This window comes from Mesorhizobium sp. AR07, from assembly GCF_024746815.1.
Lineage (GTDB): Bacteria > Pseudomonadota > Alphaproteobacteria > Rhizobiales > Rhizobiaceae > Mesorhizobium.
This window is the reverse complement of the sequence record NZ_CP080528.1, coordinates 1-112,607: the sequence shown is the minus strand read 5'-3', so window position 1 is coordinate 112,607 and position 112,607 is coordinate 1. Positions and strand designations below refer to the sequence as shown.

At 60.3% G+C, this 112,607-nt stretch carries 90 protein-coding genes and 39 pseudogenes (1 of these 129 running past the window's edge); 68 read left to right on the top strand and 61 right to left on the bottom strand.

The annotated features are described in order from the left end of the window. The 6 genes and pseudogenes from BPNPMPFG_RS36765 to BPNPMPFG_RS36740 form a co-directional block, all read left to right on the top strand. On the top strand, window positions 1–1,729 hold the 3' portion of the coding sequence (locus tag BPNPMPFG_RS36765) for a Tn3 family transposase (protein WP_258598722.1). It extends 1,247 nt beyond the left edge of the window; 1,729 of the gene's 2,976 nt are visible here — the last part of the coding sequence; its start codon lies beyond the left edge, outside the window; its stop codon occupies window positions 1,727–1,729. A gap of 58 nt (window positions 1,730–1,787) precedes the next feature. Next, a pseudogene (locus tag BPNPMPFG_RS36760) lies at window positions 1,788–2,555 on the top strand (DUF1403 family protein); the annotation flags it as partial. Window positions 2,556–2,560: 5 nt separating this feature from the next. Then, entirely contained in the window at window positions 2,561–3,298 is a 738-nt protein-coding gene (gene scpB / locus BPNPMPFG_RS36755; protein ID WP_258598721.1) for an SMC-Scp complex subunit ScpB, read from the top strand. Window positions 3,299–3,732: 434 nt separating this feature from the next. After that, window positions 3,733–4,593 (top strand): annotated as a pseudogene (locus BPNPMPFG_RS36750) (KAP family P-loop NTPase fold protein); the annotation flags it as partial. Window positions 4,594–4,757: 164 nt separating this feature from the next. Beyond that, on the top strand, window positions 4,758–5,381 hold the full coding sequence (gene qatD, locus BPNPMPFG_RS36745; protein WP_258599066.1) for a Qat anti-phage system TatD family nuclease QatD: 624 nt from the start codon (window positions 4,758–4,760) through the stop codon (window positions 5,379–5,381). A gap of 125 nt (window positions 5,382–5,506) precedes the next feature. Then, window positions 5,507–6,244, top strand: a complete 738-nt coding sequence (locus BPNPMPFG_RS36740) for an XRE family transcriptional regulator (protein WP_258598720.1) — start codon at window positions 5,507–5,509, stop codon at window positions 6,242–6,244. Window positions 6,245–6,405: 161 nt separating this feature from the next. Here the strand turns inward: BPNPMPFG_RS36740 and tnpC (BPNPMPFG_RS36735) are convergent. After that, a pseudogene (gene tnpC / locus BPNPMPFG_RS36735) lies at window positions 6,406–7,729 on the bottom strand (IS66 family transposase); the annotation flags it as partial. A gap of 31 nt (window positions 7,730–7,760) precedes the next feature. After that, entirely contained in the window at window positions 7,761–7,979 is a 219-nt protein-coding gene (tnpB, locus tag BPNPMPFG_RS43370; RefSeq protein WP_413776940.1) for an IS66 family insertion sequence element accessory protein TnpB, read from the bottom strand. A gap of 333 nt (window positions 7,980–8,312) precedes the next feature. On the opposite strand from tnpB (BPNPMPFG_RS43370), the gene BPNPMPFG_RS36730 reads away from it, so the two are divergent. Then, complete coding sequence (locus BPNPMPFG_RS36730; protein ID WP_183465755.1) at window positions 8,313–8,501, top strand: hypothetical protein; 189 nt, start codon at window positions 8,313–8,315, stop codon at window positions 8,499–8,501. Continuing rightward, window positions 8,479–10,569, top strand: coding sequence for a recombinase family protein (locus BPNPMPFG_RS36725; RefSeq protein WP_258598638.1), 2,091 nt, complete (start codon window positions 8,479–8,481; stop codon window positions 10,567–10,569). The genes BPNPMPFG_RS36730 and BPNPMPFG_RS36725 overlap by 23 nt, the downstream gene beginning before the upstream one ends. A 12-nt stretch (window positions 10,570–10,581) precedes the next feature. Here the strand turns inward: BPNPMPFG_RS36725 and tnpB (BPNPMPFG_RS36720) are convergent, their stop codons facing one another. Then, a complete protein-coding gene (gene tnpB, locus BPNPMPFG_RS36720; RefSeq protein WP_258598719.1) occupies window positions 10,582–10,749 on the bottom strand; it encodes an IS66 family insertion sequence element accessory protein TnpB in 168 nt (55 codons plus the stop codon). Continuing rightward, window positions 10,730–11,194: an IS66-like element accessory protein TnpA gene (tnpA, locus tag BPNPMPFG_RS36715; protein ID WP_258599064.1), complete on the bottom strand. Its 465-nt coding sequence runs from the start codon at window positions 11,192–11,194 to the stop codon at window positions 10,730–10,732. The genes tnpB (BPNPMPFG_RS36720) and tnpA (BPNPMPFG_RS36715) overlap by 20 nt, the downstream gene beginning before the upstream one ends. A 373-nt stretch (window positions 11,195–11,567) precedes the next feature. Between tnpA (BPNPMPFG_RS36715) and BPNPMPFG_RS36710 the strand changes: the two genes are divergently transcribed. The 3 genes and pseudogenes from BPNPMPFG_RS36710 to BPNPMPFG_RS36700 all read left to right on the top strand — a co-directional run. After that, entirely contained in the window at window positions 11,568–13,196 is a 1,629-nt protein-coding gene (locus BPNPMPFG_RS36710) for a formyltransferase family protein (RefSeq protein ID WP_258598717.1), read from the top strand. Between the two features lie 75 nt (window positions 13,197–13,271). Beyond that, window positions 13,272–13,430, top strand: a pseudogene (locus tag BPNPMPFG_RS36705) (AMP-binding protein); the annotation flags it as partial. 15 nt (window positions 13,431–13,445) lie between these two features. Then, window positions 13,446–13,850, top strand: a pseudogene (locus BPNPMPFG_RS36700) (DDE-type integrase/transposase/recombinase); the annotation flags it as partial. A 50-nt stretch (window positions 13,851–13,900) separates the two neighbouring features. Here BPNPMPFG_RS36700 and BPNPMPFG_RS36695 read toward each other — a convergent pair. Continuing rightward, window positions 13,901–14,182, bottom strand: a pseudogene (locus BPNPMPFG_RS36695) (IS21 family transposase); the annotation flags it as partial. Between the two features lie 790 nt (window positions 14,183–14,972). On the opposite strand from BPNPMPFG_RS36695, the gene BPNPMPFG_RS36690 reads away from it, so the two are divergent. From BPNPMPFG_RS36690 to BPNPMPFG_RS36660, 7 genes and pseudogenes are all read left to right on the top strand, one after another. Further along, window positions 14,973–16,115, top strand: a complete 1,143-nt coding sequence (locus BPNPMPFG_RS36690; protein ID WP_258598715.1) for a phosphoribosyltransferase domain-containing protein — start codon at window positions 14,973–14,975, stop codon at window positions 16,113–16,115. A gap of 94 nt (window positions 16,116–16,209) precedes the next feature. After that, a complete protein-coding gene (locus BPNPMPFG_RS36685) occupies window positions 16,210–17,289 on the top strand; it encodes a cysteine protease StiP domain-containing protein (protein WP_258599062.1) in 1,080 nt (359 codons plus the stop codon). Window positions 17,290–17,545: 256 nt separating this feature from the next. Continuing rightward, a complete protein-coding gene (locus BPNPMPFG_RS36680; protein ID WP_258598714.1) occupies window positions 17,546–18,361 on the top strand; it encodes an HAD family hydrolase in 816 nt (271 codons plus the stop codon). Between the two features lie 70 nt (window positions 18,362–18,431). Continuing rightward, window positions 18,432–18,698: pseudogene (locus BPNPMPFG_RS36675) on the top strand (IS66-like element accessory protein TnpA); the annotation flags it as partial. Then, window positions 18,679–19,032: an IS66 family insertion sequence element accessory protein TnpB gene (gene tnpB / locus BPNPMPFG_RS36670; protein WP_258580693.1), complete on the top strand. Its 354-nt coding sequence runs from the start codon at window positions 18,679–18,681 to the stop codon at window positions 19,030–19,032. The pseudogene BPNPMPFG_RS36675 and the gene tnpB (BPNPMPFG_RS36670), both read left to right, overlap by 20 nt. Before the next feature lie 54 nt (window positions 19,033–19,086). Then, window positions 19,087–20,642, top strand: a pseudogene (tnpC, locus tag BPNPMPFG_RS36665) (IS66 family transposase). A gap of 68 nt (window positions 20,643–20,710) precedes the next feature. Next, window positions 20,711–21,181 (top strand): annotated as a pseudogene (locus BPNPMPFG_RS36660) (IS66 family transposase); the annotation flags it as partial. A 29-nt stretch (window positions 21,182–21,210) separates the two neighbouring features. Here the strand turns inward: BPNPMPFG_RS36660 and trxA are convergent. The 7 genes from trxA to BPNPMPFG_RS36630 all read right to left on the bottom strand — a co-directional run bounded on the left by trxA (window position 21,211) and on the right by BPNPMPFG_RS36630 (window position 25,059). Then, window positions 21,211–21,534, bottom strand: coding sequence for a thioredoxin (gene trxA, locus BPNPMPFG_RS36655; protein WP_258598711.1), 324 nt, complete (start codon window positions 21,532–21,534; stop codon window positions 21,211–21,213). Window positions 21,535–21,695: 161 nt separating this feature from the next. Continuing rightward, the gene (locus BPNPMPFG_RS36650; protein WP_258598709.1) at window positions 21,696–22,619 is read right to left on the bottom strand and encodes a DUF3800 domain-containing protein; all 924 of its coding nucleotides are present in this window, start codon (window positions 22,617–22,619) and stop codon (window positions 21,696–21,698) included. Next, window positions 22,546–22,923: a hypothetical protein gene (locus tag BPNPMPFG_RS36645; protein ID WP_258598708.1), complete on the bottom strand. Its 378-nt coding sequence runs from the start codon at window positions 22,921–22,923 to the stop codon at window positions 22,546–22,548. Before BPNPMPFG_RS36645 ends, BPNPMPFG_RS36650 begins: the two co-directional genes overlap by 74 nt. A gap of 14 nt (window positions 22,924–22,937) precedes the next feature. Next, on the bottom strand, window positions 22,938–23,078 hold the full coding sequence (locus BPNPMPFG_RS36640) for a gamma-glutamylcyclotransferase (protein ID WP_413776939.1): 141 nt from the start codon (window positions 23,076–23,078) through the stop codon (window positions 22,938–22,940). After that, a complete protein-coding gene (locus BPNPMPFG_RS43365) occupies window positions 23,018–23,392 on the bottom strand; it encodes a gamma-glutamylcyclotransferase family protein (protein WP_413776938.1) in 375 nt (124 codons plus the stop codon). Before BPNPMPFG_RS43365 ends, BPNPMPFG_RS36640 begins: the two co-directional genes overlap by 61 nt. A gap of 145 nt (window positions 23,393–23,537) precedes the next feature. Then, window positions 23,538–24,152: a hypothetical protein gene (locus BPNPMPFG_RS36635; protein ID WP_258598704.1), complete on the bottom strand. Its 615-nt coding sequence runs from the start codon at window positions 24,150–24,152 to the stop codon at window positions 23,538–23,540. 460 nt (window positions 24,153–24,612) lie between these two features. Then, window positions 24,613–25,059 (bottom strand): hypothetical protein, encoded by a 447-nt coding sequence (locus BPNPMPFG_RS36630; protein ID WP_258598702.1) that lies wholly within the window; start codon window positions 25,057–25,059, stop codon window positions 24,613–24,615. Between BPNPMPFG_RS36630 and BPNPMPFG_RS36625 the strand changes: the two genes are divergently transcribed. After that, on the top strand, window positions 25,049–25,546 hold the full coding sequence (locus BPNPMPFG_RS36625; RefSeq protein ID WP_258598699.1) for a hypothetical protein: 498 nt from the start codon (window positions 25,049–25,051) through the stop codon (window positions 25,544–25,546). The two genes, BPNPMPFG_RS36630 and BPNPMPFG_RS36625, sit on opposite strands and share 11 nt — an antisense overlap. A gap of 381 nt (window positions 25,547–25,927) precedes the next feature. Here BPNPMPFG_RS36625 and BPNPMPFG_RS36620 read toward each other — a convergent pair whose 3' ends face one another. The 3 genes from BPNPMPFG_RS36620 to BPNPMPFG_RS36610 are packed head-to-tail and all read right to left on the bottom strand — an operon-like array spanning window position 25,928 to window position 29,011. Beyond that, the gene (locus BPNPMPFG_RS36620; protein WP_258599060.1) at window positions 25,928–27,940 is read right to left on the bottom strand and encodes a Tn3 family transposase; all 2,013 of its coding nucleotides are present in this window, start codon (window positions 27,938–27,940) and stop codon (window positions 25,928–25,930) included. Further along, window positions 27,904–28,839, bottom strand: coding sequence for a DUF4158 domain-containing protein (locus BPNPMPFG_RS43655; RefSeq protein WP_258598697.1), 936 nt, complete (start codon window positions 28,837–28,839; stop codon window positions 27,904–27,906). The genes BPNPMPFG_RS36620 and BPNPMPFG_RS43655 overlap by 37 nt, the downstream gene beginning before the upstream one ends. Further along, a complete protein-coding gene (locus tag BPNPMPFG_RS36610) occupies window positions 28,814–29,011 on the bottom strand; it encodes a hypothetical protein (RefSeq protein ID WP_258598695.1) in 198 nt (65 codons plus the stop codon). Before BPNPMPFG_RS36610 ends, BPNPMPFG_RS43655 begins: the two co-directional genes overlap by 26 nt. Between BPNPMPFG_RS36610 and BPNPMPFG_RS36605 the strand changes: the two genes are divergently transcribed. Next, a complete protein-coding gene (locus BPNPMPFG_RS36605) occupies window positions 29,010–29,603 on the top strand; it encodes a recombinase family protein (protein WP_202367918.1) in 594 nt (197 codons plus the stop codon). The two genes, BPNPMPFG_RS36610 and BPNPMPFG_RS36605, sit on opposite strands and share 2 nt — an antisense overlap. Next, window positions 29,587–30,930: pseudogene (locus tag BPNPMPFG_RS36600) on the top strand (DUF7986 domain-containing protein); the annotation flags it as partial. The gene BPNPMPFG_RS36605 and the pseudogene BPNPMPFG_RS36600, both read left to right, overlap by 17 nt. Here BPNPMPFG_RS36600 and BPNPMPFG_RS36595 read toward each other — a convergent pair. Further along, a pseudogene (locus BPNPMPFG_RS36595) lies at window positions 30,915–31,130 on the bottom strand (transposase); the annotation flags it as partial. The pseudogenes BPNPMPFG_RS36600 and BPNPMPFG_RS36595 overlap by 16 nt on opposite strands. Before the next feature lie 988 nt (window positions 31,131–32,118). Then, entirely contained in the window at window positions 32,119–32,823 is a 705-nt protein-coding gene (locus BPNPMPFG_RS36585) for an IS6 family transposase (protein ID WP_258598693.1), read from the bottom strand. 13 nt (window positions 32,824–32,836) lie between these two features. Here BPNPMPFG_RS36585 and BPNPMPFG_RS43360 point away from each other — a divergent pair, with 13 nt between their 5' ends. Further along, complete coding sequence (locus tag BPNPMPFG_RS43360) at window positions 32,837–33,094, top strand: phenolic acid decarboxylase (protein WP_413776957.1); 258 nt, start codon at window positions 32,837–32,839, stop codon at window positions 33,092–33,094. Between the two features lie 194 nt (window positions 33,095–33,288). Further along, window positions 33,289–34,242, top strand: a complete 954-nt coding sequence (locus BPNPMPFG_RS36575) for an alpha/beta hydrolase (RefSeq protein ID WP_258598692.1) — start codon at window positions 33,289–33,291, stop codon at window positions 34,240–34,242. 112 nt (window positions 34,243–34,354) lie between these two features. Here the strand turns inward: BPNPMPFG_RS36575 and BPNPMPFG_RS36570 are convergent. Continuing rightward, window positions 34,355–35,065, bottom strand: a pseudogene (locus tag BPNPMPFG_RS36570) (IS6 family transposase). 178 nt (window positions 35,066–35,243) lie between these two features. On the opposite strand from BPNPMPFG_RS36570, the gene BPNPMPFG_RS36565 reads away from it, so the two are divergent. Continuing rightward, window positions 35,244–36,188: a LysR family transcriptional regulator gene (locus BPNPMPFG_RS36565; protein WP_258598690.1), complete on the top strand. Its 945-nt coding sequence runs from the start codon at window positions 35,244–35,246 to the stop codon at window positions 36,186–36,188. Between the two features lie 33 nt (window positions 36,189–36,221). Here BPNPMPFG_RS36565 and BPNPMPFG_RS36560 read toward each other — a convergent pair. After that, a pseudogene (locus tag BPNPMPFG_RS36560) lies at window positions 36,222–36,618 on the bottom strand (transposase); the annotation flags it as partial. A gap of 64 nt (window positions 36,619–36,682) precedes the next feature. Continuing rightward, window positions 36,683–36,919 carry an integrase core domain-containing protein gene (locus BPNPMPFG_RS36555; protein ID WP_413776956.1) on the bottom strand — a complete coding sequence of 79 codons (237 nt, stop codon included), beginning with the start codon at window positions 36,917–36,919 and terminating at the stop codon, window positions 36,683–36,685. A gap of 103 nt (window positions 36,920–37,022) precedes the next feature. On the opposite strand from BPNPMPFG_RS36555, the gene BPNPMPFG_RS36550 reads away from it, so the two are divergent. After that, the gene (locus tag BPNPMPFG_RS36550; protein WP_258598689.1) at window positions 37,023–38,429 is read left to right on the top strand and encodes an IS30 family transposase; all 1,407 of its coding nucleotides are present in this window, start codon (window positions 37,023–37,025) and stop codon (window positions 38,427–38,429) included. Here the strand turns inward: BPNPMPFG_RS36550 and BPNPMPFG_RS36545 are convergent. The 4 genes and pseudogenes from BPNPMPFG_RS36545 to BPNPMPFG_RS36530 form a co-directional block, all read right to left on the bottom strand. Further along, the gene (locus tag BPNPMPFG_RS36545; protein ID WP_258599054.1) at window positions 38,326–38,994 is read right to left on the bottom strand and encodes an IS3 family transposase; all 669 of its coding nucleotides are present in this window, start codon (window positions 38,992–38,994) and stop codon (window positions 38,326–38,328) included. The two genes, BPNPMPFG_RS36550 and BPNPMPFG_RS36545, sit on opposite strands and share 104 nt — an antisense overlap. Next, entirely contained in the window at window positions 38,943–39,293 is a 351-nt protein-coding gene (locus tag BPNPMPFG_RS36540; protein WP_258598688.1) for a transposase, read from the bottom strand. Before BPNPMPFG_RS36540 ends, BPNPMPFG_RS36545 begins: the two co-directional genes overlap by 52 nt. Window positions 39,294–39,419: 126 nt before the next feature. Continuing rightward, window positions 39,420–40,796: pseudogene (locus tag BPNPMPFG_RS36535) on the bottom strand (ISL3 family transposase); the annotation flags it as partial. Between the two features lie 70 nt (window positions 40,797–40,866). Beyond that, window positions 40,867–41,346, bottom strand: coding sequence for a ProQ/FinO family protein (locus BPNPMPFG_RS36530; RefSeq protein ID WP_258598687.1), 480 nt, complete (start codon window positions 41,344–41,346; stop codon window positions 40,867–40,869). 259 nt (window positions 41,347–41,605) lie between these two features. Here BPNPMPFG_RS36530 and BPNPMPFG_RS36525 point away from each other — a divergent pair, with 259 nt between their 5' ends. The 4 genes and pseudogenes from BPNPMPFG_RS36525 to BPNPMPFG_RS36510 all read left to right on the top strand — a co-directional run bounded on the left by BPNPMPFG_RS36525 (window position 41,606) and on the right by BPNPMPFG_RS36510 (window position 44,743). Next, window positions 41,606–42,469, top strand: a complete 864-nt coding sequence (locus BPNPMPFG_RS36525) for a tyrosine-type recombinase/integrase (RefSeq protein ID WP_258598686.1) — start codon at window positions 41,606–41,608, stop codon at window positions 42,467–42,469. Window positions 42,470–42,473: 4 nt separating this feature from the next. Beyond that, window positions 42,474–43,193: pseudogene (locus BPNPMPFG_RS36520) on the top strand (IS91 family transposase); the annotation flags it as partial. Further along, window positions 43,194–44,009: pseudogene (locus tag BPNPMPFG_RS36515) on the top strand (IS91 family transposase); the annotation flags it as partial. A 524-nt stretch (window positions 44,010–44,533) separates the two neighbouring features. Then, window positions 44,534–44,743 carry a hypothetical protein gene (locus tag BPNPMPFG_RS36510; RefSeq protein WP_258598685.1) on the top strand — a complete coding sequence of 70 codons (210 nt, stop codon included), beginning with the start codon at window positions 44,534–44,536 and terminating at the stop codon, window positions 44,741–44,743. A gap of 117 nt (window positions 44,744–44,860) precedes the next feature. On the opposite strand, the pseudogene BPNPMPFG_RS36505 reads toward BPNPMPFG_RS36510, so the two are convergent. Further along, window positions 44,861–45,685: pseudogene (locus BPNPMPFG_RS36505) on the bottom strand (IS1380 family transposase); the annotation flags it as partial. An 83-nt stretch (window positions 45,686–45,768) separates the two neighbouring features. Here BPNPMPFG_RS36505 and BPNPMPFG_RS36500 point away from each other — a divergent pair. Together BPNPMPFG_RS36500 and BPNPMPFG_RS36495 are read left to right on the top strand one after the other, a co-directional pair. Further along, window positions 45,769–45,985, top strand: a pseudogene (locus tag BPNPMPFG_RS36500) (IS110 family transposase); the annotation flags it as partial. Further along, window positions 45,972–46,205 (top strand): annotated as a pseudogene (locus BPNPMPFG_RS36495) (hypothetical protein); the annotation flags it as partial. The pseudogenes BPNPMPFG_RS36500 and BPNPMPFG_RS36495, both read left to right, overlap by 14 nt. A gap of 147 nt (window positions 46,206–46,352) precedes the next feature. Here BPNPMPFG_RS36495 and BPNPMPFG_RS36490 read toward each other — a convergent pair. From BPNPMPFG_RS36490 to BPNPMPFG_RS36460, 8 genes and pseudogenes are all read right to left on the bottom strand, one after another. Further along, window positions 46,353–46,787, bottom strand: coding sequence for a PIN domain-containing protein (locus tag BPNPMPFG_RS36490; RefSeq protein WP_258598684.1), 435 nt, complete (start codon window positions 46,785–46,787; stop codon window positions 46,353–46,355). A gap of 3 nt (window positions 46,788–46,790) precedes the next feature. Beyond that, window positions 46,791–47,039 (bottom strand): type II toxin-antitoxin system Phd/YefM family antitoxin, encoded by a 249-nt coding sequence (locus BPNPMPFG_RS36485; RefSeq protein WP_258598683.1) that lies wholly within the window; start codon window positions 47,037–47,039, stop codon window positions 46,791–46,793. A gap of 298 nt (window positions 47,040–47,337) precedes the next feature. Next, window positions 47,338–47,859 (bottom strand): hypothetical protein, encoded by a 522-nt coding sequence (locus BPNPMPFG_RS36480; protein ID WP_258598681.1) that lies wholly within the window; start codon window positions 47,857–47,859, stop codon window positions 47,338–47,340. Window positions 47,860–47,862: 3 nt separating this feature from the next. Continuing rightward, window positions 47,863–48,066 (bottom strand): DUF6946 family protein, encoded by a 204-nt coding sequence (locus tag BPNPMPFG_RS43350; RefSeq protein WP_413776936.1) that lies wholly within the window; start codon window positions 48,064–48,066, stop codon window positions 47,863–47,865. Window positions 48,067–48,107: 41 nt separating this feature from the next. Then, entirely contained in the window at window positions 48,108–49,097 is a 990-nt protein-coding gene (locus tag BPNPMPFG_RS36475; protein WP_258598680.1) for an IS5 family transposase, read from the bottom strand. Between the two features lie 176 nt (window positions 49,098–49,273). Beyond that, window positions 49,274–49,678: a c-type cytochrome gene (locus BPNPMPFG_RS36470; RefSeq protein WP_183455384.1), complete on the bottom strand. Its 405-nt coding sequence runs from the start codon at window positions 49,676–49,678 to the stop codon at window positions 49,274–49,276. 51 nt (window positions 49,679–49,729) lie between these two features. Continuing rightward, window positions 49,730–51,316, bottom strand: a complete 1,587-nt coding sequence (locus BPNPMPFG_RS36465; protein WP_183455383.1) for an NAD(P)/FAD-dependent oxidoreductase — start codon at window positions 51,314–51,316, stop codon at window positions 49,730–49,732. A gap of 100 nt (window positions 51,317–51,416) precedes the next feature. Continuing rightward, a pseudogene (locus tag BPNPMPFG_RS36460) lies at window positions 51,417–52,122 on the bottom strand (IS6 family transposase). On the opposite strand from BPNPMPFG_RS36460, the gene BPNPMPFG_RS36455 reads away from it, so the two are divergent. Next, a complete protein-coding gene (locus BPNPMPFG_RS36455) occupies window positions 52,121–52,699 on the top strand; it encodes a hypothetical protein (protein ID WP_258598677.1) in 579 nt (192 codons plus the stop codon). The pseudogene BPNPMPFG_RS36460 and the gene BPNPMPFG_RS36455 sit on opposite strands and share 2 nt — an antisense overlap. Here the strand turns inward: BPNPMPFG_RS36455 and BPNPMPFG_RS36450 are convergent. Beyond that, window positions 52,691–53,581 carry a hypothetical protein gene (locus BPNPMPFG_RS36450; protein WP_258598676.1) on the bottom strand — a complete coding sequence of 297 codons (891 nt, stop codon included), beginning with the start codon at window positions 53,579–53,581 and terminating at the stop codon, window positions 52,691–52,693. The genes BPNPMPFG_RS36455 and BPNPMPFG_RS36450 overlap by 9 nt on opposite strands. Window positions 53,582–53,726: 145 nt before the next feature. Between BPNPMPFG_RS36450 and BPNPMPFG_RS36445 the strand changes: the two genes are divergently transcribed. Together BPNPMPFG_RS36445 and BPNPMPFG_RS36440 are read left to right on the top strand one after the other, a co-directional pair. Beyond that, window positions 53,727–54,800, top strand: coding sequence for a type IV toxin-antitoxin system AbiEi family antitoxin (locus BPNPMPFG_RS36445; protein ID WP_258598675.1), 1,074 nt, complete (start codon window positions 53,727–53,729; stop codon window positions 54,798–54,800). Next, window positions 54,800–55,702 (top strand): antitoxin, encoded by a 903-nt coding sequence (locus BPNPMPFG_RS36440; RefSeq protein ID WP_258598674.1) that lies wholly within the window; start codon window positions 54,800–54,802, stop codon window positions 55,700–55,702. The genes BPNPMPFG_RS36445 and BPNPMPFG_RS36440 overlap by 1 nt, the downstream gene beginning before the upstream one ends. A gap of 124 nt (window positions 55,703–55,826) precedes the next feature. Here the strand turns inward: BPNPMPFG_RS36440 and BPNPMPFG_RS36435 are convergent, their stop codons facing one another. Both BPNPMPFG_RS36435 and BPNPMPFG_RS36430 read right to left on the bottom strand, forming a co-directional pair. Beyond that, window positions 55,827–56,453, bottom strand: coding sequence for a hypothetical protein (locus BPNPMPFG_RS36435; protein WP_258598673.1), 627 nt, complete (start codon window positions 56,451–56,453; stop codon window positions 55,827–55,829). Window positions 56,454–56,510: 57 nt separating this feature from the next. Next, complete coding sequence (locus BPNPMPFG_RS36430) at window positions 56,511–57,359, bottom strand: hypothetical protein (RefSeq protein ID WP_258598672.1); 849 nt, start codon at window positions 57,357–57,359, stop codon at window positions 56,511–56,513. Between the two features lie 426 nt (window positions 57,360–57,785). Between BPNPMPFG_RS36430 and BPNPMPFG_RS36425 the strand changes: the two genes are divergently transcribed. From BPNPMPFG_RS36425 to BPNPMPFG_RS36380, 10 genes and pseudogenes are all read left to right on the top strand, one after another. Next, on the top strand, window positions 57,786–59,393 hold the full coding sequence (locus BPNPMPFG_RS36425) for a TnsB C-terminal domain-containing protein (RefSeq protein ID WP_258598670.1): 1,608 nt from the start codon (window positions 57,786–57,788) through the stop codon (window positions 59,391–59,393). 69 nt (window positions 59,394–59,462) lie between these two features. Beyond that, window positions 59,463–60,277, top strand: a pseudogene (locus BPNPMPFG_RS36415) (TniB family NTP-binding protein). Then, entirely contained in the window at window positions 60,274–60,909 is a 636-nt protein-coding gene (locus BPNPMPFG_RS43345; RefSeq protein ID WP_413776935.1) for a TniQ family protein, read from the top strand. The pseudogene BPNPMPFG_RS36415 and the gene BPNPMPFG_RS43345 overlap by 4 nt, the downstream one beginning before the upstream one ends. 132 nt (window positions 60,910–61,041) lie before the next feature. Then, window positions 61,042–61,795, top strand: a pseudogene (locus BPNPMPFG_RS36410) (IS256 family transposase); the annotation flags it as partial. Between the two features lie 403 nt (window positions 61,796–62,198). Continuing rightward, window positions 62,199–63,152, top strand: coding sequence for a site-specific integrase (locus tag BPNPMPFG_RS36405; protein WP_258598668.1), 954 nt, complete (start codon window positions 62,199–62,201; stop codon window positions 63,150–63,152). Further along, entirely contained in the window at window positions 63,149–64,075 is a 927-nt protein-coding gene (locus BPNPMPFG_RS36400) for a tyrosine-type recombinase/integrase (protein ID WP_258598667.1), read from the top strand. Before BPNPMPFG_RS36405 ends, BPNPMPFG_RS36400 begins: the two co-directional genes overlap by 4 nt. After that, on the top strand, window positions 64,072–65,061 hold the full coding sequence (locus BPNPMPFG_RS36395) for a tyrosine-type recombinase/integrase (protein ID WP_192179997.1): 990 nt from the start codon (window positions 64,072–64,074) through the stop codon (window positions 65,059–65,061). Before BPNPMPFG_RS36400 ends, BPNPMPFG_RS36395 begins: the two co-directional genes overlap by 4 nt. A 258-nt stretch (window positions 65,062–65,319) precedes the next feature. Next, the gene (locus BPNPMPFG_RS36390) at window positions 65,320–66,201 is read left to right on the top strand and encodes a tyrosine-type recombinase/integrase (protein WP_258598397.1); all 882 of its coding nucleotides are present in this window, start codon (window positions 65,320–65,322) and stop codon (window positions 66,199–66,201) included. Between the two features lie 9 nt (window positions 66,202–66,210). Beyond that, the gene (locus BPNPMPFG_RS36385) at window positions 66,211–67,410 is read left to right on the top strand and encodes an IS91 family transposase (protein WP_258598398.1); all 1,200 of its coding nucleotides are present in this window, start codon (window positions 66,211–66,213) and stop codon (window positions 67,408–67,410) included. Window positions 67,411–67,781: 371 nt separating this feature from the next. Beyond that, window positions 67,782–68,225 (top strand): annotated as a pseudogene (locus BPNPMPFG_RS36380) (transposase); the annotation flags it as partial. 229 nt (window positions 68,226–68,454) lie between these two features. Here BPNPMPFG_RS36380 and BPNPMPFG_RS36375 read toward each other — a convergent pair. Then, window positions 68,455–69,483: an IS110 family RNA-guided transposase gene (locus BPNPMPFG_RS36375; protein WP_258598306.1), complete on the bottom strand. Its 1,029-nt coding sequence runs from the start codon at window positions 69,481–69,483 to the stop codon at window positions 68,455–68,457. Between the two features lie 565 nt (window positions 69,484–70,048). On the opposite strand from BPNPMPFG_RS36375, the gene BPNPMPFG_RS36370 reads away from it, so the two are divergent. The 5 genes and pseudogenes from BPNPMPFG_RS36370 (at window position 70,049) to BPNPMPFG_RS36350 (ending at window position 73,960) form a co-directional block, all read left to right on the top strand. Further along, window positions 70,049–70,792: a hypothetical protein gene (locus BPNPMPFG_RS36370; RefSeq protein ID WP_258598665.1), complete on the top strand. Its 744-nt coding sequence runs from the start codon at window positions 70,049–70,051 to the stop codon at window positions 70,790–70,792. 76 nt (window positions 70,793–70,868) lie between these two features. Then, window positions 70,869–72,071: pseudogene (locus tag BPNPMPFG_RS36365) on the top strand (IS21 family transposase); the annotation flags it as partial. Next, window positions 72,068–72,517: pseudogene (locus BPNPMPFG_RS36360) on the top strand (ATP-binding protein); the annotation flags it as partial. The pseudogenes BPNPMPFG_RS36365 and BPNPMPFG_RS36360, both read left to right, overlap by 4 nt. Continuing rightward, window positions 72,502–72,741 (top strand): annotated as a pseudogene (locus BPNPMPFG_RS36355) (transposase); the annotation flags it as partial. The pseudogenes BPNPMPFG_RS36360 and BPNPMPFG_RS36355, both read left to right, overlap by 16 nt. A gap of 175 nt (window positions 72,742–72,916) precedes the next feature. Next, window positions 72,917–73,960, top strand: a complete 1,044-nt coding sequence (locus tag BPNPMPFG_RS36350) for an IS110 family RNA-guided transposase (RefSeq protein WP_258598664.1) — start codon at window positions 72,917–72,919, stop codon at window positions 73,958–73,960. Between the two features lie 1,047 nt (window positions 73,961–75,007). Here BPNPMPFG_RS36350 and istB read toward each other — a convergent pair. After that, window positions 75,008–75,663: pseudogene (gene istB / locus BPNPMPFG_RS36345) on the bottom strand (IS21-like element helper ATPase IstB); the annotation flags it as partial. A gap of 1,594 nt (window positions 75,664–77,257) precedes the next feature. Next, window positions 77,258–77,626, bottom strand: coding sequence for a transposase family protein (locus BPNPMPFG_RS43340; RefSeq protein ID WP_413776954.1), 369 nt, complete (start codon window positions 77,624–77,626; stop codon window positions 77,258–77,260). A 220-nt stretch (window positions 77,627–77,846) separates the two neighbouring features. Here BPNPMPFG_RS43340 and BPNPMPFG_RS36335 point away from each other — a divergent pair, with 220 nt between their 5' ends. The 7 genes and pseudogenes from BPNPMPFG_RS36335 to BPNPMPFG_RS36305 form a co-directional block, all read left to right on the top strand. After that, on the top strand, window positions 77,847–78,410 hold the full coding sequence (locus BPNPMPFG_RS36335; protein WP_258599147.1) for a hypothetical protein: 564 nt from the start codon (window positions 77,847–77,849) through the stop codon (window positions 78,408–78,410). Next, window positions 78,367–78,702 (top strand): annotated as a pseudogene (locus tag BPNPMPFG_RS43335) (XopAG/AvrGf1 family type III secretion system effector); the annotation flags it as partial. The gene BPNPMPFG_RS36335 and the pseudogene BPNPMPFG_RS43335, both read left to right, overlap by 44 nt. Window positions 78,703–78,743: 41 nt before the next feature. Next, a complete protein-coding gene (locus BPNPMPFG_RS36325) occupies window positions 78,744–79,331 on the top strand; it encodes a hypothetical protein (RefSeq protein WP_183455356.1) in 588 nt (195 codons plus the stop codon). Continuing rightward, a pseudogene (locus tag BPNPMPFG_RS36320) lies at window positions 79,304–79,809 on the top strand (ATP-binding protein); the annotation flags it as partial. The gene BPNPMPFG_RS36325 and the pseudogene BPNPMPFG_RS36320, both read left to right, overlap by 28 nt. A 498-nt stretch (window positions 79,810–80,307) precedes the next feature. Further along, complete coding sequence (locus tag BPNPMPFG_RS36315; protein WP_258598662.1) at window positions 80,308–80,715, top strand: recombinase family protein; 408 nt, start codon at window positions 80,308–80,310, stop codon at window positions 80,713–80,715. Window positions 80,716–80,794: 79 nt separating this feature from the next. Beyond that, window positions 80,795–81,010, top strand: a complete 216-nt coding sequence (locus BPNPMPFG_RS36310) for a hypothetical protein (protein ID WP_258598661.1) — start codon at window positions 80,795–80,797, stop codon at window positions 81,008–81,010. A gap of 55 nt (window positions 81,011–81,065) precedes the next feature. Further along, window positions 81,066–81,494 (top strand): annotated as a pseudogene (locus BPNPMPFG_RS36305) (recombinase family protein); the annotation flags it as partial. Window positions 81,495–81,514: 20 nt separating this feature from the next. On the opposite strand, the gene BPNPMPFG_RS36300 reads toward BPNPMPFG_RS36305, so the two are convergent. After that, window positions 81,515–81,688 carry a hypothetical protein gene (locus tag BPNPMPFG_RS36300; protein ID WP_258598659.1) on the bottom strand — a complete coding sequence of 58 codons (174 nt, stop codon included), beginning with the start codon at window positions 81,686–81,688 and terminating at the stop codon, window positions 81,515–81,517. Further along, window positions 81,685–83,184 carry a recombinase family protein gene (locus BPNPMPFG_RS36295; protein ID WP_258598658.1) on the bottom strand — a complete coding sequence of 500 codons (1,500 nt, stop codon included), beginning with the start codon at window positions 83,182–83,184 and terminating at the stop codon, window positions 81,685–81,687. Before BPNPMPFG_RS36295 ends, BPNPMPFG_RS36300 begins: the two co-directional genes overlap by 4 nt. Window positions 83,185–83,593: 409 nt before the next feature. Between BPNPMPFG_RS36295 and BPNPMPFG_RS36290 the strand changes: the two genes are divergently transcribed. Beyond that, window positions 83,594–85,657, top strand: a complete 2,064-nt coding sequence (locus BPNPMPFG_RS36290; protein ID WP_258593427.1) for a recombinase family protein — start codon at window positions 83,594–83,596, stop codon at window positions 85,655–85,657. 5 nt (window positions 85,658–85,662) lie between these two features. Here BPNPMPFG_RS36290 and BPNPMPFG_RS36285 read toward each other — a convergent pair whose 3' ends face one another. Together BPNPMPFG_RS36285 and BPNPMPFG_RS43650 are read right to left on the bottom strand one after the other, a co-directional pair. Then, window positions 85,663–86,037, bottom strand: coding sequence for a recombinase family protein (locus BPNPMPFG_RS36285; protein ID WP_319946046.1), 375 nt, complete (start codon window positions 86,035–86,037; stop codon window positions 85,663–85,665). Further along, window positions 86,034–86,432: a hypothetical protein gene (locus tag BPNPMPFG_RS43650; RefSeq protein WP_495885013.1), complete on the bottom strand. Its 399-nt coding sequence runs from the start codon at window positions 86,430–86,432 to the stop codon at window positions 86,034–86,036. Before BPNPMPFG_RS43650 ends, BPNPMPFG_RS36285 begins: the two co-directional genes overlap by 4 nt. Window positions 86,433–86,545: 113 nt before the next feature. Here BPNPMPFG_RS43650 and BPNPMPFG_RS36275 point away from each other — a divergent pair, with 113 nt between their 5' ends. Both BPNPMPFG_RS36275 and BPNPMPFG_RS36270 read left to right on the top strand, forming a co-directional pair. After that, entirely contained in the window at window positions 86,546–87,421 is an 876-nt protein-coding gene (locus BPNPMPFG_RS36275) for a recombinase family protein (protein WP_258598656.1), read from the top strand. Window positions 87,422–87,504: 83 nt separating this feature from the next. Further along, the gene (locus tag BPNPMPFG_RS36270; RefSeq protein ID WP_258598655.1) at window positions 87,505–87,861 is read left to right on the top strand and encodes a hypothetical protein; all 357 of its coding nucleotides are present in this window, start codon (window positions 87,505–87,507) and stop codon (window positions 87,859–87,861) included. Here BPNPMPFG_RS36270 and BPNPMPFG_RS36265 read toward each other — a convergent pair. Then, a pseudogene (locus BPNPMPFG_RS36265) lies at window positions 87,830–89,098 on the bottom strand (IS256 family transposase). The gene BPNPMPFG_RS36270 and the pseudogene BPNPMPFG_RS36265 overlap by 32 nt on opposite strands. Before the next feature lie 552 nt (window positions 89,099–89,650). Between BPNPMPFG_RS36265 and BPNPMPFG_RS36260 the strand changes: the two are divergent. From BPNPMPFG_RS36260 to BPNPMPFG_RS36250, 3 genes and pseudogenes are all read left to right on the top strand, one after another. Next, complete coding sequence (locus BPNPMPFG_RS36260; protein ID WP_258598654.1) at window positions 89,651–91,153, top strand: recombinase family protein; 1,503 nt, start codon at window positions 89,651–89,653, stop codon at window positions 91,151–91,153. Between the two features lie 162 nt (window positions 91,154–91,315). Further along, window positions 91,316–91,489: pseudogene (locus BPNPMPFG_RS36255) on the top strand (ATP-binding protein); the annotation flags it as partial. Beyond that, window positions 91,486–94,491 (top strand): UvrD-helicase domain-containing protein, encoded by a 3,006-nt coding sequence (locus BPNPMPFG_RS36250; protein WP_258598652.1) that lies wholly within the window; start codon window positions 91,486–91,488, stop codon window positions 94,489–94,491. The pseudogene BPNPMPFG_RS36255 and the gene BPNPMPFG_RS36250, both read left to right, overlap by 4 nt. Here BPNPMPFG_RS36250 and BPNPMPFG_RS36245 read toward each other — a convergent pair whose 3' ends face one another. From BPNPMPFG_RS36245 to BPNPMPFG_RS36225, 5 genes and pseudogenes are all read right to left on the bottom strand, one after another. Continuing rightward, a complete protein-coding gene (locus tag BPNPMPFG_RS36245) occupies window positions 94,492–95,910 on the bottom strand; it encodes a UvrD-helicase domain-containing protein (protein ID WP_258598650.1) in 1,419 nt (472 codons plus the stop codon). Then, window positions 95,897–96,643: a hypothetical protein gene (locus BPNPMPFG_RS36240; protein WP_258598648.1), complete on the bottom strand. Its 747-nt coding sequence runs from the start codon at window positions 96,641–96,643 to the stop codon at window positions 95,897–95,899. The genes BPNPMPFG_RS36245 and BPNPMPFG_RS36240 overlap by 14 nt, the downstream gene beginning before the upstream one ends. Then, window positions 96,606–97,259, bottom strand: a complete 654-nt coding sequence (locus BPNPMPFG_RS36235; RefSeq protein WP_258598646.1) for an AAA family ATPase — start codon at window positions 97,257–97,259, stop codon at window positions 96,606–96,608. The genes BPNPMPFG_RS36240 and BPNPMPFG_RS36235 overlap by 38 nt, the downstream gene beginning before the upstream one ends. A gap of 121 nt (window positions 97,260–97,380) precedes the next feature. Continuing rightward, window positions 97,381–98,067 (bottom strand): annotated as a pseudogene (locus tag BPNPMPFG_RS36230) (nucleotidyl transferase AbiEii/AbiGii toxin family protein); the annotation flags it as partial. Beyond that, window positions 98,048–98,788: a DUF6088 family protein gene (locus BPNPMPFG_RS36225; protein ID WP_258598644.1), complete on the bottom strand. Its 741-nt coding sequence runs from the start codon at window positions 98,786–98,788 to the stop codon at window positions 98,048–98,050. The pseudogene BPNPMPFG_RS36230 and the gene BPNPMPFG_RS36225, both read right to left, overlap by 20 nt. Before the next feature lie 481 nt (window positions 98,789–99,269). On the opposite strand from BPNPMPFG_RS36225, the pseudogene BPNPMPFG_RS36220 reads away from it, so the two are divergent. Together BPNPMPFG_RS36220 and BPNPMPFG_RS36215 are read left to right on the top strand one after the other, a co-directional pair. Further along, a pseudogene (locus BPNPMPFG_RS36220) lies at window positions 99,270–99,920 on the top strand (DUF433 domain-containing protein). Between the two features lie 4 nt (window positions 99,921–99,924). Further along, complete coding sequence (locus BPNPMPFG_RS36215) at window positions 99,925–100,302, top strand: DUF5615 family PIN-like protein (RefSeq protein ID WP_258598642.1); 378 nt, start codon at window positions 99,925–99,927, stop codon at window positions 100,300–100,302. Between the two features lie 21 nt (window positions 100,303–100,323). Here BPNPMPFG_RS36215 and BPNPMPFG_RS36210 read toward each other — a convergent pair. Further along, window positions 100,324–100,593: pseudogene (locus BPNPMPFG_RS36210) on the bottom strand (ATP-binding protein); the annotation flags it as partial. A 5-nt stretch (window positions 100,594–100,598) separates the two neighbouring features. Between BPNPMPFG_RS36210 and rlxS the strand changes: the two are divergent. After that, window positions 100,599–102,568: pseudogene (gene rlxS, locus BPNPMPFG_RS36205) on the top strand (relaxase/mobilization nuclease RlxS). A 65-nt stretch (window positions 102,569–102,633) separates the two neighbouring features. Here the strand turns inward: rlxS and BPNPMPFG_RS36200 are convergent. From BPNPMPFG_RS36200 to BPNPMPFG_RS36170, 7 genes and pseudogenes are all read right to left on the bottom strand, one after another. Beyond that, the gene (locus BPNPMPFG_RS36200; protein WP_258598641.1) at window positions 102,634–104,193 is read right to left on the bottom strand and encodes an E2 ligase fold family C protein; all 1,560 of its coding nucleotides are present in this window, start codon (window positions 104,191–104,193) and stop codon (window positions 102,634–102,636) included. A gap of 3 nt (window positions 104,194–104,196) precedes the next feature. After that, window positions 104,197–104,685: a Mov34/MPN/PAD-1 family protein gene (locus BPNPMPFG_RS36195; RefSeq protein WP_183455342.1), complete on the bottom strand. Its 489-nt coding sequence runs from the start codon at window positions 104,683–104,685 to the stop codon at window positions 104,197–104,199. Beyond that, the gene (locus tag BPNPMPFG_RS36190; protein WP_183455341.1) at window positions 104,682–105,299 is read right to left on the bottom strand and encodes a putative metal-binding protein; all 618 of its coding nucleotides are present in this window, start codon (window positions 105,297–105,299) and stop codon (window positions 104,682–104,684) included. Before BPNPMPFG_RS36190 ends, BPNPMPFG_RS36195 begins: the two co-directional genes overlap by 4 nt. Beyond that, window positions 105,292–105,588: a DUF2604 domain-containing protein gene (locus tag BPNPMPFG_RS36185; protein WP_183455340.1), complete on the bottom strand. Its 297-nt coding sequence runs from the start codon at window positions 105,586–105,588 to the stop codon at window positions 105,292–105,294. The genes BPNPMPFG_RS36190 and BPNPMPFG_RS36185 overlap by 8 nt, the downstream gene beginning before the upstream one ends. 464 nt (window positions 105,589–106,052) lie before the next feature. Beyond that, window positions 106,053–106,283, bottom strand: coding sequence for a hypothetical protein (locus BPNPMPFG_RS36180; RefSeq protein ID WP_183455339.1), 231 nt, complete (start codon window positions 106,281–106,283; stop codon window positions 106,053–106,055). Beyond that, a complete protein-coding gene (locus BPNPMPFG_RS36175) occupies window positions 106,283–106,579 on the bottom strand; it encodes a FliH/SctL family protein (protein WP_183455338.1) in 297 nt (98 codons plus the stop codon). Before BPNPMPFG_RS36175 ends, BPNPMPFG_RS36180 begins: the two co-directional genes overlap by 1 nt. 41 nt (window positions 106,580–106,620) lie before the next feature. Next, window positions 106,621–106,872: pseudogene (locus tag BPNPMPFG_RS36170) on the bottom strand (IS110 family RNA-guided transposase); the annotation flags it as partial. A 130-nt stretch (window positions 106,873–107,002) separates the two neighbouring features. Between BPNPMPFG_RS36170 and BPNPMPFG_RS36165 the strand changes: the two are divergent. After that, a pseudogene (locus BPNPMPFG_RS36165) lies at window positions 107,003–107,530 on the top strand (IS5 family transposase); the annotation flags it as partial. A gap of 69 nt (window positions 107,531–107,599) precedes the next feature. Here the strand turns inward: BPNPMPFG_RS36165 and tnpC (BPNPMPFG_RS36160) are convergent. Then, window positions 107,600–109,155 (bottom strand): annotated as a pseudogene (gene tnpC, locus BPNPMPFG_RS36160) (IS66 family transposase). Window positions 109,156–109,209: 54 nt separating this feature from the next. Continuing rightward, complete coding sequence (gene tnpB / locus BPNPMPFG_RS36155) at window positions 109,210–109,404, bottom strand: IS66 family insertion sequence element accessory protein TnpB (RefSeq protein ID WP_258598639.1); 195 nt, start codon at window positions 109,402–109,404, stop codon at window positions 109,210–109,212. A 333-nt stretch (window positions 109,405–109,737) separates the two neighbouring features. On the opposite strand from tnpB (BPNPMPFG_RS36155), the gene BPNPMPFG_RS36150 reads away from it, so the two are divergent. Next, window positions 109,738–109,926, top strand: coding sequence for a hypothetical protein (locus BPNPMPFG_RS36150; protein ID WP_183465755.1), 189 nt, complete (start codon window positions 109,738–109,740; stop codon window positions 109,924–109,926). Beyond that, window positions 109,904–111,994, top strand: coding sequence for a recombinase family protein (locus BPNPMPFG_RS36145; protein ID WP_258598638.1), 2,091 nt, complete (start codon window positions 109,904–109,906; stop codon window positions 111,992–111,994). Before BPNPMPFG_RS36150 ends, BPNPMPFG_RS36145 begins: the two co-directional genes overlap by 23 nt. Window positions 111,995–112,006: 12 nt before the next feature. Here the strand turns inward: BPNPMPFG_RS36145 and tnpB (BPNPMPFG_RS36140) are convergent, their stop codons facing one another. Both tnpB (BPNPMPFG_RS36140) and tnpA (BPNPMPFG_RS36135) read right to left on the bottom strand, forming a co-directional pair. Continuing rightward, complete coding sequence (tnpB, locus tag BPNPMPFG_RS36140; protein ID WP_258598636.1) at window positions 112,007–112,174, bottom strand: IS66 family insertion sequence element accessory protein TnpB; 168 nt, start codon at window positions 112,172–112,174, stop codon at window positions 112,007–112,009. Further along, window positions 112,155–112,604, bottom strand: a complete 450-nt coding sequence (gene tnpA / locus BPNPMPFG_RS36135) for an IS66-like element accessory protein TnpA (RefSeq protein ID WP_183455045.1) — start codon at window positions 112,602–112,604, stop codon at window positions 112,155–112,157. Before tnpA (BPNPMPFG_RS36135) ends, tnpB (BPNPMPFG_RS36140) begins: the two co-directional genes overlap by 20 nt. Between the last annotated feature and the right edge of the window lie 3 nt (window positions 112,605–112,607).

Here is a 112,607-nt window from a genome sequence, read left to right as displayed (position 1 = left end):
TGTATTGAAACGCCTCTATGCCGACAGGCGACGAACGCTCCCGGATCGCGTTCCTGTCACTCATCTCAGTCAAGCCGATCGAAAGCTCATCTTCGGGCAAGATCAGCCTGACCGGCGTCTCTATGAGATCGCCACGCTCGCGGCTTTGCGGGACCGGCTTAGATCGGCGGACATTTGGGTCGACGGCAGCCGATCTTTCCGGCCGATCGACGAGCATCTTATGCCGCGGTCAACATTCACCACCATGAAGGAGGAGGATCGCCTTGGACTGGGCGTCCAAGGTGACGGCGCGCAGTGGCTTGCCGAAGCGCGTCAGATGCTCGACTTCAACCTGAAGCGCCTCGCGCACAGAGCACGGTCCGGAAAGCTCGAAGGTGTTCGTCTTGAAGCCGGAACGTTGATTGTTATGCCAACGGCTGGCGAGGTTCCCGCTGCAGCCGAGGAACTGAACGCCGAGATCAGCGACATGTATCCGCTGGTCGAGGTTCCTGACCTCCTGAGGGAAGTGCACGATTGGACCGGCTTTGCGGATCACTTCACGCATGTCCGCACGGGTGACTCTCCGAGGAATATCTCAGCCATGCTGGCCGGAGTTTTAGCGGATGCGACCAACCTGGGGCCAAAGAGAATGGCGAGCGCATCCAAGGGCATCAGCGCTCACCAGATCGGCTGGATGCGTACGTTCCATGCTCGGTCGGAAACCTACCGCGCGGCGCAAGCGTGCATCACCGATGCGCATACCCGGCATCCGCATTCTCGACTTTGGGGCAACGGAACGACCGCGTCATCCGACGGGCAGTTCTTTCGCGCGAGTGATCGAGCCGCAAAGCGCGGCGACATCAATTTGCACTATGGCAGCGAACCCGGATCGAAATTCTACAGCCATCTGTCAGATCAATATGGTTACTTCAGCATCCTGCCCATCAGCCCGACCGAAAGCGAGGCGGCCTATGTGCTTGATGGGCTGTTCGATCAGGACACGATCCTCGACATTCAGGAACACTTCACCGATACAGGCGGTGCAAGCGACCATGTCTTCGGACTGTTTGCCTTGATCGGCAAGCGCTTTGCGCCACGGCTACGCAACCTCAAAGATCGGAAGTTCCACACCTTCGAGAAAGGCGATACATATCCGGCGCTGTCGAACCATATCGGGGCATCGATCAACGCAACTCTGATTCTCGATCATTGGGATGATCTGCTCCATTTGGCGGCGTCGATCACGACGCGATCAGTGGTGCCGTCTACAATCCTGAAGAAGCTGTCAGCATCATCGAAGGAAAGCCAGCTCGCAAGGGCGCTACGGGAACTTGGCCGGATCGAGCGATCGCTGTTCATGATCGAATGGTACTCAAGTCCAGCGCTACGCCGGCGTTGCCAGGCCGGCCTCAACAAGGGTGAGGCGGCGCATAAGCTGAAGCGCGCCGTCTTCTTCCACGAGCGTGGCGAAATCCGTGACCGATCGTTCGAAAGCCAAGCCTTCCGCGCCTCCGGTCTCAACCTCGTCGTCAGCGCCATCGTCCATTGGAACACGGTCTATATCGAGCGGGCCGTCACCCACTTGCGCAAAATGCGTCGCGAGATTCCGGATCACCTGCTCAAGCACATCTCGCCGCTGAGCTGGGAGCATATCAATCTGACCGGCATCTACACATGGGATAGCGATCAGCATCTGCCGGAAGGGTTCCGGTCGCTAAGACTCCCGGTTGGGCTACGGCGCGCCGCATAAGTTCTCACTCCGTTCGCTCTTAGCGCAAGATTTTGAACTGCTCTTGTCCTGACCCCTAACGGCAAAGCAGGTAGGCCGCGTCGAGGATGAAGGCGCGCTGCGCGATGCCGTGCTGCTCACACGGCCGGGCGATTTTTTGTCCGTCGGTCCCGCCGGATCGATGCTGTTGGCTTGGCGCCGGCTGGCAGCCCGGCCCGGGGACGAATTGCTGACGGAGAAAAACCTCGCTGCGGTGTTGGAAGAGTTCGGCTACGCCCCGGATGACGATGTGGTCAGCGATCTGGCGGATGATATCCGCCAACTCGCCGCCGGCGCTGGTATGGTCGCAGCGCTGACCGGCACATTCATGGCCGCCGAACGCCACGGCTTGGGGCGCGCCCTTGGAGCCTGGCTCGCCGACGCGCTGCTGGCGCAACGGCTGGGTTGGGCCCACGCTATGCCGCTGCTGGGCGCCGAGGCAGCCTTGGGGACAGGCGCCCGCCTGCGTCGATCGGCTGCCAGTTCTCTGGCGACAGGCATTGAGACAGATCCTGAGCGTGCGAAAGGCCTGCTGGCCGCGCAGGCGCGCGCCGCGCTGCGCGCGATTGATCTTTCCGCCGAGTTCGAGCGCCGCGCCGACCGGCTGCTTGCCGTCGCGCCGAAACTCAGAGCCAAGGCAGCGGACGCTGTTGTCGACAAGCTCCTGTCCGACGATGCGATCGTCGCATCGAAGCAGATCGCGGGCATGAGCGATCGCGGCCTACGCCGGTTATTCGACCGCCTGATCGAGCTCGGCGCCGTCCGCGAGCTGTCCGGTCGTCCCACATTCCGCATCTACGGGCTGTAACGATTATGGTGGAGGCAGCACGCAGGCGAGGGGGGAGCCGGTCAGATGACCGTCGATCAGCCGACCAGTTGTTTGACCGGGAGCTGGATCACCTGCCGCCGGAAGCGCGCTGGCGCGAATGGATGCATCGCGTCGAGGCCACGATCTTTGCGGCCAGCGCACCGGTAACACGTGATATCCTCGCGCGTATTGTCGCCAAAAACTGCAGCATCGACCTTTTGATCGATGACATTCGCGAGGATCTCCGCGGCCGGCCCTATGATCTCGTCGCCGTCGCCGGCGGCTGGAAGCATCTGACGCGGCCGGCCTATGCCGACGTCATCCGTGCCGCGGTCGGCGGCAACGAGCGAGCCGTGGATTTGACGCAATCTGAAGTGCTGGTGGTGATGTGTGTGGCGTACTTCCAGCCGATCACACGCGCTGAGCTTTCTTCCTTCTTCGGCAAGGAGATCAGCCGCGATCTCATCGGTCATCTGCGCGGCGCGAAGCTGATTGCGTCCGGTCCGCGCAGCCCAACGCCGGGTGCGCCCTACACCTATGTGACGACCAAAGAATTCTTGCTCGAGTTCGGCCTCGACACGCTGCGCGACCTGCCGGATTTCGAGGCTTTGGAGGACGCCGGCCTGCTGTCGAAGGAAAAGCTGTTGTCCGGCAATATTCCTATCGTCCGAGGCGATCTGACTGAAGATGTCGATGAAATCGATAGTAGCAAGCTTGAACCGCCGTTTGAGGCACCGGACTAGTCTAGGCCCCCTGCCGGGGCTGTAGCAGATTGATAAGCACGACCGAGTCGCGCCGACCTGCTGCGTCGCACGGTAGTACCGGCCACGAGGAAGCCATCCAGTCCTCAAGCATGTACTAGGCGATGCTTCCCGAGATGTTTGGCCGGGCCCGGACGAGGTATGGGCTGAGTCGAAGACGTGCTTGTGGTTGGCGGATCGGGCCTAGCCGCGCCGTAAGCGGTCGTGAGGCTTATGAGGCGAACTCAGTCGAGGCTAAAAAAACTGGTCGAGATACTCGACTCTTCTGGGCTATCGTAATGTTGATGCGAAGATTCGTGTCCGAGTCGTAAATTGATTGAGGCTGCAGCGTTCGAGGCACCATCAATTGTGACGGTCATTTATCTAGCAATGATAACTGTTCATCGAGAATAGCTAACACCGATTTGAGGCTTGGCATGTGGGCCGACGCGGAAACAGACTCGGATTTTTTGAACTATTCTGAAGTTGCGGAGCTTGTTGCCGAACTGATTTCAGATCCGCATCTTCGACCCCTATCCCTGGGGATCTTCGGAGGATGGGGCACCGGCAAGTCCACCACCCTCCGGCTGGTAGAAGCTGAGCTCGCAAAGACCAAGGACAAATACCTTGTCGTCAAATTTGACGCGTGGCTCTACCAGGATTTCGATGACGCTCGCGCGGCGTTGATGGGCGTGATTTCTTCGGCGCTGATCGACGCATCGCCTCCCACATTGAAGAATAAGGCAATCAGCTTGCTGGGGCGGGTTAACAAGCTGCGGCTGCTTGGTCTTGCAATCGAAGGGGGCGCACTCGCATTCGGTGTTCCGACCTTCGGCGCCATCACGAGGGGTGTTGAGGCCGCCGGGAGTGCTTTCGCAGGTAAGGCCGGCGAGACGGATGTCGAAGCCGCCAAAGATGCCATTTCCACGGTTGGCGAAAAGGCACAGGGATTACTCAAACCGGCCGAAAACCGAGGTCCGCCGGAGGAAATCGATGCATTCAGGGTCGAATTTGGCGAAGTGCTCAAGGGCCTGAACCGGACGTTGGTTGTCTTCATTGATAACCTCGACCGTTGTCTACCGGCCAATGCCATACATACCTTGGAGGCAGTGCGTCTCTTCCTCTTCCTACCCAACACAGCATTTGTGGTTGCGGCGGACGAAGACATGATCCGCCATGCGGTGTCGCAGCACTTCAACAATCCAACGCAGCGCCACATCGCGGACTATCTTGATAAGCTCATCCAGATGCCTATTCGCGTACCTCGCGTAGGTGTCCAGGAAGTTCGTGCGTATCTTTTCCTATTACTTGCTGGACGAGGGAGCGTCTCGGCCGAGGACGTAGAACGGTTGCGCTCCTACCTCATTGAGAAACTGCGCCAATCCTGGAAAAAGGACGGGGTGTTCACCGTAGAGGACGTTCTTAAAACGCTACCCCAAAGGCATGGCGTAAGACTAAGGCGTTGGCGAAGGGAAAGCCTCGAATTCGCACTGCGCTCGGGCTGCATCCCGAGTTGGCAGGTGATCGAATTGGCGAGCTCGCGTTGTTTGAAGCCTTGGCGACCGAAACAAGGTACTTCGGTGAAATCGGGCTCGACGGCTCGCCCCAGTACAAACCCACACAGGAACTCCAACTGCGCGCGTTCGAATTCATCCTGCGAACGGCATCGACGATGGGAGGGAAGATTCTCTCAATCCATAGCAGACGTGCTGCAGGAGACGTACTCGACGCACTCGCACGGATTCCGTCGTCTGGCACCCCAGTGCTCCACTGGTTTAGCGGAAGCAGCAAAGAGCTACAGCGAGCCATTCGTCAGGGGTGTTGGTTCAGCGTCGGGCCAGCGATGCTTCGAACCACTAATGGCCGTACCATTGCTCAAGCACTACCGAGGGATCGCGTGCTCACCGAAACAGACGGCCCTTTCGCAATGGATCGTAGCCGCCCTTTGCAACCGGTAGACGCTTGGATGGCCGTCGAGGAATTGGGTCGCGTTTGGAACCTGGACTCGGCAGCCATGCGTTATCAGCTCAGAGAAAACCTGCGAGTTCTTTCAGCATCAATACCCGACCGTTCTGGCGACGAATGAGGGGGAGCCTCTCAAAGGCTCTGGGCCGAACCGGATGTTTCCGCTCGACAGGGCACGAAGTGGACGACTTTTACGAACTTGACGAGCTTGACGAATAGAGCCATATTTGGGCCAAGAGGTGCGAAATGGCCAACATCAAGACCCAACCAAGCAGGCGCGACTCCAAGCGGTCGCACCGAAATTCTTCACAGGCGATGCTCACAACCGCATTCATGACGAAGGCGGAAGGAGTGGCGTTGCCCAAGGGCGTCGCCGGAGTCACTTTCCGCGCGCCGCGCAACATTGTCGAGGTAATTTCGGCAAGGCCAAGCAAAGTGAAAGCACTACTCGCCGGTTATGGCAAGGCGATGGCCGAAAGCCAGGCGGCGGGTCGAGCGGTGAGTTTCCGAGTTAAGGTTGACCCAACGGGCGACACTACCGTCATTCCGATGGAAGAGCCGATGGCAGATACCGCCGACGATTTGGCGGAAGCGCTCGAGGAGGCACGTGGCCGCGGGAAAGTGCAGGCAGCATCTATCCTTGCTCGAGAGGACATGCTGAGCGCGGATAAGTTCGCCGTGCTGCTAGGCACCAGTCGAATGACGGTCAACACTAAACGGCAAAACCACCAGGTGCTGGCTCTCGATGGCGCCAAGCGCGGCTTTCGCTTTCCGGCCTGGCAGGTAGGGGAAGACGGAAAGCCGTTTGCGGCCCTTCCGCGTCTCTTCGAGCGGCTAGGCGGCGGCCCTTGGTCCGTTTATCGATTTCTCGTCCAGTCCCATCCAGAGCTCGACGGCCTGACCGGTCGCGAGGCTTTGCGGCGTGGCAAAGCGGATGAGGCGCTAGCAGTTGCCGACAGCATTGCCGACGGCAGCTTCGCCTGAGTGCCCGGGCTAGATCCTCCGTCGGAGTTCGCGGCTGTCGCGCTGGATACCGCTAAAGTCGATGCAGGCGCGCAATTCGGGCGCATCTTCTTCACGCGCTTCAAGGACCCGCTAGGATTCGGCAAGAGCCCAAGCCGGTTCAGCGATCCTCGCCGCCGTGCGACTGCCATCCTGCCGTCTTCTGTGTATCGCGTCAGGTACTCCCACTGGTTCAGAGTGTAGGACACGGCGTCGCCGATCTTGCTATCGGGCAAGACCTTCGGCGCGATGTCGTCGAGCCATATCTTGAGAGCATTGAGGATGGGAACGCTGTGTTGCTGGCGAAAGCGGCGAATGCAATCGGCTTGTGTTTCGCCCTTGTCCGGCTTTTCGTTCCGCGCTTGGCCTTCAACCCGGTAGAGCTGCTCGAAGAACTTGAGCGCCTGCTCCGGCGGACCGCCCCCCTTCTTTCTTGCCTTGAGGGCATCGACGAAGCGACGTCTGGAATGGGCCATGCATCCCACATGGGTGGCCCCTGCCAGCGTGCGCCATGCGGTATAGCCATCGCTCATCAGTATGCCGCGGTAATCGCCGAGGAAGGCCTGCGGATAAATCTGGCCGCGACCCGGTTGATAATCGAGCAGCACGATCGGCTCGTTACTCTCTTCGCCGCTCCGGTATGCCCACATAAATGATGTGCTGGTGGCCTCCCTGTCCTTTTCCTTCAGGACCTGGACGGTGGTCTCGTCGCCATGGATGAGTGCTTGAGACCTGAGCCGCAGCTTCAGTGCGTCATAGATGCGGGAGAGATGCTTCTCGCTCGATCCGATCACCCAATGCCCCAGAGCGCCGCGGCTGACGGGCACGCCGGCTCGCTCGAATGCCTGGCTCAAGCGGTAGAGCGGCGTGCCGTCGACGTACTTGTGAACAAGAGCAAATGCCAGTGTCGAGGCCGTGGCGATGCTGCCCGGCAAGGGCTGCGCGGGCATCGGCGCGATCACGACCGGCGTATTGATGCCGGTGCGGTCGCAATGGCGGCAGGCATACTTGAAGCGCACATTCTGCAGGACCTTCGCCTTCACCTCGATATGAAGCTGCTCGGTAATGGCCTCGCCCATGTGGTGCATCCGGTGACGACAGCAAGGACAGGCCTTCTGATCTTCGGGAAGGTCATACTCGACGCGCTCGCGCGGCAGGTGTTCCGGGAGGGCCTTGCGGCCACGCTTCTTTGCCTCCGGCTTTTCGGTGGACGGAAAGCCGGTGTCCGGCAGGTCGATGACATTGCCATCTTCGCTGCCCGCGTCGTCTTCATCGGCAACCTGTTCGGCTTCATTGAAGAGGCGATCAACGTGCTTTTCGCTCTTGGGCGCAAAACGATGTGAGCGCGCCAGCGCCAACTCTTCCTCGAGCTTAACCACGCGTTCTGCGAGCTGACGGTTCTCCGCCTGCAGCACAGCAATGCGCCGCCATCAATTCCTCAACAGTCGGTTCGCCAGGTCGATTCATCGTAGTTTTGAATCTGAACCGCACCGACGCGTCAACCGCACAATTCGGGAGCCGTCAGCCCGCAACCTGATATTGCCGCACCGGATGGCGCACCATTGCATCGATGTCGATGCCGTCGAGAATCCAATGGAGCTGCTCGGGTCGTCAGCGTAACCACCGCCGTCTCCCGGCGTGGCCATCGGAACCTGTCTTCGGTCAGCCGCTTCAGAACCAGCACGAAGCCGGACCGGTCGAAGAACAAGAGTTTCATCCGGTCGCGCCAACGACCGACATTCTACATACGGTTTTCGTTTTGCGACGATCGCCTATCCGTGGCATCCACTATTCGGCTGCAAGGTGCAGGTCTCGCGTTATCGGCGCGGCAAGACCCTGATGTGCATCTATACGGACGAGCGTCCCGATCACCTCTCCCGTGAGTTGCCGAACTGGATGTTCGACGAGAGTTATTGCAGCGGAATGAGGCTTGGACCACCCGAGATAAGCATTGATGGCCTGAATGAATTGGGGGCCGCGTTGGCGTCGTTCGGCGCGACTCAGGCAGGAGGCGCAAGCTCTCGTCCTTCGAGGAAGAAGGAGAAGGGTGATGCGAAACAGGCGACATCAAAATCGCGACCAACTCGTTTTGGAGTTGGAGCGTCAAAATCGTCAGGTTCCGGTGGTCAAGAACGTCAAAGGACTGGTGGAGACGCTGGCGGATCTTCTGTTGGAGGCTTTGGAAGCGAGCAAAACGGCGAAGACGGGAGGCGTAGATGAACACGAAGATCACGTCTGACCATCTGGGCCGCGCCGCGGTTGTCTATGTCCGCCAGTCAACCATGGCGCAAGTGATGGGCAATCTCGAAAGCCAGCGCCGGCAATATGATCTGGCTGGTGCCGCCGCAACGACCGGGTTTGCATCGGTAACTGTGATCGATGATGACCTTGGACGCTCAGGCTCAGGCAGCGTGGAGCGACCTGGGTTTGAGCGGCTTGTCGCGCTGGTCTGCTCAGGTAACGTAGGAGCGGTCTATTGCATCGAGGCATCGCGTCTGGCGCGCAATGGGCGGGACTGGCATCATCTGATCGATCTGTGCGCGCTCACTGGTACGCTGGTCATCGATCCAGATGGCGCCTTTGATCCAAGGCTTGTCAATGATCGTCTGCTGCTTGGGCTGAAAGGCACGATGGCGGAGTACGAACTGAGTTTGATCCGTCAGCGCGGCATTGCCGCGCGCGATTCCAAGGCGGGACGCGGGGAGTTCCGGTTCATGTTGCCTCCGGGCTTCTGCTGGAGTGAGGCGGGCAAGATCGAGATCGATCCGGACGAACATGTGGCGGAGACGATCAGGCTCGTCTTTGACAAATTCCGGGAACTGGGAAGTGGGCGACAAGTCTTTTTGTGGCTGCGGTCGGCCGATATCAAGATGCCCGTCGTCTTGCGCAACGTGGAAGTGCGCAAGCTCGTCTGGAAGGCGCCAGCTTATCATAGCGTCATGCAGATCCTCCACAATCCACTCTACGCGGGCGCCTATGCCTTCGGAAGGCGAGCACAACGAACGTTGATCATCGATGGTCGCGCTCGCAAGGCCAACGGGCTGCGCAAGCCCAGGGATGAATGGAGTGTATTGCTGCGCGACAATCATCAAGGTTACATCACCTGGCGGGAGTATGAAGAGAACCAGAAGCTTCTGACCGAGAACGCACACATGAAGAGGAATTGTGATCGCAAATCGGCGCGTGGCGGTCGTGCGCTGTTGACGGGACTGATGCGATGCGGCCGCTGTGGCCGAATGATGCGTGTCTTCTACGGCAGCGCAAAGGGCAACGCGCATCGCTATCAATGCCGCGGCGACGACGCTCGTGTGGGTCTCGGGCTTTGCATCGGAATTGGCGGCGTGAGGGTCGATCGTGCCGTGGCCACTCAGATTCTGGAAGCGGTTTCGGATCGCGCTGTCGAAGCGGCGATCTTCGCCTCGGATCAGGTTGAGCGGTCCGCAAGAGATGTTATAGCGGCAATTGAGCGGGACCTTGAAGGCGCACGCTATGAGGCGTCACTGGCCGGACGCAGATACGAGCTGGTCGATCCGGCCAAACGTCATGTCGCACGCGAACTGGAAGCCCGTTGGAACGATGCACTGGAACGTGTGAGCGTGCTTGAGCGCAAGATCGAAGAATTGTCCGCGCTGTCGGCAGCACGTCCAGCAATTGATCGTGGCCGGCTTCTACAGCTTGCCCATGACTTACCGACAGCCTGGAATGCACCGTCAACCGATACGCGGACAAAGCAGCGGCTCATCCATATTCTGGTCCAGGAGATCATCTGCGATCTCGACGATACGACCCACGAGGCTGTGCTGCTGATCCATTGGACCGGTGGCCGCCATACTGAGGTACGCGTGGCGCGTGTCAAGACTGGCCGATATCCGAGCGATATGGCCCCGCCCGCCGTAGAGGCACTACGAAAGCTGGGCGGACATTGGCCAGATCGGGAGCTCGCAGTGTCCCTCAATCGGATGCTTTGCAAGACCGGTGATGGTGAGGGTTGGACGGCGGTGCGTGTTCGTGACATGCGCGAGCGGTTGGGCATTCCAGAATATGATCCCACAAAAGCGGGCAGTCCCGTGATTAGCCTGATGAAAGCTGCCGAAAGGCTCGGTATCTGCATCGGATCGGCGAAAAGCCTTGTAAAGAAGGGCATCTTGCCCGCAACGCAAATCTTGCCGGGCTCACAGTGGATGGTTCCGATTGAAGCACTAACCTCAGAGGCTGTTCTGATAGGGGTGCAGGGTGTGGTTGGGCGACGGCCACAGATTTATGAAGATTATCAATATGATAAGGTTGTCCGATTGCCCGGACTCTAACAGAGGGAAGCATTATGAAACGCGCTGGCGACGGCGATTGCAAAAGGCAAAGACCGCAGGCGCAAATGGGTCAAGCTCCATCACCTCCTGAACCAGGACCGCAAGGCTGTTGATGCCGGCCCTAAAATCGATCGGCTCGCGGTGCAGGTAGACGTTGAGATCAGCGCCCAGTCTGAACATGGCCCAGAGCTCCAATGATCGCCGTCAACGCGTCTACATCACCGCATTCCAGCACCAGCTTCACGCCGTTCGGCAAAGACGCGCTCACCTTGGCTGGGAGTGGCGATGAGCCCATGCTTTCCGACTTCGACAGCCGCTCTTCACCACGCGCAGCAGGCCTGTCCACCGAATTGCTCTGCATAGGCAGGCTGTGGTCCGCAGCGGTGACTTGAACTGGAATGAACGCAGACGGTGCAGGTGGCGGCAAAGCACCGGCGTCTTTGGTCGTCTTTATCCATTTCCGAAGAAGGTTGGCATTGATCCCATGTTCAAGCGCAAGTCGCGATACCGACACGCCAGGCTCAAGGCAGGCCGCAACGAGCCGCTCTTTCGACGCCGGGTCGTACCGCCGGCGGCCGTTGCGCAAAATCCGCCTCACCAGCAGTTTCTGTTCATCGTCCTCAATCACTTGGTGTCCACCTCCAAAGTGGACACTTCATGCCAAAACACGCTCAATGGAAAAAGGTGCAGAGAAATTCGCGCTTTCTTAAGAAACACGCGTGGAGTGAGGAGAAATCGTCCCATGATTGCTCCTGAGCAAGTCCGACCCAGTGTGACCGGTTTGGGTCGATACGTGGCGCGGCGGCTTGGGCAGGAGGGCCCAGCCTCGCGAGTGACCGTTAGAAAGGGTGAAGATGGTACATGGGTCTCCTCAGGTAGGCATTGGTGCCGCAGAATCGGGCGGTCGGGATAGGCAACCTGCAGCCCAATCAATCTCCTCTAGCGTCTTTGTTGGCAGTGGTACGCTCGCAGTTAGGTGCGCTCAGCTGGTAACGGAGATGGGCCACGTAATTGGTGCGGCCCTGTGTGGCGACGCCATATTCGCGGAGTGGGCGGCTCGCGCCAACATCCCCCGCATGGCGAGTGTTGAAGAGCTCTGCTCTCTTTTGAAATCCGAGCCGATGGATTGGATTTTCTCGGTTGCCAATCCGTTCATATTGCCGGTGGATGTGTTCGGGCGGGTGCGTCAAGGTGCTTTCAACTACCACGACGGTCCACTGCCACGATATGCGGGAACGCACGCGACGTCCTGGGCGCTGCTGGCGCAAGAGACCGAATATGCCATCACGTGGCATCGTATCGATGATGGTGTTGATACGGGTGACATCGTGGTTCAGCGCCAAGTGCTGATTGCGCCCACCGATACGGCGTTGAGCTTGAACCTCAAATGCTATGAAGCTGCAGTCGAGGGTTTCCGCGAGCTTTTGACTGGCCTCAAGAACGGGAAGCTTACTGGCTATCCGCAAGCGCTGGTGAACCGAAGCTATTTTCCCAGACGTCGACGCCCAGATGCGGCAGGCTGTCTGCGATGGGATCGATCCGCGCAAGACCTGTCAGCGATGACGCGTGCCCTAGACTTTGGGCCATATCATCCCAATCCAATGTGTCTGCCCAAGGCTCTCGTAGGCGATGAGGCTGTCACAGTCAGACGCCTGGAGGTGTTGCCCCGACGATCGGGCGTTCCGGCAGGTTGCCTGCTTGAAATCCACTCCAGCCACTGGCGTGTGGCGACAGGTACGCAGGATGTCGATGTTTGCTTTGGCGGCCCCGATGGGCAGGTGCTGGACGCGCGAGCCCTCGCTAGGCACTCCAATCTGGATGAAGGTAGTCGCCTTCCGATCTTGAGCGATGAACAGGTGCGGAGCATAACTGCCACCCATGAATTGCTGGCGCCTCGGGAGGATTTTTGGCGACAGCGGCTAGAGCAGTTTAAAACATTGCAGCTTCCCTTCGTGTCGTCGTCCGTAGCTGAGACGCCGCCCAGATGGCAGTCGAGTTCGGGGGACACTCCAAGTGCTTTGGCTAAGCTGTCGCCAATTGATCGCACGGAATACTTGGTAACGGCTTGGCTGATCTATCTCGCCCGCATCACGGGAGAAACAGGGCTTCAACTGGGATGGACGCCTGCATCGGATGAATCGCAAGCTGGCTCCAAAGCGGTGGAGGTGTTGATCGCCTCTGTCGTGCCGATGGAAATTGCCATTGACCGTGCACATGATTTTGAAGAAATGCGCAAAACGGTGGCGGCCGAATGCGCTCAGCTGAGGGCGCACGCTAGCTTTGCCCGGGATCTTATCGCGCGCTGCCCGACATTGCGAGGTGTGGAGGCGCTACGGTCGCACCAGCCCTGGCCGATTGGCATCACAATCACGACAGACAGCTGTTCCGTCGCTGGCGATCTGAAGACGAGCCACAGAGCTGGGCCAGCCCTATGTGGCGATTTGCTGACCTTTGAGGTTTGCGCTCTGGATGGGAGCTTTCGCTGGCATTTTGATGCCAGTCGGCTAGCGCCGAAGCAGATCGACCGCATGACGCAGCATTTGCAAACTTTGTTACATGGTGTGATGGCCGATGCGGGGCAGCCGGTCGGCCGCATCGACATCGTGCCGGCCGCCGAGCGGACGTAACTGCTGGAGGATCTGAACCGGACGGCGGCGGCCTATCCTTCGGAGCGGTGCATCCACGAGCTGTTCGAGGCGCAGGTGCGCCAGGCGCCGGAGGCGGGGGCGGTGGTCCATGAGGACGAGCGGCTGAGCTATGGCGAGCTCAACGCGCGGACCAACCGGCTGGCGCATCATCTGATCGCACTGGGTGTGAAGCCGGACCAGCCGGTGGCGATCTGCCTGGAGCGCAGCCCGGCGATGGTGGTGGGGCTTGACACAGTCGAGTTTTGGTTCAGCGAGCAGCGCGACCTGCCGGCGGCCAAGCGCTTCTTCAGAAAGGCGCTGGAGCGTCATGGCCGACCGGATCGCGTCATCATCGACGGGAGCCAGACCAACCACGAGGCGATCGTTTCCTGCGACACCACAAATCGCTTGCAGGATCGCTCCCGGCGCCGGCTGAAGCCGATCCGCATCCGCCGGAGCCAGTATTTGAACAATCGGATCGAGCAGGACCATCGGCGCATCAAGCGCCGGGTCCGGCCGATGCTCGGCTTCAAATCGACGGCCACCGCAGCCACCATCCTGACCGGCATCGAAATGATGCGCAAGCGACAGGCGAGGTACGCCTTCAATCCGAATCCGTCCTTGGCCAAGCAGTTCGAAATCCTCGCCGGCTGATGGACCTCGCATCAGGCCTCTCTGCGCCCCTATTCAGCCGTTGCAACAAAACCAGTGAAACCGCACTCGTCACGAAGCCGGTCGAACACCCGCTTGGCCGTATGGCGCTGCTTGCGCGGCACATTCACGTCCTCATCAAGCCAATGATCGATCGTCGAAACAAACACATCCAGCTTCGGACGCCGGATCGGCGACCGGCGCTGATAGCCAGGCGGCGTCGAGTAGGACAGCATCTTGGCCACGCTGTCGCGCGATATGTTGAAATGCTTTGCAGCATGACGCCGGCTCATCCCTTCCGAGCAAGCCAGTCGAACCTTCAGATATAATTCCACGGTGTAGATCCCCAGGCCCTCCTGCATTCGTCGCAGAAGGGAAATAGGTGGCCGGCTTTTACGCCGCCCGAAGCGGGACGATCCCGCCGCTACCGTGGACTATTTTTTGCACCGCCGCTCTCACTTTACGGCGCCGTTTCGATCCTGTGCAAACAACACTGTCGCTATTGACCCAAACTGTCGACTATCGAACAGGGCGCACCATAGCGAAACGTGTTGCATTTCGTGCGCAGCCCTCAACGCGAAAAGAAGGAAAGAAGGAAGAGCGCGACGTGAAGGTGCGCCGGCCCAACTTTAGTATCAGCGCGCAGCTACGTCCTCAGGATGGCACCTCTCTTGCACATCAACCTTGGGAAGCCGCTGTAACAGTTTTGCCCCCAACCAACGGAGATGACATGGCAATTGGCCCAGTAGTACGGGATTGCCTTTCGCAGCGACTCGTAAGAATTCTCGGCTCTGTTGTTGATGCCGTGCGCGCGGGGTGCTCGACATTCGGCATGACCTGCCGTAGCCGCTCCACGGAAAACGCTGCTTGTCGGTGATGATGCTTTGGTGTCAGGCCCTCTTGCACATGGTTAGCAGGCGCCTGTCGGCATTTCGCGGCGGCTCTGGAAGATACGCCGAGAACGTGTCTATCCTGATCAACAGTATAAAGCCCTACCGCATGGGGACAATCTCGGCGGTAGAGCGCTGGCGTTTGTAGCTGGTGTGCATGAACCAGCGTCTACTCACCTCCTCACGAGAAGTTACCCGTGACAACGCCCCAAATCAAAGACCCGGGTGGGACATTTTGGACAACGCACTTAAAAAATATCTTTCTGCCGAACTCGCCCGCGGAACCATATCGGTTGAAATCGATCGCAGCCTAATGCCCCCCGATGCAACGTTCGGGTTCGCGGAGCGCATCAATCCCAAACGGTCTTTCCTGTTCGCTTCCAAGCTGCTTGGCCGTCACAGTCCCGTTCGGCCTTCGCTGATGCGAAAGACGTACAAACTTCTGGCCGACCAAATTTCACCCGATCTCGAAGGGCCAATCCTGTTCATAGGCATGGCCGAAACTGCTGTCGGGCTGGGAGCGGGCGTGCACCAGCAATATTCAGAACAATATGACCGGCACGACACCGTTTACATTTGCACCACCAGACACGCACTAGGTTTGCCCCTAATCTGTGAATTCCAGGAGGAGCACAGTCACGCCCCAGAACATCTCGTACACTGGCCGCTCGTGCCAGTCCTGGTCTCGATGGTCAAGAACGCCCGGACGCTTGTGTTAATTGACGATGAAGCGTCGACCGGAAAAACATTCGGTAATCTGTTCGCAGCTCTGCCTGCCAGCATCAGGTCGAACCTTCGAAATACGGTTCTCGTTACCCTTACGGATTGGTCAGATGGTGCTGTCGAACAGATAATCGCAGCCAACGTGAAGCGCGCGTCAATCCTTTCCGGGAGGTATCGCTGGGATGCAAACGGTTTGAACATCGACGCGCCGGAAGTGCCATCTGTTGAGAAAAACAGGGGTAAAGTCATTTCGCCTGACAGGGATATCAACTTGGCTCGGTTGGGTGTCTCCCGGCACCATCTTCAACTGGATGGTGAGGCGGCATCGTCGGGCGCTACGCTGGTCCTTGGTACAGGAGAAAACATTTGGCAGCCGTTCCTGCTTGCGGAAAAATTGGAGCTGGAAGGAGCTAACGTCCACTACTCATCGGTTACCCGATCACCGATTTCAGTGGGTCACGCGATTGTAACGAAACTCGCATTTGAAGACAATTACGGCGGGCATGTGTTTAATTATCTGTACAATGTCGTCCCGTCAGAATACGTCAAAATCCTCCTGTGCTCCGAGACGAGTGAAGCGAATATAAGTTCTAAACTCATGCACTTCTTGGAAAGGGTATCATTAGTACGGCCTAAGAGAGTACCTCCTCATTAATCATTATCATCATACCAACATTCACATCGTTCCAGCCGCACACCATAGCTTGAAGTTACGGCAAGTGGCTGCAGAAGGAATTACATTGTTGACGATGACGAGTAAAATACTTTCTGGTACGTATCGTAGTACGGACGTCACTTTTCTTTTGAAGCTCGTAACTTTGGAGCCAATCGACGACGCGTCGAAGGAAACGGCGATACAGTCCGGCCTACGCCATTATTCGGAAATGATTTCTTTCGAAAGCGCGCCCGAAGCCGGCTACATGGCGATATTCTACGAAGCGATGTCAGTTGGCGCTGCGAGAATGGGACGCGAGGTAGCAGCTCTCGCGCGGTCTATCTCAAATCAAATTAAAGGCCCGATCACGTTGGCGAGCCTCGTTCGGGCCGGGGTGCCTTTGGGTGTTCTCCTCAAGCGTGCGTTGTCGCGCATGGGAAAGGACGTGCAACACTTTGGCATTTCGGTCATACGGGACCGCGGAATTGACAGTAATGCAATGCGCCACATCATCGAGCGGCGCCCCATTGAAGGTCTACTGTTTGTTGATGGCTGGACCGGCAAAGGCGCCATCTCCACCGAGCTGGAACGGAGCTTCCATTCGTTTTCTGCACAGCCGCCCAAGCTGGTGGTTCTGTCTGACCCCTGTGGCCGGGCATGGCTTGCGGCGTCGGCCGAGGACTGGCTCATTCCATCGGGAATACTCGGGAGCACCGTGTCCGGGCTGATCAGCCGTTCGATACTGAACGAGGACGTCATAGGTCCGGAAGATTTTCACGGTACAGTCCTATGGGATCACTTGGTGTCTCATGATATCTCAGCTGCTTTCGTGGATAATGTATGGGCACATGCCGTCACCGCGTTAGACCAAACTAATGATCTCGCGCAGCGGATGGACAACGACCGCTCAAGCCATCAGAGACGATCGCGGGAGGCAATCAATCGAGTTGCTGCACAGTTCGCCGTCGAGAATATTAATCGGATCAAGCCAGGAATTGCGGAAGCCACGCGAGCAATTCTGCGCCGCAAGCCTCAAGTTGTACTCCTGTCTTCCGTTGAGGACGCGGACCTGGCAGCGCTACGGCATTTGATCCGGGAGAGGAAAGTCCCCTTCCAAGTCGTCCCGAAAAATATCCAGCCATATCGCGCCATTACTTTGATAAAAAAGGTTTAGAACTTTGATTCTATCGCATTTTGGTCAAACTTCCAAACCGCTCAACCAGGATCGAGCGTGGGCCAAGCGTTTCGATTCATCCGGCTTGCTGATAGGCGGTCGTGAGTGCAACTCTTGATTAGCGGACAGAATATCATTTTTGCGATTATAACAGGGCTGGCCGTCGTTTCGAGGGGGGCGGTTGGCATAAATGTGAACGCAAAACCAAAGTCATCTGCCCGGGATCTTTCCGAGTTGACGAAAACGGATTCCAAACATGGATGACGGATCGAGTGCATTGCCTGATCAACCCATCAAATCCGCAGATCACGCCATGCAGCCAATCGTCTTTGCCGATCTGGATGACACATTGTTCCAAACGCGTGCAAAGTGCCCGAAAGGCAGCCAGCATAAACTGGCGCTAGCTGCGATCTCCTCGAACGGACATCATTCCATGATGACGCCGCGCCAGGTTGCGATGATCGATTGGCTGCTGGGTACGTCACAAGTCATTCCCGTCACGGCACGTGGCACGACGGCCTACGGGAACGTCAAGATCGCGTTCAACAGCTATGCAATTGTTGCCAACGGCGCTGTCATCCTTAAGCCGGACGGTGCGCATCTGAAGGAATGGCACGATGTCATTTCTAAGGAACTGATTCCTCACAGGGGGGCACTGAACAAGGTACTTGAAATAGGTCGGCAAGGAGCCGCAGCTGGCAAAATGTCTGTTCGTTCGTGGATCGTTGAAGAAAGCGAGATGGCCACATACGCCGTTTTCAAAGAAAATAATGGTGATGGCAAGAGGCTGGCGGAACTGAAATTTGAGTTCGACGATGCGGGTTGGATACGGCATCACAACGGAAACAACTTCGCGCTCATTCCCCCGCCGGTTTCAAAGCGCCGGGCAGTAGAGTTCCTCTTGAAGAAACTCCGGTCGGAGTCTGAAGATAGGCCAGCGATCGGATTCGGTGATAGTGCAAGCGATCTCGGCTATCTCAATTTGTGCGACTGGTGGGGTGCGCCATCGCGCTCGCAGATTTCGGCGATGCTGAACGAGCCAACGAAGACGTTTTTTGCGGGCATTGCTTGAAGAGAAAACCATGTCCAGGCTCCAGTACATTATAGGGACACAGATATACGGTAGCGATTATCGGCGAAGATTGCCGCCACCTGCACCGTCTGCGTTCATTCCAGTTCAAGTCACCGCTGCGGACCACAGCCTGCCTATGCAGAGCAATTCGGTGGACAGGCCTGCTGCGCGTGGTGAAGAGCGGCTGTCGAAGTCGGAAAGCATGGGCTCATCGCCACTCCCAGCCAAGGTGAGCGCGTCTTTGCCGAACGGCGTGAAGCTGGTGCTGGAATGCGGTGATGTAGACGCGTTGACGGCGATCATTGGAGCTCTGGGCCATGTTCAGACTGGGCGCTGATCTCAACGTCTACCTGCACCGCGAGCCTATCGATTTTAGGGCCGGCATCAACAGCCTTGCGGTCCTGGTTCAGGAGGTGATGGAGCTTGACCCATTTGCGCCTGCGGTCTTTGCATTTTGCAATCGCCGCCGCGACCGGATGAAACTCTTGTTCTTCGACCGGTCCGGCTTCGTGCTGGTTCTGAAGCGGCTGACCGAAGACAGGTTCCGATGGCCACGCCGGGAGACGGCGGTGGTTACGCTGACGACCGAGCAGCTCCATTGGATTCTCGACGGCATCGACATCGATGCAATGGTGCGCCATCCGGTGCGGCAATATCAGGTTGCGGGCTGACGGCTCCCGAATTGTGCGGTTGACGCGTCGGTGCGGTTCAGATTCAAAACTACGATGAATCGACCTGGCGAACCGACTGTTGAGGAGTTGATGGCGCGCATTGCTGTGCTGCAGGCGGAGAACCGTCAGTTCGCAGAACGCGTGGTTAAGCTCGAGGAAGAGTTGGCGCTGGCGCGCTCACATCGTTTTGCGCCCAAGAGCGAAAAGCACGTTGATCGCCTCTTCAATGAAGCCGAACAGGTTGCCGATGAAGACGACGCGGGCAGCGAAGATGGCAATGTCATCGACCTGCCGGACACCGGCTTTCCGTCCACCGAAAAGCCGGAGGCAAAGAAGCGTGGCCGCAAGGCCCTCCCGGAACACCTGCCGCGCGAGCGCGTCGAGTATGACCTTCCCGAAGATCAGAAGGCCTGTCCTTGCTGTCGTCACCGGATGCACCACATGGGCGAGGCCATTACCGAGCAGCTTCATATCGAGGTGAAGGCGAAGGTCCTGCAGAATGTGCGCTTCAAGTATGCCTGCCGCCATTGCGACCGCACCGGCATCAATACGCCGGTCGTGATCGCGCCGATGCCCGCGCAGCCCTTGCCGGGCAGCATCGCCACGGCCTCGACACTGGCATTTGCTCTTGTTCACAAGTACGTCGACGGCACGCCGCTCTACCGCTTGAGCCAGGCATTCGAGCGAGCCGGCGTGCCCGTCAGCCGCGGCGCTCTGGGGCATTGGGTGATCGGATCGAGCGAGAAGCATCTCTCCCGCATCTATGACGCACTGAAGCTGCGGCTCAGGTCTCAAGCACTCATCCATGGCGACGAGACCACCGTCCAGGTCCTGAAGGAAAAGGACAGGGAGGCCACCAGCACATCATTTATGTGGGCATACCGGAGCGGCGAAGAGAGTAACGAGCCGATCGTGCTGCTCGATTATCAACCGGGTCGCGGCCAGATTTATCCGCAGGCCTTCCTCGGCGATTACCGCGGCATACTGATGAGCGATGGCTATACCGCATGGCGCACGCTGGCAGGGGCCACCCATGTGGGATGCATGGCCCATTCCAGACGTCGCTTCGTCGATGCCCTCAAGGCGGTCCGCCGGAGCAGGCGCTCAAGTTCTTCGAGCAGCTCTACCGGGTTGAAGGCCAAGCGCGGAACGAAAAGCCGGACAAGGGCGAAACACAAGCCGATTGCATTCGCCGCTTTCGCCAGCAACACAGCGTTCCCATCCTCAATGCTCTCAAGATATGGCTCGACGACATCGCGCCGAAGGTCTTGCCCGATAGCAAGATCGGCGACGCCGTGTCCTACACTCTGAACCAGTGGGAGTACCTGACGCGATACAAAGAAGACGGCAGGATGCCGATCGACAACAACCTCCTCGAACGCGATATCAGAATCTTTGCCACCGGCAGAAAATCCTGGCTGTTCAGCGATACCGTGGATGGAGCCAGGGCCAGCGCCGTCATATACAGCCTGATGCTGACCTGCCGCGCCTGTGGCGTCGAGCCCTTGGCCTACTTGCGCCACGTCCTCAGCGAATTGCCGCAGCGCGCCACAGACGCCGACATCACCGACCTGCTGCCCTTCAACTTCGCCAAAACCGCCGCTGCGTGATCCGATGCAGCCGTCTGACAGCGACCCCGTCAAACGGGCCGCGTCAACGCGCATGGAAATGAGCGCTTACCCCGGATCAACGTCAGGCCGTCGACATCATGCGCCAGTTGATCTGGTGGTTCTATCGCGACCTCAAGAGCTACCAGCGTGCTCCTTGTCCGCGCCACGCGGCGGCCCTGCGCGCCCGCTTCGAGCGCCTGTTCAAACGACGAACCGGCTACGTCATGCTCGACCGGCTTCTTGCCAGGCTGCATCGCCGCAAGCATGAACTCCTGCGCGTTCTCGATCGTCCCGAGATCCCACTCCACACCAATGGTTCGGAAAACGACATCCGCACCTTCGTCACCAAGCGCAAGATCTCCGGCGGAACCGTCAGCGAGGCAGGCAAGAACGCCCGCGACGTCCTGCTCGGCCTGATGAAGACCTGCATCAAGCTCGACGTCTCATTCTTCCGCTATCTCGGCGACCGCCTCGGCATACCAACACAAGAGTCGATTCCGCCGCTCCCGGATCTCGTTAGGCAAGCCGCTCAAGCCTGACTGCCCGGTAATCTGCCCCGGTTGGACGATCAGGCGACGTTGCCGCCGATCCAGTGCGACAGCGCGGTCTTGGACAGCGCACCGACCTTGATGTCGGCGACTTCGCCGCCCTTGAAGAATATCAGGGTTGGAATGCTCTGCACGCCGAACTGCGCCGCGATTTCGGGATTCTCGTCGGTGTTGAGCTTGGTGATCTTCACCTTGCCGGCCATTTCCGTCGAGATTTCCTCAAGTAACGGCCCGATCGTCTTGCAGGGGCCGCACCACTCGGCCCAGAAATCCACGACAACGGGTTCGGAAGCTTCGAGTACCTCAGCCTGAAAACTGTTCTTGTCGACCTTCACGCTAGCCATGATGAAATCCTTTCGGTGTGGAATGTCGCACCGCCTGACATGTAGCTTTCCTTCTCTTGTTCCATTCGCGGCTGCCCGCGCCATGAAGGCAGCTCTCGCCGCCTTGCACTAAGGGTTTCAAGACTCGTGCCAGCTTGGCCGAGTTGGGCCGAGTTCTCATTTTATAAGGTCTCCTGATTGGTTGTTCCAATAACAACCCTTCTGCCAGCCCTAGCTGACAGCAGCCTGAAAGCTACCGGCGACGGATCGAGGAAGAATGCCGCGGCCTGCTGATCCCTCAGGCTGAGCACGTAGTGTGCAAACGCCTCGTTCTCCCCGATCGACCTATCGAGCAACGCATTCAGTAGGCTGAGGCTCCGCTGTTGCTGCTCCCCAAGGCCGCGCCGCGCATCCACCAGATCGGCGTCGTCCGACGCGCAGATGAACGAGAGGAATTTGCCGAGAAGGCCGGTAACAATATCTGAGACTTGAATTCCGGCTTCGTCGTGGGAAATCGCGAAACGGAAGTGCTTCAACTCATGATCGCCGTCGGTGAAAGGCGTCTGCTGGAGATGCGCCTTCACAACCTCCTCGACATCAAGGATGTGCTGGGAATTCTTGACGAGGCAAATCCTCTGCACGTAGAACGGCGCGAAACCCTCGATGAGCACGTTTGGTGTCTCGTCCTCGAGGTAGGGCAGCGCATCAAGTCGCTCGGCGATCTGGAGCACGCCCTTCAGCATCATGTAGTTGAAATGCGCGAGCAGGTCCCGGCGATGCTCCAGCAGATCCAGGAGCTCCGCCACAAAGGCCGGTCGCCGTTCTTGCCCGACATCGGGGTACCGATAGCGAAGGAAGAGATCGACGGTGCCGTCGTAGTCGTGGCGGAGAACCGCATAGAGGTCGTTCTTGAGCTGCGGGTTCAGCGCCAGCAGCATGGGCTCGCGGTGCGCGGTAAGGATCGAGTCTACGATATCGACAATCGACCAATAGAGTGGATCGATAACTGAATAGTGGACGAACAGCCCCTGTTCAACGAGCCACTGCAGAAAGAACTCCAGCCGCCGAGCGTTTAAGCAGCTCGGGAAACTCTCCCGTCGCCACATGCTTGAGTTTGATCTCCGGGGCATTCGGTTGCACCCGCAGGACGGATCGAAGCCCGTCAAGTGGCAACGGCCGCGCCGTCCCGTGGTGCGCTACGCCGCCGACAACAAAACATTTCGGCTCACGAACATTGAGCCCGTCCGATCGCACATGCAGGCGACGGATGTTGTTCGTCTCGTCGTAGTAAATTGTGTACTCTTCATCGGCGCCCGTCAGGCCATGAAAGGCTATCTCGCGCTCCCGCATCAAATTGACATCGATCACAGTCTCTTCCTCGGTTGTCGATGCGTGATAGGCGCTCTTCACATCCGGTTTCCAGCCTACGCGTGCGCCAGCAGATCGAGCCGGGCAAGGTATTGGGCCGGCAGGCCGTGGTGCCGCGCGCCGTCGTGGATATGCTTCAAATAGGCCGCGTTCGGCATTGGGGCGCCATCCTGCGGCGTTGCGATGTAAGTCTGCACTTTGGTTGGAGCATCAGGGTCACGATGACTTCCATGCGGTTATAGGCGTTCTCATCGGGGCGCCGATCCGCGCGGAAGCCTTCGCTCTTGTCGAGCTGCACAATATCGTCCGAGCTTAGGCGATAGACTACTCCCCATGTGTGGTCACCGGCATGGCGTTCGATGGACGAGACCCCACAGTTCCGATTCCTGGAAAGCCGGGAAAAGCACAAAGCATGCTCCTGTAAGAGGGCGATTCCCATCACCTCGGCATTGGGGCAGCGTTCTCTCATCTGTTCCGGGTCCATGTTGGACCCATACGCGAAATACAGCATCTGCTGCCCCCTAACCTCTGCCACTTATCAATTAATCACCTGAGTTTCGCGCAGCGCGAATTCCCAAGCGAGAGTATAACGGGCACCAGCTTCGTCTTGCCGAGCATGCCGCAGTTCGCCCCGATCCATCGGGTCGATTTGCTGATCAGCCATCAAGCCCCTGTGGCGGGTGCTCTTCCCAGAACGTCGGCAAGTATGCACGGAAAAGCTCGTCGAGCGCCCTGGCACGATAGCGGAACCAGTCGCGGCTGCGATCCCCTCGCAGCCGGTCCCAACCGTGCTTCTCGAAAAGCAGCTTCTCCAATCTGAGCATGCTGATCCAGAGATAGACCAACGAATGCGCAAACGTAGCCTTCGAAATCTCCCCGACATTGCCGAGCATCGCCAACCGTTGCCATCGGCCGTCCGGATGGGACGGATGCGCCGCCACTACGTGAGCGGCATAGTCGACATGAACGAACCTCGACAGCCACGCATAGTTGTCCTTGCGCAGGTCCTCCGATGTCATGTCGATCGGAAGGGCAATGCGATCGTCGGCCTCCAACTTTGAGAGCGACGCCCGGATTACTGCTGGTGACAGATGCTTCTTCCAATGCTGGTAGCTGGCCTTGCCGTCTTCGAAGGATTTGACGTAGGCGCGATAGGTGTCCTCGTCTGCCAGAACCATGATCATCAGGTCGACGATCTCGACCACACCGCGAAACGCGGCGCGCGACTGGCTCTCGAATCCATGCAGGATCAGCAGCCGAAACGCTTGCATGGCGTGCGCGAGATTCGACGTCAAAACGTAAAATACGTCATTCGGCCGCGGTCGCTTTGGAAGCTGCAAGCCGGGCCAGATGATCCTGGCTCGGCCTCCAGCGTGTCGGAAGCCAAAGTGCGACATGTCGCAGACTTGTAGCAGTGCGACGTCGAACAACAACAGGAGGGGTTGCAGCGATCGCCCGGCCAATCGGTACACGCTTTCGCGGTCCTTGAGCACTGCACCCAGGAACCCGGCCATCTCGTCCTCGATCGAGCGCGCACTTTCCTCCGCGGTCTCTCCTTGACGCCGTTGAAATTCGGGATTGCCCCCTGCCATGGCGCGGCAAGCGGCGTGCAGCCGTTTTCGTTCCCTTGATTTCACGTGTCCTCCAGCTAAATCCAATCGCAATTACATCCACGCGCCGGAATGGTCGCCCGTTTGGCGTCAGACCGAAGCCAAGGTCGGCCGGCGAGGCTCACCAATCCATATTCGCCGCATCGTCCATGCGGCTCGCCAGATGGTAGGCGAAGCGCTCCATGTCTTCGGGCGACGCCATCGCGTCCCGGTAAGTGCCATCCTGCGCCATGGTCAGAATCAGCGGCAAACCGAACTCTTGCACATACACCCACGCCGGCTTACGCGGTCCGTCAGAGAGGTACGCGATAAATTCCTCAATCGCCGCAAACGCATGCGCCGCGTCGAATTCGAGCTCTTCGTTGAGCGAGAACTTCGACCCCTTCGCCGTGACGTCAAGCAACACCGGCACCGCTCCGGCACTCGAATGAAAATAGAGCGTTTCCCCGTCCTTTCCGAAGGCGCCATGCGCAACGAAGTTCCTCAGCTGCCGACGGATGTCGAGCAGCCCGTCGAAGTGTTTCTTCGTCGTCGCGTCGCCGATATCCAGCGCACGCTTGAACTTCACGTTCCACTCCGCACTAGAGATGGCAGCGAATTCCTCGCCGGTCGTGATCGCGCCATTCAGGATCGCGATATGGATGAAGACATGCTCCGTCCAGCTAAAACGCGTCGACCGCTGCCATCGCGAGCCACTGCGCTTCCTGGACAAGTCCACGATAGGGCCGTTTGTAACTCGTACCCTTGCCAAACTTCGTCTCGATAACCTCGTCTTTGCGCCGCTCTGCCTCGGCCTGCGCCTTGTCGAACTGACCCCTGAGGTACTGATATCGCCGCAGCAACACGCCACCGTTGTTGACGACGTTGAATTGCGAGGCGGCGACCGCCTGATCTGCCTTCCATTTGAAATAGGGCTGTGTGCGCCGCACACCCTTTTTTACCAGATTAGCGATGCGCTTGGCTGCGTCGAGATCGCCGGCGTCACGGTTGGGGCCTGCGGGATCGATGTCCCGGTTGCCGCAGGGGGATTGCCTCCTTTGATCAGGCGGAGCTAATCTCGCAGCATTTCTGCACCCGATGCGGCTTTGATCTGCGCCAAGCGCTGAAAGCTTTCGTGAAGGTATCGGCGCGGCAGCTTGAATGCGCGATCGACGATATTGTCAGATTGGAGACGGCCAAGGGATTGCTACCGAACCGCGATCTGATTTCGCGGCTTTTGCTCGCGCCGACCGTTGCCGGCATACAGTCGGCGAAGACGCTCACAAGCCTATCAACGTTCGCGCGCATCCGCTGTCTCGAAAGGCTCGCAGCGAGGCTCGGCGACTGGTTGGCCGCCGGTGAAGACACGGCGGCCGCGTATTGGCGTCGCATCATTCTTGCCGTAGGGCCCCAGTGCATTGTTGGGACACAGATATACGGTAGGCATGTCGGCGCCGTCATGAGGCGTCAATCCTAAGCGGCAGGAACCCTTCGCCATCGACCATGAGATGGTCTGACCAGACGTAATCGCCCGTGATGTTGATATGGTCCCAGCCCAACGGCGAGAGCTGCGGGATTATCCGCTCATCGAATGCCGTTCCGCGCCGGCGCATCGCTTCGACGACGCGACCGAGATAGCGGCAGTTGAACAGGATGATGGCTGCGGTGACGAGGTTGAGGGCGGCGGCGCGGCTGGCCTGGTTTTCGTGCCCACGGTCCCGGAAACGCCCAAGGCGGTGGAAAGCCACTGCTCGGGAGAGCGAGTTCTTCGCTTCGCCCTTGTTGAGTTCGGCGGTGACGAGCCGGCGGAGCTCGGGATCCTCGAACCAGCGCAAGGTGAACAGCGTGCGCTCGATGCGGCCGATTTCGCGCAACGCGGCGGCCAGGCTGTTTTGCTGCCGGTAAGCGCTAAGTTTCTTCAGGATGAGCGACGGTGTCACCACCCGGTTCCTGAGCGCCTGGATTATCCTTTGAACATCCTCCCAGTGTGTCCGGATCAACCCGGCGTCGAGGCGATGGCCGAACATCGGCGCCAGTGGACCGTACCGCGCTTTCGGCTCGAACGCGTAGAGTTTGCGATCCGACAGGCGCGGGATACGGGGTTCGAAGGAAAGTCCGAGCAGGTGCATGACGGCGAAGACGATGTCCGACGCGCCACCACCATCGACATGAAGTGCTGCGACGTTCACGCTGCTCTCGTGACCGAGGATGCCGTCCAATGAATGGATGGCTTCTCCGGCGGTGCCAGCTATGACCTTCTGGTGGAGCGGCGCGTAACGGTCGGTGATCGTGGTGTAGATTTTGACGATCGGATCGCGGCCGTAATGCGCGTTGACGGCGCCGCCAGCTTCGCCGGGGCCGCCGAGATAAAAGGCCTGCCCGTCCGCCGATGCCCGCCACCCTTCGCCGAACCAGGCCGACAGCGGCTCGGCGTGGATCGCATCGGTGAGGCCGGCGAGTGCCGCCCGGAATGTGTCCTCACGCATGTGCCATGTCTGCATCCGCAATAGCGCCCGACGGGAGCCTGCTCCGCTTATCTCGGCCATGCGCGACAAGCCAAGGTTCGTCGCCTCGGCGATGAGCGTCGCCATGAAGGCGCGAATGTTGTCGGGTGGCAGACTGGTCGAGACGTGACCGAATTGACTTGTGAATCCTGTCCAGCGGTCGACCTGATCGAGCATGTCGGTAATCCGCACGCGCGGCATCAGCCGGTAGATGGCGGCGGAAACGGCGCCGGCGCCCTCGGCCTCGTTGTCCTTCTGCTCCTTCGGGAAACGGAGCTTGCCGCCGGTGAACATGGCCACATCCTTGCCCGACAGCCCGCGCGCCGTGGCAAGGAGGGCGGCATCGAGTTCGGCCGCGCGAGCCTCTATGTAGGTCTCGGCACCAACCACCGGAACGGTCGGCAGCCGCGAAGGGGGGAGGTTCGTTGCAGGCGAAGCCGGCGTAAGGAGCGTATCGAGCGAGCGATGGATTCGCGATGTCGGCACCCACACGTCACCGCTGGCGAGAGCGTTGGACAGTGCGAAGAAAGTGACGAGTTCGTAGTAGGTCCGGTCAACCGAACCCTCCTTGAAGACGTGTCGATACCAGCGTCTTTCGATATGGCCGAGAGGCAAACTCGCCGGTAATGACTTGCGCCAGTCACCGCCAAGGTCGCGCAGAACGGTAGCCGCTGAAAGCAATGGCTGAGACGCCCGACGCCCCTCGAACGTGAAGCTCGCCAGGAGTCGGGCGCCGATCTGCTTGAACACGCGGTGCTCGTGGGAAAGCTCGCCGAGTACGTCCGGCCTTCCGGGACGAATTGTACGCCGAATGATGGCGGCGTCGGCTTCGACGACGTCGAGCGCCGCGATCGCGGTGACGGCCGCTTTGATGTCGCCGTCTTTCCTCGCGGTCCTCACCAAAGCGTCCAGCACATCGGCGATGCGAGTCAGCCGTGTTCGGCCCTGTTCGGCGGAGGCGGCGATCGTCTCCTCGAGCCGCTTTCGGGCACGCAGGTTCGCGCGGCCGACGAGCGACTGGAACAGGTAAGCGCGCCATCGGTCAGCGCGATCCCGAGTTCGCTCAGCGTCGCCATCATGATGGTGTGCCGGCGGGCAGGTCCCATCTGCTGAAAAGCCTGCGCCGTATAGAGGCTGCCCTCCTTCGCCATCTGCGCCATGCGGGGCCCGAGGCCGGGACGCGAAACAACAACATCGCCGCCAATCGTGCGGACGAGGGTGAGCTTGTCGAGAAGTTCGAGAAGCGGCCTCCCACCGACCCTGGAGGGCGGCTCACGCAGCCAAGACAGCCGGCTTTGGCGGACATGTATCTTATCCGACAGAAGTGCATCAAGCTGCAGACGCTGCGCATCCGATAGAAGAGAATTGATCTCAGCTACCACAGCGGCATCGGCCGCGTGCATCGCCGCGGCGGCCATGCGCTCGACCACGCTGATGCCGGGAATAATGATCTGCTCGGCGCGCATCCGTTCGATCAGCCGATCGAGCAGCACGCGCCCGTCGGTCAAACCGACGGCTTCGCGCTCCGCCCAGGCGGCGAGTTCTGCTCGCGTCGGCCTGGTGAAATCCCGAAAACCATGACGCTGTTTGATCGCCGCCAGTTGTTCATATCGGGTGGCTCCACGTCGGGCGAACAAGGATATCGCTTCGGCATCGGCACCGACCTGTTCTGCGATATGATCGAGCATGATGCCCGGCAGGAATTCGCCGCGCCGAAGATATCGACCGGGGTAGCGCAGGCAACAGAGCTGAAGCGCGTAACCGAGCCGGGTCTCGGGCATCCGGCTTTGGGCGATCGCCGCGAGGTCATCGGAGGTGAGGCTATGATACCGGACGGTTTCATCTTCCCTGTCCGGCAATGCCAAAAGCTTCTCCCGCTGCGTCTTCGTCATCGATATCCGAGCCGGCATCGTTCATCCCTTCACAAACCACTTGCCTTACGACGTCATAATGAAAGAGGATTGTGAAAGGCTCTGCACCTAGATTCTCGTAGATGCCGGCGGCCTTCCATAAACGACCGTTTTCGAAAGGAACCATGGTGCTGATCGGCTATGCCCGCGTGAGCAAGGGGGACGACCAGTCGAACAAGGCGCAAGCCAAGGCTCTCGCCGATGCAGGTTGCAAGCGCATCTTCAAGGAAGAAGCGTCTGGCGGTCGCTGGGAACGGCCTGAATTACACAGGATGCTTGATCACTTGAGGCAGGGCGACACCGTTGTCGTCTGGAAGCTCGACCGCCTGTCACGCTCGCTCAAGGACGTACTGCATATCATGGAGCGGATCGAGACCGCCGGTGCCGGATTCCGCTCTCTGACTGAGGCGATCGATACAACGACGCCGGCAGGGCGCATGATGATGCAGATGGTCGGTTCCTTCGCCGAATTCGAGCGCGCCATGATCCGCGAACGCACCTGCGCCGGGTTGGCCTTGGCGCGATCCGAGGGCAGGATCGGCGGCCGCCGCAAGAAGCTCAATCCAAAGAAACGGCTGGAAATCGCCGAGAGTGTCTTGTCCGGACGCAAGTCAGCCGCTGAAATGGCGCGGCTCTACGAAGTCAGCCAGCCAACGGTATCGAGAATTATAGCCGAGCACAGACGGAAGGTGGGAAAAGGCCATGCCCAACAGCCATGACCTCAAGGGTCTGATGAAGTTCCTCTCCCGCGACGAATGGCGTGATTGTTTCGAAGACACTCTCGACGATCATTTCGGGCCGGTTCTCGACGCCAGCAACATGGAGTTCGATGATCTGGCCGAGATGCTCGGCGATCATTGGGCAATGACGCTTTGGGGCTGCGCCTTCGAGGATTTCCTCACTCAGGATTTCGACGTCGAGGGCGGCAATATCGCTGACGACTATCTGAAGCGGCGCGGTTGGAAGGAAGGCGCCCAGGCAAAAGCTTATATGAAGGCGCTCCGGACGTCGGTCATGAGCCTCTACGAAGTCAGCGACATCGTGTCGGGCAAATCCCTGATGGCCCGCGATCTCATCCGCGGTGGTGATCCTGTCCTGGTCAGCGAGTGCACTGCCACGAAGACATTGCAGCAATGGGACAGGGTTGCGGCCAGAGTCGTTCCCGTTGCGGGCAAGAACATCATTGGCGGAGGATTGCTACCGTTCACACCGGAAGCTTCCGACGCGCTGTTCGATGGTTTGCGGGCGATCTTTGGCAAGGGTCGGTCCAAAAAACTGCCCGTACCAACAAACGAAGAACTTCAACAGGCCGCGCCGGTATTTACCCTCTCATGGCTGTTCGACACCCTGGACCGGACGATGCGGATGGAGCAGACCACCTTCGAGAATGGCGACGGCGACGCAATCATATTCCACGATGTCCGCTTTCCGCTGGCATCCGGGATCACCCCGAAAGAAATCACCGCCCAGTTGAAGACAGTCCCGGCTCTGCGACAGGAGAACGCGAAATTCTGGAACTGGCTTGGCGACATCCCGAAGGGAAGGCTCAAGGCCGGCAAATCTGGAAACCTCGCATGGGACACTTCCATGGAGGACGGCGCGCGGGTGCTGGGCAATGTGGAACTGAAGGGCCGCTTCCTGCACCTGTCGACCAATTCCGCCGCCCGAGCCGAAAAAGGAACGGCGCTGATGCAGGGGGCGCTGAACGATCTGGTTGGAAAGCCGCTCACCGAAATCCGTACCGTCGAGCAAATGATGGCCGAAAGGCCCGTCCACAAGGATACGGCTCGTCCGGAGCTGCCACCCGAGATCGCCACAAAAGTCGTTCATGAGTTTTTGGACAAGCAGTATCGCGAAACCCTCGATCAGCCCGTCGGAATGCTGGGTAATATTTCCCCGCGCGAGGCCATCAAAACCGCCAAGGGTCGCGAGAAGGCCGCCGAATGGCTCAAATATCTTGAAAACCGTTCTTCAAGCCAGCCTGACCCCAACGATCCCATGGCGACCTATGATTTCCAGTGGATCTGGACCGAACTCGGTATCGAAAAAGCACCGGCGTCTTTGGTCGTCTTTATCCATTTCCGAAGAAGGTTGGCATTGATCCCATGTTCAAGCGCAAGTCGCGATACCGACACGCCAGGCTCAAGGCAGGCCGCAACTAGCCGCTCTTTCGACGCCGGGTCGTACCGCCGGCGGCCGTTGCGCAAAACCCGCCTCACCAGCAGTTTCTGTTCATCGTCCTCAATCACTTGGTGTCCACCTCCGTTAAGTGGACACTTCATGCCAAAACACGCTCAATGGAAAAAGGTGCGGAGAAATTCGCGCTTACGATCCGGGGTCACGGGTATCAATTTGTGGACGAGCCGCTCGGCGTGGACCCAGCACAGAGCATGGTCGCCGATGCGGAACTGGCCGGCATCATCGGACACGACCACGGTATCGCCAAGAAAGCCGTGGTGGCGGATCGCTCCCCACATCGCCCCTTCGGTGGCGATCCTGACTGGGTTGGGCTCAACCGCGAGCTGGTCGAGGCCGAGTGCGGCCAGATGCGCCTGCCATGCGGCGCTGTCGGCAAATGCCTTGTGCGGCGCAGCCCCCAGCCGCGCGATCACCGGACCGGCGAGGTTGCGGCCGCGCATATAGGCCAGGGCCTCTTCATTGATGAAGTAATCGCTGTGCCCGGCACGCAGCGTCGCCAGGAACGCCTCCCGTGACTTCGATCGCCCGGTGCGGAACGCGGTGAAGCGGCGATCGCCGATCTGGGTGGTGTAGCCGTCCTGGTGGGCGTGGCGCGCCGACGTATCATCGACGGTGATCCAGGGCGCCGTAGCCAGCCCGGCGCGCAGCACGTCACGGTCCTCCGCCGCGAAGGCCTCCAGGCCCTCCGAAATCAGCCGCACCACCTGGCGCTTCGAAATGTCGACCCCGATCCCGGTCAACAACGCCGTCAACCGCTCCGTCGTCACCTGGCCTTGAATGTGACAGGCCAGAATGAAGCGGCGCAGGTTCGCGCCCCAGCCGCCGATGATCCCCGCCGGCAAGGGCGCCACCATCGTTTCGCCGGTCGGTGTCACCCAGCGCTCGCGGCGATAGCGCACCACGTCACCGGCTGCGATTGATCAAAGTTCGCACTCTGGAGAATAACTCAACCGATTGGTCGGAGTGGAACAGACGCTCGTCACTGGCGCTGTCACATTGTTTGAAGCGTGGACGCGCGGAAGCCCACAGCTGTTTTCAGGCAATCTGCAACGCCGCGGCCTTCCATTCTGCCATGGCATTGAGGCGGTGAGTTCGGATCTGCGTGGCGGACCTGTTTGAGCGGGAGGGGACAAAGAGATTGCGTATGGCGGAGAAGACGGAGACGAAATGCTGAAGGGAGCCAATGCTGCGGAAGCCTTGCCGAATTCGCTCCCGCTTTCGAAACGGCAGGTGAGAGTTCTCCGCCCGGTTGTTGAGGCCCTTGTGCGACCGGTGCTCGATATCGGGCATGACCTGACGTCTTGCCGCTGAATAGGAGCGCAGCTTATCGGTGACGATACGCTTCGGCGACAGGCCTTGCTTCTTCAGCAGACGAATGAGCAGACGCCTGGCCGCCTTGGTATTGCGGCGGGTCTGCACGATCTCATCCAGCACATAGCCGTCCTGGTCGACGGCGCGCCACAGCCAGCACCGCCTGCCGTTGATGCGCACGGCTACCTCATCAAGATGCCTGACATCGTCTTTCGATGGCGCCTTGCGGCGCAGGCGACGTGCATAATCGGGACTGTGCTTCTTTCCCCAGCGGCGGATGGTCTCGTAGGAGACGACGATCCCCCGCTCCAGCAGCATTTCTTCAACATCGCGCAGGCTCAGCCCGAACCGGTAATAAAGCCAGACGGCATGAGCAACGATTTCGATCGGAAAGCGATGGTTCTTGTAGGTGGCGCATGCTTCGACCATGCCAACCTGACTTATCGTCAAACCGTTAAGCCAAAATCAATGTGACAGCACCCGATGGGTAGCTCAAGCCCCGGAAAAAACCATTTGTTTCCAGAATGATCACTTGGACGCCATGCTAACCTATCGAGATACCGGGCCCCACTATCCCAAGCTTGTGATCGACGAGTTTGCTCCTGTTACATTCATCGAGGATCGGGGCGAGCGCGACGAGACCGTAATCGACTGCGCGCCGGCGGATCTTCCCGACGGCTATGCTGCGCGCTGCGGCTGATCTGGCGACTTCGCACCCTGCCGATCACGAGACTGTCGCTGCTTCCGCATGCGCCAGGTTCGATCTCGCCCACGTGCAGTCATATTTCATGGCCACGGACGACCGCATCAACAATGTCGCCGTTGCAATGCTTAAAGCCTGTAATCATACCACTGCTCAAGAAATGGGCGAGAAACAGACGAGGTCTATTTTCGATGCATATCGATCCTGAAGTGAAAAATCTCTTCGCGAAAATAAACGAACAACCCGCCCCGTCGATGGATCAGCTTAGCGTGGCTGACGCGCGGCAGCGATATTGCGATCAGAGCGCAGTATTGGGCGGACCGGTGGTCGCGATAAACCAGGTCGCGAACTTCGCCGCGGAAGGACCTGCGGGAGCAATTCCGCTTCGTCTATACCGTCCTGATGGTGTACCCGAGGATGCCGCACCGGCATTGATCTACATCCACGGCGGTGGATGGGTTATAGGCAGCATCGAGTCGCATGACCGCGTATGCCGTCAGATTGCGCATCGTGCCAGCTGCGCGGTGATATCAGTCGAGTATCGCTTGGCTCCCGAGCATCCAGCTCCCGCCGCTGCGGAAGACGTTATCTCGGCCTTGATCTGGATTGTCGATCATGCCACGGAGATCGGCGTCGATGCCGGTCGTCTGGCTGTGGGCGGTGACAGCGCAGGCGGTAGCCTGACGGCAGTCGCGGCCCTCGCGGCAAGAGATGCCGGTATCCCTCTACGCTGCCAGATTTTGATTTATCCGGCCACCGACAACAGAGACAGCGCATGGTCGTATCCATCGCGGATCGCCTATGCTGAAGTTCCGCCTCTGACACGTCCCATAATGGAATATTTCCGGGAAAGTTTCTTACCCGACAAGACGGCTGCGCAGGATTGGCGAGTGTCGCCGCTGGTGGTCGAGTCTGTAGAAAATGTGGCGACAGCTCTGGTTATAACGGGGAGCTGTGACGTACTGCACGACGAGGGAGTGCTTTACGCAGATCGATTAGAAAAAGCCGGCGTGGCGGTCATACGCCGGAATTTCCCCGGCATGGTCCACGGCTTCATCGAAATGGCAGGCGTGCTGACGGCCACCCACCTCGCTCTCGACACCATCGCATTCGTACTGCGCGAGCAGCTGGTTCAATCAAAGTAACACTGTCAGTGCCTTTGCCTATCCAACTCAGCGACACCTTTTGCCGAAAGCACCGGCTCCGGCATCGTAAACTTAACGCTGCGAAGGCACGATTTGGAGTTCTGCCTTTGGTTCAGGCGGCATGAAGGCGTGCGATCTGGCGCCATGTTTCCATGGCTATTGCTCGCAGCTCGCGATGATGGGTGGATGAGATGTCGTGGCGGGGAATGTGAAAGAGGTTGGCGATCGGGTCGTGGATGGAAACAAAGCGTTGAAGCTGCCTGGCTGACTTGAAGCGCTTATCCTCTCACGCCTTCGGATCGGCTGATGGGGTTTTCCGCCCGATTGTTCAGGCCTTTGTGCGAGCGATGTTCGACGCTGGGCATGATGTCGCGTTTTGCGGCGCCATAGGACCGGAGCTTGTCGGTGATCATCACACGGGGCGAACGGCCTTGTCCTCTCAGGAGTTTTCTCATCAACCGCTTTGCAGCCCTGGCACTCCGGCGGTTCTGGACCAGGACGTCAAGGACGAAACCATCCTGATCGACGGCACGCCATAGCCAGTGTTTCTGCCGGCGATCGTGATCACAACCTCATCGAAGTGCCATTTGTCACCGAGCTTGCCGGCCGTTCGCCTCCGGATATCATTGGCAAAGTGTCTGCCAAACTTCTCCGCCCAGAGCCTCACGGTCTGGTGAGAGACGATGATGCCACGCGCTGCCAGCATATCCTCGACCATGCGCAGACTGAGCGGAAAACGGAAATAGAGCCACACCGCACGGGCAATCACTTCTGCAGGAAATCGATGGCGACGATAGAGAGGATCACGGGCAGGTTTGGTCATGCCGCTAAATCCCACATCTTTCTGGAAAACCAGTTAAGTTTACGATGCCACCCACACCAATAAAAGATCCGTGCACCATCGCCATTAGAAAGTGCTAAACTAATGGTCGGCCACGCGGTCGATGACCGGTAGCTTGAGGCACGCCAGGAATGCCGACCCTCTATGGATAGCCGCAGGCATGCGTTTCAAAGGGCTTGATCTGAACCTTCTCGTCGTGCTCGACGCCCTGCTGGCCGAGCGCAATCTCTCGGCGGCGGCACGCCGCATCAACCTCAGTCAGCCGGCCATGAGTGCGGCCGTCGCCCGGCTGCGCGATTTTTTCGGCGATGAACTGTTCAGCATGAGCGGCCGAGAACGTATTCTGACACCACGTGCGGCAGCACTTGGCCCCGCAGTCCGCGAGACTCTCCAAAACATCCAGTTCTCGTTTATTTCGTCGGATCCGTTTGACCCTGCTCGATCCGATCGCCGCTTCAGGATCATTATTTCCGATTTCGTCACGCTCGTGTTTTTTGAAAAGGTCGTGGAGCGTGTTGCCCGGGAAGCCCCCGCCGTCACATTCGAATTGATGCCTCTCGACGGCAGCCCCGATGAGGTCCTCCGGCGTGGTGAGGTCGATTTTTTGATCACTCCGGATGTGTTCATGTCGAACGCGCATCCAAGAGTGGCGCTTTTCCACGAGAGGCTCGTATGCGTAGGCTGTCCCACGAACAAGCAGTTGCCACGGCACCTTACATTCGAGAGATACATGTCGATGAGGCACGTCTGCGTCAGGTTCGGACGTTTGCTGAAGCCCTCCATCGAGGAAGGGTTCTTGCTTGAGCATGGTCTTAAAAGACGTGTCGAAGTCGTCGTGCAGGGCTTCAGCATGATCCCGCCCATGGTGTCCGGCACAGCTCGTATAGCGACCGTGCCCCTCCGGCTGGTCAGGCATTTCGAAAACACGTTTCCCCTTCAGGTTGTCGAACTTCCGCTGCCGCTTCCCGGTTTCACCGAAGCCGCCCAGTGGCCGGCTCTCCACAATAGCGATCCGGCAAGCATCTGGTTGCGAGAGATAATGATGCAGGAGGCAGAGCTGGATCGGGAAATTTGGACAGGGGTTATAAGTGGAATTTCTGCCTGAACACGGCGTTGGTACACGGATCTTTTATTGGTGTGGCTCAACTTGAGAGACATCGCCAGTGTCCTGATCAGTCAGGGTATGGGCAATGATCTCGCCGCTGTCGGCATCCAGTGCCAGATGCAGCTTGCGCCAACTGCGACGGGATCTGGCGCCGTGCTTCTCCTCCAGCCACTGACCCGCGCCGTAGACCTGAGGCCGGTGCTGTCGACAAGAACATGCACTGGTCCCTCGGCGGAACCTGGCGATCATGCCGTTTGTTGGGCGATTGCCATGTCCGCGCCCGACGGCTCAGGGTGGTATGATCGGGGACAGCGAGCGCCAGCCCCATCAGTTGCAGCACCGATTCCAGCAAGCCTTCTGCCTGGCGCCGCCGCAGGCCAAACACAAGGCCCAGCGTCAAGGTGGTCTCGATCGCCAGATCAGAATAGCGGTGCTTGTCAAACTGCTTCCAAAACTGACCCCGGATTGGAGTGGGCCCCTCGGGCCGGACAGAGTCAGGCCGCTGATTTGACCGTTTGCCGGGTGTGTTGATCCTCGAATTGCATTGGACTGAGATAGCCGAGTGCTGAGTGAAGCCGTCGGCGGTTGTAGACCTCCTCAAGGAAATGCGGAAGGTGTTCGATGACATCGGCGAACGTCTCGAAGGCCATCGGATAGACGGCCTCGACTTTGAGCGTCTTCATGAAGCTTTCCGCCTTTGCGTTGTCGTAGGGATTGCCGCGCCGGCCCATGGAACCGACTAGGCCGTGGGCGGCAAGGTGATCGCGATAGGCTGTCGCGGCATATTGGGCGGATTCAACCGGTCGTCGCAACACCAAGATATTGGAGGTTGCAATGACGGTTCACCAACGCGCTTCAGATCGGTGCACTCGAAAGAAGCTAGATTCGCCCGGACGTCCGCCTGCCTGGCAGCGTGAGAATCGCTTCCGGTTCTGGCAAGCTATTGCCTTGGGACGTTCGAGCGAGGAGGCCGCACTGGATGCCGGTATATCAACGCCTCTTGGTCCGCGCTGGTTTCGGAGTGCAGGAGGGATGCCGCCAACGCATTTGGCGCCGTGGGCGAAGCCGCCTTCGGGGCGATATCTTTCCTTTCGGGAGCGCGAGGATATTGCGCTTGAGCTCGCCAAGGGAATCGGCATCCGGGCCATTGCGCGTAAGCTAGGTCGGCCGCCGAGCACAATCTCGCGGGAGGTCAGGCGCAATGCCGCGACGCGCAGCGGCAATCTGGATTACCGGGCCAGTGCCGCCCAATGGCATGCCGATCGTGCGTCCCGGCGGCCTCGGCCTGGCAAGCTGGCGGTCAATCCGGCTCTGCGTGAATATGTGGAGGAGCGCTTGGCCGGCAAAGTCACCAACACGCATGGCGCCCCATTCGAGGGCCCCAAGGTGGTATGGAAAAAGCGAAGGGCTGTTCACCGGCAGAGCCGGCGGTGGTCGATAGCCTGGAGCCCCGAGCAGATCGCTCATCGGCTTCAGATCGATTACCCAGAGGATCAAACCATGCGGATCAGTCACGAGGCGATCTATCAGTCCTTGTACATTCAAGGACGCGGAGCATTGCGCCGAGAACTGACCGCATGTCTGCGTTCAGGCAGAGCGCTGCGCGTACCGCGCGAACGGTCCCGAGTGCGCAACAAGTCCTTCATTGGAGACGCCATTATGATAAGCGACCGTCCGGCCGAAATTGCCGATCGGGCTGTCCCCGGACATTGGGAAGGCGACCTCATCCTTGGCCTCGGAAGCTCGGCGATCGGCACGCTCGTGGAACGAAGTTCACGCTTCACAATGCTGCTTCACCTGCCGCGCATGGATGGCTATCAGCAGAGCCTGCGCATCAAGAACGGTCCACCACTTGCCGGCCACGGCGCTGAAGCAGTCCGCAGAGCCATAGCCCGATCCATCGGCAAACTTCCCGAGCAACTGCGTCAGTCGCTGACTTGGGACCAGGGAGCGGAAATGGCGCAGCACGCCGACCTGCGCATCGACACCGGGCTCGAGATTTACTTCTGCGATCCCCAAAGCCCGTGGCAGCGAGGCTCCAACGAAAACACCAACGGCTTGCTGAGACAGTACTTTCCAAGGGCCACGGATCTCAGTCGGCACACAGCCCGGGAACTGGACGCAGTCGCCCATGCTATCAACACAAGACCGCGCAAAACGCTCGGCTGGAAAACACCTGCCGAAATCCTCGACCAGCTCCTTGTGGGACAGTATGATGCCGGTGTTGCGACGACCGGTTGAATCCGCCTTGTGATCCGGGATCGGAATGATGCACGCAGCCGGGTGGCGGTTTGCGTCCTTCGACTGCGGCGGTCAAAGCCGCCAGCGTCAGCGACGCGTCGATCGAGCGGCTGATGGCGTATCCGACAACCCGCCGCGACCAGGCATCCAGGACAACGGCAACATAGGCAAAGCCGCCAACGACGGTGACGTATGTGATGTCCGCTACCCAGAGCTGATCGGGTCCATCGGAGATGATGTCCCGGGCGAGGTTCGGGAAGATCGGCTGGTTGTGATCGCTATCCGTGGTCACCATGAATCGACGGCGCATTCTCGGCTGAAGGTCATGCTCGCGCATCAGGCGGCGGATCTTCTTGTGATTGACGATCATGCCTTTGTGCCGAAGAGCGGCACGGACACGACGCCAGCCATAGTGCTCGAACTCGTCGCAGATGGCTGCGATCGCTTCGACGATCGCGGTGTCGTCTGCCGCGCTGCGCGGCTGGTCATAGAAGGTCGTGCGCGAGAGACCCATCAGCCGGCATCCTTGGGCGACGGAGAGACCATGGGACCGGTGGTCGCGGATGTAGGCCCGTTTCTCTGCCGCGGTCGTGCATGCAGAGCCCCCTTTAGAAACTCCAGTTCCAGAGCCTGCTTGCCGACTAGCCGTTCGAGCGCGGCAATGCGCGCCTCATAAGCCTGGAGAAGATCGGCCGCTGCGGCATCCTCATCGAGAGCGCCCGCCTGAAACTTCTCGACCCATATCCGGATCAAATTGCGTGAGATGTCGTGGCGCTTCGAGAGGGCATGCAAGGTCTCGCCGCCGAAATACTCCTGCGAAACCTGCCTTTTGAACTCGATGCTGTGGGTTCGGTGCTTTGCCATGGGCCTTCATCCTCTGAAAGCCCGGCTGCCCGGTCAATTAGCGAAAACCATCCTGTCCGGCCCGAGGGGCCCACTCCAGATCGGCGTCCAATTTTGGGTCTGACGCACTCTCGCTGCGATCTCATCCTAAGTTGCACCGACAAGGCGCGCCTGGAGCAGATCGATCTTGGCGCGGCCGTACATCTGCCGCTTGATGAGTTTGAGCTTGGTGATCTGACCCTCGGTCTGGCCGTTCGACCATGGGGATGTGATGGCATTGCGGACCGCGTCGATATCCTTTTCGACCCCGTTTGCAAAGGATCCGACAAGACTTGCCTTGGCGTCCTTAAGCCAACCATCCAGTTCTGCGCCCGCCTTCGATCGGATCATCGTCTGAAAGTCGTCGATCAACGTTCGCGCGATGGTCACGTCAGGCACATTGCTCTCGATTGCCGCGACCAGCAGGGCATCGGATTTGGACAGGTCGTCGCGTGCTAGCGTCATGAGCCTGGCGATGGTTCGCGCCGAGGGCGTGCGGGCAAGCGCGCTTTGATCGGTCTTTTCGGCCAGCCGTCGGCGCCGCGCCCATTCAGAGACGACGCCGATCTGGCCGCGGAAGCCCTTCTCGCGCATTTCGCGCCAGATCGCCGATGCATTTCGCGCGCCTTGCCCCCAACGGCTGTCCAGCCAGGGGAGCCATTCCTCGAGCGAGCTTTGTCGGACGCGGAACACATCGGAGCGCTGGCCGCGCAGGACGCTACGGACGAGCTTGCGGCTATGCCCGGTACGCTTGACGATCTGCTTGATCGGAATGCCCTGCTTCGACAATTCCAGAATGGCCTCGTTGGTTTCCTGCCGGCGCTGATATCCCTCATACTGTAGTCGTTCGGCATAGGTAAGAAGCCTCGGATCTATGATGGTGCTGCCAACGGCCTTTCGGATCTGCCGCATGGATTTGCTAACCGCGTCGAGAAAGGCTCGGCTGGCGTTTTCCATCAGGTGCCAGCGGTCGGCCACCTGATCGGCATGCGGCAACGCCTTGGCGATCGCCTCGCCATATCCACCACCTCGGTCACGCGCGACGGTCGTGATGGACGGATGACCCATGAGCCATGCCTGCGATGTCGCCTGCTCGCGATCAGGCAGCAATGTCACCGGCCTGCGGCGTTCGAGATCGCAGACAATCGTCCCGTATCGCTGACCGCGCCGGAATGCAAAGTCGTCAATGCCGATGATGGCGAGCTCATCATGAGGCTGTTCAGTCCTGCGGCGCACGACACGCAACAGGGTATCATTGCTCACCGGCATCATGAGGCGATCGGCAAAGGCCGCAGCCGGCCTGCCACCAAGCGCGAGCCCCAAGTGATGAACGATCGTCTCAAGACGTCCGGTCCTTCGCGATAACGGAGCCAGAATATCGGCGCCAAACCGCTCGGCAAAAATGCGGCGGCGGCAAAGAACGGCGTCGCACCAGAAACGGCGAACCGTCACCCGCAGGAAAACCCGCCGACCGGCGATCGGCAATCCGTAGTGCGCTTGCCAATGCAGAGCTAGGCGGCTTTCCTGTTCGAACAACGTGATTGCTCAGCGACGATCAAGCCATCGGCTTTCGGAAAGACCGGCGACGCTTCGTCTCAACGACTATTCCGGTCGGGCTGTCGGCCGTATTCTTCGCCTTGAACACGGCCGTTTGCCTCGGTTTCGGTTTGGGTGGCGCTTCAGGCTCTGCCCTTGGCTCCGGCGTTTGCTTGGTCTCTTGCTTGTCCTTACGGGCGCACAGCAAAGCCTTGGCGGTCGCCGCGTCTGCATCCGATACCTCGCCGGCCGGCTCGCCATCGAGATCGACCCGCGCGGCGCCGGCATCCAGTCTCGCCAAGTATTTGGCCATGCTGGTATAGGCGCGCAGGGCTCTCCTCAATTCATCATCAGACAGTTCGCCATCAAGCACGCGAATGTCATGATGGATGCCGATCTTGAGCGGCTTGGGGGCTTTCGGATTGAACGCCGCAGGCCACTTTGCCGATAGATGGCGGAAAAGCTGTGCGGGCGATTTCCCTCGGCTAGCGGTCGACATGATCAAGCCTCGCCCGATTTGTTTTCGTTCCCAATTCTGACCTTCATAGCGTGCATATATGCAACGATTATGGTGCGTCTGAGAAAAATGGGCATTCGTCCCGCAGGGCAAAGCAGCGGGCTCTGGCTCCTCCAGATCGAGTACTGTTTGCGGATTGAACTAAGCCGCTAGTCGCGGCAATTGGTGCCCGCTTTGAGAGACGCCTCCTGTCTGAGAGGATTTGGGTGTTGCAAACCCATCCTTCAGACAGGAGATCCAGATGGCAGAGATGAGCCCTCTGCGTCGCCGGATGATCGAGGACATGACAGTCCGCAATCTATCTCCGGCCACGCAGCAATCCTACCTTTATGCAGTCGCAAAGTTTAGCCGCTATTTTGGCCGATCGCCCGATCGGCTGGGCCTTGACGATATCCATGCCTTCCAGGTTCACCTCGTGTCGAAGGGCATCTCCTGGTCGGGATTGAACCAGATCGTCTGCGCACTCCGGTTCCTCTATGGCGTAACGCTCGGCCAGGATACAATCCCGGAGCATATTCCGTATGCGCGCGAGCCTCGCCAGTTGCCGGTTGTTCTTTCCAGCGACGAGGTCGTCGAATTTCTTCAAGCTGTCTCCAGCTTGAAGGCGCGGGTGGCTCTGACAACAGCTTATGCCGCCGGTCTCAGGGTCTCGGAGGTCTGTGGTCTTCGCGCCAACGATATCGACAGCTCAAGGATGGTGATCCACATCACGCGTGGCAAAGGCGGCAAAGCCCGCTACGTCATGCTGTCGCCGGAACTGCTCGGTATCCTGCGCAGCTATTGGCGCTTGGCGCGGCCCAAGGACATTCTGTTTCCTGGGCGCGATCCTGACAAGCCGATCGAGCCGTGGGTGCTGCATTCCGCCTGCCGTTCGGCGGTTACGGCGGCGGGTCTTTCCAAGCACGTCACCGTCCATACGCTGCGGCATTCCTTTGCCACTCACCTGCTCGAGAACGGGACCGATATCCGCATCATCCAGGTCCTGCTCGGCCACGCCCACCTCTCGACAACAGCGCGCTATACGCAGGTCTCCACTGACACGATCCGGTCGACGGCCAGTCCGCTCGATCGATTACGACTGGAGGTGACGCCGCCGGAATCGTAATCGGTTGCGCCCCACCTTCGAAGTCGCCGACATCTTTCGATGACATGGGAGCTCCTACAGGCGTGAGAACGCCGGCCATCTGGGCCGCGGCGAGCGACGCGTCATGGGCGCGATCGAAGCTTGCCGGACACCCAGGCTCGGCGGTCACGTCAATGCCTGCGACGATTGCGGCAGGACCCGCATCTCCTATAATTCCTGCCGCAATCGCCATTGCCCGAAGTGCCAGGGCGCGGCCCGCAAGGAGTGGGTCGATGCACGCGTCGCCGATCTGTTGCCGGTCCCGTACTTTCATGTGGTCTTCACGCTACCACCTGGCATCGCCGAGATCGCCTTTCACAACAAGGCGGTCGTCTATGCATTGCTGATGCGGATCGCAGCCCAGACGCTGCAGGCCGTTGCCGCCGACCCCAAGCGGCTGGGCGCCGAGATCGGCATCGTCGCCGTGCTTCACACCTGGGGCCAGGCCATGACTCATCATCCCCATGTCCATTGCGTCGTGCCAGGCGGCGGTCTCTCGCCCGGCAGGTCAAGGTGGGTCGCTTGCCGGCCGGGCTTCTTTCTGCCCGTGCGCGTGCTGTCGCGTCTGTTTCGGCGGCTCTTTCTGACTGCCCTTGCCGACGTCTTCGCTCACGGTGAACTCCGCTTCTCCAACGAACTCAGCCATCTCAACGACGACGAGGCGTTCACCCGCCATCTCGCGCGTGCTCGCCGCGTCGAATGGGTTGCCCAGACGCTGCAGGCCGTTGCCGCCGACCCCAAGCGGCTGGGCGCCGAGATCGGCATCGTCGCCGTGCTTCACACCTGGGGCCAGGCCATGACTCATCATCCCCATGTCCATTGCGTCGTGCCAGGCGGCGGTCTCTCGCCCGGCAGGTCAAGGTGGGTCGCTTGCCGGCCGGGCTTCTTTCTGCCCGTGCGCGTGCTGTCGCGTCTGTTTCGGCGGCTCTTTCTGACTGCCCTTGCCGACGTCTTCGCTCACGGTGAACTCCGCTTCTCCAACGAACTCAGCCATCTCAACGACGACGAGGCGTTCACCCGCCATCTCGCGCGTGCTCGCCGCGTCGAATGGGTTGTTTATTCGAAGCCACCGTTCGGCGGCCCTGACCAGGTGCTCGCCTATCTCGGCCGTTACACCCATCGTGTTGCCATCGCCAACAGCCGCATCGTCGAGGTCGATGACGGCCATGTTGCCTTCAGATGGAAGGATTACCGTGGCAATGGTCGGGACCGCGAGAAGATCATGCGCCTTGACCCGCGCGAGTTCATCCGGCGCTTTCTTCTTCACGTGCTTCCCGCCGGCTTCCACCGCATGCGTCACTTCGGCTTTCTCGCCAACAGCCACCGACGGGATCGGATCGGTCTCTGCAGGCAGCTCCTCGACCAGCCATCACCAGCAGGCGGGCAGCCGCAGGCCGACAAATCACAGCACAGGCAGTCCTACGAATGCCCTGACTGCCGGCGTCCCATGCACAGGACAGGGATCACTGTTGCGCCTGTTTCGCCGCCCCGGCCATCATCTTTCTGGTGCGATACATCATGAACTCCGACAATCCGCACCCCCTCCGATATGCCCGCAAAACCAAGCGCCCCGCCTGCGCGCGACACCGCTTGGCCCTGGCCACTCCGAAAGACCGACAGTGTGCATTGAGAGCGCAAAAATCGCCACCGATCGCCCGCCAAGCTGCTCGCGAAGGTCGCCGGATCAAGCCAAAATTCGGTCGTGCCACCGCTGCACGCGACGAATTCGCTATCGCCGTCAAACAGCGTGCCCTACTATCCCCATAACAGCGGCTAACAACCCGCGCCTTACTTCAATCCGGCTTATGTGAGGTCGCTCGAGCTCGCCGCGACGACCGATGCGACCTCACATAACCCTCCAGATTCCGAGATACATGAGATGTCGCTTCCGGCACGCGGGCGACAGCAGGAAGTGCTGCCCATTGGGTTGTTGTTCGGACATTGCCAAAGCTCAGTCCTCCCTCTCAGTCTGGAACGGCGACTGAGCCGCGTATTTCCAAACCTCCGGACGGGATCGGGACGTGCGAAACCGCTGTGGCAGCAGGTATGAACGGCGGCCTGCAGGCGCGGGTGGAAAACATCCTTGCCGCGGAGTTCCGTTGCGCGAAGACGCTTGTTGAAGAGATGAGAGCCGAGCTTGAAAATATTGCAGGGGCGCGGCTTCGTGATCGCCGTCTGTCGGCAGAAACAGTCGAGGAACTAACCCGTTTGATGCACAGCGATCGGCTTTCGGCGGCTGATGGGTCATCTGGTTAGCGATGCGGTGCCTTTTGACGAGCTTCATCGGCGCCGGGATTGATCCGTCGTGATGGCAGGCGGGGGTTTGCGGGTTGCGGTCGGCGGGTTCGTTTCGAGGCGTCAGCGCCCCGTCGGCTACGTCACGAGCCGCGGGATGCGGTCGAGCACGATGCGCAGGATGCGCTGGTCGGGGCAGGATGTCGGCAGATGCAAGCGGATCTGGGTCTTCATCTCGACCACCCGCGCGACGATCTTGATGAGGCGCAGACGCAGCGTGTCGAATTGGGCGACGGCAAAGCTGGAACGCTTCGGCATTGCGGCGCGCAGGCCCCACATCAGCCAGTAGGCACCGGCATGCAGGAACAACCGGAACTGGTTGGCCGTCGCTCTGGTGCAGGATGTGCGGTCGGCGGCGAGATGCGTCTTCCACGACTTGATGTGGTTCTCGGCTGCGCCGCGCCGGCTGTAGAGATCCTCGTAGAGCGCCTTGGCTTTCCCGCCAGCAAGGTTGGTGACGATGAAGCGAGTGTCGCTACCTTGGGCACCGACCTCGACGCGGGCAATGATGCGCTCGACGCGGCTCCAGCTGGCGGCGCCGTCAACGAACTCCTTGAAGCGGCGGACCTTGTTCGTTTTCTCCGACACCTCGAAGCGCGCCAGCGTGCTGGCTTCCAGATCCGCGACATGCTTGCGCAGCGTCGTGGTGGGCGCCAGCCCGATGATGAAGTCGACATCATTGGCGCGGCACCAGTCGATGACCGGTGGACTGCAATAATGGCTGTCGGCCCGGATCAGGATCCGTGTGTTCGGCCAATTGTTCCGGATCGCCTGCACCAGGCGGCGCAGATGGGGGCGGATCTCAGCCCCGCTCGGCCGCTTGGCTGGCCGAAGAACCGCACCGACGAACCGGCCATCGCCATCGAACACCACGATCGGCTGGAAGCCGTATTCGTCATAATGATGAGGTGGAACGGCCCGCTACCGCAGCATCAGAGTGCTAAAACGTGGTCGTTTATTCAACGCCACAAAATAGGAGCCGTTCCGTGAAGCATATTACCACTATCGGGCTGGATTTGGCTAAGCAGGTTTTTTCAGATGCACGGCGCTGACGCCGAGGGGGCTCCAATCGTCAGCCGGAAGCTCCGCCGTGCCGAGGTGTTGCGGTTCTTCGAGAAGCAGCCGACGTGTCTGGTCGGCATCGAGGCCTGCGGGGGTGCGCATTACTGGGCGCGCGAGATCGCGGCACTTGGTCACGAAGTGGCGTACCGCGGGGGAACATCCACCTCAAATAACGCTTTCGATTGACCGGCTTGGGCGGGAGGACGTTCGCGCCTTCCAGGTGCATCTGGTTTCGACCGGTATCTCGTGGCCGGCGCTGAACCAGACGGTGTGCGCGCTGCGGTTCTTTTACGGCGTGAGGTTGGGCCATGCCGAGATCCCGGAGCGGATCGCCTACCTCAACTTGAGGAAGGAACGACCCGCGCGCCGCAAGAAACAAGGATCCTCGCGGTGCGAATTTCGGCGCGGGCGAACCACCGCGATCAGTGGGGGCAGATTACATCTACGACCGAGATCAATCTTGGTTCGAGACCAACCGCTTTGCGGTCGCTCGTTTCGAGAGCGTGGACTAAGCCGGGAGTTCCTTGAGCGGGTTCGCCCACGGCACCCCGAGCGGCTGAAAATGCCGCTCGTTTGCCGTCAGGACCGTGTAGCCTCGCGCCGCCGCCGTGGCGGCTATCGCGATGTCTTCGAAGCCGGGATCATGCGCCCGCGCCCGGTCAATGATCGCGCCGGCGTGGCGGGCCTCCTCGATGCCGAACGGCAGGATGCGGCCAGCATAGAGCTGCTCGACGGCGGCGAGCCAGCGGCGCAGTCGTGCTGTCTTCGTCGTCGCGCCGATCCTAACGGCGCGGGCAATGCCCGCCTCGATCTCCGCAACCGTGACCGTCGACATGTACAGATGGTTATTATTCTTGCGCAGCCAGTCGGCGAACGGCTGCAAGCCGACTTCCTTTTTCGTCGGCGCGTCGGCCGACACGATATTCGTGTCCAGCAGATACACGGGCTAGAGGCCCTCACGCAAAGCGCGGGCGGGCTTCCGCTTCCGTTCCGGAATGTCGTCGGGGTCGCCCGGGAAGGCTAGCAGGAGGTCTGCAAAGCTGGGCACCTTGGAAACCCTCTCCCATTCTTCGAAAGACACAAGCACGGCCTCCGGCTTGCCGTGGCGGGTGATCACGGAAGGCTCCCCGGCAACGGCCTGATCGACCACCGCCGACAAGGTGGCCTTCGCGTCCTTCAGCTGAATCTCTCTCATGTCGACGTCTCCATATGACTACCGATGATCATAGTCTGTTTTGTTGACAGGTGCAAGAGATAGGACCGTTGTCCTATCCTTCAATTGACGTCTGGAGTGCTGCCGTGGGCGGAAATCGCTGCAACCCCGGACGATGGAATTTGCCGCCGATTCTGCTCGGCGAGCTCAGTCGTACTCCAGACGTTCCGAGAGCAGCACCACACCTCAAGGCTGCCACAATCACCACGCCGGCGGGGCACTCCCTCCTTGCCGCTCCGCAATCCCGGAGGGGTTGGTCGAAAGTATCTATCTTACGGCACTACACTGCCACAAGGCCTCGCCCGACAGGGTGGAGAATGAAGTAGTTGCGATATTTTTCAAACAAACTCTCAACTTGATCGACCCGGAAATAGCGCTCGGCAGCCGTCTTGCTGGTTGGTTTATCCCTGCGCGCGAGGGCGTCGGAAACGTCTCTCGGGATCAGGTAAATTGCCCTGCCATTTGTTACATCTGGCAGCAGGATAACGATTGCAAGCCAATCGAACTGATCGAAGTCGTAGTAGGTGACGTAGGACGGCCCTTGTTTGAACGTTCGAGACTTTACAGACACCCTTTGCGGGGAATGCCCGAGTGGCTGAGCGATGACATCGTAGCCAGGCCAGTTGTCAGGAACTTTGAGAGCCGGCACTCCGGCAAGGGTCAGTTCAGCGGCGACCACCATCTCGCAAGCGTCACCCATCTGCTTTGACGTGTACAGTCTCCTTTGCAAAATGATGGAGCCTTCAATGTGAGAGATGTTCTTGATTTCCGGTCGCCCAACCCAACCGAAGGCGTCGGCCACTTTTCAAAACGATGATGATTGGTTGGTCTGGTCGAGCCGACATGCCGAAAAGGCTGGCAAACCGCTCGAAGTCAGCGAACCACATCCGGAGACGGAGAAGGAGAAGGAATGTACGATCATCGCCGCTTCGTCCGTCTTGAACCGCTTCGCCTCCAACAATGCTGCTGAGGTTCGATGCAGTAGTTGGTAGCGCAGGCGTTGGTGCATGGGTCCGGACTTGAGCGGATGTCGATCTTTGAAGCGGCAGACTATGCCGTGGCCGCCTTGCGGGGGGCGGATTTCGGGCGTGCGCAGGCAAGCATGCGGTTGAGGACGGCGCAGCCGATGGCGACTTCGGTCTGCTGAACGGGAAGCGACCGTGCCCGCAAACGCCGCCCGATGGTGGACTTGTATCGCCCTATGGCGGTCTCGACCAGCGAGCGTTTGCCATAACCGTTGGAGACCTGCCATTTCATCCGGCCGTCTCTGCCGATTGCGGCGATATGCTGGTTCCTTTGGCCGGGAGGTCTATCGTCGAATGGTTCGACCGCGTTGACGCGAGGCGGAATGACGATTGCGGCGGCAGCGCTATGATCGATGACTGCGTCGTAAGTCGGTTTTCCGTCATAGGCGCCGTCAGCAGTAAACTGTCCGATCGGACCGCCAATCTGGTCGAGTAGTGGCTCAACTTGAGAGACATCGCCAGTGTCCTGATCAGTCAGGGTATGGGCAATGATCTCGCCGCTGTCGGCATCCAGTGCCAGATGCAGCTTGCGCCAACTGCGACGGGATCTGGTGCCGTGCTTCTCCTCCAGCCACTGACCCGCGCCGTAGACCTGCAGGCCGGTGCTGTCGACAAGAACATGCACTGGTCCCTCCGGCGGAACCTGGCGATCATGCCGTTTGTTGAGCGATTGCCATGTCCGCGCCCGACGGCTCAGGGTGGTATGATCGGGGACAGCGAGCGCCAGCCCCATCAGTTGCAGCACCGATTCCAGCAAGCCTTCTGCCTGGCGCAGCCGCAGGCCAAACACAAGGCCCAGCGTCAAGGTGGTCTCGATCGCCAGATCAGAATAGCGGTGCTGGCCGCCACGTGTCTTGCGTCTTGGCGCTTGCCACCTGGACAGAGCTTCCGGCGTCACCCACAGGGTCAAACTGCCGCGATGACGAAGTCCTGCCTCATATTCTGGCCAGTTCGTCACCCTGAACTTCATCTTCTCAATATGATGGCGGCGGCTGGTATTATGTTTGAAAGGCATGGCTACGCTACAAAGGCTATTGCGGTTACCGCTTGCCTAAACCCACACCAATAAAAGATCCGTGCACCAACGCCGAGCGTAGCGGCACCAACTCCTGTTCGAGATAGCCGCGGAGCCAAGGAAGGTCAGCGTGCGCCCGCCGGTAATGCGCCTGCAATGACCTGTTCAGACCGGGTTTACGGGCGCGCCGCCTGCACGTCTTCGACAGTCACCGCATCCGTGTAGTTGTTGCCGAAATTGGTACGGATGTAATTAACCACGGCCGTCACCTGCTCGTCATCGAGATAGGAGCCGAGCGGCGGCATCGCCTTCTGACCCTTGACCACCATGACGACCGGATAAGCGCCCGCTTCGAGCTTCTCGTTCTTGGCGAGCGCCGGATATTTGCCGGCCCCGACTGCGCCGACGCCTTCCGGCATGTGGCAACCCCGGCAGATCGCCGCGTAAATGCCGGCGCCATCTCTGGGTTGGATCTTCGAGGCATTGCCAAAACCGGTCGAGTCGGACGATTGCCCAAAAACAGGAAACGCAGCGAAAGCCGCAACGGCAACGGTGGCGGCGAAAGAGGTGATCCGGTTCATGTCCAAAAGTCTCCAGATTGCGATCAGGGCGAGCTGGCTGGCGGCGGGCCGTCAGCCGCTGACCACGCGTTGGTGGAGACGCCCGATCGCATCGAGCGAAGACAGGATCGCTCCTTCCATCCAGGCCGGCATGTAGGAGATGTGCTCGCCGGCCATGGCGATGCGCCCGTCGATCGAGCTTGCCGCATGATAGTGTTCCTTGCGCTTCTCCTCGGTCCATTCGCCATAGCAGCCGAGCGTCCATGGCACGCGGTGCCAGCCGACGGCAACGCCGTTGTCGAACTCGTCTTTGTATTGCGGATGGATCTGAGCCCCGTACTCCAGCGCCTTCTGGATGCGCTCTTCCGGCGGCAGCGACGTGAACTCGTAAGCCCAGGCCTCCAATGAAAAGGCGCCGAGAAGCACGCCCTTGCCCGGGCTGTGATAGTCGGTGCTGGGATAGGAGATCAGCGTGTTGGGCAGATCGGTGTAGGTGATGCCGCCGTAGATGTGTTCGTCCTCTTCCCAAAAGCGGCGCTTGAACTGCAATCCCACCTTGATCGCGGCACCGTAAGGCAGGTTGTCAATCGCCGCCTTCGTTTCGGTCGACACCTTGGTTTTGATCTGGCTGAGCACGGAGAACGGCACGGTGCAGATACACCAGTCAGCGGTGGCGGTCTGCGCCTCGCCGCCCTTTCGCGCATCCTCGTAGCGGATGGTGACGCTTTCGTCGTCCTGGTCGATCTCCGTGACCTTCACGTTGTATTTGGTAAGGCTGCCGACTTCCCTCTCGAACGCCCTGGCTATCATGTCCATGCCGCCGACCGGCTGCAGCATCGTGGTCTGGTAGTCATAGAGACTGCCAGTGCTAAGGCTGCTCCACAGGCCGGATTGCACGATGTCGGAGAGCCCTATCGGCTGCGATGGCTTGGCCAGCGGCATCTGGCCGCCGCCCGGTTCAATATCAAAGCCTCGCCGCTCGCTGCTGTGAGTGCCAGCGACGTAAGCGTAGTTTTCGTCAAGCGCGCCCCAGCTCTGCAACGCTTCCAGCAGCTTCTCCCGGTCCTCCGTCGAGACCGCCTGGTCGAGTCCACCCTGCTTCGTCACCTTGGAAAGCAGCTCGGCGACATGGCCGTTGAAATCCGCGCTGACATGGCGGTAGCGCTGCGGCTTGCCTTCGAACGCCTTGACCGAATGCAAGTAGGCGTTGTGGTTCACCTGCACGAACGCCTCGAGTTTGACGCCGAGCCGCTTGCAGTAATCCAGCACGGCATGGTGATGGTAAGGGATACGCCACGGGCCGGGATTGATATAAAGACCCTCGTCGAACTTGCATTCCTGCTCGAAGCCGCCGAGCTCGGTGTAATTGTCGCCGCCACGCAGCGACCAGCAGCGACCGCCGGCTTTTTCCCTGTACTCCAGAACCTGCACCTTGTAACCGACCTTGCTGAGCTCGTACGCAGCGACCATGCCGGCCAGTCCGCCGCCGAGTACGAGAACGGAAGCCCCTTTCGGATCGCCGTCCAGCTTGATCGGACCCTTGTAGGGCGACTCCTGCGCGAAGCCCAGGGTCGTCATGGCCTGATACATGGCCTCACTGCCGGCAAGCGCGCCGATCATGGTCAGGAGATCGCGGCGGCTGAGTTGGGGAGGAAGCATCGGAACTACTCTTTCAGGGGGATCGCAAGGACGAGAATAACCGGGCGGGGCGTTGTCACGTTGTTTGAAATGTGGCCGCGTGAGGCCGACACCGCGCTTTTCAGGCAGGCCGTGCACTCACGGCTTCCCACGCGGCCATTGCCTGGCGTCGATGGGTTCGAATTTGTGCTGCGGAGCGGTTGGTCTGGGATGGGACGAAGAGATTTCGGACGGCGGAGAAGATCGACACGAAATGCTGCAATGAGCCGACCGACCGGAAACCCTGTCGCGGTTCGTTCCCGTTTTCGGAATGGCAGGTGAGAATTCTCCGCCCGGTTGTTCAAGCCTTTATGCGAGCGGTGTTCCACCTTCGGCATGAGCTGGCGTTTGGCCGCCCCGTAGGAGCGCAGTTTGTCGGTGATCATACGCTTTGGCGGCAGACCCTGCTTCTTCAGAAGTCGCGTCAGCAGGCGCCTGGCGGCCTTGGTGTTGCGACGCGTCTGGACAATCTCGTCGAGCACATATCCGTCCTGATCAACCGCTCTCCACAACCAGCATTTCTGACCGTTGATGCGCACCGCGACTTCATCCAGATGCCAGACATCGTCTTTCGTCGGCGACTTACGGCGTATGCGGCGCGCATAATCAGGGCCGTGCTTTCGGCACCATCGGCGGATGGTCTCGTAGGAAACGACGATCCCGCGATCGAGCAGCATTTCCTCGACATCGCGCAGGCTCAGATTGAAGCGGAAGTAGAGCCAGACAGCACGGGCCACGATTTCGACCGGATAGCGGTGGTTCTTGTAGGTCGGTGCACTCACGGTCATGGGCGCGCTGCTACCTCAATTTCCTTACCCCTCAATCAATGTGACAGCACCCCGGGACCTGCTCGCGCATTTCAACTACATGATGCTGAAGGGCGTGCTCCAGATCGCCGAGCGACTTGATGCGCTGCCCTACCTCGAGGACGAGACACCAAACGTGCTCATCGAGGGTTTCGCGCCGTTCTACGTGCAGAGGATTTGCCTCGTCAAGAATTCCCAGCACATCCTTGATGTCGAGGAGGTTGTGAAGGCGCATCTCCAGCAGACGCCTTTCACCGACGGCGATCATGAGTTGAAGCACTTCCGTTTCGCGATTTCCCACGACGAAGCCGGAATTCAAGTCTCAGATATTGTTACCGGCCTTCTCGGCAAATTCCTCTCGTTCATCTGCGCGTCGGACGACGCCGATCTGGTGGATGCGCGGCGCGGCCTTGGGGAGCAGCAACAGCGGAGCCTCAGCCTACTGAATGCGTTGCTCGATAGGTCGATCGGGGAGAACGAGGCGTTTGCACACTACGTGCTCAGCCTGAGGGATCAGCAGGCCGCGGCATTCTTCCTCGATCCGTCTGCCTCACTCTGAGGGTTCGGGTTGCACGTTGTAGCCGTCCTCGGTCGCACTGACAGCGAAGTAGGTTCCGGGGAGCCGAAACTTGGCTGGCAAGGGAACGGCAGCCACGGGGTTGGGAAGGAGTTGGAAGTCCTGGCCCAGACCTTCCGGTCGATTGACAACATCGACTCGGGAAACGAGCAGGCCGCTGAGTGCCTCGTAGCCTTCATGGAGGAATACGCCGGTGTCGACCAGCGTCCCCGAAGCCTTGGCAAGGGAGGGGCGCACCTCAAACCCTCGCTGGGTTGGCCTGAGGTTGTCACGGCTGAACGAGATGAAGGCGTGCCCCACTGGAAAGGCGGCCTGCAGGATGCGTGGGGGAATTGTGTCGGCATAGTCGAAGCCCAGTCTCCTGGGATTCAGCGCGATGACAAACGCGTCCTCCTTTGCGACCGCTCCGATCTGGAGCCAGTTGCGATATTGCCGCTCGAATTTCTCGGAGATGCTGTTGAGGTAGCGCAGGACCAGTTGCGCATTGGGGACGCTCTGCACGGTGCCGTCGTTGCGCGCCTCTGGTACTTGGTCGGGAGAGCCGTCGGCGCCCCGCGATGGGGAGACCGCCTCGAACCAGATCCGCAGCCCATCGACGACGATACCGACATCCGGGCCTGGCTTGGGACAAGTGACCTGGAATCCAAGGCGGATAAGGGTGACCGTGAGGTCCATCTCCCAGAACCGCTCATCAAATTTGACGTCGACTTCGCCGAGGAAGTCCCGATCGGCATACGGTTCGAATTCTTCCCAAAGGTCCGCGCAAAGCCGTCGGGCGCGCTTCGTCGATTCGTTGGATGCGGCCATGACGTTGGCATATGCCCGACCCGAAGGACCATCACTGAAGAATGGCTGTTGACTCATCGCACCTCCATCCGGCGTCCATGTCTGTGCGGGCCCGGTCCTGTCGGGATGGAGAGGATGCACCGCATCATATGCTGCGCAGTGAATATGGACATCCTGTCGAATATACGGTAGATATCAGTTATTCACTGCGCAGCAAATGAGCATGGAAGACCAAACGGAACAAGCGCTACTTGAGAATTTTGCCGCCGCCGTGGCCGAGGCGACGGGTAGCGCTTTGCCTATGCCGGAAGCGTCTGGTGATCCTCGGGCAGACTTCGTTGTGCACACGCATATCCAGGATAGGCCCATTCGATTCGTGCTGGAAGCCAAGCGCTCGTTGTTCCCCCGTGATGCGCGCGAGGCAGCGTGGCAGTTGCGGAACTACCTGGCCCACCAGCTCCAGCCCGATCTTCGCGAAACCGTCCCAGTCCTGATAGCCGAAACCATCTCGCCAGGCGCCCGAAAGCTCCTACGTGAGGAGCGCATTGGCTACTTCGATGCCAGCGGCAGCCTGTTTCTTGCGACGCAAGGTTTCTATGTGCGCATCGACAAACCCGGATCCAAACGGCAAGCGCGCTCTCTCAACAACCTCTTCGCCGGTAAGCGGGCCCAAGCACTCCACGCCGTTTGGATAGTCGGGCAGGACTGGTTCGGCGTCCATGAAATCGCCGAGCGGGCGTCGGTTTCGCCTGCCACGGCATCCGAGACTCTGATTGCGCTTGAGCGTCGGGAGTGGGTCGAGAGCCGAGGCGCCGGTCCATCGAAGGAACGACGGTTGACCAACCGGCACGCGCTTCTCGACGCATGGTCAGGACATCAGTCGGCGGTCAAGCCCAAGCCAATGCGGCACTACTACGTGCGCGGAACGACCACGGGCGAGCTTCAGCCCGAGCTCGACCGGGTCTGTGCCGCGCATGGCGTGCTGTATGAGATTAGCGGGGTCGCGGCTGGCCAGATTCACACGCCCTATCTGTCCAGCGTGTCGCAGGTCACATGTCGAATGAGCGGGGGCGGACCGATAAATACCGTCCTCGAGACCCTAGAGGCCCGGCCTGTGCGCGAGGGGTGGAACCTCGGTGTCGTGGAAGCCAAGTCCGACGGCGAATTGCGGTTCCACCAGCGGGTCAACGACCTCTGGGTCTCCGATCCTCTTCAAACCTATCTCGATCTCGTCCAGACCGGAGGGCGGGCGAAGGAATTGGCCCAGCATCTTCGTGCTGAGAGGCTGGAGGCGTGATGCCCAAGCCGCAGTTCCTTGCCGAATATAGTCCGGATGTCACACGCGATTGTGAGCGGGTCCTGGTGACGCTCTTCAGCGGTCTGGGGCCCTGGCGGGAGTCAGTGTTCCTGATCGGAGGGCTGACGCCGCGCTACCTCGTGACGGCACGTCCCCCTGACGTGCCGTCGCATGCGGGCACGGGCGATATCGACGTCGTCGTTGACTTGGCCGTGCTGGCCGACACGGAAGCCTATCGGACGTTGGAAGAGAACCTCAAGAAGATGGGTTTCGAGCGTGCCGAGAACGACAAGGGCGTCACGGTCAATTGGCGCTGGCGGGCCAAGACCGAGCATGGCGTTACCGTCATTCTGGAATTCCTGGCCGACGACCCGAAATTGAAAGGCGGCGCGCTGCAGGAGCTTCCCACCGATGGCAACATCTCCGCGATCAACATTCCTCATGCGTCACTCGTTTTCGAGCTCCACGATCGCATGGAGGTGACGGCCGACCTTCTTGGCGAAAAAGGCCGAGCCACCGAAACGATCCCTTACGCCAATATCGTCTCCTTCACGTCCCTTAAGGCCTTTGCCTTCGATCACCGGAGAGAAGGCAAAGATGCCCACGATCTCGTCTACTGTCTCGAACATGGTGACGGGGGGCCAGACGGCGCTGTCGCCAAGTTCAAGAAGGCTTTGGCAGGCAAGCATGGTGAGGTCATTCGTTCGGCGCTCGCGATATTGTCGAAGCGCTTCTGCGACCCAAACCCCGATGAAGGATATTTGCGCGAAGGACCCGTGGCGGTGGCGCAGTTTGAGCTTGAGGGTGACAATGCGGACGCCGAAACGCGTGAGCAGCGCGCGTTGCGACAGCGTGAGGTCAATGACGTGATCTCAAAACTGCTCGCCGACCTAGGCGCTTAACGTTGAGATGCTCGGTCGATAGACCGCACCTTGCAATATCTTGCAATATAAGGAATCTGCGACTTATCCTTGGTCGTGTTCCATCCATAGGCCTGCAGCACGATCCGCCATCTGGCGCGCTAGACTAGAACGACGTGGTGTCCATAATATCGGTCAGGACGTCGTTGATGCTTCCGGCCGATGTCGCGAGCCTCCCATCGACAATATGTGGAAGGTTGTTCTCTTCTTCACGGTGATAGCTGACTTCAAATTCCTCGACCGCCTCTCCGGCTAATGGGACCCCTTGATTTTTCAGGCGCTCGTAAGCCGCGACGACGAAGTTGAAGAGTGCCGGATTGATATTCACGACCGGGCCATACCAGTGGAAGACGCCATGGCAGGCTTGCCGTGTATCTTCCCGGTATCGGGCGGTTGTCTCTTCAATCGCCGCCTCGACCAAATCGCGCGTGACGAGGCACAGCGTCATCAAATCTGTCATGATGGGATAGCCACCGATCGGAATGAGCCTCACGAGGTGCCGCAATTCCTGCTCGTGATGGAAGTAATTCCGAAGGCATTTGAGCGCCGTGAATTCCGGGACGTCGAAGAAATCGAGGTCGGCGCTAACCTTCAATCGGTCATTCAGACTGTGTCCTGCCTCGAGCAGCGAAAACAGAGTGTCACGATCGGGTGAGATGCAGTGGGTATAGTAGAGCCGGAAGAACCTTTCGGATGCCGCGCCGATATTCACCAAATCGATATCGCCGACCATATTCATGCTCCAGTCAAAATACGCGAGTTGTCGAACCGTGACCCCGAGCGGCCCTGATCATACCTTAGGCTGAGCAGACCCACGTTGCAGCAGCTCGTCCAAGAATACGTCCTGGCTCTCCGGCGGCGGCGAAGAGGTTGCAGCGCCCACCAGGGCACACACACATCGGCGAGCAAGCCGCCGAGCGTCTAGTCGCACTTGGCTTGATATATCCTTCATCGCCTGTCCGTGGAGAAAGTCACTTCGTTCCTTAAAGAGTTCGAGATATCGCTCCCCGGCCGACGGATCATTCAGAAGGGCCGACAAACGCCACGCGACGCGTGCCGTCGCACCCTGGCGCCGTTGTCCGGTGATTTTGGGTCGCGATTTGGGGTCATGATCGCCTGGCATTCCTAGTGCGGCTTCAATCGCCGTGATATGTGCGAGAAATTCGTCGATGCCATCGCTCGCGAAAGCGCGAACAATGAAGTGTTCGATGGGGCGAGCAAACACCGCGGACCGTCGAGCTGCCATCACCTCCGACCAGGCTGTATCGTCCAGATATTCCGTCTGGGAGACCGCCGCGTCGGTTAAGGGGAGCCGTGTGGGGCGCTCGACCTCTACCGTCTCGCCTTCGTCGTTCTGATAGAAGTCCGGCTCCCAGGATAACGTGTCGGCATCGGGGGGCGTCGGCCGGCGCGTGAAAAGATCGTCCGAAAGCGTATGGACCCACGGCACGCGAAAAGGCCGCCAATCCAGACCGGAGTAGCCGGTGACATCCTCCCAAGGCGCGGTAAGCAACGCGAAGAGCGCGTCCTCGACGGGAGCCGGGAAATGTCGCTTGTGCGGCTCGATCCGCCCGAGGTCCTCGCGGGCATTGAAGAACAGGCCGGGTAGAGCGCGACCCCCAGAATTCGTAGGAAACATCACTGTCTCCTCGACCACGAGCCATGAAAACCGGCTGAAGCGTTGGCTGTCGAACCGCCATCCGGCGCTCTTCCGCGACAACCCGTCAGGGTCGAGAAGATCGTCCAGTTCCTTTGCGGTAAAGGTTCGAATGGCATTGGGCCCAAAACGGAGCTCCGGAATGTCATCTCCGAGATCGAGCGGGCAGAGATGCGTGAGGCGTGCTTGAATCTGTTTGAAGGCTTGATCAATACGGAGGACCGCTACGTCAGAAGAGACGGCTGTCGCGCTGCATTTAAAGGTGAGACTTCTCGCCTAATGATATCAAGCCCTTAGCCTTGTATTTAAATTGAGAATTTGCATTTAATTTGAGATTCGCGCTTGGCTCGCTGCAGTTAATGTGAGATTTAGACGGTCTAACGTTAGCTTGAATTGTTCGCAGGCGGCATGGGCGACGACACCAATGATGATTACGGAGAGCGAGCGCGTTGGAACGAGGCGTGCCGGCGCGAAGAGGCAATCCGCAAGCTCGTGGAGCGCTATCCAAAAGGCCTGAGCGGGCAGGCTGTAGCGGATCTGGCGTGGGAGCTAGACCTCAGCCGGGCCACTCTCTACAGAATGATCAGGCTGTTTCGAGCGGGTGGCACTGTAAGTTCACTGATGGACCGAAAGCGCGGTCGGCGCCAGGGACATCGCGCCCTCGATAAAGATCGAGAAGGCCTCGTGCGTCGAACGATTGAAGGCTTCTATCTCAAGCCGACACGCCCGTCATTTGCGCAGTTGGTTCGCCAGGTCCAAATCGCCTGCGCAGCGGCCGGCCTTACTCCACCAAACTGGCGCACCATCAAATCCCGGGTTGAAGAGGTCGATCTACGGGTGAGGGGGCGTAAGCGCGGCGAGAGCGAGATCGTCAAAGCTACAACGACCACGCCAGGTGCCCTTTCGGCGTCGCGGCCGCTTGAACTTGTGCAAATCGATCATACCAAAGTTGACGTTTTCGTAGTCGACGAAGAAACGCGTCTGCCGCTCGGACGGCCCTGGCTGACACTAGCGTTGGACGTCTTTTCTCGGATGGTGACGGGCTTCTATCTGACCATGGAGGCGCCGTCGCGATTATCGACAAGCCTATGCATCCTGCACTCAGTATTCGACAAGACCCCGTGGTTGCAGGAGAGGGGTATCCATGAAGCGTGGCCCGTGGCCGGTTTGCCGGGAACGATACATGTCGACAACGGCGCGGATTTTCGTAGTCATGCATTCGAACGTGCCTGCCGGGACAACGGCATACAGATCGATTGGCGTCCGCCGGGGACGCCCCATTTCGGCGGCCACATCGAACGGTTGATCGGCACGCAGATGGGCGCGGTTCATCTGCTGCCAGGATCGACCTCAAGCAACATCGAGGAACGGCGCGAGTACGATGCCAAACGCCATGCGACACTGACGCTTCGAGAGCTTGAGCGCTACATCGCACTCGAGATCGTTGGGCAATACCATCATGCTATCCATGGCGCACTCCGTCGGCCACCGATTGCGGTCTGGCGGCAGCACGAGAGCGAGTTGGTGTTGCGCCTGCCGAACGATCGTATGCAATTCTGGATCTCCTTCCTGCCGGAGGCAGAGAGAACGTTGCGCCCGACCGGCATCCATCTTTTCAACATCCGCTACTGGTCTCCCGCCTTGGCCGCCGATATCGGACGGGCCAAGGCCCGCCTGATTGTGAAATACGACCCCCGCGATTTGTCGCGCGTTTTTGTTAGGCGTCACTCCGGCAGCTTTGTTGAGGCTCGCTATGCCGATGTGACACTCGCGCCCATTACGCTGTGGGAGGCGCAGGCTGCGCGGCGCAAGCTCAACGCTCAGGGCAAACGCGAAATTGACATGCACGTCCTTGTTCGTACCGCGCTTTCGCAGCGCGAACTGATCGAGGAGGCGAAACACAAGACACAAGGGCGTCTGCGGCTTGCGAAAACGAATGTGGATGACGATGAAGTGGGCTCGCTTCGGGGCGTCGATTCAAGCAAACCTGTTCCCTCCGTTGAAGATCTGGATTGAGCCCCTTTGAGCACCGATACCGTCCATCTGACGCAGGCGGCCAAAGACCTCCTAGGCGAGCCTGATATCGTGCGAGTTAGCGCAATTCAGGCTCGCCGCTGGATTTTTTATCCGCGTGCCAAGCAGGCGCTCGATCGTCTCAACCTGCTGGTCGACCATCCTCGCGGCACGCGCATGCCCTCGGTGGCCATCTACGGCGACAGTGGTATGGGCAAGACGATGATCTGGAAAAATTCTGCGACAACAACCCCTCCCGTTTTGATCCGACGACCGGCGTACAGGCTATACCGGTCCTGGCAATCGAGATGACCGGGAAGCCAGGTGAGCGCCGTTTATATGCCGGGATCCTGGCTGCACTTGGCGCGCCACAGGCACCCCGCGCCGACATTGTGCAGATGGAGCAAGCGGCATTGCGGCTTCTGAAAACGGTCGGCGTCCACGTTCTTGTGATCGATGAAGTACATAACATTCTCGCCGGCTCGTACCGCGAACAGCGGGTCGTGCTGAACACGCTGCGATTTCTCAGCAATCGGCTTCAGATCTCCCTCGTTTGCTTCGGCGTTATCGAAGCGCGCGAAGCGATAAGTGGCGACGTACAGCTTGCCCGCCGATTCGGCGAGCTGACCTTGAATAGGTGGGCGGCCAACGAACAGTTCGAAGCACTAGTTTCGTCCATTTTGCGGAATATGCCGCTTCGCCGACCGACGGTGCTGACGCCGAAATCTCTACGCCGAATTCTGCAGATCAGCGGCGGCATCACGGCAAATATTTTCCAGGCGATCACGAGCCTGTCCGCCGAGTCGATCGAGAGCGGCTTAGAGCATATCACCGATGAAGCTGTGGAAAGTTGGCGGCCGCCAGTTACCGAAACAGCATACGCATGATCCGAGAGCTCAACGGCACACGGCCGCTTTCAGTCATTCTCAAACCCGTCCCAGATGAGCTCCTGTCGTCGTGGATCACGCGCCATGCCGATTTCTATGGCGTCCCACCGCTCACGATGCTTCGCCATGCCATTCCTGAGGCAACATCTTTGCGGCAAACCGATACAAACCTGGGGCCAACCGCCGCCGTTCACATTGCGAGGCTGTTTCGATCCCAATCTTCGACAATCTTGGCAATGACCACGTCTGGGTTCCCACAATCGGCAGCGCGGCTCGTCGCGCCACGCGTCATTCAATGCTGCGTCGCCTGCTCCGAGCAAAACAGCTTGCGAGGAGCCGCAACTGCGGTACAGCGAAGCTGGATCGAGGGTTGGCGGATAACCTGTCCCGTTTGCAGGCAACGGCAGCAAGGAACGAGGGAGGGGGCATCTGCCCTCCCAAGCACGTCATCGCCGTTCGAGGATCTTTGGGTAAATGCCGTCCATGGGGAGGAGCTCATCGATCAGTCGCTGCGGGGAGCATCTGTCGGTGGGGTATCGCCAATCGATATCGCCCGGTTGCTGCTCATCAGACGATGCCCAAAGCGCTCCCGTCATCAGGCATCGATGGTCGCGTCCCCAGACGTGGTGTAGCTCGGCGGTAGCTAAGCCGCTCGCGAGCGCGCCCTCAACAGCGCCGTAGCGAGCGAGCGGCTTTGCGGCGGTCATCGATGTTCCCCGGTAGGGTCTGGTTGCTAACACCAACCTGATTCGAAGGAACCACCGATGACCGACCACATGATGAACCTGCGCACGCTCGTGGAGAAGACCACCCGACGCCGATATCTTGCGTGAGATGATCGGCTTTGCCGCCGAACGGCTGATGGAGCTGGAGGTGGGGGGCGCCACCGGCGCCGGCTATGGCGAGAAGAACCCGTTGCGCACGGCCCAGCGCAACGGCTATCGCGAGCGCGACTGGGAGACGCGCGCCGGCACCGTCGAGCTGCGCATCCCGAAGCTGAGGAAGGGCTCCTACTTCCCCGGTTTCCTCGAACCGCGCCGCATGGCCGAGAAGGCGCTGACCGCCGTCATCCAGGAAGCCTATGTTCAGGGTATCTCGACCCGCTCGGTCGACGACCTGGTCAAGGCCATGGGGATGAGCGGCATCTCCAAAAGCCAGGTCAGCCGGCTGTGCGAAGAGATCGACGGCAAGGTCAAAGCGTTCCTTGAAAGACCCATCGAGGGCGACTGGCCATACCTGTGGATCGACGCCACCTACCTGAAGGTGCGCCGCGGCGGACGCATCGTCTCGGTCGCCGTCATCATCGCTGTCGGCGTCAACGCGGACGGCCGGCGCGAGGTGCTGGGCATGGAGGTCGGCACGTCTGAGGCCGAGCCGATCTGGACGGAGTTCCTGCGCAAGCTGACACGCCGCGGCCTGCGCGGCGTCAAGCTCGTCGTCTCCGACGCGCACGAGGGCCTTAAGGCGGCCGTCACCAAGGTGCTGTGCGCGACATGGCAACGCTGCCGGGTCCATTATGCCGATGTCCGGATTATGCCGACCTTGGGGGTGGATGTCGGCTTCGGAGGCGGTGATCGCTGCGATGGGGTCGGCATAATCACCGGCGGTCTGACGGATCGTGCAAACTCCTCTTCTTGTTTCCAAAGAAGGGGATGCTTTCATGTCAATCGATCCGTTTCGCGTTCGCGTCCAGGGCCCGCTTGCCCCGTTTGCGGCTGGGTTTGCCGGCGAACTCGCCCGACAAGGCTATACGCTGCTTTCCGCTCGCGAGCAGATGCGGCTGGTGGCGCGATTGAGCCGCTGGCTCGCATTGGAAGGCATGGACGTGGAGGGACTGGGTGCGAGCGAGGTCGATCGGTTCGTCCGTACCCGTCGTGCCGCTGGCCCGCAACTCCGCTCGATCAAAGCATTGCAGCCCCTGTTGGCCTATTTGCAGTCTCGCGGCGTGGTGCTGCCGTCGCCCCGTGCACCCGACGATCCGGCAGATCAGCTGCTGGAACGATACCAACGCTATCTGGCGATTGAGCGCGGTTTGGGGAAAGCGACCGCCGATGTCTATGCCCGGATGGTGCGCCCCTTTCTGCGTCATCGATTGTCGTCCGACGGGCGTGCCCTGGACCTTGCGGGTTTGGCCGCGACCGACGTCGTCACCTTTGTCGTGGCACGTTGCCCTCAGCTGAGCCGCGGCGCGGCAAGCCTGACTGTAACGGCGCTGCGGTCGCTGCTCACGTTCCTTCATGTCGAGGGTCTCATCGCGCGATCTCTTGCCGCTTGCGTGCCCTCGGTCGCCGGTCGGCGATTGGCTGGGTTGCCAAAGGGACTGGATTGCGACCAGGTTCAGCGCCTGCTGACGTCCTGCGGCCGCGATACGTCGAACGGCTGCCGCGACTTCGCGGTCCTGACCATGTTGGTTCGTCTCGGCTTGCGGGCGGGGGAAGTCGCCAAGCTCAAGCTTGACGACCTGGATTGGCGGACCGGTGAGATTCTCGTACGGGGCAAAGGAAGCTGCATCGAACACCTTCCCTTGCCGGCCGATGTCGGCGAAGCGGTGGCGGCCTATCTGCGCCACGGCCGTCCCCGGACCGCCCAGGGCCGGACAGTATTTGTGCGAGTCAGGGCGCCCCACGATGCCCTCACAAGCGCTGGCGTGTCGCAAATCGTGGCCGCCGCCGGTTGCCGCACCGGGCTCGGCCGGATCCACGCCCACCGCCTGCGCCATACGGCGGCGTCGGCGATGTTGCGCGCCGGCGCGTCGCTACCGGAGGTCGGGCAGGTCCTGCGTCATCGCCGCGCCCTGACAACGGCGATCTATGCCAAGGTTGATCGCGAAGCCCTGCGAACGATCGCCCGCCCTTGGCCGGGAGAGGTGGCATGAGCGCCCTTCGCCAGGCCCTGGCCGATTACCTGGCCATGCGTCGCGCCCTCGGCTACACGCTTGTTCGGTCCGAGAAGCTTCTTGCCCAGTTCCTCACCTATCTCGAGGCGCAAGGCGAAGACCACCTGACCACCAAGACGGCCCTCGCTTGGGCGATGCTGCCGGCAGGCGCGGATCGAAGCTGGATGTCGGCGCGACTTTCCGTCGTTCGCCGCTTTGCGACCCATCTGCGCGGGATCGAGCCGGCAACCGAGGTGCCGCCGTGTGATCTGCTGCCGGGGCGATCTTGCCGAGCGACGCCCTACCTCTATTCGCAGGAGGACGTCATCGCCTTGATGACGGCAACCGCGGCCTTGCGCACGCCGCATCGGGAAGCAACCTACCGGACCCTGATCGGCTTGCTGGCCGTGACCGGAATGCGGGTTGGAGAAGCGATCGGCCTGGACCGCGACGACTTCGATGCGGTCGGCGGCGGCCTCACCATTCGGCGCGGAAAGTCCGGAAAATCCCGCGAGTTGGCGTTACATCCGAGCACTGTTGCGGCCCTCGGCAATTATCTGCGCCGGCGCGATCGACCCCGCCGGCCGCCGAACACGCCGGCCCTGTTCGTCTCACCGGCCGGCACGAGGCTGCTCTATGTGAACGTTCAAAACACGTTCCAGAAGCTCGTCTGTCGCGTCGGCATCGCCCCGCGCTCGGCAGGTTGCCGACCACGGCTCCACGACCTGCGGCACGCGTTTGCCGTTCGCACGCTTCTTGATGCTTATCGCGACGGCGGCGACTCGGGGCGCCGGCTTGCCCTGCTGTCGACCTATCTCGGTCACGTCGATCCGGGCAAGACGTACTGGTATCTCTCGGCGGCTCCGGAATTGCTGCAACTGGCCGGTGATCGTCTGGAACGACGGATCGGAGGCGGCGCATGACCGCCCTCAGCGCGACCTTGCAGGCGTTCTTCACCGACCGCCTGATCCGGCAGCGGCAAGCCAGCCCGCATACGCTCGCCGCCTATCGGGACACCCTGCGGCTGATGCTGGTCTTCGCCGCCGCGCGGCATGACACAGAGCCTTCCAGGCTGGAGTTCAACGACCTCGATGCCGCGTGTGTCGGCGACTTCCTCGATCACCTCGAGCGTCATCGAGGCAACAGCGCGCGGACCCGGAATGCGCGGCTTGCCGCAATCCGGTCGTTGTTCCGGTTCGCCGCCCTTCGTTACCCCGAGTACGCCGCGACAATCGAACGGGTGCTCGCGATTCCGCCTAAGCGTTTTGAGCGACGGCTTGTGACGTTCCTGACGGAGGAGGAACTCGATGTATTGCTGTCCGCCCCCGCGCGGTCGACCTGGACCGGGCGGCGCGACCACGCCTTGCTTCGGCTCGCCGCCCAAACCGGCCTGCGGGCGTCCGAACTGATCGGCCTTCACTGCGCCGATATCCATCTCGGTTCCGGCGCTCATGTCAGCTGTATCGGAAAGGGGCGAAAGCAGCGGATCACACCCCTTACCTCCAACATGGCCGCCGTGCTGCGCGTCTGGCTGGCCGAACGTGCCGGGCAGCCGGCCGATCCCCTCTTCCCTACACAGACCGGCAGGATGATCAGCCGCGACGCTCTCGAGCACCGGCTCGCGAGGTATGTCGAAATCGCTGCCAGAAACTGTCCGTCGCTGCAGCGGAAAAGGGTCACACTGCACACCTTGCGTCATACCGCGGCAATGCGACTGCTGCGTGCCGGCGTCGACACCTCGGTGATCGCGCTGTGGCTTGGCCACGAACAGATCGAGACCACCCACATCTACTTGCACGCCGATCTGGAGCTTAAAGAACGCACCCTGGCGAAAACCACGCCGGCCAACACGGCGCCAGGACGCTACAGACCGCCCGACAAGCTTCTCGCTTTCCTCGAGGCGCTCTGATTATGCCGACCCCATCGCAGCGATCACCGCCTCCGAAGCCGACATCCACCCCAAGGTCGGCATAATCCGGACATCGGCATAATGGACGTCGGACTAACCCGCTCCGCGATTGCGGAGCGGCAAGGAGGGTGTTTGCCGCCGGCGTGGTGCTGATCGCGTCGTCTGTCGCGCTGGTCATGTGTCCACAACAAGCTCCGACTGCGTCAGCATGGAGTGGCTGCTTGCAGCCCATTCCATCGGACAAAGGAGGAGTTTGTCATGACCCAACTTCGCCAGCGCATGAGCGAGGACATGCAGGTGCGCAACTTCGCGCTCAACACCCAGCTGTCGTATCTGCAACAGGTGTCGCTGTTCGCTCGCTACTTCTGTAAGTCGCCGGACTTGCTCGGGCGCGAGGACATTCGGACCTATCAGGTCTATCTGGTCAACGAGAAGAAGCTGGCGCCCGGCTCGATCCACACCGCCATTGCGGCGCTGCGCTTTCTCTACACTGTGACGCTCGATCGGGACTGGGCGCCTGAAGAGGTCCTGCCGCTACCCAAGAAGCCGCAGAAGCTGCCGATCATCCTCAGTCCAGAGGAAGTTCAGCGGTTCCTCGGCTGCGTCCTCGACGTCAAACACCATGCCATTCTGACCACGTGCTATGCCGCCGGCTTGCGCATCTCGGAAGCGATACAGCTGAAGCCCACGAACATCGACAGCCAGAGAATGGTCATCCGCATCGAGCAGGGCAAAGGCCAGAAGGACCGCTACGTGATGCTGTCGCCCAAGCTGCTGGAGATTCTGCGTGACTATTGGAAGATGCGGCGGCCAAAGGAGTGGCTCTTCCCCGGCGATCGCCCCGGCCAGCCAATCACACGGGACGCCGTAGGAGATGCCTGCAAGAAGGCGCATCAACGCGCCGGATTGTCCAAGCCGGTCACGCCACACAGTTTGCGCCACGCCTTCGCCGTTCATCTATTGGAGGCCGGCGCCGACGTGCGCACCATTCAACTGCTGCTCGGTCACCGCAGCCTCGCGACCACCGCCCATTACCTGCGGATCGCCACCAACAAAGTCTGCGCCACATCGAGCCCCTTCGAGCTCTTGCCGCGTCCGGCGCCCACCGTGCCGCCGCCCGCCAAGCCGCAATACTTCTGAGCGGCGGCAATGGCTCGCTCGGGGCCGGAAGTGGCGGATATCTTCCGCTGCTACGCCGAAGCCTATCGCGCACAGCATGATGCGTCGCTGTCGACGGCCCAGCGCCGCGTCATGACGGCGATCGAACTGTGCCGGACCGCCGCGCTCGGCGGGCACGTCGAAGCATGCGATCAATGCGGCCACCGGCGCATCGCCTTCAACAGCTGCCGCGACAGGCATTGCCCCCGCTGCCAATCGCTGGCCCGCGCACAATGGCTGGAGGATCGTCGCGCCGAGCTTCTCGACACCCAGTACTTTCACGTCGTCTTCACGCTGCCGGAGCCCATTGCCGCCATTGCCTATCAGAACAAGGCACTCGTCTACGGCCTGCTCTTCCGCGCCACCGCCGAGACCCTGCGCATCATCGCCGCCGATCCCAAGCACCTGGGCGCAGAGATCGGCTTCTTCGCCGTGTTGCACACCTGGGGCCAAAACCTGCTCCATCATCCGCATCTGCATTGCGTCGTCCCAGGCGGCGGCCTTTCTGCCGACGGCGATCGATGGGTCGCCTGCAAGCCCGGCTTTTTCCTGCCGGTCCGCGTGCTCTCACGCCTGTTTCGACGATTGTTTCTGGAGCACCTGGAGAAAGCCTTCGACGCCGGCCTGTTGAAGTTCTTCTCTGACTTGCAGGCGTTGAGCGAGCGCGATGCCTTCCGGCGCTATCTGGCGCCGCTACGAAAGGCCGAGTGGGTCATCTATGCCAAGCCGCCATTCGCCGGATCCGAACAGGTCCTCGACTACGTCGGCCGCTATACCCACCGCGTCGCCATTTCCAACAATCGGCTCGTCGCCATCGAGGATGGGAAAGTCGCTTTTCGCTGGAAGGACTATCGGCACGGCAGTCGGCAGAAGGTCATGACCGTCGCGGCCGATGAGTTCATTCGTCGCTTCCTGCTACACGTCCTGCCCGAGGGCTTTCATCGCATCCGCTACTACGGCTTCCTCGGCAATCGCTATCGCGCGCAAAAGCTCGCCCGCTGTCGTGACCGGCTCGGCATGCCGGTTCCCGAGCCGGCGGACAGCCGATCCGCAAAGGACTATCGCGACCGCTACGAGGACCTCACCGGGCATTCCCTCAGGCAATGCCCGGCGTGCCATCGCGGGCAGATGATCATCATCGAAACATTCGACGGCGTCACCGGACGCCCGCCATATCAGGACACGTCATGAAGCAAGGGCGTCGCCTTCCTTGTCATCAGCATCGCACCGGCCCGCTTGGAAGCCAAACTGAGCCGGTCCCGCAAAAGTGTGCGCTGTCATCACCGGCAACCTCTCCCAGGCAGGGCGCGGCGCCGATCTCACATGCCGGAACCGATATCCGTGCCGCTTTCAGCGCACGCCACACCTTCAATCGCCCGGCCGCGTGGCACACACGGTCTCCTTTCATCGGTGGCGCTTCATTGAACGCCCATAGCGGACCACCCGTGCCGGCGGCTTAGTCCAACACGTTTTTAGCTAACCGTCGCGATCCACCGCAGTGCGCTCCTGCCACCCGCCATTCAGTCGCGACGCCAAGCTAAAAACGCTCTGCATTATGCCGACGTCGGCATAACGTCCACTTCATGAGGAACGTGCTGGCCCATGCCGGCAAGAGCGGGCGCCGCGTCGTCTCCGCTTTCATCGCCACCGCCTTCGCCCAGGAGACGCCAGAAGCCGCCAGCACCCAATGGCGCGCCGTCGCCGACCAGATCCGGCCGAAGGTGCCCAAGCTGGCGACAATCATGGACGACGCCGAGCCCGACGTGCTGGCCTACATGACCTTCCCCAGGGAGCACCGCGCCAAGCTGCATAGCACCAACCCGATCGAGCGCCTCAACGGCGAGATCAAGCGCAGGACCGAGGTCGTCGGCATCTTCCCCAACGATGACGCCATCGTCCGCCTCGTCGGCGCGCTCCTGCTCGAACAGAACGACGAATGGGCCGTGCAGCGGGCGCGCTACATGACGCTTGTGTGGATGCCAGCCGTTTTGCAAGGAAGATTTTGAACCTTTGAACGCGTGATCGAGTGCGGTCTTGTGTCAGGCCTTGATTTGCGGCCATGACGTGCCGCGGGCCGGTATGGTGATACGCGGATCAGGTCCAAATCTAGAAAGCGAGCGCGAGGCTCGGTGCGTCATTCTGGTTTCCTGATCCCGATCGGATCGATCATTTGCCCATGCGGTTCAGGCCTTCCTCACATCCCCGACGGACCGGTTCAGGTGTGCTGCTGAATGCTCATGCAGGCACCGTTGCCGGATTCCGGTAATCCTCTTCCTTTGTCAGCATGGCCCAGATGCCACGCGCCATCTTGTTGGCCAGCGCAATGGCCACGAGCATGCGCGGCTTCTTCGGCATCATGCGCGCGAGCCAGGAGCCCTCGGGCGCGCCCTTCCGCGATGCCCATCGGACCACAGCCATGGCTCCAATGATGAGCAGGCGTCGAATATCGCATTGGCCCATCTTCGAGGTTTTTCCTAGTCGTTGCTTGCCGCCGGTCGATTTCTGCAACGGGACGAGCCCAAGCCAGGCGGCGAAGTCACGGCCGCATTTGAACGTCTCCATCGGGGGCGCGAAAGTTTCGATCGCCAGTGCGGCGATGGGGCCAACGCCGGGCATGGTTTGCAAGCGCCGAGATGCCTCAGCTTCCCTCGACAGAGCATCGATCTTCTTCTTCAGTGCGTCGATCCGGCCAGTTAGCTGGTAGATCCGGTCCAGCAGATCGCGGCAGATTTCGCGGGCCAGATCAGGCAAATTGGCTTTCTCGTCCTCAACGAAACATTCAAGTCGGTTCAGATAACGAATTCCCTGCGGCGCGATGTGGCCGAACTCATAAAGGTGCGCACGCAATGCGTTGACCAACTCAGTGCGCTGATTGACCAGCTGTTCTCGGGTGCGAAACATTATGGACCGAGACTGCTGCTCCTCGGTTTTCGGTTCGACGAAGCGCATCGTTGGCCGTTGCGCTGCCTCGACGATCGCCTCCGCATCCGCTGCGTCGTTCTTCTGCCGCTTGACGAACGCCTTGACATACCGAGGTGCAATCAGCTTCGGCTGATGGCCAAGCCGGACCATCTCGCGAGCCCAATAATGGGAACCGGCGCACGCCTCCATCGCCACTACACATGTTGGCTGACCCGCCATGAACTTGCAAAACTGCAGGCGCGACAGTTTTTTGCGGAACACGACTGATCCGTCAGCCGCCGCGCCATGCAGCTGAAACACGTTCTTTGCCAGATCGACCCCAATGATGGTAACCTTTTCCATGGATGCCTCCTTCCATTTTGTGGCGTTAAGCACCACAAACTTGGCACATTGCGATGCCGTCGGAGAAGGCTGGCATCCACCCCATCTGGAAACCATCAGCCAAATGAGCGATGATCCTCTCATCAGCCTGCCAGCCGTGGCACGCTGATCATCCCGGCCCCATGCCGGAGAGCGCGGCGACCAAGCCGTCAGCTACACCACTCCCTGGGACACGATCGCATCGATACGCCACTCCACCATCCTTGGCGCCGTCGTTCAAGGTTTCGATGAGCTTGTAGCCGAACAGGGTCTCCCAAGACCTACGATTGCAAGACCCATCTTGCCTATCGGACTTCGCATGGCGCTGCTCGCTGGTATCTCAATCGTCTATGAGGCAGGGCCCACGTTAGTCTCCGAACTCAACCGCCAAACGCTTGGCCCCCATTACACGCGATTCGTTGCAATCGGCGCCGGCATGTCGGCTTCGAGAAACTCTCAGCCGCTGCAGGTGAATTGAGACTCAGGGGCATTGAATCTCATCATTAGGTACAGTGGTCGCGAGAGGTCGGCGCAATCTTACATTTAAGTGCAGTGCGACAACTGGCATGAGCTCTCGATCTATATCCAGCCGAACAGTTCCGCGGCAACGGAACGCATCAGTCTCGAAGATGTCTTGCGCATCATTCTCGAGCTGGCCGACACCCTGGCCCTCCCGGAAGCCGAGGTGCAACATGCGGTATCGAGAGCGCGGTTGCTGCGAGCAGCCCCATGGTCGATCGACGAGCACATGGTCCTTCGTACCTCCCTCTGGAGGCAGAGTGTTTTCGGCCCGCCTGGTCGTGGCAAGCCCGGGACCATCGTGAGGGACAAGGCCTATGGTTCCAAGACCCCGGCCTACCTTCGCTATCCCGGCCGTCCGACATACCTGCTTTTCGACACGGGATTTGGTGAGCGGGCCGACTTCGAGGTGGCCACACCACGCTCCCCACTCCCGGACTTCGTGCCCTCACGGATCTGGTTGCCCTACGGGATCTGGAAGCTGAGCGATGGATCGGAAGTCCTGTTCTCGCGCGACTATCTGCCGATGTGGCGCATTTCGAACCATCGAACCGAGCGCATTGCGCCGTGGCTTTGGATCAAAAACATTGTCGAGGAAACGCATTTCGCCAACTCTGGAACCGCTACATGGGCTTCCGGCCCGGCGCGCGAAAGGGCGGTCAGCTACTTGCAGCGGCATCGCATTTCCGAGTTGCCGCGGCTGACCGACATCATGCCCCACCTCTTCGAGCCCGAGGTTGATTCTCTCCCGGACGGCGTTGCTCGCCTCTAGGTGGTGTCACATTGATTGAGGGGTAAGGAAATTGAGGTAGCAGCGCGCCCATGACCGTGAGTGCACCGACCTACAAGAACCACCGCTATCCGCCTGGCGCGCCGTCCATGGCGAAGAACAGGAGGTCATCTTCCGGCAGGTTCACGTACCCGGGCGCATGGGATTGTCGGATTTCACCGACATGGCCGCCGCCGGCGTCACGATCGCGGGCCAGCCACTCGATCACCGGCTCTACCATTTCCGGCTCGCCTATTCCGGCTTCGAGCATGGGCATGTCGTGCTCGGCGGCGAGAGTTTCGTCGCTCTGGCGGAAGGCCTGCAGAACGCGCTGTGGTCGCTTGGCGGGGCTCCCCTCGAGCATCGCAGCGACAGCCTCTCGGCGGCATTCCGCAACCTTGACAAGGACGCCCGGGAGGACCTGACGCGCCGCTACGACGAACTGTGCGGCCACTACGGCATGATCCCTTCCCGCAACAATCGCGGCATTGCGCATGAGAACGGCTCCGTCGAAGGCCCGCACGGCCATCTCAAGCGGGCGATCAATGACGCGCTGCTGATGCGGGGATCGAGCGATTTCGACGACCTGGCAGCCTACCGTCGCTTTGTCGACGAGATCGTCAGCCGCGTGAATGCTCGCAACTCCAAGCGCATCGACATCGAGCGGGCCGAACTCCAGGAACTGCCCGCCCGGCGCACTTCCGACTACGAGGAGATCACCGTGCGCATCACGTCATCGGGCGGATTCACGCTGCGCAAGGTGTTCTACAACGTGCCCTCACGCCTGATCGGCCACCGCCTCAGAGTGCGGCTCTTCGATGATCGGCTGGATATCTTCATCGGCGGCACGCATCTCATGACGCTGCCGCGCGGGCGCGCCTCTTCAACCGGCAAGCACGACCAGGTCGTCAATTATCGGCATGTCATCCATTCGCTGCGCCGCAAGCCGATGGCGCTGCTCAACCTCGTCTATCGTGACCAGCTCTTCCCCCGCGAGGCCTACCGGCGAACCTTCGACATGCTCATAAAGCGACTGCCTGAGCGGCAGGCCTGCCGCACCATGGTCGAGCTTCTCGCCATGGCGCACGAGCGCGGCTGCGAGAGCGAACTGGCCGATCTACTTACCGCCTCGCTAGAGGCACGGCGATGGCCCGACATGGCTGCTTTGCGCGAACGGTTCGCGCCGGATCCCGCCCGGCTGCCGAGTGTCGTCGTGCGTCTTGCTCCGCTCAACGCCTATGAAGCCCTGCTTGGCGCCAACCTGACAGGAGATGTGGCATGAAGACGAACCCCGCTGTCGATTCCGCCAGGCTGAGCTTGCTCCTCAACGAACTGCGCCTGCCGGCCATCAAGGTTATGTGGCCGCAATTTGCCGAACAGGCCGACAAGGAAGGCTGGCCGGCCGCTCGCTTCCTGGCTGCGATCATTGAACATGAACTGGCTGAACGCGACCGGCGACGTATCGAACGCCATCTCGCCGAGGCGCGCCTGCTGCCGGGCAAGACCCTCGACACATTCGAGTTCGAAGCCGTTCCGATGATCTCCAAGGCCCAGGTAATGGCCATTACCGCCGGCGACAGCTGGCTCGAGAAGGGAGCTAACCTGCTTCTGTTTGGCCCTCCAGGCGGCGGAAAGAGCCATCTCGCCTCGGCCATCGGACTTGCCCTTATCGAGACCGGATGGCGGGTCATGTTCACCCGCACCACTGATCTCGCCGACCGGATCCGCTCGTGAAGGTCACAGGCCAGTTGCGCGCGTGGTTCGACGAAGAGCCCTGGCGGACGAGCCGCGAATTACTGGTGCGTCTGCAGGCGGAGCAGCCGGGGCAATATCCTGATCCACTTCTGCGCACGCTGCAGCGCCGCTTGAAGATCTGGCGGAAGGAAAAGGCACACGCGATGGTGTTCGGCCCAATGCACGTGGAGCCGGCAATCGAGCCGATCGCGCATTGATCGAATCCTAGCCCAGGGGAACATTATGGTGAGGCAACGGAAAGATCGTTCGGGAGCATTCCAGGGTGAGGCAATACGACCTCTCTTCCAGATTGATGAGGTGGAACGGCCCGCTCCGACAGCATCAAGTGCTAACGTGGCCGTTGTTTCAACGCCACCAAGGAGGGACCGTTCCGTGACGCAGATTAACACCATCGGGCTAGATTTGGCCAAGCAGGTTTTCCAAGTTCACGGCGCAGACGCCGAAGGCGCGCCGCTGTTCAACAGGCGGTTGCGCCGGGCCGAAGTGCTGCGCTTCTTCGAGAAGCAGCCAACCTGTCTCGTCGGCCTCGAGGCCTGCGGCGGGGCACATTACTGGGCGCGTGAGATCGCAGCACTCGGCCATGACGTCCGGTTGATCCCGCCGGCCTACGTCAAGCCCTTTGTCAAGCGCGGCAAGACCGATGCTGCCGACGCCGAGGCGATCAGCGAGGCGGTAACCCGCAAGACCATGCGCTTTGTGCCGATCAAGTCGGCCGAGCAACAGGCGGCGGCGATGGTGCTGAGGACGCGAGCTCTGCTGCTGCGCCAAAGAACACAAGTGATCAACGCCTTGCGCGCTCATATGTCCGAATTGGGCATCATTGCGGCTGCCGGCCCGGCGAAGGTGGCGGCATTAGCCGCGATCGTGCGTGACCCGACAGATGCTCGCCTGCCTGCGGCGGCGCGCTTCGCCCTGACGGCCCTTGTCGACCAATTAGACACTCTGAGCGAACAGGTCGAACGACTTGAGCGCGAGATCGTCACCGAGGCAAAGCATGACGAAGACATGCGCCGTCTGACCACGATCCCGGGCGTCGGCGCGATCACAGCGGCGACCGTCAAGGCGCTGGTTCCCGATCCGGACGGGTTCAGGTCGGGCCGTCACCTTGCCGCTTGGCTTGGGCTCACGCCGAGGTCGCATTCGAGCGGCGGCAAGGAGCTGTTGGGCGGCATCTCGAAGATGGGCAACACGGAGCTTCGATCTCTCCTTGTAAATGGCGCTACCTCTGTCCTGCGCCATGCCAGAAACAAAGACAGGGCACTGCCCTGGTTGACCGCGTTGCTAGCGCGTCGGCCCTTCAAGGTCGTTGCCATCGCACTTGCCAACAAGATCGCGAGGATCATCTGGGCCCTGCTAACGAAGGGCGGGACCTATCGGAAATCTGGTGGGATGGCGGTTCGTGCGGCAAACGCCTGAGGGCAGAGTACCGACACGAGCTACCGGAGAAGAGCCAGGAAGAGGCGAGGTGCATTGAGCAGACGATGATTCCACGGGACGAAATCCCGACGCGGGAGAGGCTTGCGCGACAATGTGCTTCGAGCACGTCAGATTGATCAGCCACCCGCTTCGCGGACTTCATCGAGGCCAGCGGTCATGGGCCGCGCTGAAAGGCCGGACATATGACTGCACCGTTCCCGCGTGATGAAATCGGCTAAAAAAGCCCTTGCAACGCGGGCCGTTCCACATATGTCGCGCTATACTCACTCGCTCTCAGGTCGACGGCGGGAAACGCAGGAGTGCTGTCGCTTGGCCCGACAAGGTGCTGCGGCGAGTGCTCCAGAAGCTGCCGTGCCCACTCCCATGGCAGATCCTCGTCCATAGCGTCCAACGAGAGGTCTTGCCGCGGATGCGCGTCGGTTTGCGGATATGTCCCGCTGGCCACGTCCTCATCTGCCGCTGCAAGACTGTCTGGAAGGCTGACCAGTGCGATCGTGCTATCCGGATCCGCGGGCAATGGATGGAGCCGTGTCAGGGTCTGCAGGAAAGCCCAAGTCGCCGGACTGAAGTCACCATTCTGTGGGATCATGACGCTATTTCCTGTTTCTTCGGTGATCCCTGTCGCAACTCAAATCGATCGCGCCGGCAGCAGGCAGGGTTGTAGAACAGCGCCATCAAGCTTCCAAAGGTCGTCGAAGCTCGTGCGCGATGTGGGTGTATTGGGCGGTGGGGTAGGAATCTCGGCGCCAATCCTGGGCAAGGCGCAGGTCATGCCCGTGCTGGCAAAACATGTGGTGATGAACCACGCCGGGCGCGCGTTTCGGCCCGAGCCAGCAAATAGCTCGCGGCCTGCCGGGTGAAGGGCTGGGCATTGGGGACGAAAAAGCAATCCTCGCGTATTGCCGGCCAGCGGCAGATGGCGCCGAGCTCGTCCGCGCTACACGCTGCTCGACCGAGAGGCCGCTCTTTGAATTGGGGAATCCAGATCTGCGCCTTTTCCGGGGTCCACTTGGTCACGATGCAGTGCAGGCGATCAAGGATGGCGGATGCCACCAAGCCCCATTCGCCCACCGAGCGGTTGGAGGTGATCAGGATCGATCCCCGCTCATAGCGCCGCGACACCAGCTGGAAGAACATATGTGCGGCATTGGCTTCGAACGGGAGATAGCCGAGCTCGTCGATGATCAGCAGTTTCGGCCGCGACAGGGTCGTCAATTGCTTTTCGAGTGAACCGTCGCCATGGGCCTTGGCCAGCATCGCCACGAGCGTGGCCGCCGTGACGAACTGGACGCTATAGTTCTGCCGGATCGCCTCGCTCCCGAGAGCCACCGCCAGATGTGTTTTGCCCATACCCCCAGGTCCAAGGAACAGGACCGTATCGTCATGGGCAATCCAGCGGCAGGTCGCCAGCTCCCGGATCTGGCGCTGATCCAGCGACGGCTGCGCGTCGAAGTCGAAGCCGTCCAGTTCGCGCACAAACGGGAACTGCGCGATCTTGCCTGCCATGGAGATGCGCCGCTCGTCGCGCCGCGCGATCTCGCGCGACACCAGGAAGGTCAAAGCCTCGCGCAAGGTCATCTGCGAACGCGCCGCTCCAGCAGCGTGTCGAGCTGGTCCCGGATCGCGGTCAGCTTCAGCCGGTCGAGCTGAGCCACCAACATCTCATGATCGACCGCCGTCATCACCAGCCGCCTCCCACCAGTACTTCAGCCGAGTTCATGCAGCCGCAGCATCGCTGCTACCTCTTCAGGCTAAAGCACCTCCTCTTCCTGCATCGTCCTCGACAATGCAGGAATCGCCGAAATCCAATGGTCATCCATGCTCCTGTCATAACCGAGGGGGTCAGTTTCTCAATTCCCCCGACAGCGGCGATATAGCGAGCTTCTCACGGATCCATTTGCACTCCCGGTCTTTGATCCTCACGCTAACCTCCCGATGCGCAAGTTGAGCGGTGTGCCAAACTTCGCCATGACTGATCTGGTGATCTGGATTGCGGCGAGATGTCAGCAGATGGCTCGGTGTTACACAAGCAGTGATGCCAATCGATCTGTCCAATGCATATGGGATATGGCGGTATGTCGACAGATTATGGACGGATCAGATCATTGCTATGTCAGAGGCTAATTTCGCGCCCCGCGAATTGGGTGTTATAAAGCAGACCGGCCTGAACTGTACCAGATCGAGGACGAAGCTCCCCCAAGGACGATTGATATCCAGGGCGTCGATCTTTCTGCCCTGATTGGCCTTATCGACGTGTTAGAGAACGGCAGTTAGATGGTCATGGTACCAGAGCATATCGGCCTGTTGGAGGCCGAGCTGACACATCTGGCGTTTGATTGACAGACAGGGGTTCAGGCTTGCTGTGTCGAAATGCGATTTTGAAAGAGACGATGAGATTGAGCGGATCCGCGGCCGCCTGAAATCGCTCGCCGCAGAGCAACGCGCCCCCTTGGAGGCAAGACTTGTCGAGCTCAATCAGCCGCAGGCGCTCAAAATGTTACCGATAGTGTGGATGCTCCAGACTGGGATGGCCATGGATCGCTGTCCCGGTTCGGGGGGTGGATGGCGGGCTCACCATGGCGACACGATCGGAACTGACAGCGGCGATCGTGGAGCGTTATCGAGGAGCGTGTCGAGCCGACAAGCGGCGTATTCTGGATGAGTTCGTTGCGGTGACCAGCTATCATCGCAAGCACGCGATCCGTGTTCTGAACCGTCGTGAGCAGAGGCCGTCTGCGAGCAAGAGCCACAGCCGCCAGTATGGCAGCGATGTCCGCGAGGCGCTCATCGTGTTGTGGGAGGCTTCGGAGCGGCTGTGTTCCAAACGTCTTAAACCGCTGATCCCTGGCTTGTTGCCTGCGCTTGAGCGACTCGGCCGGCTAGCACCCGATGACGTGCTCCACGACAAGCTGCTGACGGTAAGCTCGGCGACGATAGATCGGCTTTTGACTGAGGTCCGCATAGTCGCTCGCGGCGGCCAGAGCCGCCGGGCAGGAATGAGTTCGGCGGTTCGCCGCTCGGTTCCAGTGCGCACCTTCGGCGATTGGAACGATCCGCCGCCCGGCTTCGTCGAGGTCGATTTTGTGGCGCATTCCGGCACGTCTTCGTCGGGGAGCTTCGTGCAGACGATGGTGCTGACCGACATTGCCACGGGCTGGACCGAATGCATTCCGGTCCGTACGCGCGACAGCGGCAACGTGATCATGGCAATCAAGCAGGCGCGCTCCCTGTTTCCCTTTCCGCTGCGGGGTGTCGACTTCGACAACGACAGCGCATTCATGAACGCGTTGGTCGTTTCCTGGTGCCGCAGCGAAGATCTGGAGGTGACACGCTGTCGCGCTTTATCGAAAGAACGATCAAGCGCATGTCCGACAGGCGCGAGCCGGGCGCACCGCCGACCGCGAAGCCGATGGCCAGCTGGCTTTCGCCGAGGCGGGACGTGCGTCTCGCTTTCGGCCGTGCCGTTTCCGGCAACCGCTCGGTGAAGATCCGCCGCTGGCGTCGTGGATCGGCGCATCGAAACCGTCGTGCGTGAAGCTGGATTTCGACAATCCTACCCTGCCATGGCAGATCGCTCAACCGGCGCATGTAGTGACTGTGAACGCGGCGGGTTCGGTGACCGCAACATGGACAGCACGAGTCCATCGCCTTCGGTCGGGCCACAAGCACCACCCTCTCGGCCTGCGGCAGAATTTGGACAATCGAAAGCTCGGGTGAAATCAGCGACCGGAAGGCATGGAGCACGGGCAAATCACGGCGTCGACTGCGATTCCGCCTCTATGAACTTATTCGCACCGTCCGAATCCCGCAACCTGCACCAAATATGCGGAAGAACCTCAGTTTGTCGGTCGAAAGGAGGTGAATTATGAGGGGCATTGACGAGCGTGGCAAGGCGCCCATGGCGATATTTAGCGCGATCGAAGGTGATATCACGGATGATTCTCCCACCATACCGGCTGTTGGGGTTGAAGGACCCGGACAATCATCCCGTTCTGTTGTAGCGCACACACGCTCTAAGCCTCAAGCGTCAAGCGTTTCCTCCTCTCGCCGCATGCGGCACACCAGTGTCCTTGATTTGCAGCAGGAGCTATTCGGTCGGATTGCTGAGCGGCTCAGCCCGACCGATCTTCTGAGCATGTCGCAGACACATCCACAGATGAGCGAGGCCATTACGGGAATCGCGACGCTTCGAGAAAGGCGTAAAAGGGCTAGCCGGGTTCAGGCTATCTGGAACAGGTTGACGCAAGACCGCCCTGGCGTCGAGAATCGCCTTGCCCCGCTTCTGCATGGCGACGTGATCCAATCACTCGCGCCCAACTTCAATTACCTCACCTGGGCGCAGCAGGAGAACCTCGTCGCGCTAGCCGGGGAATCGCGGGGAAATCGAAGACATGACAAACCTGCCCATCGCTCACTTCAAATTGAATGATAAAGGCAACGGATTCGAGGCGCCGTAGCCTGCATCAACCATGCGCTTAATGAGCGGACAGCAATGTCTATCAAGGGAAGAGGTCATTGTAATTATAGCGTGGCTCAACGCAGTCTACGACGACACGAGCTCGATCCGGCATACGCTCCATGAGATAGCGCGTGGCTGTTTCGCGGGGGCTGGGTGCACGATCGAGGATGCGGATAAGTTCTACTCGGATGTCTGTCAAAAGGCGGCGGAAAAGTTTTATGGTGGCAGGAATGTCCGGAGGCCGGATACCAGACGCTACTAGCTTCGGAGACTACGAAAAGTCCACGTTCAAAGGAGAGTGGTTTGAAACTCAATTCGATCGACCAATTCAGCATGGCTGCTTCGATGCAGGAGTACGCTGCCGTTCAAGAACAGCACCCAGGCACCTTGCAACTCATTCCGCCTGATGCGACGCCCGCAGATGACCATGGAGGGCACCCTGACATCGGCGGGTCGATGCGGATGCCGCCGCGATCCGGCCTGCGTAGCAGAGACGGTTCACTGTGGTCGCGCGTTAAGTCAGCAGTTAGGAAAGCGGTTGGAGAATGTTGCGTCGGAAAGCCTTCTAGCGGATCGGCGCAGGCGTCTGGCAAGGCGTCCTCGTCAGTTCTCCGCTCAGATGACATCGGATATCTCGTTGGCCCGTTATGGGACCACCACCACTGGGACAATGGCGGCCAATTAATGCCGCGTGAAATCATTCGTGAATTGGGAAAACTCGGGTTCCTACCGGGCCAGCGCAACCAAGAGCAGCCGGCACACTTCGAGATTAACGGTGAGCACTACACGGCCGAGGTGAAGCTAACACCGAATTCCAACGTGGTGTTTGGCCAATCCAGAGAAGTTTATCTTATCCATCACCCGCCGCGGACCGCGACGCCAAGCGCCTGATCGCTCGGCTGAAGTTCGCAGCCCTCCGGCAGTCGGCCTGCGTCGAGGATCTCGATTTGCGCACCGCGCGCGGCATTGACCGCGCCGTTATGGCCCATCTGATCGACGGCAGCTGGATCCAGCGCCACGAGAACCTGCTCATCACCGGTCCGACCGGCCTCGGCAAAAGCTGGATCGCCTGCGCGCTCGGCCACAAGGCCTGCCGCGATGGCCGCTCCGCCGCCTACCATCGCATGCCGCGCCTGTTCGAGGCGCTCGCCATCGCCAGGGGCGACGGGCGGCATGCCCGCATGCTCAGGCCATCGCCCGCGTGGAGGTGCTGATCCTGGACGACTGGGGGCTATCGGTCCTGACCGCCACGGAACGACGCGACCTGCTGGAAATCCTCGAAGATCGCCGTGAACGCGGCTCGACTATTGTCACCAGCCAGTTGCCCGTCGATCACTGGCACGAAGCCATCGGCGAACCGAGCAACGCAGGATACCCCTGTTGTTGATCGGTTGGTGTCTCATGTCACGGTAGTTGACCGTCGACATGCGCTCTGTGGACAGCGGTTTGAGGTGGCATCACTTCGGTCTGGGCGCGGACCTGCCTTTATTGTCATCCGCCTTCCGGATGGACGGTCACGCAATATCCGCCGGTCAGTGACGGATTTGTCGCCTGCTAGCGATGATGATCGTGAACATCGTAGCGCGGCGGGAAAGTTAATATCCGTTCGGACTTTGCTTCCTTTAGTGTATTATGCGCGAATCACCTTTAGTAACTCAATGGCGAGTTGCGATGGTTGCTCATGCTTTGGCGCATCGGATTGCCGTGTCTCTACCGGAGACCAGTGTTCCACTGGTAAGGATCAAGCCAGATACGCCCAGCCTTTGGAACAATCTCCCACCGGTATCTCAGCACCAAGTCGCGCAGATGCTCGCGACTCTGATCCGCCGGATGCCGCCGAACGCGCCAGCGGCGAGGGAGCGGTTTGATGTTGGCTATTCCGAGCAGTCCTGACGAGCGGCTCACGGCCGTCCGACGTTCAAAGTTCGCTTACGTGTATGTGCGCCAATCCTCAATAAACCAGGTGCGCCACCACCAGGAAAGCACCGAACTTCAGTACAGTTTGGTGGACCGCGGCGTTAGATTGGGCTGGCCGCCGGATCGTGTCGTCGTCATCGACGAGGATCTTGGAAAATCGGGAAACGGCCAAGTCGAGCGTGGCGGCTTCCAACGGCTCATCGCCGAGATCGGGCTCGGCAACGCGGGCCTGGTGGTCAGCCTCGATGCATCTCGATTGGCGCGCAACAACCGGGATTGGCATCAACTCCTCGAGTTGTGTTCATTGTTCGGCGTTATCATCGCCGATGGCGAGCGCCTCTACGAACACACATCTTGATGCCCCAATTAGATTTGGGGATGATCAACGGATAACAGTTACCGATCCGACGCACCCACTTTATGGGCGCGATTTCATTTTGGCGGGCAGACCGAGCGGCGCCGACCCTTATCGTCAGCTTCTTGTCGTTTACCGCGATGATGTTTTCCTGAAGGTTCCGATCTCGGCCACCAATCTGTATCCATCGGCACCAGATCTGCCGTCAGCCAAGCTTTCAACTACGAGCGTTCGCGATTTTATTCGCCTTGTCTTCTCTGCAAAGGCGCAGGCGCCGCAAAGTTCCATGATAGCCTGACGTCAGAAACCGAATCACCCCTATCGGAACCGCATGGTTCTCTGGAGGGCGAGCCATGATGTCGGATCTGATAACGACCCAGCATTTGTGCCGAAAAGCCGTGATTTATATCCGGCAATCGACGCCACATCAGATGGTCAACAACCAGGAAAGCCTGCGGTTGCAATATGCATTGCATCAGCGTGCGGGGGATCTCGGCTGGGACGACAACAATATCGAAGTGATCGATGTGGACCTTGGTCAGAGCGGAGCGGCGGCGGCTCACCGTGCCGGCTTCAAAGATCTCCTTGGACGCGTCACATTGGGTGAAGTTGGCATCGTTCTCTCGTATGAAGTGACACGGCTTGCCCGCAATTGTTCCGATTGGTACCCACTCCTCGATTTATGCGGCTATCGGCAATGCCTCATCGGCGACCGCGACGGCATTTACGACCCGGGCTCGGCCAACGGGCGCCTCTTGCTTGGCCTGAAGAGGACGGTGACATGATGCAGTACCTCGTGATCTCATTGAAAAGGCAGGGTTTCTTGGCGAGCATCGGCTGATACTGGGCGACCTTTCGCGATCGCCTGGCGGATTGCCGGCTGGGCGAGATCATCCTCGCGGATGACATAGGGGGCACTGGCGCATACCTGCCTTGCCGGCAGCAGTCCATCCCGGATCAGGCGAATAACGGTCATGTTGCTGACGCCGAGGCGGCTTGCAGCTTCGCGCAGGACAAGCTCATGGCGCTCTGCACGTTCGCCCTCCCGGTAGACCGGGATTTGATGCGCACCGCGGAAATTGCGCACGCGCAGTTGCGTCCAGGTCCCCTGGCCGAGCGTATGCCGAGCCGGTTGAGGACGGGGGCGATGCTGTGATCCGGCAAAAGGCGGGCGAGTTCGCGCATCAGTTGTTCGGTCGCCACATCAGTCTTGTAGCGGTTTTGGCCAGACCGGTTCTTCACCACGTCGAGCCGCGTGTGATCGCCGCCGTGCCAGTGTAGCACGAGGTGGAGCCGACCGGTCTCGGCTGTAACAATGATCTCCTTCAGCACGGTGCGCAAAATCCGCTTGCGCGTCTCGACGGACGCGGCGGGATGGTTCCACAGCGCAGGCATGTCGTCTGCGAGCGCTATAAGCATCGTGCGTTCGTCCTCGCTTAGGGCGCTCGGCTGCTCGCTGCGCAAGCTCCGGACCTGATCCTCAAGCCGGGCGACCGCCGCCAGACAGTCATTCCATCGCCGTTCGAGCTCGCCGGCGACAAGGCGGTTATCTGGATCAACGGCGTCGTATTGGCGGCGTGCATGCGCCGCCTCATAGCGGGCCTGGTCCAGGGCGAGCTCGCTTTGCCGCAGCCGTTCGTTGCCGGCCTGCTTGCGATCGGAAATCAATTGCAACGCCGCCTCAAGTGCCAGCGGTGCAATTGCCCGCAGCACTTCCGCTGACACCGCCGCATCGATGCGCATGTTGCTGAAGACGGTACACCGTTTCTCGGTCGACGGGTCAACATGGGTACCGCAGACATAGCGCGCATCGCGGCGTGAATGGTGCAGCACCTTGAGCTTGCGGCCGCAGCAGCCGCAGCGCAGCAAGCCGACGAGAAGTCCACTGCCATTGCGCACCGCGCCCGCGACCATCGTTCCCTTCATGTTCGCATTGTTGGCAATCATCGTCTGGTTGCGATCATACTCGGTCCAGGAGATATAGCCATCATGGTGATCGCGGATCACAACCGCCCAGTCCTCACGCCGGCGCGCGACACCGTGGGTGACGACTTTGCGGCCATCTTGGACGCGCGTGCGCGTGGCGGTGCGGCCAAAGACATAGGCACCAGCATAGACCGGATTGGTCAGCAGCCGATGGACGGCGTGGTAGCGCGGCGCCCCCCACCGCACTGTCCACCCCTGAGGACCATGGACAGCGGTCGGCAGGTCGATCCCCTCCTGGCCCAGCCACAGGACGAGCTGGCGTACGCTGCCGATCTCACGAAATTTGTGGAACACCAGCGACAGCGCTTCGCGGATGCGCCGGTCAGGGTCTTGTTCCAGACGATCGTCAGCGCCCCGCCGGTAGCCGATCGCCACCGTCGTGTGCAGTTCGCCGCGCGCCGCTTTCAGGCGCAATGCCTCTTGCGAGCGCTGCCGCAGCGTCGACAGCTCAAGTTCGCTGAAAGTGCCTTTCATGCCGAGCAGCAAGCGATCGTTGACAAGCCGGGAATCGTACGAGCACACATCTTAATGCCCCAATTAGATTTGGAGATGATCAGCGCATAACAGTTACTGATCCGGCACACCCTCTTTATGGGCGCGATTTCATTTTAGCGGCAGGACCGAGCGGCGCCGGCGCCTATCGTCAGCTTCTTGTCGTTTACCGCGATGATGTTCTCCTGAAGATTCCGATCTCGGCCACCAATCTGTATCCATCGGCACCAGATTCGCCGTCAGCCAAGCTTTCGACTGCGAGCGTTCGCGATTTTATTCGCCTGGTCAGTTGCGCAAAGGCGCAGGCGCCGCGAAGTTCCGGCGATATGGCTGAGCATGATAGCCTGACGTCAGAAACCGAATCACCCCGATCGGAACCGCATGGTTCTCTGGAGGGCGAGCCATGATGTCGGATCTGATAACAACCCAGCATTTGTGCCGAAAAGCCGTGATTTACATCCGGCAATCGACACCACATCAGATGGTCAACAACCAGGAAAGCCTGCGGCTGCAGTATGCATTGCATCAGCGTGCGGGGGATCTCGGCTGGGACGACACCAATATCGAAGTGATCGACGCGGACCTTGGCCAGAGTGGAGCTGCGGCGGCTCACCGTGCCGGCTTCAAAGATCTCCTTGGACGCGTCACATTGGGTGAAGTTGGCATCGTTCTCTCGTATGAAGTGACACGGCTTGCCCGCAATTGTTCCGATTGGTACCCACTCCTCGATTTATGCGGCTATCGGCAATGCCTCATCGGCGACCGCGACGGAATTTACGACCCGGGCTCGGCCAACGGGCGCCTGTTGCTTGGCCTGAAGGGTACGATCTCGGAAGTGGAATTGCACACGCTTCGTGGCCGCCTGACGGCTGGTCTGCTCAGCAAGGCTGAACGGGGTGAGTTGGCTTTGCTGTTACCAGCCGGGTTGGAGCGGGATACCAATGGTGTCGTGATGAAGGATTCAAACCAGGAAGTGCAGGACCGGATTGCCCTGATATTCTCTGCATTTTGGGAGTTGGGCACCGTCGGAAAAGTGATCCGTTCCTTGCGGGATCGTGCGCTCACCATACCGCGGCGAAATCGATTTGGCGACGTTGTCTGGCGCGTCCCAACTGCCAACATGCTTGCCGGGATGTTGAAGAACCCGGCCTATGCCGGCGCCTTCGTCTATGGCCGCACCCAGTCCTGTCACGCCAGGTATGCGAGTGGTAAAATCATCTCGCGACGCCGGCCAATGGCAGAGTGGAAAATCGTAGTTAAAGACCGTTATCCTGCTTATTGCGATTGGGAGCGTTACGAGCGGATCCAGACCATGCTGAGCGACAATCACGCTGAATACCGACGAAACCAGACACGCGGTGCGCCGCGTGATGGCGCGGCGGTGTTGCAAGGCATTGTCTGGTGCGGGCGATGCGGCCATAAAATGGGCGTCGAATACAAGAACGGCAATCGTTACGTCTGCAACTTCCTGGCACGCAGCCAGGGCGGAGCCTTATGCCAGCATTTGCCAGCCGATCCCATCGACGCCCGCGTCGTTGAGGCCCTCTTCGCGGCGGCCAGTCCGGCCGAGTTGGCCGAGTTGATGCACGCCAAAGATGCTCGTCAGCAGGCAGACGAGGCTTTTGAGCGCGCTGAAGAGCAGCAGATCAAGCGGCTGCGTTATCAAGCGCTGCTCGCAGAACGGCAATACAATCGGGTTGACCCTGACAATCGCCTGATTGCGGCCGAGTTGGAGCGCCGTTGGGAGGGGGCTCTGCGTGAGCTTCGTCAAGCGGAGGATGCACTTGAGCGCCGTCGCGCAATGCAAAGTCAATCTGATGATCTGACGCCGACAGAACAGAATGATTTTATCGCTGCCGGTTCGCAACTTCCCGAATTTTGGCAGAGACCTGACATAGAGTGGGGACGCAAGAAAGCCTTACTACGCAGCCTGATCGACAAAGTGATCCTGCAACGGGTGGTCCGAGATCGGATTACGATCCGCATCGTTTGGCGAGGCGGTGAAGTTACCGAACGCGAGGTCGAGCCGAGGGTGCATGCCTTGAGCGCCCTGTCTCGCGGCGCCGAGATGGAGGTCCGGCTGCTCGAACTGGCTCATCAAGGGGACGACGACGCGGCGATAGCGGCCAAACTGACTAAGGAAGGCTTCCGCTCACCGCGCCGCAGCTACGTTCCTGTGCGCACAGTCCAGATCGTCCGACAACGCCATCGCGTATTGAGGCAGTCTACACCAGCCCGCTCTCACCACATTCCCGGGTGGCTAACGGTGTCTGAACTAGCGATGGCAGCGGACGTTTCTCGCTCCTGGATCCGGCATCGAATCCGCAATGGCGTGATCAGTGTCCGCCAAAACGCCCTTCACAAACGCGTTCTGTTTCCAGATGCCGCTGCAACAATCGCCGCAATACAAGAGCTCAAATCCGGCGTGCGGCAACACCTCGACTTTAACCCACCTGCTACCGAATAAGGGTATCAACATGATAGATCGTAGATCCCGTCCTCATCGATGATCAGGCTGCCCACAAGGGCACAGAACTCCAAGAGGGTGTGCCAGTCGCGCCCGTTGCGGGCCAGGCGCGAGGCTTCGAGGGCAAAGACCGCGCCGGCGCCGCCGCTGCCGATCGCCGCCAGGAGGCGTTCGAAACCCGGTCGCGCCGTCCCGCCGCCCGAGCGGCCGAGATCATCGTCAATGACGACCACATTCTCCCAGCCCAAGGCGCGGGCGCGCGTCTTCAAGGCGTACTGGCGTCGTCGGCTCTCGGGGTTGTTGGCAAGCTGGTCCGGGGTGGACTGACGAACATGGACATAGGCGCTGCGCGCCAGGTGATCGGCAGTGATTTTAGTCATCGTCCGTCTCCTCCGATATTCTGACCGGGGCGAGGCGATCGCTTAGGAGAGCTTTGAGCAGGCTCACGATCTCCGCGCGCCTCACTGGATCGAACAGCCGGGGCACGACATCGTCGGCCGCCAACATGAGAAGATCGAGTTGCCGCTTTTGGGCATGCTGTTGCATCATCGTCTCCATCGTTGCGAATCGCTTCAAGCGATGGCGACAAGGATACGCCCTGCGCGTCGACGAGCTGGCGCAGCTCTCGCAGGCAGGCGAAGGAAAGCCGCGGCGTGGCCATCACGGGCGGCGTCGCCGCGTTGTTCTCGGTCATCCATGCAGGCAGCAGGAGCCGGCCGCCGCCTGGCAGCTCGACGACGAAGTGGGCGTGACCGGCGTAAAGGAGACGCCGCACGACCGTGAGGCGCTCGCCGGCCTGCGGGTGATGCGGATATTGGACAACGACTTCAAGCGGCTGTTGCTGGGCAGTATGTCGCGGGTTCGAAGGGCACCATCTCGGAAGTGGAATTGCACACGCTTCGTGGCCGCCTGACGGCTGGTTTGCTCAGCAAGGCTGAACGGGGTGAGTTGGCGTTGCTGTTACCAGCCGGGTTGGAGCGGGACGCCAACGGTGTCGTGATGAAGGATTCAAACCAGGAAGTGCAGGACCGGATTGCCCTGATATTCTCTGCATTCTGGGAGTTGGGCACCGTAGGAAAAGTGATCCGTTCCTTGCGGGATCGTGCGCTCGCCATACCGCGGCGAAATCGATTTGGCGACGTTATCTGGCGCGTGCCAACGGCCAGCATGCTTGCCGCGATGTTGAAGAACCCGGCCTATGCCGGCGCCTTCGTCTATGGCCGCAGTCAGTCCTGTCACGCCAGGTATGCGAGTGGTAAAATCATCTCGCGACGCCGGCCAATGGCAGAGTGGAAAATCGTAGTTAAAGACCGTTATCCTGCTTATTGCGATTGGGAGCGTTACGAGCGGATCCAGACCATGCTGAGCGACAATCACGCTGAATACCGACGAAACCAGACACGCGGTGCGCCGCGTGATGGCGCGGCGGTGTTGCAAGGCATTGTCTGGTGCGGGCGATGCGGCCATAAAATGGGCGTTGAATACAAGAACGGCAACCGTTACGTCTGCAACTTCCTGGCACGCAGCCAGGGCGGAGCCTTATGCCAGCATTTGCCAGCCGATCCCATCGACGCCCGCGTCGTTGAGGCCCTCTTCGCGGCGGCCAGTCCGGCTGAGTTGGCCGAGTTGATGCACGCCAAAGATGCTCGTCAGCAGGCAGACGAGGCTTTTGAGCGCGCGGAAGAGCAGCAGATCAAACGCCTGCGCTACCAAGCGCTGCTCGCAGAACGGCAATACATCGGGTTGACCCAGACAATCGCCTGATCGCGGCCGAGTTGGAGCGCCGTTGGGAGGGGGCTCCGCGTGAGCTTCGTCAAGCGGAGGATGCACTTGAGCGCCGTCGCGCAATGCAAAGCCAATCTGATGATCTGACGCCGACAGAACAGAATGATTTTGTCGCTGCCGGTTCGCAACTTCCCGAATTTTGGCAGAGACCTGACATAGAGTGGGGACGCAAGAAAGCCTTGCTACGCAGGCTGATCGACAAAGTGATCCTGCAACGGGTGGTCCGAGATCGGATTACGATCCGCATCGTTTGGCGAGGCGGTGAAGTCACCGAACGCGAGGTCGAGCCGAGAGTTCATGCCTTGAGCGCCCTGTCTCGCGGCGCCGAGATGGAGGTCCGGCTGCTCGAGCTGGCGAGCTATGCTGCAATTTGGGTGACGAGGCTGATCAAGCGGCGCTCTGCGGCTTCAGTTCAATGACCTCGATTCCATCCTGGAACGTTGCACCTGCGATGAGTTTAGGCAACTGATTTTGTCCTTTCAGTCGTCGCCACGTCCTGGCCGCGGCCATGACCAGCTTGAAGACCATCAGCCTGGCGGTTTTCGAGGAGAGTGAGCCCTTGGTACGCACCGTGCGATGGCGAACGGTCGCAAAGACGCTCTCGATGGGATTGGACGTTCGCAGATGATCCCAATGTTCGGCGGGGAAATCGTAGAACGCCAGCAAGGCATTCTGATCTTTGGTCAGGCAGTCGACCGCCTTGCCGTATTTCGCATCATATTTCTCGACAAAGACGGCAATCGCCGTCTCGGCTGAGGCTCGGTTCGGGGCGGAAAAGATTTCGCGCAAGTCCGTCTTCATGGCGGCCTGCACCGATTTCGGCACCTTGTTGAGCACGTTGGCTGTCTTGTGCACTCAGCATCGCTGGTGCTTGGTGCCGGGAAGGAGCTCATCGAGCGCTTTCCAGAAGCCAAGCGCGCCGTCGCCGACGGCAAGATCGGGCGCGATCTGCAGGCCACGACGCTTGACGTCGACCAGCAGCTCGCGCCAGCTCTGTGCGCTCTCACGAATGCCGGTCTGGAAGCCGAGCAGCTCTTTCTTGCCCTCGGGCGTGGCGCCGATCAGGACCAGCATGCATTCGGCATGATCTTCCATCCGGGCCTGCAGGTAGACCCCGTCCGCCCACACATACACATAGCGGCGCGCCGAAAGATCGCGCTTTTGCCAACGATCGTATTCGATGCCCCACTCCGCCGTCAGTCGCGTGATCACCGAGGGTGAGAGGTTCGGCGCCTCCTTGCCCAACAGAGCTGCCAGAGCTTCCTGAAAGTCGCCCGTCGAAATGCCGCGCAGATAGAGAACGGGAAGAAGCGCATCCAGACTTCGTGTCCGACGCGCCCATTTCGGCAGGATCGATGAGGAAAAACGGATGCGCTCCGCTTCACCGTTCGCGCCGCGATCCCGGACCTTCACCCGGCTGACGGGCACCGCCCCGATCCCCGTCTGGATGCTCCGCTCCGGCCCGTGACCGTGCCGGACCAGCCGGTCACGTCCGTCCGGAAGCTTGAGATCCCGCATCTCGGCAAGAAACGCTTCGGCCTCCATCTCGATCGCCTGCGCCAGCAATTTGCGCGCGCCGGTGCGAAGCACATCCGTCAGGGGATCATCGATTTCGTCGGGCTGACGAAGGCGAACAATGTTGATAGTCTCGTTCATGGCGTATCGCTCTCCTTGAGAGGTTCTGGCAGGCTTCATCACCCGCCTCGATACGCCGCCCTTCTCAAACCGTCATCACCCAGTTTCAGCCATAGCTCCCGAGCTGGCTCATCAAGGGCTCAACGACACGGAAATAGCGGCCACACTGACTAAGGAAGGCTTCCGCTCACCGCGCCGCAGCTACGTTCCTGTGCGCACAGTCCAGATCGTCCGACAACGCCATCGCGTATTGAGGCAGTCTACACCAGCCCGCTCTCACCACATTCCCGGGTGGCTAAAGGTGTCTGAACTAGCGATGGCAGCGGACGTTTCTCGCTCTGGATCCGGCATCGAATCCGCAATGGCGTGATCAGTATCCACCAAAACGCCACTTACAAACGCGTTCTGTTTCCAGATGCCGCAGCAACAATCGCAGCAATACAAGAGCTCAAATCCGGCGTGCGGCAACACCTCGACTTTAACCCACCTGCTACCGAATAAGGGTATCAACATGATAGATCGTACGATCCCTGCGCCTATCACGACCGGCTGCTGTTAGGGCTCTCGGGGATCATGAGTGAAGCGGAGTTGCACCAGATCCGCATCCGCCTGCATCAAGGGGAGCGGCAGAAGGCTGCGCGAGGCGCGCTTCGCATACCGCTGCCAGGTGGCTTGGCCTACAACCGCTCCGGCCAGATCGTGTTCAACCCTGATGAAGAGGTTCAGGCTCGGCTGCGTCTGATCTTCGACAAATTTAGAGAGCTTCAGACCGCGCGACGCGTTATGCGTTACCTGCGCACGCACGACCTACGCGTACCGGTGCGGCCGCTTCGCGGGCCGGCGCCCCATGAACTGGTGTGGCGAGACGCCACCATCGCCCATGTCCATCATATTTTGCACAACCCGGCCTATGCCGGCGCATATGTCTACGGCCGGCGCCGAATAAATGCGGTCCGCCAAGGTCCAGGTTCGCACCGCGCAACCTCGAAGGTGGCCATTGACGACTGGGATATTTGCATCAAAGACGCACACCCTGGTTATATTAACTGGGAGGAGTTCATGGCCAATCAGCGACGCCTCGCCGACAACACCAATCGATACGAGTCCGGCCACCGCGGCGCGCCGCGCAAGGGCATTGCTTTGCTGCAGGGCTTGGCGGTCTGCGGCCAATGCGGACGGCGGATGACCGTGCGCTACAGCGGCCCCGACAGTGCATGCCCCGTTTACTGCTGCCTGGCGGACCGCAACCAGACCGGCAGCTCTCTCTGTCAGGAGGTTCGGGCGCCCGCAGTAGATGAGTTGGTCGCCCAAACCCTCCTGAAGGCGTTGGAACCTGACCAAATCGCCATCGCCATCGCTGCGCTCGACGAGATTGCGGAGGAAACACGAAGCCTCGAGAAACAATGGGCGCTACGGCGGGAACGTGCGCGGTACGACGCCGAGCGGGCTCGACGACAATACGACACCGTGGAACCGGAAAATCGTCTCGTCGCCAGAACCCTGGAAAAGGCATGGGAAGACAAGCTGCGCTTGATCGATGAGATCGAGCAGGAATATCGTCGGTGGAGAGACCGAGAGCCCTTGGTGTTACAGGCACAGGATCACGCGGCGCTTCAGGAACTCGCCGAGAATTTGCCGGCTATCTGGCACTCAGAAACCACCCAGCCAGAAGACCGCAAACGTATCTTGCGCTTCATCGTGCAGGAGGTCGTTCTCGACCAGAAGAAGATACGCGGTCAGGTCGCCATCAGGATTCTTTGGCAGACCGGCGCAACCAGCGACCATCAAATCCAACGGCGAGTTCAATCTTACGATCGAGACTATGGCGAACTCGAGCTTGTGCGTGAGCGGATCACGCAACTCAATGCTGCGGGCGATATGGACAGGCAAATCGCCAAAATATTGAATGACGAGGGCGTCCGGCGCGAGGCAAGCTGTTCAGCTATGAGAACATCTGGCTCTTACGCCACCGTTGGGGAATCCCCACAGCCAAGATCAACGGCGTCGCAGCCAATCCGCCGCGCTGGCCTGATGGAACCTACTCTGTACGGGGCGCAGCCGCTGCAATCGGCGTGACGGCTCAAACCATCTTCGACTATCTCGCCCAGGGCCTTGTCCACGGTCGGCAAAGCACGAAAGGCCAGCCTTGGCAGATCAGCCTTTCCAGCGACCAGATCGATCAACTTCAACGCCGACTGCAACGGACCAGGCGATCAAGGAAAGGTGCATCATGAAGCATTCGCGGATGCCAAGATGACGACAGCGCTTCTCGACCGGCTGACGCACCATTGCCACATCCTCGAAACCGGAAACGACAGCTTCCGGTTCAAAAACAGCTCTGCCCACGAGCCTAAAAAAGCAAAGGAGAAAATCAGAACCTTGACCGTCCCCGCAGAACCAAAACATACATGAAGGGCGGGTCACTTCTCGGTGGAAATGCCGGGTCAGTTCCTAGTGAAAATCAACACCACGGGTTCTGCCAGGGCATCCTTCGCTCGCATGGGCTGGCCGCCGGTCTCGATCCCGGATCGCGGGTCGTCGACGGGACCGTCGCCGAAGCCCTTTTCGATGAAGTGCTCTCCGAATGGCTGAAGGGCAAGCTGACGGACGGTGCAGACGAAGATGGAGCGATCGCTACCCTGGCCAAGGACGATCCGCTTGGCGTCGTCGAGCGCATTCGCGAACTTGCCATGCTGCGCCGAGACCATCGCACTGCGACTGCGCCTTCACCGGATCTTTCATCCCGGCCAGACCTGACATTTGCCGATGCCGTCGCAGCGTTTTCCCGGTGGCACGCGGCCGGGCCTGGCGAAACAGGCACAGCGGACCTGATCGATGACTTGGAGCTGCTTGCCGCATTTTATAAGGAGGCCCTGGCGAATACCGACTTCGCAGCCCTGTGGCGCTTGACCCAGCCGCCGCGCATCGGTGCGATGCGGCCAAAGTCCATCGACCTGCAGCCTTACGGCAGAACAACGGCCTGGAAGAGCGTCCTTGGAGCGGTCGAGGGTCAGCGCCGGGCCGCCGAGGCGGCCGCTCAGTTTGAGCAGGTCAGTGCCGCCTATCGCGTGTTGATCGGATCGATCGCGCAGAGGCTCGTACACGAACTGGCCGCGCTCTTGAGCGAAGTCATCGAGGCATATGACCGACGCAAACGAGATGCTGCGGTCCTCGATTTTGACGATCTGCTTTTGCAAGCGCGCGTCCTTGTCTGTGAGCATCCTGAGATACGGGATTGGCTCGCCGGCCGCTACCCGCACCTTCTCGTCGACGAATTCCAGGATACCGACCCGCTACAGGCCGAGATCGTCTTCTGCATCGCTGCCGCCACTCGGCCTGCCCAATGGGAAGAGGCGCAGCTTCGTCCCGGTGCGTTGTTTCTGGTCGGCGATCCGAAGCAGGCCATCTATCGGTTTCGCGGCGCCGATATCGAGGCCTACGCCCTCGCAAAGTCGGTCATCGAGAAATCATCCAATGGCTGCTTGCTTGCCGTCACCGCCAATTTCCGGTCTCGCTCGGAAGTCATCGAGCACGTCAATCAGGTGTTTAAAGAGGTGCTCGCAAAGCCGGGGCAACCGGGTTTCGTACCCTTGACGGCAACAGTGAATCCGCCGCCGCTGCCATTCCCTGCTGCTGCCAAGCTGACGATCGACGTCCCGCGCGATGCCCGTGCCGAAGAGCAGCGCGAGGGAGAGGCGGCGGCGGTGGCCGAACTGTGCGCCCGCTTGATCGGGGCACTTACGATCACCGAGGCGGACGGCACCGACAGGCGTCTGCGCGCCGGTGACATTGCCCTGCTCGCCCCGACCCATACCGATCTCTGGCGCTACGAGCGCGCGCTTGAAGGACAAGGGATCGCTGTCGCATCACAAGCAGGCAACGCGCTGTTCCGGCGACAGGAGTTGCAAGACCTTCTCGCCCTGGTCCGAATCTTGGCGGACCCCTTGGACACGCTCGCATTCGGCGCCCTCATGCGTGGTCCGCTTGTGGGGCTGACCGACGAAGAGCTGCTGGACATCACCGCGGCCCTCCAGCCCGACGCCGATGCGCGCCGGCGATTCCAGCTTCGGACATCCGCTGACGACGTGGTCCATCCCCTTGCACGGGACATGCTCGTAAAGCTCCAAGGTCTGCATCGTCTCGCGGCGGAACTCACGCCCATGCAGTTGCTCGCCTACGCGATCGAGCGCCTGGACCTTCGGGTTGTGATGGCCGCCCGGCACGGCCAACGCAACGCCCGCGCACTGGCGAATCTCGATGCCATCGTCGAGCTTGCACGACCGTATGGAGTTGCGGGCCTGCGCGCATTTGCTCTCGATCTCCAGCGTGGGTGGCAACGCAAGCGCCGCCACCCCGAGGGTAGGGTGGATGTTTCCGGTGACTCGGTCGAAATCGTCACCATGCACAGTGCGAAGGGTCTAGAATGGCCGGTTGTCATCACGGTGAACTCCTCCACCCGCTTCAAGCCTCAGGACCAGTTCGTCTATCGGCAGTCGGATGACACGATCCATTGGATCGTCGGGGGCATCGAGCCGCCAGAGCTTGCGGCCGCCCGCGAAGAGGAGGAGTTCCGCGAAGCCAGGCAGCGTGAGCGGCTGTGGTATGTGGCGACCACACGTGCCCGCGACTTGCTGGTCATCCCCGACCTGCCAGGGGCATCCTCGCGCTCATGGTCGCGCGTGATGGATCTTGGCCAGAAGCGCCTGACCGAGCTTCAAACTGACTCATTGCCGGCCCCTGTGGCCAGCCCGGCGCATGCCGACACGAACGAACAGACAGAGGCGGTCTTTGCGACTGAGGCCGAGCGGATCGATGCGGCCTCAGCACCGATTATCTGGGACCGTCCGAGCGAGCGCGACCCGGACCGCAGCGCCGACACGATGGACAGCTTCGTCGTGGATATAACGTCAGACGGCCAACGCATAATCGGGGCGGGGGCACTGCGTGGTAACGTCCTGCATAAGCTCATGGAAGAGCTTCTCAACGGTGAACTGCCCTCGGCCCGGGAAGAAGTGACCCAACGTGCGTCCGAACTGCTGGGTCAATTGCAAACTCTCGTCGATGACGAGGCGGAAGCGGCCGGGCCGGATCCGGTCGAGATGGCCGCCACGGCGCTGCGCACACTCGGCCTGCCGGAGCTCACCCCATTTGTTTCACGGCTGGTTCCCGAAATCCCACTCTGGGCCGCCAGCCCGCCACGCTTCCTTGCTGGCCGAGCGGATGCTGTCGTGATGGAGGGGGATCGGATCGCCCTGGTTGTCGATTGGAAATCAGATGTGAATCCGGACGCGGCCGCACAAGGCGCGCACACGGCGCAGCTGCGGGACTACCTCGTGGTGACCGGCGCCGAGCGTGGCGCCGTCGTCTATATGTCGTCGGGGCACGTTGCGTGGATCGAACCGCGTTCGCCCTGATCACCAGGCCGGATTGAGGATCGGTGACGGGGAGCAAACCAGCACCCGACGCGATCCTCTGGTCATGGCGACGTAGAGATTTCGGGCGTTCAGGGCGCCGGCATTGAGCACCACGGAGATGTCGGCCTCGAGCCCCTTGAGCAGCAGCGTGCTGCCGACCGAGCGTCTGGCCAGCGGTCGACCCACAAGCCGCGACTGCTCACCGATTGCAACCGTCGCTTCCTGGAAGGACGGTCCCCCGGCCGATCCCGCCAGCTGCAAGGCTCGCTGCGCCGCCGCAAGGACCGCCGGCCGATAGCATCGCACCCCACCCGCCCGGCTGATGGCAACGAGAAGATCGGTGACGCGGAAGAGCGTTCGCTCCTCCTCAAAAGCGACGGCCGCCTGCTCCATATCCGACAAGGCACGGCCAAGTGTGCCCGCCCTGGCCGATGCAATCGTCCGCACCAGGTCGGCCGCGGAAAAGTTGCTCATCAGGTTCTCAGCGAAGTCGGTCACGACGGACAGGGCTTGGCTGTCGCTGATATCGAAAGATGCCCCACAATCGGTGAGGTCACGCAAGTCCACGGCTTCGACAGTCACCGCGCCATCCACCTGACGCGCAAACCGACGTTGTCCGCGGGGATCGGTGCTATCGCCAATGATCAACACCTTCGTATCGCCAGGCGCTTCCACGGCGGCCGCGGCGACACGAAGCGCATCGTCATGCCGAGCGTCGAGCTGGATCCACTGAACACCGGCAGGCGCCGTGCGCAGGTCAATCGGTGCGCCCTTGGCAAGGTCCCCTCGTATGGAGAGCAACCAATTGCCTAGGTCTGCTGCACCGGCATTGTTCCACCGCCAGGGCGTCGTCAGCTCCCCGGACACCGGAAAGAATGCGATGACCTCTGAATTCCAGTCCGCCAGGCGGTCGGCCCCGAATCCGAAGATCGATTGGAACGGGTCTCCCACAATGGCAGTCGGCAGGCTCTGAGCGAGCCAGGTCACGAGCGCATGCTGGCGGATCGAGCAATCCTGGTACTCGTCCACAAACAGCCTTTCGTAGCTGGCCGCCAGGATATCATGCACATGACCAGCCGCGACAAGCCGGGCGGCGGCATCCCGAATCGCTTCGTAATTGGGCCGCCCGTCAGTCACGATCCTAGGGTCGTGTCCCGCCCGCTGTGGGAATGTTGATATGAGGCGGATCGCAAAACCGTCCAGGGTCGTGGCACGGTAGATGGCCGGTTTCACGCCCGCCTTTTCCAGACGACCGCGCAGCGCTGCGACACCCGCATTGGTATGGGTCAGCACCAGGATCGGCTTCGCGCCGCCGTGTCGGGCAAGGGCGTCCGTAATGAGCTGCGTCTTGCCACAGCCGGCCGGTGCTATGACAAGACCGCGGCCGATGGCCCTCAGGTCGATCTCAGCGGGTGCCATCTTCAACCCAATTCAGCACGCCATCCATAACTCCGGTCAGGCTGGTATTGCTCTCACCATAGGCCGGCCCGACAATGGTCCGCCCGGCAATCTCCATGGCAGTAATGGTCTTCAGCCAGCCGAAGCTGGCCGCCGCATTGCCGAGGAGTACCCGGCTAACGGCACTGAAACCATCGATCAGCGCCTCGGTCTCCAAGGCGTCAAGTGTTTGGGCTCCGTTCGATATCGTCTTGATATGTGCCTCAACGAGCGCTCGGTCCTTTGTCTCGACGGCAAGATCTAACAGCCTGGCGGCGGGACCATCGGGAAGGGCGGCGAAGAGTTCCTGCTCCAGGGCTCGACCGCCGCCCCAAGCGAAAACATTCCCTCCCCCGGCAAGGAAGGTCGCTTCCGCCGCCGCCGGCGCGAGCTTGTCACTATCGCGCAGAATGGCGACGCGATATCCCAGAGACTGCAACGCATTGGCGCGGCTGAAGGTCTCATCACCGTTGCCGTTGACGAGCGTGGCCCCACAAGCCGCCAAGGATATCTCACCCGTACTGGTAAAATGCTGATCTAGTCCGCGCATGAGCCCGATCTCGCTGCCGCCTTCGAACACGATGATCGAGGTGGCGAGCAGGGCGTGCGCGTGAGCTCGGATCGTGCCCTGCACGTCGCCGGCGTCGCCGGCGCGGGTGACGACGTGCTCTCCACCGCTATTGCGTCGCACGATATCCAGCTGATGGGCACTCAATTCCGTAACAGCCGTCGGGGAAATGGCTCGTCGCGAACACCTGCAGCGGGGGAACTTCCTCTTTTGCACCAAGCGCTCCGAGCAACCGGATGATGCGGTGCGGCTCCAGACCATATTCAAGTTCATCGATCAGGAAGGTCGTAGCCTTGTCAGCAGCCTTTCGCTGCAACGCCGCGATAAGCAAACGCGACGAGCCCAGGCCGAGAGATCGGAGCGGTATGCCATTCTCATCGTGAAGAGAGATCGTGCCGCCCGTGAAGGTGACCGAGCCCGCATCGATGAGAGCCTGCACCGCCGCGCCGACTGGCACACCCATCTCGCCTGCAGCGATCGTGACCAGCTTCAGGGACCCTTCGAGTTCCTTGAGTTCCTTCTGGTCGAAGGCGTCCCGCATTTGGCGGGCCAACCGGGTAAGCTCGCTCGATGTATCCGCCTTGCCATCTGAGAGTTTGCTCAGCACCGAGCCGCGCCGCCATGTCAGGTGGGTGTCCCCGGTAACACCCAGACGCGCAGGCGCAATTCGGGTGCGATCGGCCCAGTTGAGATTGCGGGTGCGTCCCGCTGCCTGAGCGCGCGGGGATACAAGTGACCATTCCGGCTCGAGATCACTCTGCACCGTGAGTTGCAGGGTCAGCGCCGTTTCGATCCCGGCTCCCGGTTCGGGTTCGACAATGCCGGTGCCGGCGTTGAACCCTACGAGGAAATCGCCATAGGTGTCGATGCTCTTGAGCGGTTCAGGTCCGCTCGGGCCTCACCGTCGTCACGTTCCGAAAGGCGAGGCTTTCCCCGTCCGGCATTTCGGCAACGATGTAGGGCACGATCTCGCGTGACTCGGCCGGCTCGGGATCGGGGCGCGCACCGCCTTCGATCCGGACCGCCGCCTGCACATAGCTGCCCGCGGACTCAAAGACGCTCTTGTAGCCAAGCACCAGGATGTCGAGCGCTTCCTTATTGCGGTAGAGATCAAAGCCGAAGCCCAACGAAAAATGGCCAGGACGTCCGGCCGCCTCTTCGACGATCGCGAGCTCCCTGGTCAGCAGTTCTCTGAGCGGTCCGGAGATGTACTGCCGCGCTGCCTCGTCGACCTTCTCAGCGAGCGCGCGTTGCTGCTGATTGACGGAGGGCAGGGCGGCGATGTCCGCTTCCAGCGGGACATGCAGATCAGCTTTGTACATGCCGATGTCGATGTCCTCGGAGAACCGGCGCACCAATCCATACGCCTTGCTCAGGCTGGTGCCGCCCTTGAAATATAGACCAACCGGATCGTTCGGCCGGCGGTTGAACAGAAAGTCGAGCACCCAGCAGACGTAGAGGTCCTTTTCGATATTTGGCGCTTGGGTGCCCAAATGGGCGGCGACCGTCTCGAAGAGCGTACGGCGTTCGTCGACGCTCGAGCGCAGGATCTCAATGAACGTCTTCTGCATGATCGCCCTTCGTGGGTTCTGACTTCGGCGCGCTTTCGGTTTGATCCTCGACGATCCTGCGCGTGATTGTCTCTACCAGCGGATACATCCACGCGGGGACCGCATGAATGTTGTCGCGCAGGTCCTGAGCGATCTTGTCTCGATCGGGATTGCGCGACAGATGTCGGACGATCCCGTTGACGGCCGCATCGAAGCTCGATCGTTCATCCCGAAACCACGTCAGCGCCTGGATCACGCGCATGGCGGGCCGGCCGGCCCAGAATGCCGTCTTTGCCGAGATGCGCTTGAAGTCGAGTCTGTAGATGACCGGCCTGGTCGCCAGCGGATCGCCTGCGCTCGCCTCGATCTCGATCGTTCGCGGATAGGTGTCGGCATAGATCGTCGAGCGCGCCGGGACGGCTGTCGTCAGGCCGAGGTCGTTCGCGGCGGTCATCCCATCGACCAGCACGCGCAGCTTGTCGCGCCGGGCGATAGCGTCGATGAACGAGGCGCGGGGCGGAAACACCATCTTGCCGGTCAGCTTGCTGACGCTGGGTTTGTCGTAGAGGCCGCGATAGGGCCGGCGGATGTCACCCCGCAGGGTCAGCCGTTGCAGCGCCTTCTCGACGGCATTAGGGGTCCCAATGTCGAGAAAGTCGGCGCGCGACCATACGCCGGACGGTGCCGCCTGGGTGATCCGGTCGTGAATGCGATCGAGCGTGTCGGACGTCGGGTCTGGCATCTGGGCCGCCTTTCTGACCGAAGATTATATATAAAAATTGGTCAGTAGCAATCGACAACATCGTTGTGACCAGAATTTGTATTCAAACTTTGGTCAGTGCCTAATCCCGCCTCGCGGGTGTTCATCGATGCTCAATCAACTGCGACCAGACGGCCGGTGTTCTCAGCGGCCGATGCCAAGATCTCCCCGACCCTCGGGGCAGTGCCGAAGATCTTGGCGGTCGTATTGATGTAGTGGACGCAGACAAGACAGACGTCCGAAATATGCTACAATTTTCGGACACCGTGGTTTGGCTTTCCGAACAAGGAGGCCGTAGGTTGGCAGCCTCGGCTGCGCCAAGTCTGCCGTCTCGAGTCTCACGGGTTTGTGAGGCCTCCTGGCTGGCTCATCACCGCCTTTGCTAACCGCCGTGGTTTCAAAGACGCGTGCCTTTACGAAGGAAGTCAAACGGCCTATATTATTCTTTACAAGGAGAAGAATAATGGGCGCACTTGCTCGCATCTATACCCCCGCAGAGGCAGCCGCCGTCAGCGGGATCGGCATCAAGGCCGTGCACAATGCGATCGACAAACGCATTGTCGATACTGTGCCAAGCACTGCTCGGCGCGTCGGTGGGGTCGTCCGACGGGCATTGACCGGCGAAGATTTGCTGCGGCTTAAGCTTTGGTATGGCGTGGGGCGACATTGCCCGCTGATCGTCGCCACCGCCTATTCGAGGAAATCAAAGCTGCCCCAAAGGCCAAGACCGTAAGGGCCGACGACCTGCTTATCGTCGACGTCGCCGAGGCGCGTAAACAGCTCAAAGCGCGCATCGTGGATCTCGATGAAGCGGAGGCTGCCATCGGCCGCGTCAAAGGGGTGATGGGCGGAGAGCCTGTTTTCAAAGGAACCCGCATTCCTGTTCGCATGATCACGAGGATGCTAGCCCAGGGGGGCATATGAAGCGGAGGTTCTGGAGGGATATCCAAAGCTCACGCCGCGCGTGATTGAGCTCGCCAGGATGTGGGTCGCCGCGCACCCGGTTCGTGGGCGGCCCAAGAAGCTGGTCGAGCAGGGCGTGAAAATAAAGTCGTCGAAGCGCGTGGTCTTGAAGGGCGACCCACGTCCGTCGGCCAGGTCGAGACGCGTGTGACCTCGTGAGGTTTCTGGTCGATGAGTGCCTGCACACGTCTCTGGTTGCGGTAGCCCAAGAACGCGGACATGAAGCAAACCACGTCAACTGGCTTGGGCTAAGCGGCGAAACCGACTGGGACCTCATGCCACTCATTATCGAGGGGGATTTCACCTTCGTCACCAACAATGCTAAGGACTTCAGGAAGCTCTATGCCAAAGAACCGGTTCACGCCGGCCTGATCATCGTCGTCCCTCAGGTCGGGCCTGAAAAACAGAGAGAGCTCTTCGATGCTCTCCTCGACGATCTTGGCCCAGAGGAATTCCTGATTAATGAGGTTATCGAAATCGAGATCGAAAACGGCATTGCCATCGTAACACGATACGATCTGCCGTCGCCCTAGCTGAGGCTGCGCGATCTCCGCTTATGACCGACCCGGTTGCCAGTCGCTCATCTGCAAAATGTTTCCGCCGAGTTTTGCGAACGCGCGTTGGCGGCAGGAGAAAACGAGAATCTGCTGATCGTGTGATTGACGATGCAAAGCGTCGAACATGCGCTCAATGCGATCGTCATCGGAATAGACCAACGCGTCATCGAGGATGCCCGGTGTGGGTCGGCCGTCGCTGGCGAGCAGACGGGCGAAAGCCAGCCGGGTCAGAACCGAAAGCTGTTCTCGCATGCCGCCACTCAACCTCTGGCATGCAGGACGACGAATTCACGCCTAAGCTGGGCAAAAATCGGCTCCCGCGGATCAAAGGCAGGCAAACGTTACGCCGGCCAGATCCGGACGGCGATCAACCGAGCCGGCGGCCGGCCCAAGCGCGGAGGCCGCTTCAACGGAAGCCGGACGGCGCGAGGTGGAGCGGCCGCCGCGCTGCTGAAATCACGCGACCGGTATGCTGCTTTTCGGCAGCGGCGGGTAGTCGTCAAGGCCAGGGTCGTCAAGCTCGCCGGCAAGGGCAAGGACGGGGCGCGTGCGCATCTGCGCTACATCCAGCGCGATGGCGTCACCCGGGAAGGCGCGCCTGGCGAGCTTTATGGCGCCAAAAGCGATCGCGCCAACGGTAAGGACTTCTTCGACCGTGCTGATGGCGACCGCCATCAATTCCGCTTCATCGTCGTAGCCGAAGACAGCATTGAGTATGACGACCTCAAACCGCTCACGCGGCGCCTCATGGCGCAGATTTGAAGAAGATCTCGGCACGAAGCTCGACTGGGTTGCGGTCGACCATTTCAACACCGGCCACCCGCACACGCATATCATTGTCCGTGGCAAGGACGACCGCAGTGAGAATCTCGTCATCGCGCGGGAGTATATTTCGTCTGGTCTGCGAGAGCGCGCGACCGAGCTGGTGAGCCTCGACCTCGGTCCCCGCACCGACCGCGAGATCGAGCAGCGCCTGCGCCAGGAGACGGAGCAGGAACGCTTCACCAGCATCGACCGCCAGTTGATACGCATGCGCGACGACGGGCTTGTTTCGCCGGACCGCCGCGACGCCTTTCGTCAGACCTTGCAACAGGGACGTCTGCGCAAGCTGGAGAGGATGGGCCTCGCCGAAGAGATCGGGTCGGGCCGCTGGCGCCTGGATGATGAGCTCGAGCCCACGCTGCGCCGCATCGGGGAGCGCGGCGACATCATCAAGACCATGCATCGCGAGCTGACTTGCAACGGGCTCGACCGCAGTGCCGCCGACTGTGTGATCCACGATCGATCCAGCGAGCCAGGCCAGCCGGTCATCGGCCGCGTTGTCGCGCGCGGGCTGGCTGACGAGATCAACGACCGGCACTACCTGATCGTCGACGGCGTGGACGGCAAAAGCCATTGGATCGACATCGGCAGAGGCGAGGCGACAGAACCGATGCCCGACGGCTGCATCGTGCGTGTCACGCCGAGGAACACCGAGCCCAGGCTAGTTGACCGGACCGTCGCCGAGATCGCCGCCGCCCACGACGGGCGCTACAACATCGACATCCATCTCAAGCATCACCCGTCCGCCACCGAACGCTTCGCCGAAACACACGTGCGGCGGCTTGAAGCAATCCGCCGCGCAACCAACGGTGTGGAGCGTCAGGCCGACGGCACCTGGATCATCGCGCCGGATCACCTTGAGCGCGCATCGGAATACGAGCGGCAGCGCGCAAAGGCTGAACCGGTAATCGTCGGCAGGCTCTCTTCGATGCCGCTGGAGCGGCAGGTCGGTTTTGACGGCGTCACCTGGCTGGACCGGGAGCTGGTTGCCGGGAGACCCGAGCCTTTGCACAGATCGGGCTTCGGCCGTGACGTGAGAGATGCCCAAGCCCGTCGGCGGCAGTGGCTGATCGCGCAAGGCCTCGCGCACGAGGAACAGGATCGGATCGTCTATCGCGCCAACATGCTTTCGATCCTGCGCCAGCGAGAGTTGAATCGAGTTGCCGGCCAACTGTCGGAGGAACTTGGTCTGCCCTATGCTGAAGCGCGATCCGGAGAACGAGTAGAGGGTACTCTCCGCCGCTCTGTAGAGCTTGCCAGCGGAAAACATGCCGTCGTTGAAAAGTCGCGCGAGTTCACACTGGTGCCATGGCGGCCCGTGCTCGAGCGGCACATAGGCAAGGAGGTGTCCGGGATCGTGAGCGGGGAGGGGATTTCATGGACCATCGGCCGCCAGAGGAGCGGGCCAAGCGTGTCATAGTGGCGCCCACATCCTAACGCGCACAAGCCGCCGCCCCCCCCGGCAACAGAGACGTCTACGTCTGCTTAGGCGGCGGAGACATCGCTTAGCTGTTCAACGCTCTTGCTGTATTTGCGCCTGTAAGCGGCAATGAAATCGTCGTCGCTACAGATGCAGCGGCCGCTGGAATCTTTGGCCTTCGGATCGTGCAAGTGAGAGCCAAGCGGGCGCAGAAGATTCACCCGAGTGCTCGTCGTCGGGCTCATGGGAAAACCCGCACTATGTTTGACCATCTCCGCGGCAAGCATAATCCCGGCAAGCGCTGACTGAAAGGCCATCGGAACTACGGTTCGAACGAGGCGACTTCCATCGCTGAGCTGGAACACCAGACCGCCGCAGATAGCCTGCTGATAAAAGGAGCGCATGGGCTGGCCAACAAACGGGGCTAGCGGTTCAAACGGCACAGCCATCGCTGTAGCCACCCGAACTACAAAGTCGTTGGGAACTCCGGCATTGGTCTGCAGGAGCGTTTTCACCTGCTCGTGTGCTTCCGGTATTCCGAGTTCCTCGGCAATCAACTGGTGCTCGTCCTTGGATTTCCCGGACGGCAGGTACATGCAACAAAGGCAAGCCTGGCCGTCATCGAAACCATGCCGGGAGATCCCGAGATCGTGCTCCTGGGTCCAGGCATTCGCGATCCATCGGGGCAGAGTCCCTTGGACAGCCAGACGGTCGGCGGCGGTGTCAAGCGCCACACCCACTTGGTCGAAGACCCAATCGCCCCGGCGCGCAACATATTCTGCCCACGTCAGCGGATGCGCCTCGACCTTGAGGGCGGTCGATCGAAGTGCGGTGGTTGCAAGGACCGCCTTGGACATGCCTATCTCCGCCTGGCCGGCCAATGCGTAGCGCTGCAGGTTTGAGAGTTCGATCGCCTCGGGATCGATTACATGCAGGCGACCCGACAGGCCGGGCTGTCTCGCTAGGGCCCAAAGCGAGCCATGGCCTATCGCGCCGAGCCCAACGAGGTGCGTTTCGCCAAGGTCGACAGGGAAGTCGATCGGGCCTGCCTCGCCGGCTTTGGTCTTGTCGTAGCTGTATAAGGAGAGGTCGATGTTTTCGTCCAACTCGGCGCCGGTCAGCTGGGCGGCGAAGATGGTTCGAAAGACGTTGGCGGCGCCGAAGCAACTGGCGGCGCCAGCTCCATAGGGCAGCAAACTCGGGCCAGAGCCCACCGGGTCCGTAAGCGACAGCTTTGCCGCCCAACCGTCCGATCCCATGAAAAAGGTCGGGCACCGGAGTGATGGGCGCGACACCCCTGCAACTACGCAGACCGTGGCAGACTTGCCGGAACGCCGGATGCCGATTTTTGGATTGATCGACTTTGCCAAGCGCTCCAGCGCTTGGGCTTGAGAGCTCGCCGCGCGGTCCAGCGGGAGTATCGCCAGAACGGGATAGAGCCTGGCGAGCAATCTCACTGCAAGATCTAGTGTCGCCTGGCCTTCGGCGCACGAAGCGGCCTGATCGTCGAAGGCGACGGCCACGACCTGCTTTTGAAGAGCTGTTTTGAAGTCTTCCAGATGAAAATTGGCCAGGACCTGCGATGCCGCCGTGGCGGCACGGTCGATGAAGTTAGCGAATGCCATTGTTCAACTCGTTATCGTGATCATTCGCGACAGTGCCGCGGAAGGGAGCGCATTCCAGTTGGCCTTTCCGTCAAGCCGATAGGCGGCCACCCGAGCAAAATCGAAAGGCTCGCGGGCGAAATTCGGCACTACCAGCGACAGACACCCAACCGTGGTAGCAACCGCATAAGCGTCGTCGGTCGTCGAATGGTAGGCTCGGCCCGGATGGCTATGGATCTGGGCCAAGAGTTTCAGGCCGCTCTTGTAGAGCCAGACATTGAGCCGGTGTAGTTCCTCGGCCGGAACTATCACGCAAACACCATCGCCCGTCCGAATGTGACGCTGCGCCGGGATAACCGTCTCTGTTACGGCAAAATACTGGTCTTCCTGAACGCCGACCCAGAGCGCCATCCCCTCATTGCCCTCGCGACCAACCGAGCGCAGATGCGCATGCGTGGTCGAGATGCAGCCGCGCGGGAGAGTCACCGTCGTTACATCCGTCAAAGCGCTCATTCCGGGATGGCCGGTAGGGGTACTACCATGGCTCCCACTGAGATTTGGAACTGATACTGAAGCTGCTCCACGGGGCCGGTCCCGTACTTGATGATCTTGTCCAGGATAAAGGCCAAACAGCCTTCGCCAGAACCCCGGTGGAGAAGCCATGAGTCACCTGAATGGGCTGGATTGTCGTGGTATTCCCGGACGCCTGCCATGCACAGGAATGGGGTGTGTTCCGCACTATTGGCCTGGATGAAGTCCGATAGCGACAGAGCGTTCTGCTGCATGAGGACCGAAATCATATCCGGTGGGGTTCCGGGTAGATGCGGTCGTCTTAGCATCCTTAACAGTAAATCCTTCCGGGCAATCGGCCGGCGCGTAAAGGGGTCGACGAAGACCACCGACGGAGGTCGGAGGTCGTAATTGGAGAAGTCAATCTGGACAGCTGCACCGATTATCTGGGGCTTTATCTTGGGCGGTGCGAAGATGAAGAAGGCCGTAGGGAAGCTCGCCTCGATCAGGAAACAACCCTGAGCCCGGTAAGCACCTGCTTGTGTTTGGAACCAGCCGATCTGCCGATCGAACTTCGCTCGCGAGACCGCAGGGTCCACAGTTTGGATTTCAGGCACCTGCTACACCCGCCTTCAGGCTGAGGAACAGGGTCACAATGCTCGCGAAACCGAAATCGCCAACCTTCTTGTCAGCGTCGAGCAGGTTGCCGGCCTCGTCCTTGAATTCCCAATTCTCGGCCGGTTGGGCGACGTTCTGCGTGTTCTCAAGGGCTTTGGTACGAACGACGTGAAGCGGCTGGTTGGGATTGGCTTCGACCTGCGTGGGCTGGCCGTTCACCACCACCGTGATCTCGATCTTGCCTGGCCCGCCGCCGTGATTATCGCCCTTACCCGAATCCTTCGACATTTGTCCTACTCCTGTGGCTTGCCAACCGGCCCCAAGGCCCTTGTGCCCACCTGCTAGTGAGACCGGCGGTCTTCAATCGTCCACTCGGCGCCACGGACCGCGGGTACGCGAAAGACAGGGGATAAGCTACCGATTCGGTGCTACCTTCTTTTATGCGTGACTTGAGCCGCAAGTAAACGGGCTAAAATTGCTCTTCACAACTCTAATCGATTAGAGCATTGCGAAAATATTGGCGACACGCCTATTGATGTTCTCTCTCACTCGCCTGCTCCACTGACCATCGGCACACGTCCGTTCGACGACCAACCAGACGAGCGCACTGTCATTCAAGGCTTCAAGCGCGGCAGCCTGACCCACGCGAAGGCTGAGAAGGACATGACGGCAGCGGTCAATGCAGTCATGGGCAAACCTGACTTGCGCGTGGCGATAACCTTGAGAATGGCCGCGAGTTGGGCGCCGCGTCGCTACAGCCACAAAACACTGCCGGTCACCGCGAATGTGGGGCCTGCGAAATCGTCGCTGCCGACGGCGCAGCAATCACAGACACGCTTTACCGTTCCAACGATCTGGAGGACACGGCCGCGGACGTGCATTGTCGAAGCCTGCGCAACTGCTCGTTTTGCGAGCTGGAAGAAACGATCGATGTTCTCGTGCTCGGGGGAAATAGCGTCCGTCGGCTCGGCTGGCTCGGACATCACCTTGGTGTTCCGACATCACTATGGTTTGGCTTTGCAGAGTCTAGTAGGGCGCTACGCAGGCCGCTTTCGATCGCCGCAAGCTGGCTCTCGATCGTGGCGTCGACCAGTCCGGCATCGGTCTCGAGAATGCATCCCGCATCCTTTACGCGCGCGTCGGCGATCAGGTCGACGACGGCGCGCGATGTCGCGGTCGGGGGGATCTCGTCTAACCGGTTGCGGACCGCCTCTAGGAGCGACGGTGCCACACGTACTCGGACGAGGGAGTTGTGGCCCGCGAATTTCAGACCGCGCATAGCGATCTGCACTGCCGCAGTATATGCTCACCTGACCATATTTTCACGAAAGGGCGCACATATTGTGGTGCGATCAGCTTGACCTCATGGCCCAGCGACATCAACTCGCGTGCCCAGTAGTGGACGCTGCCGCAAGCCTCCATGACGACAACAGCCGTCGGCTGGCTCTGCATGAAACGCAGAAACTGCCCGCGCGACAACTTCTTGCGAAACTGTACCTCGCCCGTCATCGACGCCCCGTGGAGCTGTAAAACATTTTTTGCCAGATCAATCCCGATCATTATATTCTTCATTTGCCGTCCTCTCCGCTGTGTGACCTTTATGGATCACAACTCTGGCACACTGCGATGCCGTCTGGGGAGGGCGGCAACCACCCCATCTTGTTCCGACCCCAATACCAGCCGCCGCCATCATATTGAGAAGATGAAGTTCAGGGTGACGAACTGGCCAGAATATGAGGCAGGACTTCGTCATCGCGGCAGTTTGACCCTGTGGGTGACGCCGGAAGCTCTGTCCAGGTGGCAAGCGCCAAGACGCAAGACACGTGGCGGCCAGCACCGCTATTCTGATCTGGCGATCGAGACCACCTTGACGCTGGGCCTTGTGTTTGGCCTGCGGCTGCGCCAGGCAGAAGGCTTGCTGGAATCGGTGCTGCAACTGATGGGGCTGGCGCTCGCTGTCCCCGATCATACCACCCTGAGCCGTCGGGCGCGGACATGGCAATCGCTCAACAAACGGCATGATCGCCAGGTTCCGCCGGAGGGACCAGTGCATGTTCTTGTCGACAGCACCGGCCTGCAGGTCTACGGCGCGGGTCAGTGGCTGGAGGAGAAGCACGGCACCAGATCCCGTCGCAGTTGGCGCAAGCTGCATCTGGCACTGGATGCCGACAGCGGCGAGATCATTGCCCATACCCTGACTGATCAGGACACTGGCGATGTCTCTCAAGTGTAAGCGCTCATTTCCATGCGCGTTGACGCGGCCCGTTTGACGGGGTCGCTGTCAGACAGCTGCATCGGATCATGCAGCGGCGGTTTTGGCGAAGTTGAAGGGCAGCAGGTCGGTGATGTCGGCGTCTGTGGCGCGCTGCGGCAATTCGCTGAGGACGTGGCGCAAGTAGGCCAAGGGCTCGACGCCACAGGCGCGGCAGGTCAGCATCAGGCTGTATATGACGGCGCTGGCCCTGGCTCCATCCACGGTATCGCTGAACAGCCAGGATTTTCTGCCGGTGGCAAAGATTCTGATATCGCGTTCGAGGAGGTTGTTGTCGATCGGCATCCTGCCGTCTTCTTTGTATCGCGTCAGGTACTCCCACTGGTTCAGAGTGTAGGACACGGCGTCGCCGATCTTGCTATCGGGCAAGACCTTCGGCGCGATGTCGTCGAGCCATATCTTGAGAGCATTGAGGATGGGAACGCTGTGTTGCTGGCGAAAGCGGCGAATGCAATCGGCTTGTGTTTCGCCCTTGTCCGGCTTTTCGTTCCGCGCTTGGCCTTCAACCCGGTAGAGCTGCTCGAAGAACTTGAGCGCCTGCTCCGGCGGACCGCCTTGAGGGCATCGACGAAGCGACGTCTGGAATGGGCCATGCATCCCACATGGGTGGCCCCTGCCAGCGTGCGCCATGCGGTATAGCCATCGCTCATCAGTATGCCGCGGTAATCGCCGAGGAAGGCCTGCGGATAAATCTGGCCGCGACCCGGTTGATAATCGAGCAGCACGATCGGCTCGTTACTCTCTTCGCCGCTCCGGTATGCCCACATAAATGATGTGCTGGTGGCCTCCCTGTCCTTTTCCTTCAGGACCTGGACGGTGGTCTCGTCGCCATGGATGAGTGCTTGAGACCTGAGCCGCAGCTTCAGTGCGTCATAAATGCGGGAGAGATGCTTCTCGCTCGATCCGATCACCCAATGCCCCAGAGCGCCGCGGCTGACGGGCACGCCGGCTCGCTCGAATGCCTGGCTCAAGCGGTAGAGCGGCGTGCCGTCGACGTACTTGTGAACAAGAGCAAATGCCAGTGTCGAGGCCGTGGCGATGCTGCCCGGCAAGGGCTGCGCGGGCATCGGCGCGATCACGACCGGCGTATTGATGCCGGTGCGGTCGCAATGGCGGCAGGCATACTTGAAGCGCACATTCTGCAGGACCTTCGCCTTCACCTCGATATGAAGCTGCTCGGTAATGGCCTCGCCCATGTGGTGCATCCGGTGACGACAGCAAGGACAGGCCTTCTGATCTTCGGGAAGGTCATACTCGACGCGCTCGCGCGGCAGGTGTTCCGGCAGGGCCTTGCGGCCACGCTTCTTTCCCTCCGGCTTTTCGGTGGACGGAAAGCCGGTGTCGGGCAGGTCGATGACATTGCCATCTTCGCTTCCCGCGTCGTCTTCATCGGCAACCTGTTCGGCTTCATTGAAGAGGCGATCAACGTGCTTTTCGCTCTTGGGCGCAAAACGATGTGAGCGAGCCAGCGCCAACTCTTCCTCGAGCTTAACCACGCGTTCTGCGAGCTGACGGTTCTCCGCCTGCAGCACAGCAATGCGCGCCATCAACTCCTCAACAGTCGGTTCGCCAGGTCGATTCATCGTAGTTTTGAATCTGAACCGCACCGACGCGTCAACCGCACAATTCGGGAGCCGTCAGCCCGCAACCTGATATTGCCGCACCGGATGGCGCACCATTGCATCGATGTCGATGCCGTCGAGAATCCAATGGAGCTGCTCGGTTGTCAGCGTAACCACCGCCGTCTCCCGGCGTGGCCATCGGAACCTGTCTTCGGTCAGCCGCTTCAGAACCAGCACGAAGCCGGACCGGTCGAAGAACAAGAGTTTCATCCGGTCGCGCCAACGACCGACATTCTACATACGGTTTTCGTTTTGCGACGATCGCCTATCCGTGGCATCCACTATTCGGCTGCAAGGTGCAGGTCTCGCGTTATCGGCGCGGCAAGACCCTGATGTGCATCTATACGGACGAGCGTCCCGATCACCTCTCCCGTGAGTTGCCGAACTGGATGTTCGACGAGAGTTATTGCAGCGGAATGAGGCTTGGACCACCCGAGATAAGCATTGATGGCCTGAATGAATTGGGGGCCGCGTTGGCGTCGTTCGGCGCGACTCAGGCAGGAGGCGCAAGCTCTCGTCCTTCGAGGAAGAAGGAGAAGGGTGATGCGAAACAGGCGACATCAAAATCGCGACCAACTCGTTTTGGAGTTGGAGCGTCAAAATCGTCAGGTTCCGGTGGTCAAGAACGTCAAAGGACTGGTGGAGACGCTGGCGGATCTTCTGTTGGAGGCTTTGGAAGCGAGCAAAACGGCGAAGACGGGAGGCGTAGATGAACACGAAGATCACGTCTGACCATCTGGGCCGCGCCGCGGTTGTCTATGTCCGCCAGTCAACCATGGCGCAAGTGATGGGCAATCTCGAAAGCCAGCGCCGGCAATATGATCTGGCTGGTGCCGCCGCAACGACCGGGTTTGCATCGGTAACTGTGATCGATGATGACCTTGGACGCTCAGGCTCAGGCAGCGTGGAGCGACCTGGGTTTGAGCGGCTTGTCGCGCTGGTCTGCTCAGGTAACGTAGGAGCGGTCTATTGCATCGAGGCATCGCGTCTGGCGCGCAATGGGCGGGACTGGCATCATCTGATCGATCTGTGCGCGCTCACTGGTACGCTGGTCATCGATCCAGATGGCGCCTTTGATCCAAGGCTTGTCAATGATCGTCTGCTGCTTGGGCTGAAAGGCACGATGGCGGAGTACGAACTGAGTTTGATCCGTCAGCGCGGCATTGCCGCGCGCGATTCCAAGGCGGGACGCGGGGAGTTCCGGTTCATGTTGCCTCCGGGCTTCTGCTGGAGTGAGGCGGGCAAGATCGAGATCGATCCGGACGAACATGTGGCGGAGACGATCAGGCTCGTCTTTGACAAATTCCGGGAACTGGGAAGTGGGCGACAAGTCTTTTTGTGGCTGCGGTCGGCCGATATCAAGATGCCCGTCGTCTTGCGCAACGTGGAAGTGCGCAAGCTCGTCTGGAAGGCGCCAGCTTATCATAGCGTCATGCAGATCCTCCACAATCCACTCTACGCGGGCGCCTATGCCTTCGGAAGGCGAGCACAACGAACGTTGATCATCGATGGTCGCGCTCGCAAGGCCAACGGGCTGCGCAAGCCCAGGGATGAATGGAGTGTATTGCTGCGCGACAATCATCAAGGTTACATCACCTGGCGGGAGTATGAAGAGAACCAGAAGCTTCTGACCGAGAACGCACACATGAAGAGGAATTGTGATCGCAAATCGGCGCGTGGCGGTCGTGCGCTGTTGACGGGACTGATGCGATGCGGCCGCTGTGGCCGAATGATGCGTGTCTTCTACGGCAGCGCAAAGGGCAACGCGCATCGCTATCAATGCCGCGGCGACGACGCTCGTGTGGGTCTCGGGCTTTGCATCGGAATTGGCGGCGTGAGGGTCGATCGTGCCGTGGCCACTCAGATTCTGGAAGCGGTTTCGGATCGCGCTGTCGAAGCGGCGATCTTCGCCTCGGATCAGGTTGAGCGGTCCGCAAGAGATGTTATAGCGGCAATTGAGCGGGACCTTGAAGGCGCACGCTATGAGGCGTCACTGGCCGGACGCAGATACGAGCTGGTCGATCCGGCCAAACGTCATGTCGCACGCGAACTGGAAGCCCGTTGGAACGATGCACTGGAACGTGTGAGCGTGCTTGAGCGCAAGATCGAAGAATTGTCCGCGCTGTCGGCAGCACGTCCAGCAATTGATCGTGGCCGGCTTCTACAGCTTGCCCATGACTTACCGACAGCCTGGAATGCACCGTCAACCGATACGCGGACAAAGCAGCGGCTCATCCATATTCTGGTCCAGGAGATCATCTGCGATCTCGACGATACGACCCACGAGGCTGTGCTGCTGATCCATTGGACCGGTGGCCGCCATACTGAGGTACGCGTGGCGCGTGTCAAGACTGGCCGATATCCGAGCGATATGGCCCCGCCCGCCGTAGAGGCACTACGAAAGCTGGGCGGACATTGGCCAGATCGGGAGCTCGCAGTGTCCCTCAATCGGATGCTTTGCAAGACCGGTGATGGTGAGGGTTGGACGGCGGTGCGTGTTCGTGACATGCGCGAGCGGTTGGGCATTCCAGAATATGATCCCACAAAAGCGGGCAGTCCCGTGATTAGCCTGATGAAAGCTGCCGAAAGGCTCGGTATCTGCATCGGATCGGCGAAAAGCCTTGTAAAGAAGGGCATCTTGCCCGCAACGCAAATCTTGCCGGGCTCACAGTGGATGGTTCCGATTGAAGCACTAACCTCAGAGGCTGTTCTGATAGGGGTGCAGGGTGTGGTTGGGCGACGGCCACAGATTTATGAAGATTATCAATATGATAAGGTTGTCCGATTGCCCGGACTCTAACAGAGGGAAGCATTATGAAACGCGCTGGCGACGGCGATTGCAAAAGGCAAAGACCGCAGGCGCAAACGGGTCGAGCTCCATCACCTCCTGAACCAGGACCGCAAGGCTGTTGATGCCGGCGCGGAAGTCGATCGGTTCGCGATGCAGGTAGACTGTCAGGTCAGCGCCCAGTCTGAACATGACCCAGTGCTCCGATGATCGCCGTCAACGCGTCTACATCACCGCATTCCAGCGTCAACTTCACGCCGTTCGGCAAAGACGCGCTCACCTTGGCTGGGAGTGGCGACGACTTCGACAGCCGCTCTTCACCACGCGTGGCAGGCCTCTCTACCGAATTGCCCTGCATAGGCAGGCTGTACTCCGCGGCGCTGACTTGAACTGGAATGAACGCCGACGGCGCAGGTGGCGGCAAAGCAACGGCGTCTTTGGTCGTCTTTATCCACTTCCTAAGAAGGTTGGCATTGATCCCATGTTCAAGCGCAAGTCCCGATACCGACACGCCAGGCTCAAGGCAGGCCGCAACGAGCCGCTCTTTTGACGCCGCGTCGTACCGCCGGCGGCCGTTACGCAAAATTCGCCTCACCAGCAGTTTCTGTTCATCGTCCTCAATCAC

What these genes read in the sequence shown, in the direction of transcription:
- BPNPMPFG_RS36260 (WP_258598654.1), top strand. Translation starts at nt 89,651, where the DNA reads ATGAGTGAAGCGGAGTTGCACCAGATCCGCATCCGCCTGCATCAAGGG.
- BPNPMPFG_RS36555 (WP_413776956.1), bottom strand. Translation starts at nt 36,919, where the DNA reads ATGGGCCGGCGCGGCAATCCCTACGACAACGCAAAGGCGGAAAGCTTC.
- BPNPMPFG_RS36175 (WP_183455338.1), bottom strand. Translation starts at nt 106,579, where the DNA reads ATGCGCGGTCTGAAATTCGCGGGCCACAACTCCCTCGTCCGAGTACGT.
- tnpB (WP_258598636.1), bottom strand. Translation starts at nt 112,174, where the DNA reads ATGTTCAGACTGGGCGCTGACCTGACAGTCTACCTGCATCGCGAACCG.
- BPNPMPFG_RS36435 (WP_258598673.1), bottom strand. Translation starts at nt 56,453, where the DNA reads ATGGTCGGCGATATCGATTTGGTGAATATCGGCGCGGCATCCGAAAGG.
- BPNPMPFG_RS43350 (WP_413776936.1), bottom strand. Translation starts at nt 48,066, where the DNA reads ATGCACCAACGCCTGCGCTACCAACTACTGCATCGAACCTCAGCAGCA.
- tnpB (WP_258598639.1), bottom strand. Translation starts at nt 109,404, where the DNA reads ATGAAACTCTTGTTCTTCGACCGGTCCGGCTTCGTGCTGGTTCTGAAG.
- BPNPMPFG_RS36725 (WP_258598638.1), top strand. Translation starts at nt 8,479, where the DNA reads ATGAACACGAAGATCACGTCTGACCATCTGGGCCGCGCCGCGGTTGTC.
- BPNPMPFG_RS36270 (WP_258598655.1), top strand. Translation starts at nt 87,505, where the DNA reads ATGCAAAGCCAATCTGATGATCTGACGCCGACAGAACAGAATGATTTT.
- BPNPMPFG_RS36455 (WP_258598677.1), top strand. Translation starts at nt 52,121, where the DNA reads ATGGGCGCGCTGCTACCTCAATTTCCTTACCCCTCAATCAATGTGACA.
- BPNPMPFG_RS36225 (WP_258598644.1), bottom strand. Translation starts at nt 98,788, where the DNA reads ATGCCAGACCCGACGTCCGACACGCTCGATCGCATTCACGACCGGATC.
- BPNPMPFG_RS36250 (WP_258598652.1), top strand. Translation starts at nt 91,486, where the DNA reads ATGAAGGGCGGGTCACTTCTCGGTGGAAATGCCGGGTCAGTTCCTAGT.
- BPNPMPFG_RS36475 (WP_258598680.1), bottom strand. Translation starts at nt 49,097, where the DNA reads ATGCCTTTCAAACATAATACCAGCCGCCGCCATCATATTGAGAAGATG.
- BPNPMPFG_RS36530 (WP_258598687.1), bottom strand. Translation starts at nt 41,346, where the DNA reads ATGTCGACCGCTAGCCGAGGGAAATCGCCCGCACAGCTTTTCCGCCAT.
- BPNPMPFG_RS36635 (WP_258598704.1), bottom strand. Translation starts at nt 24,152, where the DNA reads ATGCAAGCGTTTCGGCTGCTGATCCTGCATGGATTCGAGAGCCAGTCG.
- trxA (WP_258598711.1), bottom strand. Translation starts at nt 21,534, where the DNA reads ATGGCTAGCGTGAAGGTCGACAAGAACAGTTTTCAGGCTGAGGTACTC.
- BPNPMPFG_RS43345 (WP_413776935.1), top strand. Translation starts at nt 60,274, where the DNA reads ATGATCCGAGAGCTCAACGGCACACGGCCGCTTTCAGTCATTCTCAAA.
- BPNPMPFG_RS36425 (WP_258598670.1), top strand. Translation starts at nt 57,786, where the DNA reads ATGGGCGACGACACCAATGATGATTACGGAGAGCGAGCGCGTTGGAAC.
- BPNPMPFG_RS36150 (WP_183465755.1), top strand. Translation starts at nt 109,738, where the DNA reads ATGCGAAACAGGCGACATCAAAATCGCGACCAACTCGTTTTGGAGTTG.
- BPNPMPFG_RS36315 (WP_258598662.1), top strand. Translation starts at nt 80,308, where the DNA reads ATGTTGGCTATTCCGAGCAGTCCTGACGAGCGGCTCACGGCCGTCCGA.
- BPNPMPFG_RS36300 (WP_258598659.1), bottom strand. Translation starts at nt 81,688, where the DNA reads ATGACCGTTATTCGCCTGATCCGGGATGGACTGCTGCCGGCAAGGCAG.
- BPNPMPFG_RS36610 (WP_258598695.1), bottom strand. Translation starts at nt 29,011, where the DNA reads ATGGTTCCTTTCGAAAACGGTCGTTTATGGAAGGCCGCCGGCATCTAC.
- BPNPMPFG_RS36740 (WP_258598720.1), top strand. Translation starts at nt 5,507, where the DNA reads ATGGCCAACATCAAGACCCAACCAAGCAGGCGCGACTCCAAGCGGTCG.
- BPNPMPFG_RS43340 (WP_413776954.1), bottom strand. Translation starts at nt 77,626, where the DNA reads ATGGACTCGTGCTGTCCATGTTGCGGTCACCGAACCCGCCGCGTTCAC.
- BPNPMPFG_RS36285 (WP_319946046.1), bottom strand. Translation starts at nt 86,037, where the DNA reads ATGACTAAAATCACTGCCGATCACCTGGCGCGCAGCGCCTATGTCCAT.
- BPNPMPFG_RS36395 (WP_192179997.1), top strand. Translation starts at nt 64,072, where the DNA reads ATGACCGCCCTCAGCGCGACCTTGCAGGCGTTCTTCACCGACCGCCTG.
- BPNPMPFG_RS36440 (WP_258598674.1), top strand. Translation starts at nt 54,800, where the DNA reads ATGCCCAAGCCGCAGTTCCTTGCCGAATATAGTCCGGATGTCACACGC.
- BPNPMPFG_RS36685 (WP_258599062.1), top strand. Translation starts at nt 16,210, where the DNA reads ATGACGAGTAAAATACTTTCTGGTACGTATCGTAGTACGGACGTCACT.
- BPNPMPFG_RS36375 (WP_258598306.1), bottom strand. Translation starts at nt 69,483, where the DNA reads ATGGAAAAGGTTACCATCATTGGGGTCGATCTGGCAAAGAACGTGTTT.
- BPNPMPFG_RS36525 (WP_258598686.1), top strand. Translation starts at nt 41,606, where the DNA reads ATGGCAGAGATGAGCCCTCTGCGTCGCCGGATGATCGAGGACATGACA.
- scpB (WP_258598721.1), top strand. Translation starts at nt 2,561, where the DNA reads ATGGTGGAGGCAGCACGCAGGCGAGGGGGGAGCCGGTCAGATGACCGT.
- tnpB (WP_258580693.1), top strand. Translation starts at nt 18,679, where the DNA reads ATGTTCAGACTGGGCGCTGATCTCAACGTCTACCTGCACCGCGAGCCT.
- BPNPMPFG_RS36400 (WP_258598667.1), top strand. Translation starts at nt 63,149, where the DNA reads ATGAGCGCCCTTCGCCAGGCCCTGGCCGATTACCTGGCCATGCGTCGC.
- BPNPMPFG_RS36465 (WP_183455383.1), bottom strand. Translation starts at nt 51,316, where the DNA reads ATGCTTCCTCCCCAACTCAGCCGCCGCGATCTCCTGACCATGATCGGC.
- BPNPMPFG_RS36200 (WP_258598641.1), bottom strand. Translation starts at nt 104,193, where the DNA reads ATGGCATTCGCTAACTTCATCGACCGTGCCGCCACGGCGGCATCGCAG.
- BPNPMPFG_RS36605 (WP_202367918.1), top strand. Translation starts at nt 29,010, where the DNA reads ATGGTGCTGATCGGCTATGCCCGCGTGAGCAAGGGGGACGACCAGTCG.
- BPNPMPFG_RS36710 (WP_258598717.1), top strand. Translation starts at nt 11,568, where the DNA reads ATGGGCCACGTAATTGGTGCGGCCCTGTGTGGCGACGCCATATTCGCG.
- BPNPMPFG_RS36335 (WP_258599147.1), top strand. Translation starts at nt 77,847, where the DNA reads ATGAGGGGCATTGACGAGCGTGGCAAGGCGCCCATGGCGATATTTAGC.
- BPNPMPFG_RS36550 (WP_258598689.1), top strand. Translation starts at nt 37,023, where the DNA reads ATGACGGTTCACCAACGCGCTTCAGATCGGTGCACTCGAAAGAAGCTA.
- BPNPMPFG_RS36290 (WP_258593427.1), top strand. Translation starts at nt 83,594, where the DNA reads ATGATGTCGGATCTGATAACAACCCAGCATTTGTGCCGAAAAGCCGTG.
- BPNPMPFG_RS36145 (WP_258598638.1), top strand. Translation starts at nt 109,904, where the DNA reads ATGAACACGAAGATCACGTCTGACCATCTGGGCCGCGCCGCGGTTGTC.
- BPNPMPFG_RS36585 (WP_258598693.1), bottom strand. Translation starts at nt 32,823, where the DNA reads ATGGTCGAAGCATGCGCCACCTACAAGAACCATCGCTTTCCGATCGAA.
- BPNPMPFG_RS36540 (WP_258598688.1), bottom strand. Translation starts at nt 39,293, where the DNA reads ATGGCAAAGCACCGAACCCACAGCATCGAGTTCAAAAGGCAGGTTTCG.
- BPNPMPFG_RS36390 (WP_258598397.1), top strand. Translation starts at nt 65,320, where the DNA reads ATGACCCAACTTCGCCAGCGCATGAGCGAGGACATGCAGGTGCGCAAC.
- BPNPMPFG_RS36445 (WP_258598675.1), top strand. Translation starts at nt 53,727, where the DNA reads ATGGAAGACCAAACGGAACAAGCGCTACTTGAGAATTTTGCCGCCGCC.
- BPNPMPFG_RS36730 (WP_183465755.1), top strand. Translation starts at nt 8,313, where the DNA reads ATGCGAAACAGGCGACATCAAAATCGCGACCAACTCGTTTTGGAGTTG.
- BPNPMPFG_RS36430 (WP_258598672.1), bottom strand. Translation starts at nt 57,359, where the DNA reads ATGTTTCCTACGAATTCTGGGGGTCGCGCTCTACCCGGCCTGTTCTTC.
- tnpB (WP_258598719.1), bottom strand. Translation starts at nt 10,749, where the DNA reads ATGTTCAGACTGGGCGCTGATCTCAACGTCTACCTGCACCGCGAGCCG.
- BPNPMPFG_RS36485 (WP_258598683.1), bottom strand. Translation starts at nt 47,039, where the DNA reads ATGAGAGAGATTCAGCTGAAGGACGCGAAGGCCACCTTGTCGGCGGTG.
- BPNPMPFG_RS36245 (WP_258598650.1), bottom strand. Translation starts at nt 95,910, where the DNA reads ATGGCACCCGCTGAGATCGACCTGAGGGCCATCGGCCGCGGTCTTGTC.
- BPNPMPFG_RS36180 (WP_183455339.1), bottom strand. Translation starts at nt 106,283, where the DNA reads ATGTCCGAGCCAGCCGAGCCGACGGACGCTATTTCCCCCGAGCACGAG.
- BPNPMPFG_RS36650 (WP_258598709.1), bottom strand. Translation starts at nt 22,619, where the DNA reads ATGTGGCGACGGGAGAGTTTCCCGAGCTGCTTAAACGCTCGGCGGCTG.
- BPNPMPFG_RS36470 (WP_183455384.1), bottom strand. Translation starts at nt 49,678, where the DNA reads ATGAACCGGATCACCTCTTTCGCCGCCACCGTTGCCGTTGCGGCTTTC.
- BPNPMPFG_RS36450 (WP_258598676.1), bottom strand. Translation starts at nt 53,581, where the DNA reads ATGAGTCAACAGCCATTCTTCAGTGATGGTCCTTCGGGTCGGGCATAT.
- tnpB (WP_413776940.1), bottom strand. Translation starts at nt 7,979, where the DNA reads ATGAAACTCTTGTTCTTCGACCGGTCCGGCTTCGTGCTGGTTCTGAAG.
- BPNPMPFG_RS36565 (WP_258598690.1), top strand. Translation starts at nt 35,244, where the DNA reads ATGCGTTTCAAAGGGCTTGATCTGAACCTTCTCGTCGTGCTCGACGCC.
- BPNPMPFG_RS36195 (WP_183455342.1), bottom strand. Translation starts at nt 104,685, where the DNA reads ATGAGCGCTTTGACGGATGTAACGACGGTGACTCTCCCGCGCGGCTGC.
- BPNPMPFG_RS36385 (WP_258598398.1), top strand. Translation starts at nt 66,211, where the DNA reads ATGGCTCGCTCGGGGCCGGAAGTGGCGGATATCTTCCGCTGCTACGCC.
- BPNPMPFG_RS43365 (WP_413776938.1), bottom strand. Translation starts at nt 23,392, where the DNA reads ATGCTGTATTTCGCGTATGGGTCCAACATGGACCCGGAACAGATGAGA.
- BPNPMPFG_RS36680 (WP_258598714.1), top strand. Translation starts at nt 17,546, where the DNA reads ATGGATGACGGATCGAGTGCATTGCCTGATCAACCCATCAAATCCGCA.
- BPNPMPFG_RS36575 (WP_258598692.1), top strand. Translation starts at nt 33,289, where the DNA reads ATGCATATCGATCCTGAAGTGAAAAATCTCTTCGCGAAAATAAACGAA.
- BPNPMPFG_RS36510 (WP_258598685.1), top strand. Translation starts at nt 44,534, where the DNA reads ATGAACGGCGGCCTGCAGGCGCGGGTGGAAAACATCCTTGCCGCGGAG.
- BPNPMPFG_RS36185 (WP_183455340.1), bottom strand. Translation starts at nt 105,588, where the DNA reads ATGTCGAAGGATTCGGGTAAGGGCGATAATCACGGCGGCGGGCCAGGC.